Source organism: Enterovibrio litoreus, from assembly GCF_045679545.1.
In the GTDB taxonomy this organism is placed as follows: domain Bacteria; phylum Pseudomonadota; class Gammaproteobacteria; order Enterobacterales; family Vibrionaceae; genus Enterovibrio.
Genome location: NZ_CP166194.1, coordinates 2,076,173 through 2,190,716 on the forward strand (window position 1 = coordinate 2,076,173; position 114,544 = coordinate 2,190,716).

Consider the following 114,544-nt stretch of genomic DNA (forward strand, 5'->3'; position numbering starts at 1 on the left):
GTGATCGCCGTCTTTCTTACGCTTTTCTGCGTGGCGCTTCACCAGTGCTTTTAAATCCGCGTTCGACAAATAGAAATCCCGCTCAACATCGCCACGAACAGCAAAGCATTTCGCCAGCTCGCCCGACTTGGTGATCACATCGCCGACCTGTACCCGGCACAGTTCGAGCGTGGTCATGCCTGAACCCAAAAAGAAACCGAGTAAACAGAGATTGAGATCAGCCTCTTTGCTGTGGGCCGTGACTTTAAACAACCACTTTCTTTGTGAGTCTTCGATTAATGCTGGTAGGGCCATGTGTGCAGATTCCTTTTAAACACGCGAATACATAAACACTAGCAAAGGAATTACAGGGAATTGATAACCCCGCTCAGATTAAGCGGGGCATTAGGGGAATTTTTCTACGCCGCTCGCTCGAGAACCAATTGTTTCTCCAACGCCGTCGCCGCTTCGTTGTGCAAAATATGCAACTGCTGAGAGATCACTTCAAACAACGGCTTTAACTCACGCGACCATATTGCATCGGACACACGCGCAATCCCAAGCTGGCGCAAATGCTGCCGCACATTGTCAGGTGTGACGGTCAGCGTTCCCGCCCCCTCACACGACGGGCACGCATCCACCACCTTCACCACCCCAGTGCCGCGGCAGCGCGGACAGGCGCAACTTTTCGCCGCTTGCGAGGCCGCATAGTCACTCAACCGCTGACGCTCCTTCGCGATCAGTCCCGTTTTCTTGTCAATGTCGCCCGCCAACGCCTGCGCACGAAACACGGTTGAGCCCGCAATTTGGCGCTCCAATACGTTGATCTGCGCTTGCCAGGTACGAATGAGGCGTTCAGAGCGACGCGCTTGCTCACTGTGATTTTTCCACAGCGAGGTTAACGTGCGCTGTTGACTGACCACCGGCTTATCCGCAAACACGGTCACAGCCAACGCCACGATCTGCGCACACAATTCAGGACGCGAAGCATGGCTCGGCACATAACGCGCCATCGCCGCTTCCAATCGCTGCTGCGCATTTGCATCATCCAGCCAACGCCACATAATCGCATCACTGCCGATCGGGTGATCGTGCTGCAACTTACCCAATACCGCGATAATCACATCGCCCGTTAACGTTTGGCGCCCACGCTGCTGATGGGTGCCCGTTTTCTCAATATGCATACGAATAAACAACTCAATACCTCGGTTCATGCCGCGCTCCCTTGCGATGACGGTCCCTCAATACGGTCCATCAAATAGTCCGTGATCAGATCTTTCATGTCTTGCGACGAATAACAAAACGCGTGCAAATAGCCCTGCTCGGTCAAGCGCACGGCCCACTTGCGCTGATCGTCACCAATCACACTGCTAAACGTCACAGGGGCTTTCGCTTCAATGCGCAACCCGTGGTACCCGCATCGCGCCACATCAAAAATGTAGTCAGGGTAGCCAGGCTGACCGCCCAAGCGGTAAAAATCCGATTTGGCTTTCTTGCCGCGCTTGCCCTCGTTCGGCACATGCACCAGGTAATCGCCCACCACCAAGCCGGCAATGCGCGTTTTACGCGCCCAGCGCACCATGTCTGCACACTCTTGGGTTTCTGGTTCACGGCGCACCTTCTTGATGCTGCCATTGTTGCCTTGCTTAATGCGACCGAGCTGACGCTCCAGTGAATAAACATTATCAAGCATACTTGCCTCCTTTCACGTCAATCACGCCATCACGAATACGACGCGACAAGGTAGTGTGTAGCGACTGCAACATGTATTGCTCCTTTTCGCCGGGCTCGAAGTGGTACCGCCCGCGGCCATCCATCACATCGTGGCAATGTGAACACGCATCGCCGCCCCAAAAATCATCTGATTTGTACGCCATGCCGTGTGTTTCACTAGGAAAATGCGCAAACACCACGGTCTCAGGGTTTTGGTTACACACGCCCACGATCTGCAGCGTGCAGGTTTGGCCGCGTGCCGCGTCCGTCAGTTTCTTACTGCGCAGTGCCGGTTGTTTAAATGCCATTGCTAAAACCCCATCAGTCGGTTGACGGCAGCGTCTAGCTCCGCCTGACTGTCAAAGTAAGCGAACAACGTATGGTTCCAAATCACGTTGACGCACGCTCGGTACAGTTCATCAAACTCGTTGTTGTCCATCTTGGCGAACGAAATGGACTTCGCTTCCTTGCGCACCGTCCCGTTCGGATAATGGGCCACGGTATAAAACCCCGCTTCCATCACCACCCACTTGCGGTAGGCTTCAAAACTCTTTTCCACTTCCAGATTGGCGCGTTTTTGCGCCATGCCATCGAGAAAGCCACTCGCCAAGTCTTGCAAGGTTTGATGTTCGCCGCCGTACTTCGCCAACTCCGCCGCAAAGCGAGACAGCAAATTGCGCTCATGCGGTGACACCGTGCCGCCCACTGGCGTCCAATAATCAAAACCCAGTTTCAGCAACACCATGAACTTACGGTGAAACTTACCGTTTCGCGTCTCACGGAAATCCGCCGTCAACACGGTACCAATGCGTTTTTTATCAATCAGCGCCTTGTCTTCATCCGTGTGCGGGATCAGAAAGCCGCCGTCAATTTTTACCAAGTTCAACTGCGCCATTACTGGTCATCCCAATGGTCACGGTCATCATGCTTGTACAGATCTGACGCCACCCACAGCACGTACACCACCAATGCACCGACAGCCCACGCGCCCAGCCCAAACTCTGACATACTCATGCCGCCTCCTTGATGTTTCTCATCGCCAGCCATGCCGACGGCACTAAGCGATACACATACACCACCTTGCCGTTATCACTGGTGTAATGGCGTCGCTGCTTCACTAAGCCCGAGTTCGACGGCGCCACTTCGCGCAGCCTGGCAGAAATGGCTGCTTGCGTATCGGGATCGCAGGGAAAGAAAAAAGCAATGTCCGCTTCAATCTGGCGCAGCGTCTTCCACGCAGGGCCCACCGTCATCTTGATCACACGCCCAAATTGCGTTTTCGTGTTCACCGTAAAATGGCCCGACTTAGTGAGCATCGCCATTGCCGCCTTGATCGCCATAAACTCCTTGATAGGCGTTTTGATAGGGTGCGGTTTTTTCATCATGGTCGTTACCTCAGACCCTGCCATCATCGGCAAGGTTATGGATAATGGCTGCATCACTTGACCGTTACCTCAAGTGCTGCAACACGTTTCGTTTTTTTCGGTTTGTTACCGACATACGCACTGCCGTTGGGTGTGATCACGGCGATACTGGTCAGTCGTCCGTGATCACCAAACCGTTTCGCTACCTCTCTCACCACAGGCATCATGCCTGCCGCGTCCAGCAGCGCCACCGTCTTCGCTCTGTCATGCTGCATACTTCTCCACTAACACACGGTCATCGCGGTCAATCCACGCCACACACACCGCATCGGTCGGGCGCAGCATATGCAAGCCGAAGTAAAAGCCGTGCGTTCGTGCCAACTCACACAACGCCTTCGCCGCATGTTCATTGGTGACGCCCGTTTTTTTCCACTTGCGCACCGTCACTTCCACCGCACCCGTTGCGCCTGAGATCATGCGCACTGCGTTAGAGTGACTGTTCTTGTAGCAAGCCGACAAATGGCGAAGGAAAGATTCAAAGCCATTCACCGCCAACGTTTTACGCATGGTGTCGATTTGTTCTTGAGAAGGTGTGTTTTTTTTCATTGGTCGTTACCTCGATTTAGTTTCAGCGCACGTGCGGCCACTCGCGCCATTGCAGAGTTTTTAGGGAATTGGCTAGGGTGTGGCAAACCATTTTGTTCACGGCGAACATCCGACGCCGACTTAGCGCTATGCGTCGTCAACATCACACGTTCTTCGGGTAGATCCCCTGCGGCCTCCCTTGCCTTCCACTTTGCCCAGCAACGTTTAAACGCGTCTTCCGCCTGCTGTGCTGGCAACTGACGAACAGAGAAGCCGCATTCACCACGTACCAAGCGTTCAAAATAATCACTGGCCTTCTTTCGCGAAATGAAGCGTTCATACGCAGGGCGCCACGTTTCATCATCCACACACCAGCCCACAAACTTTCCTGCGCTGGGGAAGAAGTCACTTTGCTGAGCGCGAGCCTTGGTTAAGCCACGCTGAATTTGTGTCATGCTGCTCACACCGCCTTCCATTATCGCCTTGCAATAGGTTTTCTTTGCCGATTCCAATTCCTCGGCAGTACGGAAAAAATTCTTCCATGCTGGGAAGGTCGATTTCAATTCATTGAACACCGCGTTGATCACCTCACCCGCAAACGAATCGGTTGAGCGCAGCGGCACAGAAGACAACACACTGGCGGATGGTCGTCCCGCTTGCTGCATGTTCGCGGCGAGTGCTGTTACAGATTTGGTCGTCATTGGTCGTTACCTCCGGGCTTACAGCCCTAAATCATTGGTCCAGTCAGTATTATTCCAGTCCGCCTCAGAAATGCCCGTTGAGACGGTTTTCGGCAACGCGTAAATCCCCTTCCACTCGGAGTCAATCGCGTTATCCACCAAACGTTGCTGCGCGGCGATATCTCCCCCAGATAATTTAATCAACGCTTTTGCTTTCGCTGTTTCGCCGCGAGACGTCTTGTAGGGAACCTTGATGTCGTCACGTTTGTAAGTCAGCCATTGCTCCCATGCCTCAACGTTCAGTTTTTCCAGTCCCACGCTTTCGAGGTTGGTCAGGTCAAGAAAGCTCAACGGCTTGGATTTCTTTTTCGAACGAGACGGTTTTTCAGAAACATATGTATTTAGATCTGTTGTTCGGATCTGTATCGGATCTGTTATAGATTGGGCGCTTTCGCCCAATCTATAGATTGGGCGATTCCGCCCATTGGATTGGGCGATTCCGCCCAAACGGTTGGGCGATTCCGCACAAACGGGCGTTAGCGCTTCAAGTAGTTGATCTAGTTCTATTTTGAAGTGCGTCGTCGGCGCGCCATCCGCTTTGATAAGTTTGGTGCTCACCACGCCTTCAAATTCAGTCTTAATCTTCTTGATTTCACGTTTTACCTGATCGCGAGACAGGCATAATTCGTCAGCAATCTCCGTTTGCGACTTATAAAACCATCCATCCTTGCGGCTCGATTTCCCAGACCAAAACACAAGCTGGCTCATCACTGCCGCCGTGTTGAACTGACCCTTGAAAAAACGCACAAGAATACGAGGCACAGACAGGTTTGCACCCTGCCCCATCAACTCAGTAAGAACGCGATGGTTCGCCATCAGTGAAGCCCCTGACATTCCGGTGTTAAGTTAACGTCAGCCCCTTTCATTGCAGGGTCTGACATGGCTTGCGTCATCAGCGACAACTTGACTTGATCGGGGCGCAAACCCCGACGCGCCGCCGCTTTATCGATCACCAACTGGCAAAAGTCAGCATCATTTTTTAGAGACTCCGCGGAGCTTTCGCCCCGCAGAAATTTCATCAGCGCTTCACTCACGGTTATTCCCCCTTCGCCATCTGCAAACGGGCAATGTCATCGACGCGTCTGGATTCCACACGTCGGCATTCGCCGTCAAAGAAGTCACGCGTTTCAGTCGCTCGCGCATTGATTTCAGAAAAGAAGTCCAACGTCGGGCGCTTATCTTCCGCCCATGCTTGCATCACTTCTTCACAGAGCTGGTCGTCACTGGCAAGAAGGTCAATGATGGCGTCCATCATCAGCACGTTCGAGATCACCGCCTTTGGCTGGCCCATCTTTTGGCTAACCAGGGTGAGCAAATCACTCTCGTTTTCCGTAAAGCGCACCTTCACTTGGGAATCTCGGATTTCATTCATAGACAGACCGGGTTTACCGATCAGGCGGTTTTGTTCAAGGCGTTCAAGCCGCGTTTTGATGAAGCTCTTGGTCATTGGTCGTTACCTCAAAGTTGGTCGTTAGGTTAACGGTGTTATTTAAGTCGAGCCCCAGCCCCTTCCAATCATTGCCATACACGCTAACATCGTAGGTGTAAGGTACTTTTGGGGAGAAGTGGCACTTAAAGGCGGCATGTTCCGGCACTCGATTTCGCCAATGCGTCACACGCTCAACCTTAAAAACCCTCGCAATCTCAGCTTCGGAGCCGTAAACGTCGAGGAGAATGTCATAAAGCGGGTCATTCATAGTCACCTCCAAAACACAATTGTAGATTTCCATACAATTTTAAGCAACACAAAGAAGAAAAACTAACGTAGAAAAACACTTAAAGAAACGTGGCATCCTTAGCAAAAACAATGATTGATGGAAAAATGACGATAGGCGAGCGTATAAAAATCAGAAGGCAGGAGCTGGGGTTCACACAAGAAGAACTCGCCAAAGCCATCGGCAAGCATGTCACGGATTCTCGATTTAACCGTGTCACCTTGTCTAACATCGAGCTTGGTGTGCAAAACAGCGTGAAAGATAAAGTCTTGCTGGCATTGACGAAAACACTGAAATGCAACCCCGAATGGCTGGTTTTTGGCAAAGAGCCAAAAGAGGCACAACAAGGCCATGCAGTAACCAACGTTTCGCCAGGTCCACCCGTGGAGCAAAAGTGCCCGTTAATTTCATGGGTACAAGCAGGCGCATTTTCCGCGATCAGCGAATACCCGCACGACGATTACGAATACTACCCTTGCCCGGTGCGTTGCGGTCCGCGCACCTTTATTCTCAGTGTTCGCGGCGATTCGATGACAGACCGCTTCCAAGAAGGGGATTTAATCTATGTAGACCCCGATCAGATAGAACCCCTCCACGGCAAGTTCGTGATCGCGCAATTGGAAGATTCCGCCGAAGCCACGTTTAAGCAACTGCAAATACTCGACGGCAAGAAACTACTTAAAGCACTGAACCCGAACTTCCCGCCCGAGTTGAAATACATCAAAATCAACGGCAACTGTCGGCTGGTCGGTACCGTTGTTGCCCATGTAAAACCGATATAGAAGGAATGGGCCATGCCAACCCGCTTTGTTATAGCCGCCGCCGTTGTTGGCTTATGCGCAACACTTGCGTTCCTTTCCTTGCGCGACGCCAGCTATGAAGAATGCGTGCTGTCTGAAATGAAAAAACAGCCCGATGTGAAAATGCTCAGTTTCGCCACCGCTGTTTGCCGCAAAAAATTTCCCCTGCTGTAAACCCGCACAAAAAAACACCCACCCAACCCGCCAACGTGCGGGTTTTTTTACGTCAGTGTGATGGGAGTCAAAAAAATACGCCGATTTGTAGAAAAACCTACAAACACCCCATTGACCGATTATGTAGAAAAACCTACACTTCAAATCAACCAGTCGAGACAGCAACATTGTCAGGGGCTGGGATGATGAACATTAACGATTAACGAAACTGCTCATCAGGTACAAACGACAATTCTGGCGACGGGGAAAGACCTGTGACAGCTCGGAGAGAACGGCAAACCGATACTAACCACTGCTTCGCCCTGTTACTCCATTCAGGGCGCTTTTTAAAGCCAATCGGTTTTAAAAAGCCAAAGGAGAAGATGATGGACGCAAAAATCATTATCGAAGTCACGCAAGCCGAGCTGGATAAAAAAGGCACTTGTGCAGCAGGGTTGGAATTTGATTTAGCCGTAGGCCTATTCAGGCACCTAGCACCGCAACAGCTTAACGTGGTTGTGGTACCAGAAACGAAAATGCCCCAGCAAAAGCCGGGGCATTTAAGGGAAGTGGTCAACGACCAAGAATCTCACTTCCAAGAGGCGGTTTGACGACCAGGTACAAACCACCGAGGTAACGACCAAGTAACCAGAAGTGACTTGGCGGGCACGTTCAACGACCAGTATCACGCACCACAAAAGGGATCATACCATGAAATTAGGATTTGATAACCACCTTGACGGCCAGATAGCCGCCAACACCAACGCACTCGACGCGCAAGACCAACGCGAAGCGGCACTGGCTGAGTTTAAAGAGTACGTGTGCGGAAACCTCGCTCGCGGCCACGACTGCGGCGGCTTGAAGTTTGATGACTTGTTCATCTACTACATTGCTGGCCATGCCAAAGGCGTAGCGGCCAAAATGCTATTTCGCTTTGCGCTTCGTGGTGAACACAATGACTTTGAGTTGAAAGTTGGCACGCCAACACTGCCGCAGGCGTTATTTATTTTGCTCGGCAACCTTGACCACCAACACAGCACAGCGCTCGAATGCGTACGCGACTTTGTTGAACTTCCAGAAAACCAAGCGGCGATTGAAAAAGCGTTCATCTTCATGCGTGAAGAAAATGCGATTTCAGCCGCGGCATAAGCAACCCAATAGAAATCGAGGTAACGACCAAATGACTCAACTAGCAACCACAAGCGGCTTTTCTCTTACGCCGCAATCTCTTGAAGAAGCCATGCGCATGGCTGAAATCATGGCAGGCTCTGAGATGGTGCCAAAGGACTACCAAGGCAAGCCGGGTAATGTTCTCGTTGCTGTCCAAATGGGCGCAGAGCTTGGACTGAAACCTGTCCAATCGCTGCAAAACATCGCCGTGGTAAACGGACGCCCATCTATCTGGGGTGACGGTCTCCGCGCTCTTATCATGTCTGCCCCAGACCTGGTAGACATCAAAGACGAGTTTTGCGCCAACACCATGACGGCCCGTTGCACCATTGTTCGCCAAATTAATGGCAACCATGTGTCGTTCACCGGCGAGTTCTCGCAAGTGGACGCTGAGAACGCGGGCCTTTGGGGGCGCAACACTTGGAAATCTTACCCCAAGAAAATGCTGGAATGGCGCGCGTTTGGTTTCGCGGCCCGTAAGGCATATGCGGATCGCCTTCGCGGTATCAGCTTGGCGGAAGAGTCACAGGATATTCCTGTCAACCGCACAGAGCGCGACGTGACACCAAGCCAGCCAAAGCCAGAATCGGAGTTACTGGAAAGTAAACCGGCTTACCCTGAAGACCAGTTTAAAACCAATTTCACCAAGTGGGCATCGGCGATTCAAAACGGCAAAAAAACCGCCGAGCAAATTATTGCCACCGTTGAAAGCAAAGGCTTGTTAAGCGACGCACAAAAATCAGCCATCTTTAACGTCACCGCAAATCAGGAGAATGCAGCATGAAAATTATTAACGTAACCCAAGGCTCACAAGAGTGGCACGATGTTCGTGCGCAGCACTTCACCGCATCAGAAGCGCCAGCAATGATGGGCGAAAGCAAATACCAAACTCGCGGTGAATTGTTGCGCCAAAAAGCAACGGGCGAATCAAAAGAAGTGAACTTAGCCCAGCAGCGCATCTTTGACAAAGGCCACGCAGCAGAAGACGCCGCACGTCCATTGGTAGAGGCCCTGATCGGTGACGAACTTTTCCCAACCACAGGCACGCTAACGGTAGACGGTATTCCCCTACTGGCGTCGTTCGATGGCATCACCATGATGGATGACGTAATTTTCGAGCACAAGCTGCTTAATCAATCACTCGTAGCAAGAGTGATTGCAGGTGACTTAGAGCCGCACTACTACTGGCAGTTAGAGCAACAGCTTCTGGTGTCAGGTGCAGAACACGCCGTTTTCGTGTGCAGTGACGGCACAGAAGATAACTTCCACCACTGTGAATACCGTTCGCAGCCAGAACGCCGCGCCGCATTGCTCACAGGCTGGCATCAATTTATGGTTGATCTGTCTGGGTACCATGCAGAGCCCGTAAAAGAGAAAGTAGAAGCCGAGCCAGTGCGTGATCTCCCTGCTATCAGCTACCGCATGGAAGGGCTGTCACTGCACTCTAATATCGACGTTTTCAAAGAAGCCGCGTTAGCCTTGGTCGAACAATCCAAAAAAACCATTGAAACGGATCAAGACTTCGCTAACGCAGAAGCCCAAGTCAAGGTTTTCAAAAGCGCAGAGACGAAAATCAAAGCCCTGTCAGAACAAGTGCTCGGTGAAGTGCAAGACATTGACACTTTCAGCAAAGACTTGGCATTTATCGGTGAGCAAATCCGCCAGGCGCGACTGGCCACTGACAAACAAGTAAAAGCGCGTAAAGAAGAAATCCGCAAGCAGATCCTTGATGCTGCAACCACGGAATTGCGCGAGTACCTAAACACGCTATCAACCGAGATTGGCGCAGTCATGCCAGCCCCTGCGGTATCAATCATCGACGCGATGAAAGGCAAGAAAACCGTCACCAGCTTGCAAGAAGCCGCCGACACTGCCGTCGCACAATCGAAAATTGAAGCAGAAGGCATTGCCAAAACAGTTCGACTGAACAAAGAAACGCGCAACACGCTTGCCACTAATCACTTGTTCTTGTTCAACGATTGGGCTCAGATCGCCTTTAAAGCCAATGATGACTTCACCGCACTGGTTAAATCGCGCATTGCCGATCACCAAGCCGCCGAAGAAGCACGCCTTGAAGCAGAGCGTGCACGTATTCGCGCCGAAGAAGAAGCCAAAGCGAAAGCAAAAGTAGAGGCAGAAGCAAAAGAAGCAGAGCGCGAACGACTCATTGCAGAGCAGCAGGCCAATGCGAAAGCAGAAGCCGATTCGCAGCCTCAACCAAAGGTAAGTGCTTACGAAGAACAACAAGTTCAACAAGCGCCTGTTACGAGCAATGCAGCAACAAAGACCACGTCTGCCCCGCAAATGCAACGCGCATCGCAGGTCGCCCCTAGCGTATCGCAGCAGCTGGACAACAGCATGATCTCAATCTCAATGAGAGAGTACCGCCAACTGCAAGCGCGAGACGCCAAGTTAGCCGCACTCGAAGCAGGTGGTGTGGATAACTGGTCCGGCTATGACGACGCCATGTCGCAACTTACCGACCAAGCCGCTTAAACAGTAAAACGTTAGCCCCTGACGTACAGGGGCATTGAAAAGCGCATTCACCGAGTGCCCTTCTCAATCTCGCTCTTTAACAATCAGGAAAAACCGTGGAATACGAAACGCAGACCGTGCCAAAGAATCAGGCGAAGGATCTGGTTGAAAAGTACCGTAAGCGGAATATCAAGATAGATGTGCACTACACAACAGACACAGCGCTCATCATCATTCACCAAACGCATATCCCAGCGCGATACACCAACCACTTATACCGCCGATTAAACTAAACCAAACCTACGAGGTAACGACCAAATGAAAACATGGTTAAAAAACGCAACACCCTATCGCATCACGCGAAACATTGACCTTGACCCTGTTCTGTTAGAGCAACGCCTTGAGGACTTTCGCTTCACTAAATGTGGCAGTCAGGATTTCAGAAAATTTGGATGGTCCACTGTCCTTGACAAACACGGCGACTTACTCACGCACGTGGTGAACGATGCCATTTTCATGGTGGCTCGTCAGGAAGAAAAAATCATTCCCGGTCCAGTAGTGAAAGAAGCCCTCGACAATAAAGTCGAGGCAATGGAAAAGACGGAAGGCCGACCGCTTAAGAAGAAAGAGAAAGACTGGCTGAAAGACGATTTGATGATCGACTTACTGCCGCGCGCCTTCTCTCGATTCACAAACACCATGATTCTGATTTTGCCTAAACAGAACCTCATTGTGGTGGACGCATCCAGCAGCAAAAAGGCAGAAGACGCACTCGCCTTGCTTCGTAAGTCAATCGGAAGCCTGCCAGTTGTGCCGCTTGATTGTAAGCGACCAGCAGAATTAGCAATGACCGAGTGGGTGAAAACAGGCATTGCTGCAATGGGTTTTACCATTGGTCAAAACGCCGAACTGAAAGACATTTTGGAGCAGGGCGGAATCATTCGCTGTAAAAACCAAGACCTATCGAGTGACGAAGTGCTCGCCCACCTTGATGCTAAAAAGGTGGTCACCAAGCTCGAGCTCGACTGGCAAGACCGATTACAATTCATGCTCACAGACAATTTGCAAATTAAGCAGATTAAGTTTGCAGAAGATCTACGCGACCAGAATGCCGACATAGACCGAGAAGATGTAGCGCAGCGCATAGATGCTGACTTCGCTTTGATGGCCGGAGAGCTCAGCGCATTCTTCAAAGGCATCATCGATTCGCTTGACGGCTTGGAAATGTGCGACGCCTCACTTTCCCCATTCTTAGGCGAAGGCAAAGATGATTACTATGATCAAGCTGTAAGTTGGGTTAAAGAGGAACGCCGGGCTTCAGTATCTGGTATCCAACGCAAGTTTAAGATTGGCTACAACCGAGCGGCCAGGCTCGTCGAAATGATGGAAGCACAAGGCGTAGTCTCCGCGCCTTCTAGCGACAGTACCCGCGAAGTGCTCATTGCTCCCGAGTAACACCATCAACACATTCACCACCACGGACCGCCCCTGCGGTCCGTTTCTTTTGAGGTAACGACCATGACCGAAGTAAAAACGCCTTGGAACCCCAGCAAAAAAGCGACCGCACGCGTCAAGAACCCACTTCCAGCCCCGACAGAATGCCGGTACTGCACTGGCGAGGTAAGCGCCGTGAAAAATAGCGCCATTTACGGACGCGAATACGGCGAGTGGCCTTGGCTGTACTTGTGCACAGGTTGCCGCGCTTACGTTGGTATGCACCCATTCACCAACATTCCACTCGGAACGCTGGCAAACCAAATGACACGCGACGCCAGAAAAGAGCATAAGCCTACGTTTGAGCGCCTTTTTGAATCGAATCTAATGACACGCAATGAAGCATACACGGCACTCGCAAGCAAGCTCGGGATCGAGAAGGAAGAATGTCACTTCGGATGGTTCGACGCCCCAATGTGCGAAGCAGCTGCACAAGCAAGCCGTGAAATCTACTTAGACCAAATGAGCAAAAGGTAACGACCATGCAAGACCAAACCCTGACCAGCGCCATCAGCAACCTAGTTAATTCCATGAACACCCAACTTGCCAACGTACAAGGCCTACTTGAACGCCAAGTGCCGGGCATTAACGCACTGCTAAACAAAGAAGCCGACGAACACGACGAACTGTGTGATCACCTAGAACTGCTCGACGAGCAAAAAGCCTCGCTTATGCTCCAAGTCGAATCACTCAAGTCACAGCTTGAAGCCGCCAACAACCAGCGCAAAGACGAAGTGTCCGCCATTCACGTCAAATTAACCAAAGCGGAAATGGAGCTATCCCAACTAAAAACCGTTCGCGCCGAATTGAACCGACTTAAAGAGCTCAACCCAGACGGGCTCAAAAAGAAAAACGTCGATCTCAAAAAGCAGGTGCAAGAGAAAACCAAGTCCATCAGCACCCTGAGCGTTGAAAACAAAACGCTCAAAAAAGGAACGTCCACACTCAAGTACCAAGTTACCGAGCTGTCTACGCTCATCAAAGACATGAACGTAGAATTGGAACACCTTCGCGAAGCACGCACGCACAACGACGGCACCGTCCAAAACAAAGCGTATGCAGGCAGCGAAGGCGTAGAGTTCTACATCTATCAATACGAGTGGGGGCTATCAACCAAGCTACACGGCCAACCTATCGAACTGCTCGGCGATCTAAACTGGCATATCGAAGTACGCAGCAATATCGGCGTCAATATTTTAGTCATGGTCACAGACTGGCTACATCCGTTCTATCCAAAATGCGACGAAATAGCGCAGCACTGGCCGGAAGATTTGAACGATGCACTAGCAGAGCTGATCCGCGCACGCTGCGAGAAGACGCACCCTGCCCTTGTTGAGAAAGTGGAATGGTCAATGTCGGTACCGCTGTCCGACGTTTACGGCATTAAAGAAAAGGACCTCGAAAAGCTCAATGCCGCAAACATTCACACGCTATACGAACTTTGCCGCATGGTCCCAGAAGCGACCGTGAAACACGTCAAAGGCATGGGCATCAAAACCGCCACCGCAGTACACCAAACCTGTATGCAGTATGTCGAAATCTGGGAAGAACAGACAACGGAGAAGGCAGCATGAGCCACTTCAAAAAAGGTCACGACAAAGGCTACAAAGCAGGGCTGACAAAGGGCATCGAGCTTGCCCTTTCTCAATTTGCTGGCGGCATCGAGTTTGCGGGCGTCATACGCAAAAAGCAGTACACCATACTCAGTGCAGAGATCAGCACAGCAAAGCAGTCAGTATTACCGCCACAAGTCACTTGCCAGTTCTCCCAAGCCTGGCAAGGCCAGTGCAAATGCACAGACATTTTAGACAACGGCCAGTGCAAAGCGCATCAGGAGCGATGTAGTTGCGGAAGTCTGGCAACGAACTCTTGTGCACACGCAGGGCAGTTCGTGTGCGGACGCCCACTTTGTGACGACTGCAAATGTAAGCATTAGGAGGAATAATGGCCGATTACACAGGTTCAAACACGCCCCCAGAACATAGAGACAAATGGCGCACACCAAGCGCCATTTTTAATGCACTCGACAAAGAGTTCAACTTCGCGATCGACGTGGCAGCAAGTGACGAAAACCACCTCTGCGAAAAGTACCACACCGAAGAAAATTGCGGACTCAGCAAAGCATGGGACGTGCCCACTCTTAGCTACGCATGGTGCAACCCGCCCTACTCCAATATCAAACCTTGGGTAGATCAGGCAAACCGGCAAGCCAAACGCGGCATAGGCTGCGTCATGCTAATACCGCAAGATCAAAGTGTCGGCTGGTTCAAAGAGTCACTGCGCAGTTGCGCAGAAGTACGGATCATCACCGGAGGGCGAATCGCCTTTATCAATGCCTCAACAGGCTTGCCCGTCAAAGGCAACAACAAAGGCAGTCAGTTCATTATCTGGCGACCATTTAACGACTACCCGGTGATTACTCGCTACATTGACCGCGACAAGCTCATCGCCATGGGAACACAACTGCAACAGGCCGCATAGCGGCCTTATCCCTTCTTAGAGGTAACGACCAGTGAAGCCTTACGAACAGAAATACATGACATGGGTTGTCATGAACGAAGATGGCAGCCACCCATTCAACCCGATTCTCGAAGCGAACGGAAAGCCAGCAAAGATCGTCAGCGCGTCCGTTTATAACGAAAACCATGTTTCACAGCGACTCACGCTGCTACTTAGGACCATCATTGAAGAAAACGACCATGTAGATGCCAAATTCCTCAATGAAATTGGTTTTTCGATGGAAGATGCGAATTATTTAGGCATTTTCATCACGGGCATTAAAAACATCAATGTACCGCCAAACTGGGAAGATGACCTTTAAATGAAGATCATCACCAACCTATTCGAAGGCTTTCTCGCCAACGAGCGCGAGCGTTCACGCGCTCGCAAACCGGAAACCAAACCAACGACCAACCGAAGAAGGAAACCACGCCGTGAGAAAAGGTAACGACCAACCCACGCCGTTCAACGCACATTCACGCCGCCGCGAGCGCAGTCAAAGCAAAAAGCCCACCGCGCAAGAAGCCGTAACACGAAGCCGTATCCGCGATGCTGAATGGCATCATATGATGAAAGAAATCAACGAAATGCACGCGCTTTAGGGGAATACGGATGATAGCAATATTGTTTATGACGCTATGCGTTATCGCCTTGGCGAGTGGCGACATATTGCCAGATACATTCTTGATTTGCGGTGCAATAGCACTGCATTGGACCCAAGGTAAGGTGCATAAGCCTGCAAGCCTGGAGAAGTGAGCTATGAGACAGATCAAGTTCCGCGGCCTTTGGGGTGAGCAATTTGTATACGGCCACTACTTTTCCCAAGTATTACCTGGCGGCGATTTGTATGAGGCGATAGTTTTAAAAGATGAGTTCGGAGATTACCGAAACCATCTCACCAAATCTGGAACAGTAGGGCAATTTACCGGACTAAAAGACAAAAACGGCGTTGAGATTTACGAGGGTGACATTATTGCACAGCACTTAGAATGGTCTGGTGGCTACATGAGTGATGAATGCGGTGAGATGGAGTTTATTGGTGTGGCCTCAATTACTGCGTCTAGCGGAGTAGTGCTCAATAAATGTAAATCCAGAGATATTATTGAGTGCGATACAGAATGGACAAGGCACAAGTCAACCATTAACGTTCGCGGATACAGATGCGAAGTTATCGGCAACATTCACCACAACCCTGGTCTGATTAAATAACCACAGCCCCTTCCTACCCAAACCCTGCAAGGCTACCTTCAAGCATGGAGGTAGCCGCCATGCACTGCACACGATGCCAAAAAGCCGACGCAATAACACATACAACCTTTGAGTCCTATTGCGAGCCATGCAGCCTAGACGTTGCACTGGCTCTGCTATCCGTTTGTCGCCTGTCTGATACCGCCATCACCGCACTGATAACAGCAGGCTGGGACATGCCCGTAAAAACCACCAAGCTACACACCGCCACCGACATAGCCAAAGAGCTAGGTGTATCAGCGCAAAAGGTAGGGAAAACCGCCAACGCACACGGCGTCAAGTGCGAGCAATACGGAGAATGGCGCCTCGACCAAGCCGCCAATTCCCGCAAACAAATACAAACCTTCCACTACAACGACCACGGCAAGCAACGCCTTGCCGAGCTAATAAGGTAACGACCAATGAAAGAACCCGCAGCTATTATTCAAGTAGAAGCCAGTAAATGGATCAAAGAATTATTGCTTATCGCCAAAACAGGCATGACCTCGCGTGAAATCGAAAACTACCGAAACCACGTATGGCGTGAAGGCATTGAATATCAACGCACGTCATCAAAAGGCAGTGGAAATGCAAGAAGCTATGTTTACAACCACGCTGAAATTGACCGCCGCTTTGACAACCAAAAGGCAGTAGCATAATGGCAATACCAGAAGGCGTAGAGGTTCGCGGTACGTCAATCCGCCTTTGGTTCATGTATCGCGGCCAGCGCTGCAAAGAAACCTTAAAAGGCTGGAGTCACACACCCAGCAACATCAAAAAAGCGGGCCGCCTTCGGGCGGTCATCGTGTCCGAGATCAGCAACGGTGTTTTTGATTACCTCGAACGCTTCCCCAACTCAAAGAAAGCCCGCCTGCTCAGTGGCAAAGATGGCGGCAAACAGATCACTACCGTCAGTGAGCTAATTGAACGCTGGCTAAAAATCAAAGAGGCCGAACTCAGCGCCGACACGCACAACGCCACCGCATCACAATGCAAAACCTGTGTGAATATTCTTGGCCCTGATCGCCTCGCACGTTCAATCACCTTGGAAGATGCCCTCACCCTTCGCAATAGTTTGCTCGACGGCACAACCAGTTACACCCACCGCGCCAACAAGAAAGGGCGATCCGCGTCCACGGTTAACAAATACCTATCCACCTTCTCGGAGATCTGGCGTTTTGCTGTGGCGTCAAACTACGTCATCGACAACCCATTCGCCGTGATCTCGCACGTCAAAAAGGAAGGCCGTGATCCCGACCCGCTAGAAATGGACGAGTTTGAACGTTTACTCACACATCCGTCTATCACCGAGCAAGAACGAAACCTATGGACCGTCGCCTGCTTCACCGGATTACGCCATGGGGAATTATGCGCCCTTGCCTGGGAAGACATTGATCTGGTCCGCGGCGAGTTGCGTGTTACGCGAAACATCGCAAAAGAAGGTTTCCGTTGTCCGAAAACAAAATCAGGAGAGCGAACCGTTACCCTACTTCAACCAGCAATCGACGCCCTCAAGCGTCAGCGCGAGATCACCTACCTAAGATCCGTAGAGAAAGTAGAAGTGCAAACACGCGAGCGCAACAAGGTGCGTGTCGATAGTTGTCGTTGGGTGTTCGTAGCAGGGCTAAAAAACAAAAGTGACAGTGCAACAAAACACTACAGGCCGAACGGCATATCAACCGCTTGGGACAGCTGCGTAAAACGGGCAGGCATACGCCGACGCAACCCATACCAAACGCGACACACCTTCGCGTGTTGGATGCTAACCGAAGATGCCAACCCAAGTTGGATAGCTGCACAAATGGGCCATAAGAACGCAAAGATGGTGTTAGAAGTGTACGGAAAGTTCATGCCATCACAATCAATGGTGCAAGCAGATCGCCTCAATAAGAAGTTTGGGCAGTGTCCCATCCATGCCCCATTTGCGAAAAGTGAAAAACGTTAATCGTTTAAGTTCATGCACTTAGGCGGTTAACGTGATTTCATGTAACGAAATAACGTGTAATTTAGTCAGTGACGTTACATATTATTGCATGGCTTTTAGGACGACACTGTCGCATTTTTAGGCATCGCTACTATTTACGTATGCTCGATTGTGTAACTTACTTTGAAAAGTTGATGTAAGAGTAAAACCCACCTGATGAAACGATTATTTGTATTGCTCCCCGTTTTTTTTATGACCGCATGTAACACAACGCTGCTTAACGACCCCATCGCGCCTGATACATCTTGGCAGCACACGACGCTAGACAACGGTTTGAACGTACATTTACAACAACAAAACGGTTCCCCTGTCTCCTTGCGCCTTCTCGTACACACGGGTTCAATCGACGAAGATGAGGACCAAAAAGGATACGCGCACTTTCTTGAGCACATGGCATTTAATGGCAGTGACAACTTTCCGAAAAACGATGTTATTCAACTGTTTGGTGATGCTGGGCTAAACTTCGGCCAGCACCTCAATGCCTACACCTATCATGATTGGACGTTCTACAAGCTAGATTTGCCCGATAACAGCCATTTACCGCGTGCGCTAGATTGGTTCAAAGACATTGCGTCCGGCTTAACGCTTTCACCGCAAGAGGTGAACGCAGAAAAAGGAGTGGTACTTGGCGAACTTCGTCGACAAGAGGCCACGGTAGGCTCCATCAATTTCAAAGCCCATATTGCATTAGCGGAAGACGCTTATGAAGGGAATGTTAATGTACTTGGCTCTCGCGAGTCGATAACCAATATTTCTACGGAAAGATTACAAGACTACTATCAGGCCAACTATACGCCTAACCGCACCGAGCTAGTCATTAGCGGTGATATTGATAAAGCCAACATAGAAACGCTTATTCGCTCAACATTTGGTAGCTGGGCTAATCAAGAGAACACCTATAGAAAAGATCAACTCGCCCAATTCAATACCGAACCACTCACTCTCAACGCTGCCGACAGTGAATTCCCATCTTTCACGCTCATTTTCAAACCAGAACAAAATGCGTTAACCGAGGGTGTTCACTTTGAACAATATGCCAATCAAGTGATGCTCGCTAACGCGATCAACACGCGCTTAAATGACAGAGCATTAGACACACAAGCCCCGGTTCAATCCGTTTCAAGTTCGACGGCGTATTGGCTTGGTTTACCCCAGCTAACGATTAGTGTGGCTTTTGAACCCAACAATCGCGACGCGGCGATGACATTTCTGGCCCGTGAACTCGCCACCCTCAGGGATCATGGCCTCAGCTCACTTGAAATCGATGCGCAAGAAACCGCTTTTGCCAATAGCGAGCAAAATATGAAGGAAAACTGGGCTGCGAGGGATTTTGCTGACGAGAAATTGAATAACTTAATAAACAGCACTCAAACGCTTTCTCAAGCTCAGCGTACTGAACTTTCTAAACGCTATGTCACTCTTGCGGACAAAGAATACTTCAACAAACAGTTGCGTCTTCTGCTAGGTAAAAAAGACGTCAAGCCCATTACGGGACTGGCGTTCAACCAAGCCCTAGATGGAAACACAAACAAGCAAGTTGCTGCGAATTTAAAAGCCTTTAACGACACCTTCCAAGCCAAAGGCCAACGACTGATACTCCCGGATGCCATTGACGCATTCCCTCAACCTGAGACAAAAGGCGATATTACCGCGATGGTATCCGTCGCGCCGGATACCACCAAGTTCACATTGAGCAACAATGTCACCGTGTACCTCAGACATATGCCTGATGCCGGAGACACCGTCTACCTCTATGCCGGATCTCAAGGCGGTATCGCTTCGCTACCCCAAACATTAAGGCCTGCCGCTTATATGTCACCCGGCGCTTATGCGCTGACAGGATTAGGTGGAATGTCATCCACTGACTTCAATCGGTTTATGGTCAAAAACAAAAGCTATTTAGAACCCATGATTGATGAAAATAGGCATGGTATTTACGGGGAAGCACCGCGAGAATCTTTGCCAGTGCTTTTAGCCGCTCTTCATCAAGCCTATCAGCATGCAACCGTGGATGCAGCAAAGTTTGAACAACACAAAGCGACGTTTGTGGCCAACCAAACACAGTTCCATAACTCTCTCGATGGGAAGTCGTTTTTTGCATTCAACAACAGCTTCTATACGCCATTGTCTCCGCGATATGGTTTCAAGCCAGAAGAGTATCAATCCGTTTCGGTAGAGCAAGTCAGAGATGCCTATCAACAGCTTTTTCAGGTTAACCGAGGGCTAACCATCGTGATAGCGGGCAACCTCTCAGAAGACGAGCTAATGCCATTAGCACGCACATATCTCGCAGGGATTAAGCTTGATGAAAAAGGCCTCAATCCGAAGTACGACCTAGACCTCAAAACATCGAAAACTGAGATCGTTTACGCGTTCGGCCCTCGTGGTAACAACGTCGAGTTTGTTACTGCTTTGGTCAATTCAGCCCCCGCTAAAACAACCCGCGATCGATTCATTGCCGATATGGCAGGCCGCATCATGACGCAAAGACTACTTGAAAATATTCGCGAAGATGCGAGTTTGGACTACTCGCCGTATTCCTTTGTAATGTGGCCTGATGGCGCAAAGCAGCAGATGTTTATGTTTGTATCGAATGTGTCATTACTCAAGCGCGAGCAGGCGAAAGAGCGCATTGGTCAGGTCGTTGACTCGTTAGGAGATGGCATTACTGAACAGGAGTTTTCAAGCACCGTCGCCCAGCTTTCTCAAGCACTGGAAGATGGGCTGCCTCTACCCAAAGAACAAGCCAGAATGATGTTCAACTACGTACTTTATGGCTCAGATCCTGTCGCTGTTACCAACCCTGACTCCATGCTGGAAGCCATTACTAAAGAAGAGTTAGAAAGCTATATGTCAGGTTTTGTGAGTAAAAATGCTATTCGGTATCAAATAACCAATTTACCATCAGCAAACTAACAAGAAGCCGGGCTGATATTGCCCGGCTTCTTTTTATCAATCTGTAAAAAACTACCGCGTATCTATCGCTTCGCTTGTGAGAACAATTTGAAGAAGTTCTCTGTGGTCACTTTCGCCACTTCCTCACCCGATACGCCTTTCAGCAAACCGACATAGTCAGCCACTTCTTTTACATAAGCAGGTTGGTTTTCTTTGCCGCGATACGGGATCGGCGCCAAGTACGGTGAGTCCGTTTCTACCAGCAGTTTTTCTAGAGGCAGTCGGCGAACCACGTCTTTCAGTTCGGATGCTTTGTTAAACGTCACAATGCCAGAGATTGAGATATAGAAACCTAGCTCAATCGCGGCTTCTGCCATCTCAAAACTTTCCGTAAAGCAGTGCAACACACCGCCCACTTTCTGAGCATTCTCTTCGCGCAAAATTTGCAGCGTGTCTTCACGCGCCATTCGAGTGTGAATGATCAACGGCTTGTTCAATTCAACGGCAAGGCGCACATGCTGACGAAATGCGTCCTTTTGTTTGTCGGCTAATTCTGGCTGATAGTGGTAATCCAACCCGGTCTCACCAATAGCCACAACGCGGTCATCAGACGCGAGTTGCTTTAACGTCTCGTAATCGAAGCCCTCTTCAATATCGAGCGGGTGAACACCACAAGACGCAAACACGTTATCAAACGGGCGAATCAACTCCATCATGTTTGGGAAGCTTTTTAGCGTCACACCGACAGACAGTAAATAATCCACACCACGCTCTTTGGCCTTTCCGACCACGTTGGCAACATCAGTGTGTAATTCGTCATAGTTAAGTTTGTCGAGGTGGCAATGCGAGTCGACTAGCACGTCACTTTCTCCGGTTAGAAAAATAATTGAAGCGCGGGATTATACGATAAGTAAGGGCGACATGGTTCATTTTGCCGCCTTAATTTGATTAATTGTGAAAACCAGACAGCCAGCGGCTAAGAAGAAGCTCACTGTTTAACCCTGTGTGTTTGACCAGTTCGGCTTTTAGTTTATTCAGTGCCATGAGCTGAGACGTGACCTTTGATGGGTTCACCGCTTTTCCAATGGCATGAAGCTGTTCAGTTGAATCGCAATGCACAATCGCTTCTTGGGATCCTTGCTGTGCTTTCATCACATCAAGCAGCAAGAAGCTTAACCAATTTAATCCGTCTCGCTGTGCTTTGGACAGCAAATCCGTCAGGGTAAATAAGCCTTGTCGTGTAGACACAAAACTTACAAAAGCACTCAGCAAGGCTTCGTGTTTACCAAGGTTGCCATTCTCAATAAAAGCCTTCGCCGCCAGCGGCGCACCACGGTTGATGCGAATAACCTGTAAAGGCACTGAGTCAAACAACCCACTTTCCACCCAACGTTTCACCACGATTTCTTCTGGCAGCTTGGGCTTCCACTTATTACAACGGCTCACCACTGTCGGTAACATGCTTTCCATGGATTCACATAGCAAGATAAAGTGACAGTGCGCAGGCGGCTCTTCGAGGGTTTTGAGTAACGCATTGGCCGCCGCTTCGCCCATACTATCTGCGTTTTGAACCAAAATGACACGTTCACCACCAAGCTGAGAGGTTTCCCATGCGTACTTGTTTCCCGCTCGAACCGCATCAACACCCAGTTGCTTGCCTTCCGCTTCTGGCTTTAACCAATGGAAATCGGGGTGGGTGTCGGCATCAAATAACTGGCAGCTATGGCAAACACCACAAGGTTCAGTGACCGCGTTTTTACACAGGATCGTTTTTGCCAACATGGCGGCGAGAGCGAGCTTTCCGCTCCCTTTAGGCGCACTCAGCAAAATGGCATGATGCATGCGTTCTTGCCCCAGCAACTGCTGCCAGTTTTGCCATAGCTCATGATGCCACGGGTATACGTTAGCCTGCATGGCTCAACCACGCTTCTAATGCGCTGCGAATGTCTTTCGTGACGTTTTCAATTGACTGTGATGCGTCGATGACCACAATGCTATCGTCGGCATCCGCCATTTCAAGGTAACGCTCACGAGTGCGATGGAAAAAATCGAGCTGCATTTTTTCAATGCGATCCAGCTCTCCACGGGCTTTAGCACGAGAAAGACCAATGGCGGGGTCAAGGTCCATATACAGCGTAAAGTCTGGACGAAAATCCCCAAGCACAGTATCACGCAGGTTTTGCATCAAGGCTTTGTCAAAGCCTCTACCGCCACCTTGATAGGCTTGAGAAGACATATCATGGCGGTCACCAACCACATACGCGCCACGCGATAGTGCTGGCTTGATGACATTATCGACCAGCTGAATACGAGCAGCATAAAGCAGCAACAGCTCCGCCATATCCGTCAAAGGCTCATCAGGATGGCCTTCTTTGACCAGTGCGCGCATTTGTTCCGCGAGTGGCGTACCACCAGGCTCACGCGTTGTTTCAACATCTGAAATCCCATTCGCTTTAAGGGTTTCAATCACGTTATGGATAGCGGTAGTTTTCCCCGCGCCTTCCAAACCTTCTACGACGATAAATTTTCCGTTATTCATTGGGCTCTTAATATCTTGAGATACTGTCTTACTGCACGGTTATGTTCCGCGAGCGTTTTAGAAAATGTGTGTCCGCCAAGACCATCGGCAACAAAATAAAAATAGGGGGTATCCGATGGATTAGCGGCAGCGATAATGGACGCTTTACCCGGCATCGCAATTGGCGTTGGGGGTAATCCGTTAATCGTGTACGTGTTGTAAGGCGTTGGCGTGCGCAAATCTTTCTTACGAATATTGCCATCATACTTGTCGCCCATGCCGTAAATAACCGTTGGGTCGGTCTGTAATCGCATGCCTTTATTTAATCGGTTAACGAATACAGAAGCCACTTTCCCGCGTTCCCGATCTACTGCCGTTTCTTTTTCAATAATCGACGCCAGCGTTAATAAATCGTACTCCGACTTAATAGGCAGGCCTTGTTCACGTGTTTCCCATGCTTGCTGAAGCGCACTCTGAAGCTGATTGGATGCACGCTTTAGAATCGCTATGTCACTCTCACCAGCCACATAGTGATAAGTTTCTGGCAGTAACATTCCTTCAAGTTTTTCGACTTTCACACCCAACGCATTGGCAATGTCAGCTTCTGTCATGTCCGCGGTATCATGGGTGATATGAGGCGTTTCTGCTAACTGCGCTCGCCATTCTTTAAACGTGCTACCTTCAACGAAGGTAATTGCGAACTGGTGCTCTTTACCTGAGCGCGCCACGACAAATACATCAGCCAATGTCATACCCGGCTGGATTTGATAAGTGCCTGCTTTCAGTTTGGTCAGTTCAGGGTGCGTTTTAGCCGCCCATCTCGCCCACTGAGCGTTGCCAATAATACCTTCCGATACTAGCTTACGGGTGAAAGAGTGGTAGTTAGCCCCCTCTGGTACGGTTATCAGCTGACTCTGTTCAATTTCGATGGGCTCATTTACATAGCTTTCAATCTGATCATGTACCCAATATGCGCCGGCCATTGCAGCGACAACAAAAAACAATAAAATCAGGGCGATTTTTTTTATCACGCACTCAACCTCAAGGAAATAGCTCTACACGCTTCAACGCTGCTATAAGATGTTTTTTCTATACAATTAACAGGCACTAAGCCCATTATTGCATTCGTTATAAATACTTCATCGGCATCAAAAAGTGCATCTGACTCAGCAGAAACAATACTCAGACCAAACCCTTCTTGTGACGCCGCATTGTTCACTTCCGCACGCATTGTACCTTCCACACCTGACAACGAAAGGTCAGGCGTAAATAGGGTATCGCCTTTTCGCCAAAACAAATTAGACGCTGTCGTTTCGATGAGCTTTCCATTTAAATCGCACACCACACCATCTTCGACAGTCAAAGCGTCCAATTCTTTCTTAAGCATCACTTGCTCAAGCCGATTAAGATGCTTCAACCCGGCAAGCGGCGACAAGCCAAGACGCTGCTGTAACATCGCCATACTGATACCTTTTTCACGCCATTGCTCATACTGTGCAGGGTAGGCATGGGAGGATACGACAACATTTGGGTTATAGCAGCCTTGAGGGCTATACCCTCGCCCGCCACTTCCGCGCGTGATCAACACTTTAACGATCGCTTTAGGCTCGTTTTTTTGAGACAACGAGACGAATTCAGACCATGTGGTCACCAAATCCCAATCTATACCTGTCACGCCAAGCGCTTTGGTATTCGATTTCAAGCGCGCCAAATGAAGCGGCCATGAGCGCAATGCGCCATGGTTTGACAACATGGTGGTATAACAACCATCACCGTATTGCAGCCCTCTGTCCGTCAACGGCAGGTGATCGGCAGGCTGCCCATTGAGCAGGATCATCGTTCATCCTTGAAAAGCAGATAAAAAAACGGCCCGATATCAAGTATCGAGCCGTCCTAGTCTATCAAAAAACTTACATTTTTTTGAAGATTAACGAGCCATTCGTGCCACCGAAGCCAAAAGAGTTACACAGCGCGTACTCCATGTTCACTTGGCGTGCTTCGTGAGGAACGTAATCTAGGTCACAACCTTCATCAAGGTTATCTAGGTTAATCGTTGGCGGTACAGCCTGATCAACCAGTGACATGATGGTGAAGATAGATTCAGCGGAACCTGCAGCGCCCAACAAGTGACCTGTCATCGACTTGGTCGATGACACCATGGTTTTGTCAGCCGCAGCACCCATTGCTAAACGAATACCTTTGGTTTCTGCCACATCACCTGCAGGGGTAGATGTGCCGTGCGCGTTAACGTAACCGATATCTTCTGGTGTGATACCTGCGTCGCGGATAGCCGCTTTCATTGCTAATGCACCACCAGAACCGTCAGCACTTGGCGAGGTCATGTGGTACGCGTCGCCACTCATACCGAAACCAACTAGCTCACAGTAGATTTTCGCGCCACGCGCTTTGGCGAATTCGTACTCTTCCAGAACGATAACACCCGCACCATCACCTAGAACAAAACCATCACGGTCTTTATCCCAAGGGCGTGATGCAGCTTGTGGGTCATCATTGCGGGTAGACAATGCTTTGGCTGCGGAAAAACCACCAATGCCTAGCTCTGTAGAGGCTTTTTCAGCACCACCAGCAACCATGGCGTCAGCATCGCCGTATGCAATCATACGTGCAGCGTGACCGATGTTGTGAAGTCCGGTTGTACAAGCCGTTGAAATCGCGATATTTGGACCGCGAAGTCCATAATTAATTGAAACGTGACCGGCGATCATATTTACGATGGTCGACGGTACAAAAAATGGGCTAATTTTGCGTGGGCCTTTTTCGACATACGCACGGTGGTTGGATTCAATCAGACCAAGGCCACCAATACCAGAGCCGATAGCAACACCTATACGCTCTGCATTCTCTTCTGTGACTTCCAGACCAGAATCTTCAAGTGCTTGCACACTTGCTGCGATGCCGTACTGGATAAACAAATCCATTTTTTTGGCATCTTTCTTAGAGATGTAATCTTCACAGTTGAAATCATTCACCATCCCAGCAAATTGGGTTGCGAAACCAGTGGTATCGAAATGTTGGATGGTTTGAATGCCACTTTGGCCTGCCAGCAAGGCTTTCCAAGAAGATTCAACGGTGTTACCTACAGGTGATAACATCCCCATGCCAGTGACAACAACACGACGCTTAGACACGATGATATTCTCCGGAGAAAAGATAGTATTTGAAATTTTCGGGGTCTTAGAAAAAACTCAGGCGGTCAAGGTGACCGCCTGGAAGGATCTTGTTCTGATTACTCAGACGCGCCTACAACGTAATCAATCGCTGCTTGGACGGTTGTGATCTTCTCTGCTTCTTCGTCTGGGATCTCTGTATCGAATTCTTCTTCCAGAGCCATTACCAACTCAACGGTGTCAAGTGAATCTGCACCCAGATCGTCAACGAAAGATGCTTCGTTTTTAACTTCAGCTTCGTCTACGCCCAGTTGCTCAATGATGATTTTTTTAACGCGTTCTTCGATGTTGCTCATATTAATACTATTCCTTACAAGATTCGCAGATGCGATATGTGCAGTAGTTTATTCAATAATGTGGACTTTGCAACACCCTATATGCTGGTCAAACCACGATATGCTCGATAAACAGCCGGAGTTTGACCTGTATCATTTAGTGTTGCAACTTTAATGTTTAAATCATGTACATGCCGCCGTTAACATGAAGTGTCTCACCTGTAATATATGCTGCATCCGCAGACGCAAGGAATGCGACTGTGGCAGCAATTTCACGTGGGTCACCCAATCGTCCAGCAGGTACTTGAGCAAGTGTTGCTGCACGCTGATCATCGTTCAGCGCTTTTGTCATATCGGTTTCGATGAAACCTGGAGCAACAGTATTTACGGTAATTCCGCGCGATGCAACTTCACGTGCAAGAGATTTGGTGAAGCCCACAACTCCAGCTTTTGCCGCTGCATAATTCGCTTGTCCTGCATTGCCCATTGTGCCAACAACAGAGCCCACGTTGATGATTCGGCCATTACGCTTTTTCATCATCGCACGCAGCACTGCTTTCGACATGCGGAAGATAGAAGTCAAGTTGGTGTCCAGAATGTCCTGCCACTCGTCATCTTTCATACGCATCAGAAGGTTATCTCGCGTGATACCTGCGTTATTTACCAGAATATCAATGTCGCCAAACTCTTCTTTAATCGCTTTCAACACAGCATCAACAGATTCTGCTGAGGTTACATTTAGTGCGAAACCTTTGCCATTTTCACCCAGATAATCACTGATTGCTGCGGCACCGCTCTCAGAAGTGGCAGTACCTACTACCGTCGCTCCACGTTCTACTAGAAGTTCGGCGATGGCTCGGCCAATACCACGGCTCGCGCCCGTTACCAGAGCAATTTTTCCATTCAGGTTCATGAGTTTTCGTTCCTTTATCACAGCAGCTGGCTTTCAACACCGGCCGCGATTCCCAGAATTTACTTCGCCGCTTCCAGCGATGCTGGATCATTTACCGCAGCTGCATTTATGTTGCGATCAATACGTTTTGCTAGACCCGTCAATACTTTGCCTGGTCCCATTTCCAATAACAGCTCAACGCCCTCGCCTGCCATTTTTTCAACACTTTCTGTCCAGCGAACTGGACCATAAAGCTGGCGAACCAATGCACTTTTAATCGCAGCAGGATCGGTTTCAGCTACCACATCGGCGTTATTAATGACGGGAATTGACGGAGTTGAAAATTCAATGCTCTCTAATTCAGCAGCCAATTTGTCAGCCGCAGGCTTCATCAGCGCACAATGGGAAGGCACAGACACTGGCAAAGGCAGTGCACGTTTTGCACCTGCTTCTTTACACAATACGTTTGCACGCTCTACCGCCTCTTTATTACCCGCGATAACAACTTGACCTGGCGAGTTAAAATTCACAGGAGAAACAACTTGCCCTTGTGCCGCTTCTTCACACGCTTTCGCAATCGCGTCGTTGTCCAAACCAATGATGGCTGACATCGCGCCAACACCCGCAGGTACAGCCTCTTGCATCAGTTGACCACGAAGCTCAACCAGCTTGACCGCTTCTTTAAAATCGATCACACCTGCACATACAAGTGCAGAGTATTCACCAAGGCTGTGTCCTGCCATCATTGATGGCTGCGCACCCCCTTCTTGTTGCCAAACACGCCAAATAGCCACTGACGCTGTCAATAGCGCCGGTTGGGTGCGGTGAGTTTGGTTAAGATCTGTGTCTGGACCATTTTGGACAAGTGCCCATAAGTCATAACCCAAAACGTCAGACGCTTCAGCAAATGTTTGTTTAACCACATCAAATTGTTCAGCCAGTTGAGCCAACATGCCCACAGTTTGTGAACCTTGGCCTGGAAAAACCACAGCAAAGTTAGACATAGAAATTTTCCTTATTAAAACTTAATCAGAGCAGAGCCCCAGGCGAAACCACCACCAAAGGCTTCAAGCAAAATCGTTTGGCCGCGTTGAATGCGTCCATCTCGCACTGCTTCATCAAGCGCAGTCGGGACGGAAGCGGCAGACGTATTGCCGTGTCTATCTAAGGTAATCACTACCTGATCCATCGACATTGCGAGTTTCTTGGCTGTCGCTTTGATGATGCGGAAGTTAGCTTGATGCGGCACTAACCAGTCTATCTCTGACTTATCCATATGGTTGGCATCAAGCGTTTCTGACACGATGTTAGCAAGTTGGGTTACAGCAACTTTAAACACATCGTTGCCCGCCATTTCTAGCCATGCATCTTGCGAGACAGGACTGTTAGCACCAGCACGTTCAGGAAATTTAAGTCTGAGCAACTCGCCAAACTTACCGTCAGCGCGAAGGTGCGTTGAAATAATTCCAGGCTCTTCGCTGGCACTGACGACTGCAGCACCTGCACCGTCACCAAACAGAATGATGGTCGAACGATCCTCAGGATCGCACTTATGCGAAAGGCGATCCGCGCCAATCACCAGCGCGTTACGCGCCATGCCTGATTTCACATACTGATCAGCGACGCTCAACGCGTAGACAAAACCAGAACAAGCGGCAGCAATATCAAATGCTGGGCAGCCGCTGATTTCCAGCATAGCTTGAACATCACAAGCTGCTGCTGGAAACGCATTTTCACCACTGGTCGTGGCAAAAATAATCAAATCAATGTCTTGCTTGTCTATGTTTGCCATTTCAATGGCACGACAAGCAGCGTGATAGCCCATGGTTGCCACTGATTCATCTTCAGCAGCGATACGGCGTTCTTTGATACCCGTTCGAGCAATAATCCACTCGTTACTGGTATCAACCATTTTTTCGAGATCCGCATTCGAACGGATTTGCTCAGGCAAATAACTGCCTGTGCCTAAAATCTTACTAAACATGACGACTAATATTGCCTCTCGAGTAGTACGGCTTCCAAACGGTCACATATTTTTTTAGGTAGTTGCCGTTCGACTTCGTGTACCGCTTCTCCGATAGCGTGTTGGAAAGCGGATATATCAGCACGTCCGTGGCTTTTCACTACAATGCCGCGCAATCCTAACAGACTTGCGCCATTGTACTGGTCGGGGTTCAGGTTATTTAATGCTTTAAACAGGCTACCAAATAACCACTTAGCCACCAGCTTCTTAAACGGACTCGCCAATATATGTATTTTTAGGCTTTCTAAAAATAATCTAGCGACACCTTCACTGGTTTTCAGGCTGACATTACCGACAAATCCATCGCAGACAATCACGTCAGCTTTGCCTGTATAAAGTTGATCACCCTCTACATAGCCGATGTAATTGACTGCCGAGCACTGTTGCAACATTTCTGAACAGCGCTTAACTAAGTCATTCCCTTTGATTTCTTCTTCACCAATGTTCAACAGCGCCACCGAAGGCTTGTATCCCAACTGTTCCTCGGCAAGTACTGAGCCCATCACAGCAAATTGAAACAGGGTATCGGCATCCACAGACACATTCGCTCCCAGATCGAGTAACCAGCTTTGATGGTTTCCAATCGTTGGGAGTTCAGAAACCAAAGCCGGCCTGTCTATACCAGGAAGGAGTTTCAATAGCATGCGGGAGAGTGCCATGAGGGCACCTGTGTTACCTGCACTAACGCAGGCATCTGCCTTGCCTTCAGCAACAAGTTCTAGAGCTACACGCATCGATGTGCCTTTGCTTGCACGAAGCGCTTGCGAAGGACGTGTATCATTGGCGATAGAAGATTCCGTATGCACAATTGAGATACGGGGGGCGTTATGTTGACCCAGCAATACAAGCTGGCGAGTGATCTCAGTACGATCACCGACGAGTACGACTTTTAGCGAAGGGAAATACAACAATGCCTGCACGGAGGCAGGCACTGTTATCTGGGGACCGAAATCCCCACCCATCGCATCAAGTGCAATGGTTAGACCAGACAAGGCTCAACCTTACTTGTTGATTACCTTGCGGCCACGGTAGAAACCGTCAGCAGTCACATTGTGACGCAGGTGAGTTTCACCAGAAGTTGCATCTACAGACAGTGCACTAGTAGTTAGCGCATCGTGTGAACGACGCATACCACGCATTGAACGTGATTTCTTGCTCTTTTGTACGGCCATGGACCCTACTCCTCGTTACTTTGCTTTAAGTTTTTCAAAACGGCAAATGGATTCGGACGCTCATCAGCAAGCGGGATTTCCCCGAAAACCATACCATCAGCGGTGACTTCGCAGTCAACCTCATCGTGCATGGCAACCTGTGGCAATGCCACCATCAACTCATCTTCGATGAGGTGAAGCAGGTTAATCTCGCCATTTTCGTCGACTAATGCCGGCTCATAAGCTTCCGGTAAATTGCCAACCTGATCTTCATTGAAAACCGGGCTGTAAATAAATTCGATATCACAGTGATGCGAGAAAGGCTTCCAACAACGCTGACATTCAAGAGTTACATCGACCTTGGCGTTACCGCTTACAATCTTCAGACCTTGAGCATCAATGTCAAACGAAAGCTTTACATTAGCATCACTAATCACACCTTCAGTTGCCTCAGCAAGACGCTCGAGTTGCTTTCCTGTGATGATGCCATCATAGTCCAGCCGCTTTTGCGCACTCTTAAACGGATCAACCGTCAGTGGTAGCTTTACCTTCTGCATAGGGCGCGAATTCTAGCCTCCAAAGTATCCCGAGTCAAAGAGATTTGTACCTTAACTTCCATATAGATGGCAAAAAAAGCCACAACAATTCAGGAAAGGTTAATTTCTGTGCAACAGGTACTTAGCGAATTAATACCAGAATGGACGCAAACAACGCATGTCCACTCGCCTACGCAAGTGTAAAACATTACACTGACCGCCGTATACGAATAATCTGACAAAGGTGCACCGTTAGATGAATAATCAAACAGTCGTGCTGGCATCTGGCTCTAAATATCGCCAGATGCTACTTGAAAAACTTGGCATTGCGTTCAAGTCCCATTCGCCTGACATCGATGAAGCTGCTTTCGCCGATGAATCTCCTGAAGAATTGGTTAAGCGTTTATCTTACGAAAAAGCCCTGGCATGTCGTGATGCATACCCCAATGCGTTGATCATAGGATCCGATCAGGTTTGCGTGATCGACGGAAGGATCCTAGGGAAGCCTCACACACATAAACGCGCGGTTGAACAGCTAAAAGCAGCTTCAGGTAAGCATGTCACCTTTTACACGGGTCTCACTTTACTCAATAGCAAAAGTGGAGACGCACAGACGGATGTTGAACCTTTTCATGTGTACTTTCGCTCGTTAACCGACAGTGAAATTGATAACTACGTAAGACGCGAGCAACCCCTCGACTGTGCAGGTAGTTTTAAATGTGAAAGCTTAGGTATTGCGTTGTTCAATAAGTTGGAGGGAAGAGATCCCAACACCTTGGTCGGCTTACCTTTAATTCGGCTTTGCGAAATGTTTCGAGCAGAAGGTTACGAGGTATTGAATTGATTCTAAGAGCAAAATGAGTTTAAACGAAAAGAGGGGCTAACCAGCGCCCCTCTTACGTTAATACGCCATTTTCAGGCTGCAATATAAAATGAACTACACCAAGGCATCCAGCGACGGAATGATCGCCACAGGAGAGTATTGAGACAATACCACCTCGTCATGAACGCCCCAGGTAACACCAATAGCATCCACCCCTGCGTTTTTCGCCAGAAGCATATCGTGCGAGGTGTCACCCACCATCACGGCTTCATGTGGCTGAACATTTAGTTCCTCTAATAAAGAGAGGACCATCAAAGGATCCGGCTTAGATGCGGTTTGATCCGCCGTTCGCGTTGACGTAAATAAATGCCCCGTGTCTGTTTCTAGCATGACACGATCTAAACCGATACGTGATTTTCCTGTGGCCACAGCAAGCACATAACCTTTATCTTTCAACGTTGTTAGAACGTCCACCACACCACCATAGAGCGCATGTGGTGTTGTATTCACTTCACGAAACTGCTCGCCGTAATGCTTCTTCCACTCATCGAACTTTTCAGGTGGCGCCTCGGGATAGAGGTAGCGATATCCTTTTTCTAAACTTAACCCAATCATTTGCTTGAGTTCATCAGAAGACAATTGAGGCAAACCACCCGTTAAACGGGCAGCCTCCGACAAACTCGACACGATTCGGGCTACAGAGTCCATGACAGTGCCATCCCAATCAAAGATCACTAACTTATAGTTAGTTAACACTTGGCAGTTTCCTTAAGCCTTCTAAAACTCTCTCTAACTGTTTATCCAGCGGGGCAGAGATATCCATCATCTCTTCAGTGCCTGGGTGCGTAAACTTGATGTTGGCCGCATGCAAGAACAAACGGTTTAAGCCAAATTTCTTGGTGTAAGCATCAAAACGCGGATCGCCATAACGGTCATCCCATGCAAGCGGATGGCCTGAATACTGAGCATGCACGCGAATTTGGTGTGTTCTACCCGTAATTGGGCTCGCTTGAACTAAAGTCGCCTGCTCAAATTGCTCCAGAATTTTAAACCGCGTTTCCGACGGTTTACCGTTAGGGTTTACACGCACAATACTGTTCACTTCGTTTTTCAATAAAGGGGCCGTTACCTTCTTCATGGAAGGCTTCCATTTACCCATTGCCAGTGCGAAATAATATTTCTGCACGGTTTTCTCACGAAACTGCGCTTGAAGATGGCGCAGTGCCGAACGTTTTTTAGCAATCAATAAGATACCTGAAGTATCTCGGTCTATACGATGCACTAATTCGAGGAAACGCGCGTCTGGTCGAAGTGCACGCATGGCCTCAATAGCACCAAAATGGAGCCCACTACCGCCATGAACGGCAGTTCCGGACGGTTTATTGAGAACAAGCATGTGATCATCTTCATAAATCACACATTTTTCTAGTTCAGCCACTCTATCAAGCTTGGTGCTGGGAGCCGCAACCTGCGTCACCTCTGGGATCTTGATAGGTGGGAGACGGATAACATCGCCCTCTTGGAGCTTATATTCCGGTTTTATGCGTTTTTTGTTAACTCGCACCTCTCCCTTGCGAAGAACGCGATAAATCATACTTTTAGGGACGTTTTTAAGCCTATTTCGGAGAAAATTATCGATCCGCTGGCCAGCAATGTCATCAGAAATGTCGATGAACTGCACTTGGGGTTTATCTGTATTCATAGGACATCGATTCTACATTGCATCAAAGTAGTTTGCTGCAAAAAAGTGTCCCTGCTATAGTTGCGCCGTAATGCAAGAAAGTTTGCAGCTTTTTTGCACGTCACGACTAAAAAGTCGACAAATAGAGTAAATCTTTACCGCTTTTTCCAAGGCATTGACCATTCACGGCACTATCTCTATGTAGTATATGATTCGCTGAGAGTTCAAGACGTCCTAATCATGCAGCAATTGGCGTAAGACATGAGGAATAAAGCACCCGTTAGTTTGTTGGCACGACGGGATAAATAACCAGTGTCAAAGAGACTATCGCCATTTGTGGCGAAGAGCCGACTGAATAAGGCGGAGTGATTTCTAATTTCCGCGTCAGTGGGTCGATGAGTAGTGCCCTAGAGCGTCCCTGATTTCCCAGCCGTGAGGTTGCATTAATATCAGACTTGGGACCTGGCAGCATTGCGTGTTTTGTCTCGTATCCGACAACTAATAACAACAAATAATCGAGAAAAAATTGATATGAAAAGAATGTTGATCAACGCAACTCAAAAAGAAGAGTTGCGCGTCGCATTGGTTGACGGTCAGCGCTTATACGATCTAGATATCGAAAGCTCTGGTCATGAATCGAAGAAAGCAAACATCTATAAAGGTCGCATTACCCGTATTGAACCAAGTCTTGAAGCAGCATTTGTAGACTACGGTTCAGAACGTCACGGCTTCCTTCCTCTAAAAGAAATTGCTCGCGAATACTTCCCAGACAACTACAGCTATCAAGGCCGCCCAAACATCAAAGAGGTGTTGAAGGAAGGCCAAGAAGTCATTGTTCAAGTCGACAAAGAAGAACGTGGTAACAAAGGCGCAGCCCTTACCACATTTATCTCTCTTGCCGGTAGCTATCTGGTTCTTATGCCAAACAACCCTCGTGCAGGCGGTATTTCTCGTCGTATCGAAGGTGAAGAGCGTAGCCAACTGAAAGAAGCAATGTCTGGTCTTACACTGCCTCAGGGCATGGGTTTGATCGTTCGTACTGCAGGCGTCGGTAAATCTGCTGAAGAACTTGAGTGGGATCTAAAATATCTGCTGAATAACTGGGAACGTATCCAGGGTGCAGCAGAAACCAAAGTCGCTCCGTTCCTGATCTATCAAGAAAGTGACGTCATTGCTCGTGCGTTTCGTGACTACCTCCGCCGTGACATTGGTGAAGTATTGATCGACAGCGAAACTGTTTATAATCAAGCGCGTGAGCGTATTCAGGCAACACGCCCTGACTTCCTTCAGCGTGTTAAGTACTACGAAGGCGAAGTTCCACTATTTAGCCACTATCAAATTGAGAGCCAGATTGAATCTGCGTTCCAACGCGAAGTTCGTTTGCCGTCTGGCGGTTCAATTGTTATTGACCCAACCGAAGCACTGACCTCTATCGACATCAACTCTGCACGTGCAACAAAGGGTTCTGATATCGAAGAAACCGCACTGCAAACTAACCTAGAAGCAGCGGATGAAATTGCACGTCAATTGCGCCTGCGTGACTTAGGTGGCTTAGTTGTTATCGACTTCATCGACATGACACCTGTGCGTAACCAGCGTGAAGTTGAAAACCGTCTGCGTGAAGCTGTCCGCATGGACCGCGCTCGCGTTCAGATTGGCCGTATTTCCCGCTTTGGTCTGTTAGAAATGTCTCGCCAACGCTTGAGCCCATCTCTTGCTGAAGCTAGCCACCACATTTGTCCTCGTTGTACGGGCACAGGTGTTGTGCGTGACAATGAATCATTGTCACTTTCTATCCTTCGCCTTATCGAAGAAGAAGCGTTAAAAGAAAACACTACACAAGTGATGGCAATCGTGCCCGTTGCTGTAGCTTCATACCTTCTGAATGAAAAACGTCGTTCTGTTCAACACGTTGAGAAGTACCACAACGTCCGTGTTGTGATTGCTCCAAACGCCGAGATGGACACGCCTCATTTTGAAGTCGTACGTGTGCGTGGTGGCGATGAAAACACAACACTTTCATACGATCTGCCACAACATCTTGAAGCAATTCGTGAAGCGGAAAGCAAAGATGATGCACCTGCAGAGCGCGTCGTTAAAAAACGCGAAGAGCCTGCACTAGCAACCTTCGCTGCGCCAGCATCGCCAACGCCTTCTCCGCAAGCTGCTCCAGCAGCACCTGCGAAGTCGAACGATGCCACTCCAGGATTACTATCTCGTGTTGTTTCCTTCATCTCTGGCCTGTTTGCAGGCAGTAAACCTGTAGAAGAAGATAAGCCACAAGAGCCTGTACGCGAAAACCGCAACCGTCGTGATCAAAAACGCTCACAAGACCGCACTCGTCGTGGATCTCGTGGTGTTCAACGTGATGAAAACGGCAGAAACAGCGAGCGTAGCGATGGCCGTAAACCGCGTCGCAACAACAGAGAGCGCCCAGAAAACACTGAGCGTAACATCGAGCGTCAAGAAAAGCCGACGAAGAAGCAAACTCGCAAGCCAGTTGAGAAGGTAGAAAGAACCGACCAACGTCAGCAAGTGAAAGTGGCTAAGCCAGCGAAAGAAGACGCACCTGTTGTTAAGCAAGAAGTTGCTAAACAAGAGAAAGTGGAAAAGACGGAGAAAGTGAAACAACGCCGTCAACGCCGCAACCTCAACAAGAAAGTCCGTGTTGCTGATTCAGCACAAGAAGCCGAAGCAGCAGTAAGTCCGCTGCTGGAGATGGGTCAAGCGGTTGCTACCGAAGCGAAAGCGGAAGTGCAAAACCACGAGTCAACCACACCTGTAGTAGATGCATCGGAAAACACGGAACAACGTGACGAGAAACGTCGTAATCGCCGCTCTCCACGTCACCTGCGTGCAAGTGGTCAGCGCCGTCGTCGCAACAACCGTGATGAAAACGACACCTCTTCAACTGAGCAAGCACTAGACCAATTGGACATGATGGAAACAGCAGTTTCTGTTGTAGAGAAACGTAATCAAGTGGTCTTGAAGTCTGGCGTTGCTTCTCCAGAAATGGCAATGGGTAAAGTTTGGCCGTCAAAAACTGCCATCAAAGCCCCTGTCGTTGCTGATGTTGTGACTGAAGAAGTGGCTGCTGCTGTTCCAACTGAACAAGTTGTTGTAGGAAAACCTTCTTTGGGTGGCGTTGCCTTCCCTGAAATGGCAATGGGTAAAGTATTCCCACGTCGTCCTGCACCAAGTGTGTTGGAAGAAAAAGCCAAAACAGAAGGTACTGAAGCACTAAGCGAAGAGCTACCTGTTACCATTAACGAGCCAGTAGAAGTGCTGCCACAAGTGGCCGTAGAAGAAACAGCGGCCGTTGAATCACTCGCGGCAGAGGCTTCTCAAGTAGAAGCTGACGTTAAAGGTGTTATGGAAGCAAGTGAAATTCCAGCCGTTGAAGTATCTAAAGCTGTTGAAGTAGCTAAGGCTGTTGAAGCGCCAGTGATTCGCTACCGCCAAGTTGCTGCGCCTATGGCCAAAGCACCAGCGCCTGAAAATAATGCAGCAGCGGTAGAAGTTGCTATTGCAGATTTCCGCCGCGAAGTGACACAAACCAAACAAGCAGGCAGCGATACCGCGACAAGTCGCGCAACAGCACCTGCGACTAAACCTAGCTTCTAAATAAACTAGGTTGAGCGAAAAGAGCCATGCTTGTCATGGCTCTTTTTTTATTTCTAGCATTTACAATGCCTGCACGAGATAAAGACAAGGACTTCGACATTACTTTCATGACAACATCCCCTTTGAGGTCTCATGAAGCTATCATTTATCCTTCACCTAGCACTCGCTAACTGACTGTTCAATCTGCAAAGTTTTCACTGTTATCATTTACAATATCGTTACCAACATTGAACAAAATCACACTTTTCGGTAGTATCCGCAGGCGTTAACACTTTGCGACATGTTGACTTCGCAGAGTCATACTTTTTTGCACTACCCTTTTAACCCAACATTTTAAGAAGTAATCCGACACGATGTTTGAATTTCCTAAATTTCCCCAACACTCTGTGAAAAACGACGTATTGTCGGGACTGACTGTTGCTCTGGCCTTGGTGCCGGAAGCCGTCGCTTTCGCCTTCGTTGCGGGCGTAGACCCAATGGTTGGTCTTTATGCGGCCTTTATTATGGGTCTGCTGACGTCCATTCTTGGTGGTCGACCTGGCATGATTTCCGGCGCAACAGGTGCAATGGCAGTTGTCATGGTCAGTCTGGTTGCTGAACACGGCGTTCAGTATCTCTTTGCCGCTGTCATGCTTGCTGGCCTCATTCAAGTGTCCGCCGGTGTGTTCAAGCTGGGTAAATTTATCCGTATGGTACCGCATCCGGTAATGATTGGTTTTGTAAACGGTCTAGCCATCGTCATCTTCCTCGCACAGCTAGGGCAGTTCAAAGCCCCGGACGCTTCAGGAGCGCTAGTTTGGCTGCAAGGCGAACAGCTTTACCTCATGTTAGGTCTAGTTGCGATTACGATGGCAATTATCCATTTCCTGCCAAAGCTGACGACTTCAGTGCCATCTTCGTTGGTTGCGATTGTTTCAGTGACTGCTGCAGTCGTATTTCTTGATCTGGATACCCGCAACGTTGTCGACTTCTTGCGCGCAATGAGTGGCGATGCGAATGCAACGCTCGCTGGCACGTTACCGACGTTCTCTGTTCCCTCGGTTCCCTTTAATCTTGAAACACTCTATATCATCTTGCCTTACGCGCTTATTCTTGCTGCCGTCGGCCTGATTGAGTCTTTACTGACCCTGACAGTTATTGATGAAATGACAGGTACTCGTGGTCGCGGTAACCGCGAATGTGTCGGTCAAGGCGTTGCAAACGTAACCTGTTCAGTGTTTGGCGCAATGGGTGGCTGTGCCATGATTGGGCAATCAATGATCAACGTTAACTCAGGTGGTCGCGGCCGCTTGTCAGGTATTGTTGCTGCCATCGCCCTGCTCTGCTTCATCTTGTTTACATCGTCACTGATTGAAATGATCCCGTTAGCCGCGCTGGTTGGTGTGATGTTCATGGTGGTCATTGGTACTTTTGAATGGGCAACGTTCAAGCTTGCACGTCGTGTGCCTAAGAAAGATTTCTTCGTGATCGTTCTTGTTACTGCCGTGACAGTCATGACCGATTTGGCAATCGCCGTTATCGTGGGTGTGATAGTGTCTGCTCTGATGTTTGCATGGGAACATGCTAAACACATCTTCGCGTCGAGCCATATTAACGAACAAGGTTCAAAAGTTTACGAAGTAAACGGTCCTTTGTTCTTTGGTTCAGTTGCGAATTTCCTTGAGTTGTTCGACACGCAGAACGATCCAGATGACGTCATTGTTGATTTCGGTAAGTCACGTGTTGTTGATCACTCTGCGATTGAAGCGATCGATACATTGGCAGACCGCTACAACAAAGCAGGTAAAACACTGCACCTTCGCCATTTATCGCATGACTGCCAAGCATTGCTAACTAAAGCGGGTAGCTTGGTTGAAATCAATCATATTGAAGATCCAAACTACAAAGTGGCAGATGACCTATTGGGTTAACGCCCAACGTCACGCATTAGCAATACACCTGTAAAAGAAACAAAAAAGCGAGCTATTTAGCTCGCTTTTTCTTCTTTTTTTATTAGTGTTTAACGCCGGTTTTGCCGCTAACTCACTGAGGAATAATCACATTATCGATAACATGAATGACGCCGTTTGATGCCACGATGTCCGTTGCAACCACATTAGCGTTATCCACTTTAACGCCATTCGAAGCGTCAACTTTGATCATGTTTCCTTGCACCGTCGGCGCTTCAGTCATAGCTACCACATCCGCAGCCATCACCTTGCCTGGTACCACGTGATAGGTCAAAATCGAAATCAATTTATCTTTATTTTCTGGCAGTAAGAGACTTTCAACTGTGCCAGCGGGAAGCTTAGCGAATGCGTCATTGGTAGGTGCAAACACCGTGAATGGCCCCTTCCCTTGCAACGTTTCAACTAAACCTGCCGCTTTAACGGCGGCAACGAGCGTACTAAAATCGGGGTTGCTTGCTGCAATCTCAACGATGTTCTTCTTCATTCCATGATCATCAGCTTGCACGCTAAATACACCAATCACTAATGCACACACTGATGCCAACAGGGTAGATTTTACTGACGAAAAAACCTTTGTAGAAATCATACGATCTCTCCTTCTTAAAAACGCTATTTGCGTGGGGATGAAGCCCCGTGAGTGCTGATCAGCAGAGATGAATACGAGGGTATCTGTGAATTAGATTACGAATACGGTTTGTTTTTTCATCGAAAGCCATCGATTCATCAATATATTCTGTCGATCACTCGATTCAATATCGCTAGTTCTCGCAGCAAAGAGACATGAAATGTTGGAAGTTTTTCGTCGCTGAAGTTTCAAAGCTCTCATCCAACACAGCAACGCTTTTAATTCGATCTAAACGAAAGTTTCGGTATTCATCGCGAAGTTCACACCAAGCCACGAGCGTCCATACTTTGCCCCAATACACTTGACCAAGTGGGTGGATGACCCGTTCGCTGGCCACCTTCTCACCCGTTTCGTATTCAATACGCACTTTGGTTTTTCCTGATGCTGCTGCGCGCAATACATCACCACGCTCCGCATGGTCACTTTCAACATGAAATGCCGGCACAGCAAGCGGCAACGCTTCAATTTGCGCTTTCAAATGTTCCGGTAAGATAGAGTGAATTTTACGAGAGGCGGATTCGGACGCTGATGCGAGGCGTTTATCAGACCATGCCTCAACCATCTTCATACCCAATTCTAAGGCAAGCATTTCTTCTTCGGTGAACATCAGTGGCGGTAAGTGGGAACCTTTGCCGAGCAAATAGCCAACCCCTGCTTCTCCTTCAATGGGCACGCCCGAAAGAAGCAGAGATTGAACATCGCGGTAAATCGTGCGCTCACTAACACCTAGCTCGACAGCCAATGCATTCGCCGTCACCGCGTAACGTTTAGAACGTAACAGCGTCAACAGTTCAAATAAGCGCTCCGATTTACTCATTCACCATTCCTGTTTGTTATTCTTTATAGAGAAGAACTGCAGATACTCATTTTGACGAAATCGGTGGCCATCACAAGCGATGCTTCATCGATATGAGAGACCATCTTCTGCGCCGATTCATTGCTCATAAAGTTATCAGAAGCCGCTTTCGCATTTTCCATCGTGTCCCAGTAAATAATATCGAGCCACTCTTGCGTTTCTTCATTCAAGCTTAGTGAACGATATTGAAAGCCAGCTCTTCCTTTCACAAAAGATGTTGTACCTTCAGCGTCAGCCAAAAAACTTTGCACGTCGGTGCCTTGATTCAATTTAAAGCGAACGGTTTCAACAACGTTTTCCATGGTGCTTTCTCCTTCTTTGTGGGTTGGAAGAAGCTTACTGCCAGCTACTGACAGAACCTGTCAGGAGTGTTTCTCTCTGCCTCAGGGATTTGTATAATCGCTGCCTCAACACCTTATAAAAGCAAAGAATATCGATGTCGTTAAGCCAAGAATTAGAAAAATTGCTCGAACCTGTTCGTGGATTTCTGCATTGCGAAACCCCTCAAGCATGGATTGATGAAGCGATAAAGCCTGAGAATGAAACCATTCTGTTACGCGATCACGCCAACTGCGAACTGAAAGCTAGCCAAACCGCCATGTGGCTGATTCGCAAATACGCCATCGATGAATCAAGCGGCGCGTTGCTTCTGGAATGGGCCAAACCCTACGAGGATTTTGTTTATCTTTGCAAAAAAGACGGTATTTTCCAATCCAAAAAAAATGGCCTAAGTGCGCCTCTCACGCCAAAAGCAAGCTTTGCACATAGCCAAGATCTGATTGATAAAATGGTTCGTCTTATCAAAGAAGAGTTTCATCATTTTGAGCAAGTTATCGAAATCATGGAAAAGCGCGACATGGCTTACTCATCACTGCCCGCCGGTGGTTATGCACGCGGTCTAATGAAAAGTGCGCGAACCCATGAACCAGCAACCCTTATAGACAAGCTGATCATTGGCGCATACATCGAAGCACGCTCATGCGAACGTTTTGCCAAAGTTGCTCCGCACTTGGATGAAGAACTTCGCAAATTCTATATCTCCCTGTTGCGCTCTGAAGCGCGTCACTATCAAGATTACCTCAAGCTGGCAGAAGCCATTGCGGGCGGCGACATCAGCGATCGTGTCCAAATCATCGGCGAGAAAGAAGCGGCATTGATTCAAGCACCCGATCACACGTTTCGTTTCCACAGTGGTATTCCTGCTCGGGCGGCATAACACACCCAACTCAAATACAACGCACTGAGAACGAAATGACTTCATAGCTTTTCATTAGAATTCAATCCATCACAGTTTTGTATCAAGGTTGCGCCTTGCACGAATCCCTCATGGCGTGTAAACAGTGATCATGGGTGTGAACAAGAAAAAGGATAAACATGTTCAAAAAACTCAAAGCGTCGTTAGGTATTGGCGCTACCACCGTAGACACACTTTTGCATCATGAATCTGTCTATCAAGGAGAAACACTCAGGGGCGTCGTTCGCATCAAAGGTGGAGACATTGAACAGCAAATTGATGCCATTTCACTAAAACTATGTACGGAAGTAAAAGTGGAGTCAGATTCCGGCGTGAGCTATCAAACGTTCGTTCTCGGCTCACTACAAGCCAGCGATCCCTTTGTTATCCAGCCAAATGAAGAGAAGGTCGTCCCTTTTGAACTGAACCTTCATCAAGAAACGCCCATCACTGCGGTTAATGCACGTTCAAACAAATGCCATGTGTGGGTAGAAACAACCCTCGACATTGATTTTGCCATCGACCCAAATGACCGTGATTATCTTGAGGTTCGCCCACTTCCCGCCGTACAGCGAGCGCTTAATGTGTTAGAGCGTGAAGGCTTCACCATGGTAAAAGCCGATGTAGAGAAAGGTCACCTTCGCGGCGATGGTTTTGCATCCCAATCCGGCTGTTATCAGGAACTTGAGTTCCAAAGTAGTGGCATGTTTAGCCGCAGAGAAATCGAACTCTCGTTCATTCTCGATGGTGGCGTTATTCATTGCTTGGCGGAAATAGATCGTGCTTTAGGGCGTGGCGACATGTTCCGTTCTTTCACTATTTCGCGTGATGCCTCAGAAGGTGAAGTGGAACAGGCATTGGCTTCGACGCTTCGAGCATAAGTTGCCAGTCCTGCTTTCTGTTAAGAACGATCAACAAAAAGGTCAGCCTCGGCTGACCTTTCCACTCTCATCGTTGCAAGTTGTCTTTTCGTCGCTAAGAGAATTGAGAATTTTTAACCAAAATAAATAGTTACTGAAATCCCCCTTGCTCTTAACCACTTCCCTGCGCAAATTTATGATCGCTGACTTAATCAGACGAGGATTACAGGCTTGGTCGCACGCTAAACGCTGTTGCCAACTTTCCATCCAATGCCAACTTACCTGCACCAGAAAAAGCGAGTGAGACCGCGGCAGCCATGAGTGCTAAACCAAACTCATAACCATTGTTCGCCATAAACAAGCCATTTCCAAGGTGTGTGGTAACAATCGCAACGAACATGGTAAATGCCAACACCACCGCGCTAGGGCGTGTCAAAAAACCGAGAAGAATAAACAGACCACCAAAAAATTCCCCACTACCTGCCATTAAAGCCATCAAGTAGCCTGGTGCAAGGCCAATCGACGCCATCCATTGACCCGTGCCTTCTAAACCATAGCCGCCAAACCAACCAAACAGTTTTTGTGCTCCGTGCGCCATGAAAATGATGCCTACCGGCACGCGTAGTGCTAGTGGTGCAAACCCTGCGTTTGAGCGCAAAACCTTATTGACTAAATCTTTACTCATTGCCTTTCCCTCAATTATTCTGAATATGTTTAACTAGCAGTTTTTGGCTTTCTTTATCAGCTCTGTATTGCTTGCGTAAAGATTAAGCAAAATAACCTCGCAGTAAAAACGGATTAATCCGAGATAGTTATTCAGTTTTTTTGAACAAGATGAGGTGGCATTTTAAAGCGCGATGAATCATACGGCGGAAGGTATTTTACTGGGTGCTCAGTTGGCCAATAACAGCGAAAAATAGGCACGTGGTTTCCACACTATCACACGAACGGACACGGGCTTTTCGCGTGAATGCGCTCACCACTAATAGGATGCTCAAAAAATAAATCACTGGCATGCAATTGCAGCCTATCAGCCATTTGTTCGCTGAACTGGCTTTTGTACAAATCACAGCCAAGGATGGGGTGCCCCATACTTTGGCTGTGGATTCGCAATTGGTGAGTGCGCCCGGTGATTGGCGTGAATTTCACTAGGGTGCGACATGGCTTATCTAGCCGCTGCAGCACCGTGTATTCAGTGGTTGCGGATTTGCCTGTTTCATGACAAATCTTCACACAAGGGAAAAGGCGTTTGTCTTTCGCTATTGGCGCGGTGACTTCGCCAATGTCATCCAAAACCCACCCTTCTAACATGGCGATATAACGTTTTTGAATGATGCGCGCTTGGAACTGCTTATTAAGCTGCTGACCTGATGCAGCATTAAGCCCCACCACCATGATCCCAGAGGTGCCAAAATCTAAGCGATGCGGAAGAATGGCAGAAGGAAAAGCGGGCGTACGCCCTTGTTGGCCATTGACTAAGCGGTAATGCACCGAATCCCAATTCAACGGATTTTTGCCAGATAAACTAAACAGACCGCTGGGTTTGTCGATCAGTAGAATATCGTCATCTTGATACAAAATGTCCACGAATCCCTCACACGCAGGGGCAACGAAGTTATCCACGATGGTGTAAGACGCGGGGGCGACATGTGACATTCAAGATATTCCTATTATCGATAGCGCATGCTTAAAGTATGCAACAAGAAGAAAGCGATAGTAACGGTTAGAAGCGCACTTCGCATCTGTTACATTTCGCATTATTCCCCTTCGCCTTCTCCCAATTCACTGGTTACAGCACTCTTCACTGGATAAGTGAGTAATAACGAATGAATTTGGGCTAAAAACAGCGAAAAGCCCAACACAAATTCAATGTGTTTGTTATAAATAAGGTAATTCACGCAGTAAGGATAACAACGATGAGCGCAAAACAACGGGACATTACATTACGCTTCCTCGCAGAACCGAGTGATGTCAATTTTGGCGGCAAGGTTCACGGTGGCGCAGCCATGAAATGGATTGACCTTGCGGCCTATGCCTGCGCCGCAGGGTGGAGCGGAAAGTACTGCATTACAGCCTACGCCGGTGGCATTCGTTTTGTTGCACCTATTCATGTTGGCAACTTGGTTGAGGTCAGTGCCAAAGTGATTTATACCGGCAACTCTTCCATGCACATCGCCATTGACGTACAAGCAAGTGACCCAAAAGAGTTGAAGAATCGACTCACCACGCACTGCATCGTTATCATGGTAGCGGTAGATGAAGACGGCAAGCCTACGTCTATTCCAAAATGGGTGCCTGAAAGCAATGAAGACAAAGAATTGGAGCAATCCGCGATTCGCTTAATGAACATGCGTAAACAAATCGGCGAAGAAATGGAAGCGCACGTTAAGCTTTTCAAGTAGCCGTCAGTCTGGTTAATAACGGAAAAGGCCGCATCTGCGGCTTTTGTCTTGTCTCGTCTTTATCTACCCCATAGTCGGCATCGTAAAGTGGCTGCTGTGTGTTTCGAGGCGAACACTGGTCGGCCAGCGTGTGGTAACCGTTTTCATGCGCGTGTAGAAGCGTACACCGTCGTTACCATGAACATTTAACGGGCCAAAGATGGAACGCTTCCAACCGCCAAAGCTGTAAAACGCCATTGGCACGGGAATAGGCACATTCACACCCACCATACCTGCCAACACATCTTCACTGAACTGACGTGCGGTTTCACCGTCGCGTGTAAAAATCGCTGATCCATTTCCGTATTCATGTTGATTGATAAGCTCAAGCGCGGTTTGATAATCCGGCACGCGAACCACCGACAATACTGGGCCGAAAATCTCTTCTTGGTAGATGCTCATGTCTGGCGTGACATCATCAAACAAGGTTGGTCCCACGTAGAAGCCTTTTTCATGGCCTTCAACTTGGCAGTTTCGACCGTCAACCACCAGCTTCGCACCTTGCGCTTCTCCGGCATGGATGTAACCAAGGATTTTCTCTTTGTGTTCCGCCGAAATCACCGGGCCCATGTCATTTTCTGGCCCATCAACAATGCCCGGCCCAACACGCATTTTCGCAATGCTGTCTGAGAGAGAGGCGATAAGCGTGTCTGCCGTCTCATCCCCAACAGCCACCACCACAGACAACGCCATACAGCGCTCCCCCGCTGCACCAAAGCCCGCGCCTAAAATCGCGCCACTGGCCATGTCCATGTCTGCATCTGGCATCAAAATACAGTGATTTTTTGCGCCGCCAAGTGCCTGACAACGCTTACCATGCGCCGATGCAGTCGCGTAGATATATTCCGCGATTGGCGTTGAGCCCACAAAACTCACCGCTTGCACCCGTGGGTCTGTTAGCAGTATATCGACCGCTTCTTTATCGCCATTGATCACGTTAAACACGCCATCAGGCAAACCCGCTTGTTTTAGCAATTCCGCCAGTACCAAACCCAGTGACGGGTCTTTTTCAGACGGCTTCAATATGAAGGTGTTACCGGTAGCAAGGGCGATAGGAAACATCCACATCGGCACCATCGCAGGGAAGTTGAACGGTGTTATACCCGCACAAACGCCAAGAGGCTGCATGATCGAATGACTGTCAACACCCGAACCTACATTGGCAGAACTCTCGCCTTTTTGCAGATGCGGAATACCACAAGCAAATTCCACCACTTCCAAACCGCGAGTTAGCTCGCCAACGGCGTCTGAATACACTTTTCCATGTTCGTTGCTGATCAGGCGAGCAAGTCGGTCCTGGTTCGCTTCTAGTAACGCTTTGAAATTGAACATGACACGCGCACGGCGAAGCGGTGGTGTTTTGGCCCATTTTGGAAAAGCGGCTTGCGCGGCGGCTATCGCCTGCACAACCTCTTGCGCTTTGCTCAACGCAACTTGGCGAGTCTGCTCGCCTGTTGCTGGGTTGAATACCACACCAAAGCGATCACTATTGCTTTCAACCATTTCGCCATTTATAAAATTATGAACTGTTTCCATGTCTTGGGTCTCCATGCTCTAAACCATCTCAATTCGGCATCACGTGCAAGCGTCACCAAATTGTTGTTAGCCTTAATTACGTTACTCCGATATTTATCGATAATCGCTTTTTACACCGGCTCAACGTTGACGCCATGTTTCAATAAGTTCGACATAGTTGGCTTTCACCGCGTCGATAAATTGCGCGTTATTGAGGTCACCGCCCATCCATTGTCGGCTTGGCTCGCCAAAAATGGTTCTTCCTACTGCAAAGCCTTTCACTGTTTGTGATTTGGCTGATGCGGTAAAGCCCGCTTTTAGTTCGTCAGCAGCGGCATCCAAGCCAAGAAGCAATACACCTCGGCAATGTTTGTCTCGTTCTAGGATTAACGTATCGACCTGCTGCCAGCCGTTTTCTGTCAGAGGCGGTAACTTCCACCAATCAGGTTTGATACCAAGGTTGTAAAGCCTTTCCATAACACGAAAATAAAGCGAATCAGACACCTCTGGCGATACCGCTTCACCGTCTCGCGGTAAGATCACCTCAACCAAGAGTTCATTGCCCGTTGCACAACACGCTTGATACACCTCGAGCAACGTTCGCTCTTGCTCCAACTGCAATTCACGCTGATCGTCTGGGTGGTAAAACATCAAGCACTTCACCACCTGTTCTTTCGGCCAACTGGCGAGTTGTGTACCAATGTTGCCATGCTCCAAACGCAGAGGGCGCGACCCCGGCAGTTCAATCGGGCGTCCGACCCAATAGCGTTCACTCACCGACTGACCGAAACCAGTCGCGGAATTGAGCACATCCATACCGAAGGTGGAATCACACAGAATGCCAGCCTTTCCTTGAAGCCCCATGCTTTCAGCCACTTCTTGCGCAGCACGCCAAATCAGCCTTTTTAAATACGGAATATGGTCGATATCAATGCCCGCTTTCTGCGCCATCTCGACAAATTGCGCGCGGTGATCAAAGGCCAGCACGCACAATTCTGGCCATGCTTTTTCTCGTGTGGTGACGCGATGCAAGTGATTGAGGTTGTCGTCCCTATCAGGGCGAGGAATGTCGTGCTCATGCGTTAAGTAATAATCAAGCTCTTCTTTGGTTGGCATGGCAGGTGAGCAGCCATGACGCGATACCACCAGTGCGCCACACGCATTGGCATAACGACAACATTGCTGCCAAGGCTCGTTGTTAATATAGCCACGAAGCAAGCCAGACATGAAGGCATCACCTGCGCCAAGGACATTTAGTACTTCGACACGCACCCCTTTGACTGTGATGCCATCATCCAAATGGTTACCGATATCATCAGTAAAGACGCTGCATCCGAGCGGGCCTCGCTTGCATACTAAGGTCGCATCGGTAAAACCGCGCACGGCTTTCAATGCGGTAATGGAATCCTCAGAGCCGCCTGCAATGTGAAACTCTTCTTCCGTGCCCACAATCAAATCAAACAAGCCGAGCACGTCTTGCAGTTGCTGGGTGACTTCTTCTGACGCGATAAACCGCGTTTCGCCATCCCCCAAAGAGGTTAGCCCCCAAAGTACAGGGCGAAAATCCACATCTAACGCCGTTCGAACGCCATGTTTGCGCGCATAGTTCAGCGCAGTGATCACCGCTTCACGTGAGCTAGGGTTGGATAAATGCGTCCCCGTGATCGCCAAGCACTTTGCCGAAGCAATGTATTCTTCGCTAATGTCGTCTGGTGTGATGGCTTTATCTGCACAGTTATCACGATAGAAAATCAACGGAAAGGTATCTTCATCTTTGATACCGAGTAACACCAACGCCGTCAGGCGCTCTTTGTCTGTAATAATATTGCTGGTATCCACGCCGACACGCTCTAATTCTTCACGAACAAAGCGCCCCATGTGCTCGTCACCAACTCTTGCCAACATGCCGGATTTAAGTCCCTGTCGCGCGGTTCCATGTGCCACATTTCCTGAAGATCCACCAAGGTATTTGGCAAAGGTACGCATGTCTTCCAACCTTGCTCCTACCTGCTCGCCATAAAGATCGACGGCGACCCGTCCAAGACAAATAACATCCAATGTTTTTTTCTGTGTTGTCATTTCCGGCTCCTATCCGACTGCATGTTTTCAAGCTTACAAACACAAAATGAAATATTTATTTCATTAAATGGTAATTGCGAAACGCTTAACACGCAACTAACGAAACAAACATTTCATCATCCAGCTCACGATTCTTTCGAGAATAATTGCTAGACGACTGGTCTAATCTTATGTAAGGTAGCCTCCATGAATACAGAATTACACTCAACTCGCCAGCACATCCTTGATGTGGGCTACCAGCTGATCGCAGAGAGAGGCTTCTCAAATGTAGGGCTTTCTCAACTGCTCAGTCAGGCTGGTGTGCCAAAAGGCTCCTTCTATCACTACTTCAAATCCAAAGAGCAATTTGGTGAAGCACTGATTGAAGACTACTTCTCCGGCTATCAAACTCGTCTTGATGTTCTGTTTAGCGACCCCTCGCTGAATGGATTCGACAAACTGATGACGTATTGGGGAAAATGGATCGAAGCCAGTGACAGCCTATGCGCGAACCAACGCTGCTTGGTGGTGAAACTCAGCGCCGAAGTGTCCGACTTGTCGGATTCCATGCGTGTCTCGCTGCTAAAAGGCGCGAATAACATCATCGCCATGATTGCAAACTGCGTTCAGCAAGGTATTGACGACGGATCCATTGAGGTCACTGACAGCAAAAAAGCGGCAGAGCAGCTTTACCATTTGTGGATTGGCGCAGGGCTAATGAGCAAGTTGAATCAGAATACTGAATGCTTAAAGCAAGCATTTGATACCACTGCACTTGTGCTAAAAGGCCGCGTTGCTTTTTGATTTGTATTTTTACCCAAATAATTTGGACGTACTCTCAGATACAATCAAACCCGAATTTGGAAATACCGCCATACTCAGTTGGCGGATTTTTTTACCTACACACTAGACGACTGGTCTAATTGATAAGGAAACGACAATGTCTGCATCCATGGAAAACACGAAAATCGTCTTAGCTTCTCGCCCTGTTGGCGCTCCTGTTACCGATAACTTCCGCTTAGAAAACGCTGACGTCACCGCTATCAAAGCTGGCGAAATGCTGCTTCGTACCATCTACTTGTCACTTGACCCTTACATGCGTGGCCGCATGAGCGATGCAAAATCTTACGCTGAACCTGTCGCTATCGATGATGTCATGGTGGGTGCAACCGTTTGTCAGGTAGAAGATTCACAACACCCTGATTTTGAGAAGGGCGAATGGGTGCTGGCCTACACAGGTTGGCAAAGTTACGCCGTTTCTGATGGCGAAGGCCTACTAAAACTGGGTAAAGCGCCTACTCACCCATCTTTTGCTTTAGGCATCATGGGCATGCCGGGCTTCACCGCTTACATGGGCTTGTTGGATATTGGTCAGCCTAAAAACGGTGACACCTTGGTTGTCGCTGCTGCTACAGGCCCGGTCGGCGCGACAGTGGGTCAAATTGGTAAGCTGAAAGGCTGCAAGGTTGTCGGCATTGCTGGCGGTGAAGAGAAATGTCGCTATGCCGTTGAAACCTTGGGTTTTGATGTGTGTATTGATCACAAAGCCGATGATTTTGCCGAGCAACTGGCTGCAGCGTGTGACAAAGGCATTGATGTCTATTACGAAAACGTCGGCGGCAAAGTGTTCGACGCGGTCATGCCTTTGCTCAACACGGGCGCTCGTATTCCTGTGTGCGGCATGATTTCTCAATATAACGCCACTGAACTGCCAGCTGGCCCAGATCGCATGGGTATGCTAATGGCGACGCTGCTTATCAAACGTATCAAGATGCAAGGCTTCATCATCTTTGACGACTACGGTCATCGCTACAACGAGTTCGCGGCTGACATGTCTAAGTGGCTTGCTGAAGGTAAAATGCAGTACAAAGAGCAAGTGATTGAAGGCTTAGACAAAGCACCAGAAGCCTTTATGGGCCTGCTTGAAGGTAAAAACTTCGGCAAATTGGTGATCAAAGTCGCTGACCCAATCTAAGCGCATATCTAATTTGTGAGAAGGCAACACAAAAGCCCACCTTGTGATTCGCAGGTGGGCTTTTTCCATTACACTTGACTCAAATCAACGTGTTATCGTTACTTTGAACAGTCTGTTTAGGATGGATACACAAACAGGAGTAAGCTTAATGAAAACCCGCCATGTTCTCTTATTGATGTTCTCTCATGTCTTTGCCATTTTTATCGGCTTTGCTGCGGGGATCTATGTCCTGCCTATTCTGATTGCCCCGCCCGGCCCAAGCATTGATGACGTGTCTGCGACAGCGGCGAGTTCCACCTACAACGGCGAGTTTCGAAAAGATCTGAAAGGCAGCGATACGTTTCACTGGGGTGAAGGCACTGTATCTATCGGGCCTACTATGGTTTCTTTTGCCGGTGAATTAGCGCCCGGGCCTGACTACAAACTCTATTTCTCACCCGAGTTTGTCGAAACAGAAGCCGACTTCAACCGACTCAAGCCCCAAATGGCACAAATTGGTGATGTTAAAACCTTCGATAACTTTATCGTCAATGTCCCTGCCAACATTGACCCATCGCAATACAACACCGTGGTTGTATGGTGTGAGAGCTTTGGTGAGTTTATTACGTCGGCAAGGTATAAATAACGATTAGCAGAACACAAAACAGCCGCTTCTCAGCGGCTGTTTAAATTAGCCTTTATTGCCAAATCGACGTATCAGCTACAAGTAAGCACTCCGTTCTGAGCACCCTCCACATTCGCTCACAAACATTAATTCAGCGATGTATCGACACTTCCCGTTTCTATTTTTATCTTGAAGTAATGCATTAGGTTTGCTCCATCTGGGTACACCAGATCTTTGTCGCTCGTATTTAGCATGGGGATCTCGACTTGGAACTTTGCATCTCCAGCCGCGTTTTTCCAGAGACGAACACGAGCAGGCATGATCACTAAAGTGGTTGGCAGCTTCATGGCTGGATTCCCTGCCGTTTTGTCGATTTCGTCGTAAAGATAATTCACCGACACACTGAGCATATTCATGTCAATCTCATCAAAATCCCGCGTAGTGAAAAAGTTCACCATGGACGAAAGGGTATAAATACCTCCAGCTGGAATCCTTCGACCTTTGAAATCCTGAGCAATAGTGCCGTAATACAGATTGTTCATTCTGTATTGCCCAGCAATACCCAACGCATCAGCAGACAGGCTAACTTCTTTGCCCGCACCGGGCAGTTTATTGTGCTTGGCTGAAAACGTGACTTTCCAACCAAATGGCAATTGCTTAGAAGCGGGCGTAATACCGTATGCCCAAGGGCGGAACAAGTACGAACGCAACCCAGAGAAAATGCCTTGAAGCTCAGTGACGCCACCGGGTAAGCCATGGATGTCTCCCGCCGAACGTTCATTTTCATCGTAAGATGTTAAGTGCAAATGGGCGATTGATGGAGGTCGCACGTCAACAAGTGAACCATACGAATCGGGACGAGGGTGACAATAATGGTTAGAACTGATCGCGCTATAGAGGTTGCTGTCGGCATAGTTAGGGTCTGGCGTTTCTTGCACCAGCCTTGCTTTACAGTAAGTTACCCGGCGTGAATCAGTGGGCGTACTGGTGATAACAATATCGTTCTGTCGCGCGTCCGCAGCAAACACAACAATGCTGTTCCAACGCAGCGGGTTCCAGTCGCTCTCTTCCTTTAGCGGCGAATCACCAAATGGATCAACGTTGTTTGCATCGAAATGGTCTTCCATACTGCCCGTTTGTATTGAATTCGATGACGAACCAAAATACATAGCTCCACCTCTGCTGCCATAGCTATCGAAGTTACCGAAGTCATTGGAAGATGCTGTGTATGTTACCTTGCGATGAACTTTGAGCTCACCCGCCGCGTTGGGCCAACCATTGTTATCATTGACATTTCGACTCCCAAGCACAGGTTCTGACGCATAGAGCGACCAACCGCCATTATTCACTGCCGCACAACTCACAAACGCATTGTGCATGTAATCTTCATACCCACCGGGAAAGAACCAACCATCGAGCCCATTCTCACGCGCCATCAAATTGGTGAGCGAGTTATACGCACCATCGATGCCCACAAAACCATTCCAAGGCATGCGTTCAACGACGATGTTCATAAATTCGTTGTAAGACGCACGCGCCGACGTGTAATACTCTCCAGGAAGGAAAGGCGTCATTTGAGACACCAAGGAATAGTGCGTCACCCAATTGTAAAACGAGACTTCTACCTTTGCCGTTTGCGCGGGTAAGCCACCCGGCACCACCACTGTCGTAGTGGTGTCATTGATACCGATCGGCTTGTTGTATACGCGTGTTTCCCCCGTTTTTTTAGGGTTACCCGTGGTTTGGCGGTCATCAGCATTGATACCGACTGTTCCACCGCCTAGTTTAGAACCAACATTTGCAAATCGCGCAATCTCAGTCCCGTTTGCAGCAAAAGCACGCACCCAACGTACCAGTGGCACATCCACCTTATCGTCCAATAACACCTCTTTTGAAGAGGTGTATGCGCCTCGCGCCGGCACAACTATTTCAGTATCACCCTCGCCATTATTAAGCTTAAAAGAGGTGAGACCCGGCCAAACCAATGGAAAAGTAAAACGCTTTTGCGGCAATTTGTTTGGTTGTCCGGCCCAATACTGCGTTGTATTCGGACGAGAGGAAGCAGCAATATTAGGTTGAGGCGGTGTATGGCCGAGTATCATGCCATTGCCACCATCACCCGCATCTTTCAGACAACCACTAACGGCAAAGTCTGCGACGAATGAAGAGCCACATTGGGTTAGCACACCATTGTTGTCGGTGCCCCCTATGGGACAGAGGGCAGTAGGATGTTTTGCGACACCTCGAAGTTCAGAACTCAACGATCGACGTCGAACATAAGAGCCTTGTCCGCGAAAAAATCCTGCCCCAACAGGAAGAACCAGATCACCTATGATTGGAAAATAACCTTTACCCATCACCACATTAAACGACAAAGATAGATCAGAATCAGGCACTCGATTTCCAAGCTCATCTCGCAACCCTAATGCTTGTTCAAGTTTTAGTTGGTTCTCTTCAGCTATCGATTTAACCGTTTCACGATCCGCTAACCATCTCGCTCGCGCTTGTTGAGATGAATCGCCAATCGACACAAGATTCAATGTCGAATCTCTTGGCGATGGTGGTGTTTGAATCAGAACAGAGGGTGCTGAAGTGAGCTCTGGCGGGAAAATCGCATTGATAATACGCTCAAAGAATACGATGATTTGGCGGAAAAAACTGCCAATCGCAGCCCAAATACTACTCACTCTTGTATTTAAATCATTCACGACAATGCTCCATGCATTCAATTAACTCAGCGCTTCTAACAGATGCGAAGACATTCCTTTGTCGATCCTACATACACCTTTCAATCAGTTTCTGATGTCGTCCAGCCACCAGCAAGTTCAAGAAAGATAACCCCATAGGATTTATCCATCTTCGTTAGCACTTTAGGAGAGAAAGAGAGCTTTATCTGTACAATATATGTGACAAAATGAAATAAACATGACCAGAATATTAAACATAAAATAATAATGGAGATACCAGAGAGACGATTGCGGTGCGTTTAGTCAGCAATATTCTTCGTCAAATTAAACGTGATATATACACACCACAAATCCTCCCCACCAATAAATATCAATAACTTATTAATATTTCAGTGTTTACCACATCGGTTGGTGCACCCAGCTTTATTGCAAATCATGCACATGCTCACACTTGTTAAACAAAAGTCCAGATACGCAAAAATAAGAAAGAACAAGTGCTGTATTAGACAGCGAATGCATACTAAATTGGATATTCAACTGACGTTCGAAACATGGAGAAATACGTGCGCACAAAAAAACTCAGCTACCTGATAGCAATCACCTTGTCACTTTCTTCCCTTTCTGCATTGGCAGCTGGGGGCGGTGGCGTGCTGTCTGACCCAGGCGCAGCAGAAGGGAAGCACTTTGATGCCAAAGGCAACTACCCTTCTGTTTTCACTAAAGAAATATGGCAACAAAACAAAGCGACATTGCCGTTCTCTGACACGCGAGATTTCGATGAGGCAAAACGCGGGTTTATTGCCGCCCCAGCTTACAAGCAGATCATGGCAGAGGCAGGAAATGTCGCATGGGACATGGGTAGCTATGAATGGCTGCTTCAAGATGGCAAAGAGTTCGACAGCATTCATCCGTCATTACAACGCCAAGCCATTCTGAACATGGCTTACGGCCTTTATGAAGTCATGCCCGACAAAATCTACCAAGTCCGTGGCTATGACCTTGCCAATATCACCTTTATCAAGGGTGATACTGGCTGGATTGTTTTTGACCCATTGACAGCAAAAGAAACGGCTCAAGCCGCGTTAGCATTTATCAACGAGCAGCTTGGTGAGAGACCAGTGGTTGCCGTGGTTTATTCTCACTCCCATGCTGATCACTATGGTGGCGTACGTGGTGTTGTTGATGAAGCCGATGTGAAATCCGGTAAAGTGAAAGTCATCGCACCATCTGGTTTTATGGAGCACGCCGTATCTGAAAATGTTTATGCTGGCAACGCCATGAACCGTCGTATGTTCTATCAATATGGGGTGCTGCTTCCAAGAAGCCCATTTGGACACGTTGACCAGTCTATTGGTAAAAACACGGCTGCAGGTAACCTTGGTCTGATCGCGCCAAATACCACCATTTCTGATGATTTCAAAGAAATGACCATTGATGGTGTGAGAATGGAATTCCAAAACACACCAGGAACAGAAGCCCCTTCAGAAATGAACACCTACTTCCCAGATCTGAAAGCATTCTGGGCGGCAGAAAACATCACGGGCACAGTGCACAACATTTATACCTTACGTGGTGCATTGGTGCGCGACGCATTGGAGTGGTCAAAGCAGATCAACAACGCTCTTTACCGTTATGGTCAAGACGCCACCGTGATGTTTGCTTCACACAGCTGGCCTCGCTGGGGGAACGACCGCATTCAAGAAATCATGCGATCTCAACGCGACATATACGCGAACTTGAACAATGAAGTACTTCATCTTGCCAACCAAGGTGTCACGGTGAACGAGGTTCATAACCAATATAAGCCGCCGAAGAGCCTGCAAGATCAATGGTCTGCACACAGCTATCACGGTTCAGAAGCGCACAATAGCCGTGCTGTGATTAACCGTTACCTCGGCTACTGGGACGGTAACCCAGCAACCTTGATCCCTCTGTCTCCGGGCGACTCAGCGCCGCTATACGTTGAAATGATGGGCGGGTCAGACAAGATCATCGCTAAGGGACAAGCACTGTACGACAAAGGCGAATATCGCTTGGCGCAAGAGATCTTAAACAAGCTCGTTTACGCCGAACCGAAAAACCAACAAGGTAAAGATCTACTGGCAGACACGTTCGAACAAATTGGTTATCAACAAGAAAGCCCAAGCGTTCGTAACAGCTTCTTAGCCGCAGCGTATGAATTACGAAATGGCATTCCAACAGGCGCAACGCCTAAATCTGCGGGTCCTGATACCACCAAAGCGATGGCGACTGAGTTATGGTTGGATTTCTTGGGCATACGCCTTGATAGTGACAAAGCAGCCGGAAAATCATCGGTAATCAACTTGGTGCTACCTGACATTGATGAGCAATTTGTGGTTGAGCTTAGCAATGCAACCCTCACTAATATCAAAGGCGTCCAAGCGGATAAGCCTGATCTCACTCTCACGATTAAGCGTGAAGATCTTGAGCCAGTGATGATGGGCGCGGCTACGTTCGAAGAGCAAATCAAAGCAGGGAAAGTGAAGTACAAGGGCGATTTGAAACACTTCACCCAGCTAAAATCGATGATGGTTAACTTCACGCCAACCTTCGAGATGATGCCGGGAACGGCTGTAGATGCACCAAAAACAAGCAAAGGTGAGGTGACATTTGCACAACCGGAAGTTGGTCGTTCAGACGGTGTTTAACGTCTAACCTTCAAGGAAATATACCGAGCATGGCGGAGTTAATCCGCCATGTTTTTATCCAGGCCCCACCTTCTTCCCTCTCTTTACCCTCTGTCATCCCTTTCCCCCTTTTATCTCCTTCTTGCCCTTTTTGCCTCCTTGCGCTTTTGCAAGACTCGCTTAACATTTTGTCAGCGGCTAGGAATAACAATTCGTGACTTTCAATAACCCATAGCTATCAGAACAATAGAAAGCAGCCATTTTTCTCTTTCGCACTCATTGCGTATGCTTTCGCGAGAAGGTGTTATTAAGAGTAAAGATCATGGCAGGACAACGAGCACTAGTCGTGGAAGGTGGCGCAATGCGTGGCATTTTTGCCAGCGGCGTGTTAGACGAATTCCTTGAAATGGGTTTCCGCCCGTTTGATTTTGCTATCGGTGTGTCTGCGGGGGCATCCAACCTTGTCAGTTATCTCGCTGAACAACCAAAGCGCAGCTACAACGTTGTCACTGAGTTGGCGACAAATACGATGTTTTTTAACCCTGCCCGTTTTGTCAAAGGCGGCAATTTAATTGATGTCGACTGGCTTTGGAAAACGGCACTAGAACGTTATCCACTCAATACCGAGACTCTGTTTGCCAATATTCCGTTGCTGGCCGCCGTCACAAACGTTGAAACTGCGTCTGCCGACTATTACTGGGTGAATGAAAGCAACCTGTCTAATGTGATTGAAGCAACCTCTGCGCTGCCCATTGCTTATCGCCAAACGCCCTGCTTTTCAGGAGGTTGCTACACAGACGGCGGTGTGGCGGATTCCATTCCCGTGATGGAAGCGTATCGACGCGGTGCACGTGATATTACGGTGATTTTGTCTCAGCCAGAATCTTACGAAATGACACCCATGCGCCTTCCTAGCTTGATGGATCATATCTTGAAAAAACACCCAAGTATTGCAGAAGCTATGCGCCAGCGCGCAGATCGATACAATGCTTCGTTGGCATTTATTCGCCGACCACCCGCTGATTGCAAAGTGCGTGTGATCGCGCCACCAGACGCTTTTCCTGTCGGTCGATTCACCATGAAGAAATCAAAGTTGGATCAAGGCTACGATATGGGTCGTCAAGCCGCACAGAACCATCTTTTCAGGATATTCAAATCGACGATGTTAAAAGAACAAAATTGGAATAGCACTGCCGCCTAACTGTTTGCATTGCATCACAATCAATCATTCCACCAAAATCAATCATTGCGCCAAGAGACCGTCTGCGTTAGGTTGTTTATTCATCACTTAGGATTCAACTTTCCATGATTTTATTCCTGCAATCACTCTGGCTCCTGCTTCTTATGCCCTTCAGTCGGTAGAGTGATTCATTTCCGGCTGTGAGTAACGCAGCCGGCTCCCGTTCTCACAGCCTTGATTTTAATAAGCAAATTCAAGGACGTAATTAATGAGCGACGCTTCTGTCAGTACACAACCCTCTTCAGACTATCGTCAAGGCATCATCTATGCGTTGATCGGTACTGTGCTATTTTCCATCAAACCTGTATTGATCAAACTCGCCTATAGCGCTGGCGGTGATGCAACGGCCATCATGAGCCTGCGTGCCGCCTCGTCACTCCCCCTCTACATCGCTATGCTGCTATGGCTATGCCGTGACCCAGATGAAAGAAGTAAACTGCGACAGTATGGCTGGCAGGCGGCGCTGGTTGGCGTGCTTGGGTATTACTTTGCCTCTTTGCTCGACATCCTTGCGCTTGAGTTCATTTCAGCCCAGCTAGAACGCTTGTTGATTTATTTGTTCCCCTCTTTTGTGGTAGCGATCAGTTGGATATTCCTGAAAGAGAAGCCCGCGAAAGGCACATTGCTCTCCATTCTGCTTGGTTACGTTGGCGTGACATTCATTGTGGCGCATGACTTGCAATCATTTGGTTCGCAAGTATGGATTGGCAGCATGATGGCTATTGCCTCTGCATTGGTCTTTGCAATCTATCTGGTACTCAGCAAGAAAGTGATTGGCCGCATGGGTGCGCAACTGTTTACCAGTGTGGGAATGGGAAGCGCGGGTGTCGTGATCATGATGCAGTATCAATTTAAGGATGCGGATTTTAGCACCATGCCCGACGATCTGATTTTGATGGGGATTGGCATCGGAATTTTCTGTACTGTGCTGCCCTCGTATTTCGTTGCAGCTGCTATGGCGCGCTTAACCCCATCAATATTAAGCCTTACTGGCAACATTGGCCCTGCGATCACGGCATTGTTTGCCATCACCTTGCTTGATGAAACCTTTACTATTTTGCACGGTATTGGTATGTGTTTGGTGGTGTATGCAGTGGTTAGGATGGGCAAGAAGAGTTAGCGAATTTAAAACAAGGACCAACAACAAAACAGGTGTTTACCCGCTTTTTTGTTGTTGGTTTATTGTTGTTGGTATATTTTTTTCGACATTTAATCGCACCCGATCAGATGCAAAGACTAGCGAGGGTAACCCCTACTTTCCAACATCCACACCATAGCGAAAACAGGTTTTTACATGATCATTGACCATGCCTGTTGCCTGCATATAGGCGTAACAAATGGTTGTACCGACAAATTTAAAGCCGAGTTTTTTGAGCGCTTTGCTCATGGCATCGGATTCAGGCGTCGAGGTAGGGACATCAGCAATTGATTCTCGATGATTCACGATCGGCATTCCACCGACAAATTGCCAAATATACTTGTCGAAGCTGCCATATTCTTTCTGAATAGCCAGCACCAAGTTGGCGTTGGTCACGGTGCCATTCACTTTCAGCCTGTTACGAACAATCGCAGGGTTTAGCAGTAGCTCCGCTATTTTGGCTTCGTCATAAGCGGCCACAGTTTTAATATCAAAGTGATCAAACGCAACACGGTACCCTTCACGCTTCTTCAATATTGTGGTCCAACTGAGTCCAGCTTGTGCACCTTCCAATATCAGCATTTCAAACAGTTCACGATCGTCATGAACTGGCACGCCCCATTCTTCATCGTGATAAGTTTGATCAATCGGGCTCACATTCGCCCAGCTGCAACGTTCCATGTTTTGTCCTTAACCGTAATGAGCAATGAACACCAAAAGATATATTTTCAACGTAGAGCGACTGTGTTTTCAAGGAAGAGCGACTATGTTTTCAAACCATCGCCGCGCCTGACAGCCAACAAACTCTCGCTGAACAAGCATCTTGAGGCTGCTTGGGAATACTGTGTATATAACCATGCTTATAAATTGGCCACAACAAAAAGAGGATGCAATGTTAAGACTGCATCCTCTTTCTATTCACAACACCGGACGTTATAGATTAACTGTCTGATGCGTCTCTAATGATTCAAGCGCGGCTTCGGCCAATTCCAGCGCCAGTTCGCCATCAATGCCTGAACATTGCGGTTCTGTTTTCCCTTCAAGCACATCAACAAAGTGCTGCCATTCGGCAATATAGGCTTCTTTGTAACGTTCAAGGAAGAAGTACTGCGGCTTTGCACTGCTGCAGTCATCCTCGCTCCAATGCTCCACCAAATGCTCACGCACGTTGCCCGCTTTCAGCATGCCTTTACTGCCATGAAGCTCAATACGCTGATCGTAACCATAACCAGAACGTCGGCTGTTGATAATATTTGCCATCGCGCCAGACGGGAAATACAGCACGATCACGGCGCTATCGATATCTCCTGCTTCACCAATCGCAGGGTCAACTAAACAAGCACCGTGGGCTGAAACGGAAATCGGATCTTCACCCATGATAAAGCGCGCCATGTCCAAATCATGGATCGACATATCGCGGAAAATGCCGCCCGATACTCGCACGTATTCCGCAGGTGGCGGTGATGGGTCACGCGAGGTGATCACCAAGGTTTCGGCTTTTCCGATTGCACCACTTTCGAAGAGATCTTTTAGTGTTCGGAACTGAGGGTCATAACGGCGGTTGAAACCCAGCAAAAACTTAACGTCAGAAGCCTCAACCACTTCTAAGCAGTCCTGCACACGAGCTAGGCTCAAATCAATGGGCTTTTCACAGAAGATCGCCTTGCCTGCTTTTGCCGCGAGCTCAATGAGATTTGCATGAGTATCCGTCGCAGAGCATATACATACCGCATGAATATCAGGATCGGCCAAGGCTTCTTCTGTCGTCATCACATCGGCATGATATTTCTCAGCCAATTGCGCCGCCCCTTCAGCGTAGGGGTCAATAACAGCGCGGATCTGCGTCATGGGATGAGCATCAATATTGACGGCGTGTACTTTACCAATACGTCCGCAACCAAACAGCGCAATATTAAACATAGCCTCTCCTTTTGCTTTGGCTTTTTTTAAAGATGGGCACGTACTTTCTTGCAGCCCGATGTTAAATAGGAATACTCAACCAGTGTGTTTATCGGCGTATTCTGATGTATTAATCCATGCATGATCGGCTTCCCAGCTAAATAACCATTTGCGAACTGGCCCAGCCATGACATTCAAGTAATAGCTGTCGTAGCCCGCCATTGTTGCCACAGGGTGATAGCCACGTGGGACTTGCACAACATCTCCATCGTAAGCTGCCATGCATTCATCCAACTCTCTGTCTTCGGTGTATACACGTTGAATGCAGAAGCCCTGTGGGGGATTCAACCTGTGGTAATAAGTTTCTTCTAACTGTGTTTCATCCGGTGGCGCATCGCGATCATGTTTATGGCTTGGATAAGAGCTGGTGCACCCTTCGTCAGTGTAGACTTCAACAACCAGCAAACTATCAGCGGCTTTATTATCTGGCAGAATATTGTGCACATAGCGCTGATTATTGCCGACGCCTCTCGCTTCTGCGTCAACATTTTCAGGAGCGATAAGACGAGACGGGAAGGTGCCTTTTCCAGGTGCACGACAAACAGCCAATTCAAGATCGGCGGTCGCAATTAATAACGCAGAGTCCCCCGCGCTGACATACAAAGAAAAGGGTTTCTTGCGTTCAAATGGCCCAGCTCTATCTCCAATTTCTCCCAGTGATTTTCCTGCCAATTCCGCCGTCGCTTTACCACCCACTAGCACGATACAAAGCTCTTCTTTGTCGTTGGCAGTTAATGTGAGTGTTTGTCCTATTGTGAGTTGGAAAGCGTCAAAACCCACATATTTCCAACCTGCCGATTCCGGCGTGATGTGTTGATATCGCCCTTCATCATTTGGCTTCTTCCGCTTTGAAAGCAGTTCAGACATAACATCTCCTTGTCTTTGTGACTGACTTCACCGTGTATTCGATAAACACAAATTCACTCGTCTGCCAATAATAGAACATATTTTTCAACTCTCAACACAATGAAATTTATATTTCATTTTTACTCATATTTGAAATAAACTGAATGCCATTGTGGGAGCGAGGAGAGGGAAGATGCATAGCAAACGACAAACCTTGTCAACATCGTTCTTTAAGCCATCAGATGTGTCACTTGATGACTTTCGAACATGTTGCGAGAAAGAAACACATCATGAATCTTACCCGTTAGCCACTGACGTGATCTCTAACGTGGTTGTTTATGATGGCGATGATCTTCGCCGCTCCAACGCCAATATGCGTCCGTTTCAAGATGAAATAGCCCGTGTACTGCTGGATGGGCCTGGCGTTTTTGCAATCAAGCGTTTCTTTAGCAAGCACGCAATCATTGATGAAATGAGTCAGGTTTTTGAAGCGGTTCTTGAGAAAGAACAGGGCTTTGGCGCCGGTGATCACTTTGGCAAAACGGGCCCGCAAGCTAACGGGCGAATTTGGAATGTGTTTCAAAAAAGCGCACAGGTCGCGCCAAAAACATTTGTTCACTATTACAAAAACCCATTGCTTCAGTGGGTTTCTGAGGCTTGGCTCGGCCCGCACTATCAAATGACAGCACAAGTGAATATTGTGCGCCCAGGTGGGGCGGCGCAAGTTTCACATCGTGATTACCACCTTGGCTTTCAACAACCCGACGAAACAGCCCGCTACCCGCTTCACATTCAACAAATGTCTGCGATGCTCACACTGCAAGGTGCGGTTGCGCATACAGACATGCCATTAGAAAGCGGACCAACAAAGCTACTGCCTTTTTCGCAACATTATCTGCTTGGTTATATGGCTTATCACGCGCAAGCGTTTCAAGAGTACTTTGAGCAGCACTATGTTCAGGTTGCATTAGAAAAAGGCGATGCGTTGTTTTTCAACCCGGCCCTGTTTCATGCTGCCGGTGAAAACCAAACGAATAACTTTCATCGCTGCGCCAATTTGCTTCAAGTGTCTTCGGTATTCGGTAAACCCATGGAAACCGTCGATTTGGCGCATATTAGCCGCCTTGTTTATCCCGTACTCGCGCCACTTTGGGCATCCAACGCTTTGTCTATGGAGGAAAAAATGACCATTGTGACCATGGTGACTGACGGTTATGCCTTCCCGACAAACCTTGATACTGATCCACCGATTGGCGGCTTGGCACCAGAATCAATGGAAACCTTATTGTGCAGAGCATTAGAGGAAGGAATGGAAGCTAACGACTACGACATTGCTTTGGCTCAACTTCGGGAAAAACAACGGGGGTAACGTGTTTCGCGCCGTTGACTGCCGATCGTGTTTTGCACGAGAGACTGTTTGACGTGTCATTGAAAAAAGCGCCCACGGTTTTAAAACAAAAAACCCGCTAATATAGCGGGTTTTGACTGGCTCGCAGAGTGTTAGAAAATATCATTACCGTCGTAAGTAACGTGTTCTGCATCAGTCCAGATTGTCACGCTAGCACCCGAATTTGTTTCAAACACATAAGCGTCAAGCTCATTCACTTGAGATTCTGTTAGCCCCATGAACGCAATCATGTCTGCAGACAGCTCAGCTTGTGGCTGCGCATCGGCATCATACGTCCAGAACTTGCCTGTTAGGTTGAAAGTATCATCACCCTCACCCAAGTAAGCCACAAAGCCGTCCCAATCACCTGGATCAACATTGGTTTGTGTTTGGAACTGGTCAGACTGTGCTTCAATCGCATAAGCATTGATCGTCACTTCCTGATCGCCACTGTCGCCCACTACCGCTTCAACCTGAGCAATGGCTTTACTGTTCACCACCACGCCAGCGGCATGGTGAGACTGACCGGTAAAGTCAATATTCGCATCACCATTGGCAATCAGCTTATCGAAGCCGCGGTCACCCACATACACATTGCCGCGAGAATTCAGCAAACCTGCATCTGAGAAGTCTTCATTGTCGAAGAACATGGTGTCGTTACCTTCGCTTCCGACGTAAATATCAACACCTTCTCCGCCATCCAACACGTAGTCGTCTTCATAGCCAGCTTGCAAATAGTCATTACCTGCGCCGCCGTATAGTGCATCGTCACCACTGCCACCGTAAAGCTTGTCATCGCCGTCGCCGCCGTAAAGAACATCATCACCAAAACCACCGTAAATAACGTCGTCACCTGCATCACCGTAAAGAACGTCGTTGCCGTTACCGCCGTTAAGGGTGTCGTTGCCGTTATCTCCGTGAATGACGTCTTGACCGTCGCCGCCGTGAATGAAGTCGTTACCATTGCCACCGTTGATGGTGTCGTTATCTGAGTACAGTTTTTGCTGTTCAACAGAGATCGTAAATGTTGTGTCATTGAAATCGCGATCACCGAGGTTCCACAGGTCTTCCCATTGAGAGGTGTTACCATCTACGTTCTCGTGATCTTGACCGTCGCCATTCTCTGCGGCGTTTGATACGTAAACCACTGAGCTTGAACCACCCTGTGTGATGGTTGAGCCAGTGCCCGCCAGGTTCAAGTTAACTGAACCTGTGTCAAAGCCTTTACGGTCACCATCAGGAATCAAGAACATGCCAAAGGAGTCACCACCCGATACATCAATATCCAACGACAATTCAGAAACACTTTTCACGTTATCCGCGATAACTTCTGCACGAACAACCACACCGTCCTTGATCACGTAGTAACCTAGGCTGTTGTTATATGCCGCACTGTGCGTGAATTCACTCACAGAAATCGTCACGGTGTCCTCACCCTGCAGGTTGTAAACCGTCGCGCCATCAATGTGATTTAATTCAAATGTTTTGCTGGATTCAACACCGCCGTAAATCGTATCGTCACCGTCTCCACCATCAATAGTATCGTCGCCATGCTCACCAAAAATGGTGTCGTCACCCGCTCCACCGAAAATGGTGTCATTGTCATCTTCAACGTTCACTTTTTGCTGAAGTGACACGTTGTCGATCAGTGCGCCGTAGCTATCAGAACGGCCTTCGCCTTCAAAGCGAATAGTAATAAAGTCATTGCCCTTTGGCAGAACAACGTCGGTTGTGAAAGATTCGTAGTGATCGTTCGCTTGCGTGTTATCAAAGTACTTGGAATAGATCACCGTACCCGCTTGATCAAAGACTTTTACTTCAAATTGACTTGTTGCATGGTCGCTACCACGGTAACGGTTTGCATAGTCAAACGACAACGCCAATACCGCATCACCGTCTGCTGCAAGGCCCGTCACGTCCACATCTTGCTGTACCCACGTATTTGTGTGGCTATCCAGCTCGAGAACCGTATTGGTCACGTCATTTTGTGGTGTGCCACCAAACGTACCTTGCTGTAATTCCATCCAGTTAGAGCCCGGCGTATACCACCCCGTCACTTGGTGATCTTGAAGCAGGCCCCAATGATTGCTGGTGTTATTGCCGTAATCTTCAAAATCACCATTGGTGAGCAACTCTCGTGTATCAGTGCCAAAACCTTTGTTGCCATAGATGGTATCGTTGCCTTCGCCGCCTTTGATGGTGTCATTACCTTCACCACCGTACAGCGTATCGTTACCCTGACCACCATCGATGTAGTCATTACCTTCAAAACCGTTAATGGTGTCGTCAAGGCTGCCTGACACGTTGTTAGTCAAAGCGACGTTGTCAATCAACGCACCGTAGCCGTCAGATTGGCCTTTAGCTTCGAAGCGCAACGTGACGCCTGTTGTGCCCTCAGGCACAGAAAAATCCACTTCAAAGTTGTGATAGCTTTCATTAGATTGGGTATTGTCGAAGTATTTGGAATACAGTAACTTGCCATCGTTATCAAAAACCTTCACTTCGAATTGACTGGTCGCGTGATTGTCACCTTTGTAACGGTTCGCATAATCAAATGACAGGGTCATTGATGCGTCTGACGATTCCGTCAAATTGGTCACATCAATGTCTTGTTGAACCCAGGTATTACCCGTGGAATCAAGTTCCATAACAGTATTGTCAGCGGCGTTAGCAGGTGTGCCACCAAAATCGCCCTGTTGCAGTTCGATTTTCATGGTTCCTGGCGTGTACCAGCCCGCAACTTGATGGTCGTCAAACAAGCCCCACTGATCATGGCTATCGTTGCCCCAGGCTTCGAAGTCCCCGTTCATCAGTAAGTTATCGCCTTTGTCTTCTGAACCGTAAAGAAAATCTGCGCCGCTTGTACCGTTAATGTCTGACATACCTTGTCCTCATTTTATAGTGTGACGCTGTATGAATGAGCAAGGAGCAAAAGAGCGGGGATAGCAAAGAAAGACCATCCCGGCTCAAGATTGTGTCACTAAGTAGATTTGGGCTCACATTAGAGACAACTAACATTCATTCAACGTTGTTTGTGACATCAGTTTTAATGACAAGACACACATGAACAACAGGTGAACACCATGTTCAGCGTAAAATCATGGCTTTGTTTGATCAGTAATAAGCCAAAATAATGATATTAAAATGATTAAATAATTAGAAAGGCATTAGTTGAGGATAGAAATGGCAATATTTAAGCGTATGCCAACCTATATAAGGTGTCCAAAGTGGGCGGTTTTACATACGCTTGTAGCATGCATGAAAACAAACACATGCCTAAATATTTACCATTTGCAGAAGCGAATATGACGTTACACCTTTGCCGTGTTGTGTTCAGTAAGGTTGTTGACCCATTTAGTACCAAAAACTCGTCGAATGGTCGGATAGAGTTTGACGATCTCTTCTGAAGTCATCAGTAAAAAGACATAAGGTAATGGAAGCTCAAACCACATTGCCGCCACTGCTGTCATCGGTATCGCCCAAATCCACTGACAGACAACATCCATATTCATACAGAATTTCGCATCTCCTCCAGCACGAAGCACACCAACGATAAGCGTTATGTTGATATTTCGTACTATGGTGCTCAGCGCAATAACAGGGAAACACAATGCCGCTAGTGAGATAACTTCCTCACTCACTTGCGTGTATAAGGACAAAATCGCACCTTGTGCTAGCAGCACGACAACCGCACACAGCACACCAACAGCAGCAGATGTGGCGAGCGCGTAACGTGCATAGCGTTCGCTCATCGCTAACTTATTCGCTCCAAGGGCATTGCCCACCACAATCGCAGTGGCGCTAGACAGACCGGATGCAACACACAAGGTCAACGCTTCCAGCGACGATACAATAGCCATTGTTGCCAGTTCGGCTTCTCCCATCCGTCCCATAATGACCTGATAGACAAAGATGCCACCACTCCACATCAAACTACCTGCAATGATCGGCATGGTGACTTTCATGTATCGGCGAAAAGTACGTTGAGTGAATGAAAAATCTGACCCTCGAAGCACCAAAACTGGGTTGAAAAAGTAGATGACAGCCACAGACATAATCACGCGTACCACACGCGCGATCACTGTGCCCAAACCTGCCCCCATTAACCCCATCTCTGGTAAGCCAAAGTAACCGAAAATGAGAAAATAACTCAGTAAGATATTGAGGCCAATTTCAATGATGGACATATTCATGGTGGTTTTGGTTTTACCCAGTGCTCGCAATGCTGCGTCCATTGAAATAGTTGGGCCTGCAACCAAAATCGCCACGCTGATAATTTTCAGATAGTCAGCCGCGAGTTGAGCGGTTTCTCCGCTCGCTTTAAACAGAGCCGGAACAACATGAGGGAAGAACCAACACAGTAAGAATAGAATGACGGACGCGGCAGTCGATATCACACTGCCTAAAGCAAAATTACGTCTCAGGCCTTTTTCATCTTCCGCTCCCCAGTATTGAGCGAGTAAAACGCCCATTCCGGTGCCCATTCCCCAAATAAAGATGCCTGTAAACCAAAATACTCGTGCACCAATACTGGACGCTGCCACTTCCTGTGTGCCTAGTTGGCTTACCATGAGGCTGTCTATAAAGCCTGCACTGCTAAATAACAAGCTTTGCAGCACGAGAGGAAAACCTAGCAGGGCAACCCGCCGCAAAAAATAACCATATGAATCTTCTGGCATCACTTTTTCCCTCACCTAGCCACTTTGGTTTTAATTATTTTTTTTGACTATAATCTTCGAGATATAATTTAGCTAAATGTAATGCCATGTAATACATGGTATTTTCTACGATTCACATCAAAATGTCTGGTTTAGTATCTCAAGACAAAAGCGCATTTATTTGGCGTGAGTTTTCCGTTTTCCTTCATCGCTTAACATGAAAAAATGAATAAGGAACTGGTTCACATTAATGACGTCATCGAAAAAATATTGGTTCTCGAGACCAGTACGGACAGAATACGTGAACTCGATGAATCTAGGGCTCTGCTAAAACAATATGGTGAAACGTTCGCCAGTATTGTCAAAGAATACGCTCAAAAACAGTGCGAACACCACGCAAGAAAAAACGCTCATTGAAACATTTAGCGCCGCACACGAAACCTACGTCTCCGCCCTTCGAAAAACGGCGGATATCATCAAATTAAGAAACGAAAAGATCGCGGGTTCGCCGTGGTGGCTGACGAAGTGCTCAGCCTTGCAACCAGCAACCAGCAAAGCACCGCAGTAGGCGCTGAGACCTTGTCTAAAGAAGCACAGGGACTGACGCAAATTACCGCAAATGTGAGTGACATCGTCAAAAAGTTCTCGCTTTAAATCGGCGATCCCCGCGTGAAGTCATCAGCACCTATACGCGCTCAAACGAGCGCGTTTTTTATGCGTTTTTAGACATTTCCAAGTGGATAAGATACAGCCGTGCATCGAATTCCAATTGATGGTAATCCGGCTCCATGTGGCAGCAAAGCTGATAAAACGCTTTGTTGTGTTCCTTCTCTTTTAAATGTGCCAATTCGTGAACCACCAGCATCCGAAGAAAAGGCTCAGGTGCTTCTTTAAACATGGAAGCGATGCGAATTTCATTTTTCGCTTTTAGCTTATTGCCATGAACCCGCGAGACAAAAGTATGTAGCCCCAGTGCGTTGTTAACCACATGGATTTTTCCGTCATACGCCACTTTGCTGATGGGTGAAGATTTTTTGAGGTATTGATTTTTAAAGCCCATCACATAGTCATACAACGCTTTCTCAGTGGTGATGGCATGTTTGCCTGGGTAACGCTGAGCTAGCCAAGCACCAAGCTTACCGCTTTCGACAAGGCGTTCTATTTGAGAGACCAAATGCTCGGGATAACCGTTTAAATATCGAAGAGATGGATTCATTGCCGTTTCATGTAGCGCCAGTCAAGGCGGCTATGCTATCAGCATTACCTCGTAAAGCCCTAACGAAGTAAGGCTCAGTAGCGAAAACATTCAGGTTATCAATGCTTCTTCGTTGAGCCTCGCACCACAGGCTCACAGGGCAAGGTGATCGACTGAGGCGATAAGTTCGGATTAGATATGTGTGCAAACAACACATCGATAGTGGATTGGATCATCTCGTCATTGGGTTGTCGAATGGTCGACAAATTATAGGAGCGACTCTTCGCAAGACGAATGTCATCCACCCCTAGCACCCCCACATCTTGAGGGACTTTCAGTGCCAGCTCGTAGCGCAGCGCATCCATTCCGCCACAGGCCATAATGTCATCGGCATAAAACATGGCATCGGGCCGCTCTGAACTTTTAAAGATGCGAAGCGTAGCATCGTAACCCGCGTCATAACTAAATTCGCCACCTTCCACGACCTGCCACTGGTGACAACCGCGTTCCATTAAGCGGCTAATAAAGCCACGCTGGCGATCCACAGTCGCAGACGTACCAATTGGCCCAGCCACAAATGCTGGGCGCACATAGCCCGCATCCAACAACATATCCGCGGCCATTCTGCCCGCCAACACATTGTCACAACTGACAACAGTAACGCTGTTATCACTCGAATCGCGACCAAAGATCACCACAGGCGTATTTTGAGATTTACACGCATCGACAAGTTGCTGAGGCAAGGACGCAGACGTGATAATCAAGCCATCGACGTTATATTCCATGACGAGCTCGACCGCTTCTTGAATATCCATATCCCCGTCGACATTAATCAGCAGAGTATGGCAGTCCCGTTTTTGGATTTCGGCGGTGAAACTGGAAAGAATCGGCAAATAGAAAGGGTTATTAAAATCCGTCATCAAAATGCCGACGAGACTTGAACGCGATTTTATACCACGCGCCATTCGGTTTGGTTTGTAGTTGAGGGAAGCGGCAGCTTTAAACACTTTCTCACGCAACGGGCGAGAAATACTGGCTTCGGGGTTGAATGCTCGGGACACGGCTGAGACTGACACCCCCGCCGCCTCCGCCACTTCCACAACAGTGACTTTGCGCTTCTTAGGTGGTGGGTTTTCAATCAATTGTGTCGGTTTACCCATGGTCATACGCTACCCTGCTTTGCTGTCCTGTTCGCCTTCAGATCATTTAATGGCGTAACGACATCATAATGAAATTGTTTTCATCTGAACACTGGAACGTACCGCAATTGCGTACAGCCTATCTTGGTGACGATCAAATCATCATAAAAAGCTTAGAAATATTGAAATAACAAAGAGACTCTGAGGGATAGAGAGTCCCTTTGCTGCTCAATAGAAGCGGAAAAGTTTAGCGATACTCGCCAGCCAACTTCTCTACCAACTCAACGTTATCTTTGGTCACAAAACCTGGGCCAGAGTTGATGTTGTTTGCAGGTACAACACCGTAGCGGTTAAACAGAGTCAGTACCATCACGGGTACGTAACCTTGAAGGAACGGTTGTTGGTCAATACCCCATTGGATGTTGCCATCTTTGATGCCTTGCGCGATTTCTCCACTCAAATCAAACGTACCAAAATAGATATTGCCTAACTGACGGTTTTTCTTCAGCGCACGAATGGTTGGGTGTGCAGAAGTAGGCCCCAGTGTTAGTACCGCTTCTGTTTCTGGGTTTGCACGCAAGTAAGCCATTACCTTTTTCTCGATGCCAGTTGGATCCTGACCCGTATCAATCATCTGGCTACCCAGTTCTACACCTAGCGCATCCGCAAAGCCCTGGCAGCGCTCGACCGACGCAGGGTTGGTGATGTAGTGGTTAACACAAACAAAGTTCTTTACGCCATCTGCTTTCGCACGTTTCCCCGCGCCATAGCCTGCATCATACTCTGGTTGACCGACGTGCAGAATCGCACCCAAATCTTCACTTTGTTGCGCCGTACCCGAGTTCATCGTCACAACGGGAATGCCTTTTTTACGTGCTTTTTCCAATGGGCCTTTGAGCACTTCATAATCCGCAATCGTAGTAATAATCCCTTGTGGGTTCGACGCTACCGCTTGCTCAATGATCCGCGCCATGTCCGCCAAGTCACCCGTCGGTGGATTGCGATACTCCACCTCAACGTTGAGCTGCTCGCCCGCTTCATTAATGGCATTTTTTATGGTGTTCCACCAAGAATCCGAGTCCGGTGCGTGACTAATCAGCACAAAGCGTTCGCCATCAGCGAGCGCTGTGCTGGGAAGCAAAGCTGCAAACGACGCAGCCATTGCTAACACAAGGACGGACGCTCTCTTTGCTACAGATTTAAGTAGGGTATTCATCCGGTGTTCTCCAATTTGCTTATTGTTGTATCCATCGGGTAAGGCAATACTTACCCCCTAGGTTACTGCTAAGGTTTAGGCAACAACTGCCCTTTACGTTTTCTCCACGAAAGCCTAATTCGCAACCGCACTATCTGTGCGCTGGAATTCAGCCAATTCTGCTTCAAGCGTTTCTAACTCCTGTCCGCCTGACATCATTTCGAGTATCTGTTCACGGGTCACATCTTTCTTTAGCCATGTTCCTAGGCTCTTACCCCGGTTAAGCAAAGTAAATCGGTCTGCAATAGGGAAGGCATGGTGGACGTTGTGGGTGATCAAGATCACCGCTAAGCCCTTTCCGCGCGCCCTTGCCACGACCTTGAGTACATTGGCAGATTGCTTCACACCCAAAGCTGCTGTCGGTTCATCAAGGATCAGCACTTTTGCCCCGAAATGAATCGCTCTTGCAATCGCCAAACATTGGCGTTCACCGCCTGACATCGTGCCAATGGGGTGTTCCGGGTCGCGAACATCTATCCCCATATCTTTCATACCGGCGGTCGCAATTTCATTGGCACGCTTGGTATCAAAGACCCTAATTGGGCCCCAGTTTTTGGTGATTTCACGACCCATAAAGAAGTTTCGTGTCACACTCATCAATGGAACCAAGGCTAAGTCTTGATACACGGTGGCAATACCTGCATCGAGCGCATCACGCGGTGACTTGAACTCCGTCGGTCGGCCGTTCATCAGAAACTCACCTTCGGACGGTTTGTGCACACCTGCTAGGGTTTTAATCAAGGTTGACTTACCTGCACCGTTATCTCCGAGCAAGCAATGCACCTCACCCATTTTCACTTCCATATCGATATCTTTAAGTGCAATCACTGATCCGAAGTAGCGGCTTACCTTCTTCAGTTCTAGGACAAATTCCGACATTTTTCTTCTCCTAAATTCCGTATCTGGACAACCACGATTAGCGAGCGCTGGTCACTTTCTTGCGGATGAAATTATTAAAGAGCACAGCAATGAGCAGCATCACGCCAAGGAAAACGCGGAACCAATCAGAATCAACACCGGTGAAGAATATCCCCATCTGAACCACACCGAAGATCAACGCCCCGAAGAAAGCACCAATGACCGAGCCGTAGCCGCCCGTTAGCAACGCCCCACCGATAACAGCAGCGATAATGGCTTCAAACTCCTTAAGCAAACCACGGTCTGCAGCAGCCGAACCAAATTCCAGCACCTGACATGCGGCAAATACGGTGGCGCAAAATGCGGTAAACATGAAAAGGGCAATTTTGACGCGGTCGGTAGGCACACCGACATTTTTAGCCGCATTGGCATCACCACCGGAGGCGAAGATCCAGTTACCAAAACGGGTACGCAGCAACACAAAAGAGCAAACCGCTGTCAACAGGAACCACCAAACAACCACCATCGGAATACCGGTGACGACAGGGGTGCCATCAGAATAGGTTTCAATCCAGCCAGCATTTCCAAGCCAGGTAAAGAACGCCGTTCCAACCTGCCCGCCAAAAATGGCACCTAACCAGTCACCTTCCGCGAGATTACCAACACCTGAAATAATGGTTTTGTTTGTGAGGGCAATAGAAAGTGCAATTGTTAAGCCGCGCAAAATGAACAAAAACGCGAGGGAAACAATAAAGGAAGGGAGCCCAGTTTTAACAACGATGTACCCATTGAGAAAACCAACAGCCATGGCACAAACAAACGCGAAAAGAATCGCAGCCCATACTGGCCAAGCCCAGTGAACAGCTGGAATGGCGATCATCATCCCGGCAAAACCAATCATGGAACCAATAGAAAGGTCAAACTCGCCAGCAATCATTAGCAAACATGCACCGACGGCGATAATACCCAGTTGAGCCGAAACCGTGGTCCAGTTGAGCACACCATCGGCATTGAACATGCCTGAGTCCCAAGCAACAAGTGCAAAGAAGACAAAGACTAAAATGGCGCCGGATACTGAACCTAGCTCTGGTCTCGATAGCAGCCGTTTAACGGAGGAAACCTTTCTGACTCGCTCATCACTGTCTCCAATCACCTGTTTTTCTGTCCCTGATGCGGTTTCTTTTACCGACATACTCGCCTCCTAATTTCCTAGCGTTTTATCTGGGCGCTAGCCCGAATCTCAAAACCGATTAATTGGTTTCAAACGATTGCTCAATGAAGAACCGTCTTTTCAATAAAAGCACGGCTTTGCTCTGCGTCTGTTCTCGCATCACTTTTGGCTGCAGGGTCTGTGTCTTGCTCAACGGTCACCCATCCACTGAAATCGATATCGATCAGTGTTTGTCGAACATCAGAAAAATCCACACATCCCTGCCCAAGTGGGCAAAAGATGTTGTTGCCAATTGCGGTGTAAAAATCCGTACTTGCCGCCACTGAGGCCGCCAATACGTCAGCATTGATATCTTTAAAATGAAGATATTTAACACGGTCTTTGTAGGTTCTTAATACTTCGCTAGGATCCATGCCGGCATAAACGCAGTGTCCGGTATCCACACACAGAGACATCAGGTCTGCGGGTAGGTCTCGCATCGCTCTATCCAATTCATCGCGGTATTCGATATAAGTGCCCGCATGCGCATGCAACGTAGGCGTCACATTGTATTGCTTACAAATTTCACCGACGCCGCGCAGAGTTTCCATCATGGCGTCCCACTGCTCATCACTGAGGCGGGTTGCCGTGTCAACCTGACCAGCCTGATCGGTTCGCGGTGACGAAACATGGTCAATAACCACAAGAAATTCCGCGCCCTGTGCGTTGAGGATTTGGCAGGTCGTGTGCGTTTTTGCAAAAATTGCGTCTCTTTCTTCCGCTTTGTGGAGGTGAACAAATAGCGTTCCAGCAACCAAACCAAGCGTTCGGTCTGCTAACGCAGAACGCAGGGCTTCAGGCTCTGTCGGTAAATAACCTAGTGGCCCAAGCTCTGTGGCGCCGTACCCTGCGCCGGCAATTTCATCTAGCACTGTCTGCCACGTTGGATTTGCTGGGTTATCCGCAAACTCAATTCCCCATGAACACGGTGCGTTGGCGATTTTTAGTTCCAAGGCAAAGCCTCCTACTCATTACAATCCATCTGATTTGTACGTCTGGCCTTCACTCCACCCACAAACCAATACATTCAACTTATCGTTAACACTTTATAAACAATTATGGTAATGATTTCATTTTGTCAACGAAATGGTCGTCTCATAATTGCGCATTAAACGCCTAGTCACTCTATTTGAATAAAAAACGTGCGCGAAGTCTGATTATTTCCACTTTCCCATTTGAAAACATTTTCATTACATGACTACTATTTCATCAGAGCAAGGATTTTGAATTTTGAGAGGGAGAAACGCAGATGGGAACAATAAGACTGACAACGGCACAAGCACTTGTCCGCTATCTGGCAGCGCAACAGATTGAAAATGATGGAAAAATCGAGTCGCTCTTTGGGTGTGCCTTTGCGATTTTCGGCCACGGAAATGTCACTTGCCTCGGTCAGCAACTGTTTGAAAATCAATCTGTTTTCCCAACATGGCGCGGACAAAACGAACAATCTATGGCGTTGGCTGCCACCGCATATGCACGCGCACATCAGCGTCGCCGCATTGGCATTGCGACCTCTTCTGTTGGCCCTGGCGCGGCAAACATGGTGACCGCTGCAGGCGTTGCACACACCAACCGTTTGCCATTGCTCTTGCTGGCGGGTGATACCTTCCAATCTCGTTTGCCCGATCCGGTATTGCAGCAAACCGAACACTTTTCTAATCCGTCGCTGACAGTGAACGACGCCTTCAAGGCTGTTACTCGCTTTTGGGATCGCATCACCAGCCCATCTCAACTCACCGTCGCATTGCCTCAAGCCATTGCCACCATGCTTGATCCCGCCGATTGCGGCCCCGCGATGATTGCTTTGCCACAAGATGTTCAAGGACAAGCCTGGGATTTCCCTGAAAGTTTCTTTGCGCCGAAAGTGCACCGCATTCGTCGCCCTCAGCCAGAAGCCATTGATTTAGCGCTGGCGGCTGACGCCATCAAAGCGTCAAAACGTCCGCTAATTATTGCTGGCGGCGGCGTGTTTTATTCCGGTGCGCGTGATGAACTCACACAATTTGCCGAAAGGCATCAAATCCCTGTGGTCGAAACCATCGCGGGTCGCACCCTGCTCAATGACAACCACCCGCTCAATTGCGGCCCCATCGGCGCAACAGGTTCTAACAGTGCCAACCACATGTGTTACGACGCGGATTTGGTGCTCGCCATTGGCACACGCTTACAAGACTTCACCACCGGATCGTGGACCTTGTTTCGCGACCCTGACATGAAGCTCATCAGCATCAATGCGGGGCGCTTTGATGCCAACAAACACATGGCGCAGTCGGTAATTGCGGATGCCAAAGCCGCAATCGTTCCTTTGTGCGAACGACTCGGCGCTTGGACAACTGACAGCAGTTGGACGAACAAAGCCAAAGCAGAAAAAGCCGCATGGGATGAGATCGTTAACAGCCGCACCGCAGCGACAGACACAACACTTCCGTCTTACGCACAAGTCGTCGGTAAAGTGAATACGCTGATGCAAGAAGGCGATCGCGTGATCACTGCCGCTGGTGGTCTACCGGCTGAAATCAACATGAACTGGCAAACCCGTCACCCTTATTCGCTCGATGTGGAATTTGGTTTTTCTTGCATGGGCTATGAAATCGCAGCGGGATGGGGCAATAAAATCGCCAGACCTGATCATGAATCTATCGTCATGGTGGGTGATGGCTCTTACCTGATGATGAATTCCGACATCTACAGTTCCGTGCTTACCGGACACAAGATGATTGTGTTTGTCTGCGACAACGGCGGGTTTGCGGTTATTCGCAAGCTACAAACCAATACGGGCAACGTGGCCTTCAATAACCAGTTAGAAGATTGCACCACGGAACGAGATTACGACCTGCCGCGCGTTGACTTCGTCAGCCATGCACGCGGGTTGGGTGCAAATGCAGAGAAACTGACCAATCTCAATGAACTCGAAGCCGCATATGCGCGAGCCAAAGCCTCAGATCGCACTTATGTCATCGTGGTAGATATCGACGACACGATCTGGTCATCGTGCGAAGCATGGTGGGAAGTGGGCCTTCCTGAGGTGACTGACAATGAAAATATTATCAAAGCACGCGACCAGTGGGAGCAAGGACGCCAGCACCAAAGACGTGGCGTGTAGTCGCCTAGTCATCGCTTAAACAAAAAGAATAACAACGCAAGCAATGCGTCATCACGATCAAGGAGAAAGCGCATCATGTTCAATGAAGAAATGCATTTGGATTCACCTATCCGTTGGGGAATGGTTGGCGGTGGTCGAGGCAGTGAAATCGGCTACTCTCACCGCGCAGCCGCGCAACGTGACCGCTTGTTTACCTTTGTCGCGGGTGCGCTGGACTTAAACCCCGAACGAGGGCGCGAATTTGGCGCCAATCTCGGCCTAGACCCGGAACGCTGCTACCCAGATTACAAAACCATGTTTGCTGAAGAAGCAAAGCGTGAAGACGGTATTCAGGCAGTCTCGATTGCGACGCCAAATTCGACCCACTATGAAATTGCAAAAGCTGCGCTTGAAGCGGGCTTGCACGTTGTATGTGAAAAGCCCGTTACCATTCATGTCGAAGAAGCCATAAAACTCAAAGCATTGGCGGAAAAGCAAAACAAAATGGTGGCCGTCATGTATGGCTACACGGGCTTCCCTATGGTTCAACAAGCCAAAGAGATGGTTCGCCGTGGCGACATTGGCGCCGTGCGTGTGGTGCAGATGTCTTTTGCTCATGGCTTTCACAATCTGGAAGTGGAAAAAGACAATCCCGGTGCCAAGTGGCGCATGAATCCAGAAGTGTCCGGCCCCAGCTTCATCATTGGCGATTGCGGCACTCACCCTTTCTACTTGGCAAGCCTGATCACGGGTTTGAAAGTGAAATCTCTATTGTGTTCACGCCAGAGCTTTATTGAATCTCGCGCACCGTTAGAAGACAACGCTCACGTCATGTTCAATTTTGAAGGTGGCGCTGTAGGCACCTTGTGGGCCAGTGCCATCAACTCAGGCTCGATGCACCAACAAAAAGTGCGCGTCGTGGGCGAAAAAGCCAGTATCGAGTGGTGGGACGAATACCCAAATCAACTGAGATATGAAGTGCAGGGAGAGCCTGTGCGTATTCTAGAACGTGGCATGGGCTATCTTTACAACGATGATCTCGGTGTTTCTTGCAACCGTCAAGGCGGCGGTCACGCGGAAGGTTTTTTTGAATCTTGGGCGAATCTTTATCACCGTTATGCGCTGGCCATTGACGCATTCGATCGCGGCGACACCGCATTCTTGGCGACCCATTGGTATCCAGACATTAACGGCGGAATTGACGGCGTGAAGATGGTGAATGCTTGCGTCAAGTCGGCAGATAATGGTGCAGTGTGGGTAGACTATGACTGAGTCTCATATTCATCTCTCTGGTTGGGAGAACAACGCTAAACGACCGATAGATGTCATCTGTCTGGGTCGAGCTGGGGTTGATTTCTATGGCAACACAGACGGCGCAGATTTCTGCGCTGAGTCCAGCTTCAAAAAATGTGTCGGCGGCTCACCCGCCAATGTCGCCATTGGCTTAGCCACTTTGGGCGCAAAAGCCGGTTTCATTGGTTGTCTATCTGATGATGCGCTAGGGCGTTATGTGCGCCAGTACATGCGAGGGAAAGGCATTGATTTATCAGGTGTCAAAACCTTAAGCGGTGAATACCGCACCAGCTTAGCGGTGGCTGAGTTGCGCCCTGAGCCTGAAGTCGTCATTTATCGCAACAACGCGGCAGACTTGGCACTAAACACGAAAGATATTAGTACCGAATATCTCGCGTCATCTCGTTGTTTGTTTGTCTCAGGTACAGCGCTGTCCACCAGCCCATCCCGTGAAGCCACACTTTCTGCCATGCAAACCGCACAACTCTCCGGCACCTTGGTGGTGCTGGATTTGGACTATCGTCCCTATTCTTGGGCATCGCCTGACGATCCGCCGCATTTCTATCGCTTAGCGGCGTCGTTAAGCGACGTGGTGATTGGTAATCGTGAGGAATTCGAGGTCATGGGTGTCCCGCATGATCATGAAGATAGCCACATTAATGCGGCATCGGAGCTATTGAGCGGCGGCACAGAATTGGTAGTGGTCAAAGCCGGCTCACAAGGCTGCGATCTGTTTGGTTTGGATGGTAATGGCAATTTACTCAAACGCTCACAAACAGTTTTTAGCGTGGAAGCGCGCAAACCCTATGGCGCAGGCGATGCCTTCGCCGCCGCACTTCTGTTCGCCTTGCTGTATCAATACAACTTGAAAGACGCCGTTGCCATGGGGGCCGCAAACGCCGCCATCAATGTCACGGGCGATACCTGTGCAGATGCGATGTCGAACTTACCCTCATTGACCGCATTTATGGAAAGCCGTGGACACACATTTACAGCGTTGCCAGAAGTGACAGGGCAACGTTAAGAAACGATTAAGGAGTAGATCATGGGAAAGCATATCCCGCCGTTTGATAACAGAAATGAACCCGTTGTTGGCGTCAATGATGACACCACTCCCCTTTGCTTTTTCAATCCTGTACGGCTTAAAAAGGGTGAAAGCCATAGCTACAAGCTGGACGATTACGAATCAGCAGTCGTGTTAGCTGGCGGCACCTGCGACATCACTGTCGATAGCGAAACGTTTAGCGGCATCGGCAAGCGCGCGTCAGTTTGGGATGGCGACCCTGCTGCGGTATACGCGCCAGTGGGCAGCGATGTCACTGTGACATGCGTGTCCAACGAAGCCGATGTGATGATTGCAGGTGGTCGTTACGAGCGAGAAGCAGGACACGCGCTTTCTGCCTTCGCCGTTCAACCCGAAGAGACGGATAAAATTCAATACGGCAGCGACGACACCAAAACCCACCGTAAGATTAAACATATCTTGGGTCAGAAGAATGCAGACAAACGCGGTCGTATGCTGGTTAGTGAGTTGTTTACTGTGGGCGCGGGCGGTTGGTCAGGTTTCCCACCGCACAAGCATGATGAAGATCGAGCACCGCAAGAAACTCGCTACGAAGAGGTCTACCAATTTAGGTTCAACCCCGACTTTGGTTTTGGCGCGCAGTTTCTTTACGAACATGAAGATGATTGCGGGCCGGTTTATCACGTTCGCACTGGCAGCGTGATTGCCATCGACAAGGGCTACCACCCTTCTGTCGCGGCACCTGGTTACGAGATGTATTACTTCACTATCATTGTAGGTGAAACAAGTAAATCCTTGGTGCAGCACTTCGACCCTCATCACGAGTATCAAGTGCATACTATTCCCGGTATCAAAGACATGGTTGCTAAATTTAAATAATTGGCAATCAAAAAAGGACGAATCGATGCTAGTAAACCTGAACGATTTACTCCCAAGCGCTGCTGTCTCTGATGGCGCAGTGGCATGCTGCAATGTCTTTGGTATTGAAGAAGCGAAAGCCATTATTGCCGCCGCTGAATCCCTTTCATTGCCCGTTATTCTTGCCGTCAACAAGGACATGGTGGACTTAGCAGGTGTTGAAGCCATGGGTGGTATGCTCGTGCCAATGGCCAAAGCCAGCTCCGTGCCTGTCTGCGTTCATTTAGACCATTGTTATGAAGAAACCATTGTATATCGCGCCATTCATTCGGGCTTTAGCTCTGTGATGTTTGATGGTTCACAACTGCCGCTTGAAGAAAACATCCGGCGAACACGCCAAGTGGTTGACGTAGCGCACGCGGTCGGTGTGACGGTTGAAGGCGAACTCGGCTCAGTCCCTTATGAAGAAGGCCGTGACCACATCAAATCCATGGCGACTAGCCCACAAGAAGCCACCCAATATGCAGGCGAAAGCGGCATTGATGCGCTGGCTGTGTCTGTCGGCAATGTTCATCGTAAAACCGAAGCGAATAGCCCAATTGATTTCGCTTTGTTAAAACAAATTGAAATGGCCACCACCTTGCCTTTAGTTATTCATGGCACAACGGGTATTGCAGAGGCGGATCTACTCAAGCTCAAGCAACAACGAGTGGCGAAATTCAACGTGGGCACCACCCTTCGTATGGCGTTTGGTCAGGCTATTCGTGAGTCTATGCGCCAAGAGCCGGAAAAATATGACAGCCAGTATTTTGCAGGAAAAGCCATGCCAGCGCTGCAATACGAAGCAGCCAGAGTGATCGCATTGTTGGCTTCCTCACGTCAACCACTATTCAAGTAGCGAACGCTAGCGGCGATACCCATTCAAAAGGACGTAAGAATGAGCAAGGCATATCAGAAGTTAGGAAGACGATTGAGATTAGGCGTGATCGGTGGCGGGCCTGACTCCTTTATCGGTTCGATTCACCGGTCAGCCGCCACCATGCATGAAGAATTTGACGTGGTTGCAGGCGTGTTTTCGTCAAACGCAGAACGCTCTATTGCCGCAGGAGAATCCATGGGTATCGCTCGCCCCTATGGCGACCCCGACGCTTTATTCGCGGGCGAAGCAAATACCGATGAGCCCATTGACGCTCTTGCCATCATGACCCCAAACAACAGCCACTATGAACTTTCCTGCCGTGCATTAGATGCAGGGTTTAACGTGTTCTGTGAAAAACCGCTCACCATGACAGAGGAAGAATCCGCTGATTTAGTCAAACGTGTTAAAGCGGCTGGTAAACGGTATTGTGTTGCCTACGGATACAGTGGTTACGCCATGGTCAGAGAGGCCAGAGAGCTGGTCGCTCAAGGTGTTATCGGCAACATCACCATGGTGCAAAGCAATTACATTCAAGGACATCTTGCCACACTCACCGAATCAGAGTTATCAGGTGCGAACTGGCACATGGAACCTGAACTCGCTGGACCATCCCTGATCCTTGGCGATATCGCGACCCACAGTTATCACCTTGCCAGCTATGTGATGGGTATGGAGGCGGCCTCGTTAAGTGCAGACGTCACCGCGCTGGTTGATGGCCGTGATGCCGATGACTACTGCGGAATTTTGCTTCGCTACCCAAACAAGGCTCGTGGCGTCTTTTGGGTCACACAAGCTGCCGCCGGTGGCGTACATGGTCTGAATCTCACCCTTTACGGCACCAAAGGCGGCTTGGAGTGGAATCAAGAACAACCTAACGAATTGCTGGTTCGCCCAATTGACAAGCCCGCCTATATTCTCACCAAAGGGGGCGTTGGACTCACTAAAGCTGGTGAACGGGTATCGCATGTGGCGATTGGTCATCCAGAAGGCTACCGAGAAGCCTTTGCCAATCTGTACTACGATTTCGCTTCCAACATCGTCGATGACATCATGGGTGAAACACCTGATCCGCTCAGTCTCACCAATCCCACCGTGGAGGAAGGCGCACAAGGGATGGCCTTTGTATATGCAGCTGTTCGTTCACGAGACAGTGACGGTAAATGGGAACCCGTGAAAGATCTCACCTAACCTTCTGGTTTATCGATTTACATGCTTGCGAGCAGGTAGCCCGTCGTCGGTCTGCTCGCCTTTTTCACCGCGCGTTGCTGCTTATTCACTCCGGTCTCTCTTTCCTCTCCCGCTCTCACATTCGCTTTTCCTTACTGTGATCCTCAAAAGAATTAATATTCAGGCTTATAACTCAGACAACCTCATCGTCGCCACCAGACTATATTCACAAGCAATAGTGAATGCTCAGGAGGAGCTATGTCAGACAAAAAAATCGCACTCTTTGGTTGGCACCCAGACGTGGTGAACTACGATAAATGGCCAGATATGAATGCAGAGAAACTGCGCGCCATGCTTGAGGCCGATCGGGATAAGCTGATTGCCTTAGGGTACGATGTCACCTTGCACTATATCCGAGATGGCGAAACGGCGTATCAAGCCGCAACAGAAGCGCTGCAGGGGCAACCCTATGATTGTGTGCTCATTGGTGCAGGTGTCCGTCGTGATGACAGTCATTTCCTCGTCTTTGAAAAGCTGGTCAACGCTGTTCATAAAGCCGCACCACAGGCCACAATCTGCTTCAATACCAACCCCACCGACACCGCCGATGCGGTTAAGCGCTGGACCTAATAGACACTAGAGGCGACCAAGGTCGCTTTTTGCCTTTAGCCTTTAGATATCCGAATCACTGTCACGGAGGACACCCGATGATCCAAGCTGCCACAACGGGCTACAACCCAGACTATGCAGAAGACAGCCCAACGATCGAAGAGGTTCAAGCGTTACAAGGTATTGCCATTATCGAGTTTGGCGCACCTTGGTGTGGATACTGCCAAGCGGCAGAGCCTGCGGTGAAGGAAGCCTTAGCAGGGCTTTCAACGACTCACATTAAAGTTTATGACGGCAAGGGAAAACGACTGGGACGATCCTTTAACGTTAAGCTGTGGCCTACTTTGATACTGCTTAACGACGGTATCGAAGTTGAGCGTGTCGTGCGCCCCATTCACCCTGATGAAATCGGAGATTTGCTCTCCGAAGTTGATACCTAACTCGCGTTTAAACGTTTGGCGACCCATCACCTATTTCGCAAACAATTGACCATCAATGTCTTTGAACGATTTAAATTCCAACGCATTGCCGGTCGGATCGAGAAAAAACATGGTGGCTTGTTCGCCCGGTTGACCAACGAAACGAATATAGGGCTCTATGACAAACTCAACCCCTTTTTCTTTTAACCTGTCAGCCAGTAATTGCCAATCTTCCATCTCAAGCACCACACCAATGTGAGGAACCGGAACGGCTTTGGCATCAACAGCATTGTGATGCAGATTCAGCGTGTTGTTGTCACCAATATTGGGGTCATGATGAATCACAAGCTGATGCCCATAAAGGTTGAAATCAACCCATTCGTCACTGCTTCGCCCTTCCCCACAATTCAACACGTCCGCATAAAAACGGCGTGACTCTTCTAGATTTCGTACCGGAATCGCGACGTGAAACGGTGTTAATGCCATGTTCTTCTCCCTAAAAACGCAATGATCGAATGTAAACCACAGAATCAAGAATAGTGTGTCTGCTCACCAAGAGGTTGATCGAATCATAAGATCGCGGCAAACAACAAAGGAGCGACAGATAATTAATGCGAAAAAAAGCAGCTTACGCTGCTTTTTTTGTCCGCTAAGAGAATTACTTCTTCTTGCGTTTGTCAGTGATTTCCCACTTGCCGTCGATGAACAAACCCGTCCAACCGGATGGCTTGCCGTCTTCTTCGGTGCGAACGTAGTTCTCTTTGCTCTTACGACTAAAGCGAACCACAGCTTTGCGTCCATCTGGGTCTTCAGCAGGTGCGTCAGCCAGATACTGGTACTTCTCTGGAATGCGATCCTTAAAACGAGCAAGCTCTTCAACCAAAGGCGCACGCGTTTCGCGCGATTTCGGGAAGTTACTCGCTGCGAAGAACAAACCTGATGCGCCATCACGAAGCACGAAGTAGGCATCTGAGTTTTCACATGGCAACTCAGGGAAATGCACCGGATCTTCTTTCGGTGGTGCGACTTCTCCGTTTTTCAAGATCTTACGGGTGTTCTTACAAGTTTCATTGGTACAACCCATGTACTTACCGAATCGGCCATTTTTCAGCACCATGTCGGAACCACACTTGTCACACTCAACCACTGGGCCTTCGTAGCCCTTAAGCTTGAACTCGCCTTTTTCGATCAAATACCCATCACAACTTGGGTTGTTACCGCAAACATGTAGCTTGCGTTCTTGGTCGATTAAGTAAGCGTCCATCGCAGTTTCGCACTTAGGACAACGCTTTTTAGCACGAAGTGCTGCCGTTTCGACGTCTTCTTCAAGAACGTTAACAATGCCTTCTTCATCCATCAGGTTGATGGTGGTTTTGCAACGCTCTTTCGGTGGCAACTGATAGCCTGAACAACCCAAGAATACGCCAGTAGACGCGGTACGAATACCCATCTTGCGGCCACAGGTTGGGCAATCGATGTCGGTCATGACGATGCTGTTCGGCTTCATTCCGCCTTCAGTTTCATCCAACTCAGCCTTCACTAAATCATCAGTAAACGCTTTAAAGAAGTTGTTCAGTACCTGTTTCCAATCTTCTTTACCCATAGCGATTTGGTCGAGATGTTCTTCCATACGCGCAGTAAAATCATAATCCATCAGATCAGCAAAGCTGTCATCAAGACGATCGGTAACAATCTCACCCATTTTTTCTGCGTAGAAGCGGCGCTGTTCAGTGCGCACATAACCACGATCTTGAATGGTTGAAATGATCGATGCATAAGTAGAAGGACGACCAATACCACGCTTCTCAAGCTCTTTAACCAATGCAGCTTCTGTAAAGCGTGCAGGCGGCTTGGTGAAGTGTTGCTTAGGGTCAACCTTATCTAGCGTCAAGATCTCGCCCACATCAACGTGTGGAAGCGTTGTATCTTCGTTTTTACCCATAGGGCGCTGTACACGCGTCCAACCATCAAAACGCAAGGTACGACCTTTCGCTTTCAGGGTAAATTCACCCGCTTGAACGCTAATGGTGCCCGAGTCGTATTTAGCTGGTGTCATTTGACACGCCACAAACTGTCGCCAGATCAGGTCATACAGACGATGAGCGTCAGGGTCCATGCCCTGCAAATCATCCGCTTTCACGTCAACACTTGAAGGACGAATTGCTTCGTGCGCCTCTTGTGCGTTGCCTTTTGAACCATATTTAATTGGCGCGCTTGGCAGATACTTATCACCAAATTCACTACCAATAAATTCACGTGCTGATTCCACCGCCTCCTGGCTAAGGTTGGTCGAGTCAGTACGCATGTAGGTGATGTAACCCCCTTCGTACAGACGCTGAGCCAGCATCATGGTCTTCTTAACACCAAAGCCCATGCGTGTACTCGCCGCTTGTTGCAACGTCGAGGTAATAAAAGGCGCAGACGGCTTACTCGTGGTTGGACGAACTTCGCGATCCGCCACTTTGTATGTCGCTTTCTGCAGCGCATCCGTTGCCGCCATCGCCTGTGCTTCGTTCAAAGGTTTGAACGCTTCATGGTTTTGTTGGGCAACAACTAGTCGCAATACGTTTTGACTGGCCGTCGTCGTATCGGCATGAATATCCCAATACTCTTGCGGCACAAACGCTTTGATTTCATGCTCACGCTCAACAAGAAGCTTAACCGCAACCGATTGAACTCGGCCCGCCGACAAGCCACGTGCAACCTTCTTCCAAAGAAGAGGCGACACCATAAAGCCCACAACGCGATCCAGGAAGCGGCGTGCTTGCTGTGCATTCACGCCATCCATGTTCAACTCACCAGGCGCTTGGAACGCTTGCTGGATAGCATTTTGAGTAATTTCGTTGAAGACAACGCGTTTAAAACGGCTTTCATCACCGCCGATAAGTTCCCGCAGGTGCCAAGCAATGGCTTCCCCTTCGCGGTCCAAATCCGTTGCGAGATAAATACAATCTGCTTTTTCTGCCAACGCTTGAAGTTCTGAAACGACTTTTTCCTTACCAGGAAGCACTTGATACTTGGCTTTCCAATCGCGGTAAGGGTCAACTCCCATTTTGTTGATCAACGAATTCTTTTCTTTCTCTTTCTTAATTCGTTCTTTTTCTTCCGGACTCAACCCTTTGGTTGAAGTAGGCGTCGCTTTCTTGCCGCCTTGTGCAGCACCGGTAGGCAAATCCCGAACATGACCAACACTCGATTTAACGATGAAGTCTTTGCCCAGGTATTTATTAATCGTTTTTGCCTTTGCCGGGGACTCCACGATAACGAGAGATTTACCCATAGTGACCAATACGCCCTCGCGTCAAAAATTCAATCTATCCATCCAAATCGCATGCAAACCTTGATGCCATGCTGACTGACTCTTTTTACAATACGAGCGAGTCGATCTGAATATCAACCAGTTTCTTTCTAAAACTCCCCGATTGGTTGCAGCTTCCGCAGTTGTTATCTACTTGTAAACAACAAACCTACTTTATCGGAGGATTAGCGCTGTCTCACATTTGCAAGCGCGCTAATCATTACCATTGACCGCAACCTATTTACCATTTCACTTCGAATTTTTCTGGCTTGGCTCACACTAAGCCTTCCCGAAACAACCAATTCGACGGATTCGCAACCATGTCCTCTTTTGAAGACACAAAGGCTATAATAGGCGCTCTTTTTCACTTTATTCGAGAAAAGTATGTCTGACAAAACACCGATCGGCAGTGACGACCTGCTCAACATGGCGAACAAAATCATCCGCGAACACGACGCATACATAGACGGCATGCACGTCAGTTCAGTGGAAGAAAAAGCAGGCGTGATGGTCTTTAAAGGCGAATACTTTTTGGACGACAACGGACTGCCAACCCCCAAAACCACTGCTGTTTTCAACATGTTCAAGTATCTTGCTCACCAACTGTCAAAACAGTACACCTTGCAATAAGCCAGCGCGTTTGAGCTTAAGCAGAAAAATGCCACCTTGCAGGTGGCATTTTTCTTTATGAGCGAAGAATTTACCCCTCAAACACTGCCGTATCTTTTTCTTTATCTTCTCGGACAGAATTACCGCCTTGACCGGAATTATTGTTGCCGCGACCTTTCGGATCAGGGCCAAATTGATTTGGACCCGGTGTGCCGTCAAGAATGCCCAATTCAACCAAGGCGAATATAGGACCAATCAAGGGTAAAAAAGTCACAACAAGCCACCACGGACTTTTGTTCCTGTCTTTCAAGCGTTTGATATTAAGCGCAATGGATGCATATATCGCGAATAGAGAGATCGCGATTGAGAGCACATCTAACACTGCGTTTCCGCCTTGATAAAAGAAAGTTGGCAATACCATGACCAGCACAGGCACGCTGTATAGCCAATAATCACGGCGTCTCATTCGTCCTTCAAACGAAAATAAGGCCCACTTTTGGTTGTTCATTTTAACTCCTAAACGATAGGTCGCTGACCACGACTGATCCACTTCAACAGCAGGCGATCTGCCGCTTCCGCGGATGCACCAGCCAATTTTTCAGCAAGCTTTTTACGCTGAACATAACGCACGTTCAAAACGTCTTTCTCTTTTACTGCAGACACCAGATAGTCATCACTGGTTCCGATGCTATCAATCAACCCCAATGGCAGCGCTTGGCTACCAAACCAATGCTCACCAGTCGCGACTTTTTCCAACGCCAAAGATGGACGATGATCTGCAATGAAATCTTTAAATAGTGAGTGGGTTTCTTCTAACTCACTCATGAACTTCTCACGCGCTTTATCTGTGTTTTCGCCAAACATGGTAAGGGTGCGCTTAAACTCACCCGCCGTCAGTTGCTCAAATTCAATATCATGTTTTTTAAGCAATTTATTGAAGTTTGGCAACTGTGCTATCACGCCTATTGAGCCAACAACAGCAAACGGTGCTGCGATGATTTTATCTGCGACACAGGCCATCATGTAACCACCGCTGGCCGCCACTTTATCAACTGATGCGGTCAAAGGAATACCTGCTTGTTTGATACGATCAAGCTGAGAAGAAGCCAAACCATAGGCATGCACCATACCGCCGCCACTCTCTAGACGAACCAGCACTTCATCGCCTTCTTTCGCAACAGACAGAACAGCAGTGACTTCTTCACGCAATGCGGTCACTTCACGGGCATCAATACTGCCTTTGAAGTCCAATACGAATACATGAGGCTTACGGTTTGATTCCAATGACGCCGCATCGGTCATTTTTTTGGCTTCTGCTTTGGCTTCTTCTGCTTTGGCTTCTTTTGCCTTGGCTTTTTCCGCTTTTTTCTCCGCTTTATCGCGAGCTTTCAGTGCAGTTTCGTCATAAAGATAAGACTCCATAGCGTGAACCAAATCTTTATGTTTTTCAGTCAGGTTTGTGATTTCTAACTCACCTTTTTGCCCCTGTTTTCCACCTGCACTTTTCACGATAACCAACACGACGATCACTGCGATGGCAAAGGTCAATATTTTTGCCAAGAACAGGCCATAATCAAGCAAGAATTCCAAACTGTATTCCTCATTTATTGTTATATGTGGTCATTCTACTAAACAACGACCAGCAAAGTGCAAGTGCCGTATCGTTTTCTTTGTATTCGCTAGTTGTTTAATTCAGGTTCAGCACCTTACAATGCCTACTAACCGCAGCGAAACGCATTCGCGAATCGAAAAGTGGGCATTGAGATTAACAGGCAGCGATGTCGAAGATAAAAGGAATATTGTAACGTGGAGTATCAAGTAGCAGCCAATGCATTAGACGGAAAGGTCATTCTGGTGACTGGTGCTGGAGATGGTATTGGACGACAAGCCGCCCTCAGTTACGCGCAACATGGTGCAACCGTTATTCTGCTAGGACGCACAGTAAAGAAGCTAGAGAGCGTCTACGACCAGATTGAAACGGCAGGCTTCCCTCAACCTGCGATTATCCCACTGGACATGCTAGGCGCCACACGTCAGCACTATCTGGATATGGTTGATACCATTGAGCAGCAATTTGGTCGCCTTGATGGCGTCTTGCACAATGCTGGCATGCTGGGAGTATTGAGTCCTTTCGATCAGATCGAAGAGAAGGCTTTTGATGAAGTCATGCAAGTGAACGTTAAAGCCACGTTTTTGATGACCCAAGCCGTGATGCCTTTACTGCAAAAATCAGACGACGCGCGCCTCGTGTTTACAACATCTACCGTGGGACACGCTGGGCGAGCATTCTGGGGCGCATACGCAATATCAAAATTTGCCACCGAAGGCATGATGCAGGTGCTGGCGGACGAATTGAGCAACACCAGCGTTAAAGTGAATGCTATCAACCCAGGCGGTACGCGCACAAAAATGCGTGCGTCAGCGTTTCCAGCGGAAGAAGCGAGTAAACTCAAATCGCCACTGGATATTATGCCTTTGTACCTTTACCTTATGGCGCCAGAAGGTGTTGACGTGAACGGTCAATGCATCGACGCGCAACCTAAGTAATCAGGCTCGACAATCCAGTCGCAAAAAAGCCAGCATTTCTGCTGGCTTTTTTATGTCGGTGCTATCTCGCTTAACGCCCTTGGCGCTTTCCGCCCTGAGGCTTCTGGCGAGAAGACGACTGACCGCCAAATTTCGGTCCTGCATTGCTACCCGGACGACCGTTACCGCGTTTACCTTGTGCGGGTTTACCGTGTCCTGGCTTACCTTGAGCAGGCTTACCCGACGCTGGTCGACCTTGTGCTGGCTTACTGCCTTGAGCTGGTTTGCCCTGCGCAGGTTTAGCTGGCTGACCGCCACGACGAGGTTTACGCGTTTCACTTGATTCAACACGCTCTTCGTGACGACGCACTGCACGACGGATCTTCTGACCACGTGCTTTACGCTTTTGCGCTTCTACTGTGATCATGGTTTCTTTTTCTGGGCGTAGATCTACCATTTCACGCAAGTAGTTAACGTTATCCAGTTCAAGTTCCATCCATCCACCGCGAGGTAGCTCTTTGTTCAAGTAGATGTCACCGTAGCGTACACGCTTCAGGCGGCTTACCGTCACACCTTGTGTTTCCCAAAGACGACGAACCTCACGGTTACGTCCTTCAGTGATCACAACATAGAATGTGTGGTTAGAACCTTCGCCACCCGCATATTGAATATCTTCAAAACGCGCTTCGCCATCTTCAAGCTGAACACCACGAACCAGATTTTTTACCATCTGCTCGTTCACGTCACCAAACACGCGAACCATGTATTCACGTTGAACTTGACGGCTTGGGTGCATCAAACGGTTAGCCAACTCACCATCTGTGGTGAACAGCATCAAACCTGATGTATTCGCATCCAAACGACCTACAGCAACCCAACGGGCACCATTAAGACGAGGGAGGCGATCAAAAACGGTACGTCGACCTTCAGGGTCGCTGCGTGTGCACAACTCACCTTCTGGTTTGTTGTATGCCATTACACGGCACACAAGCTCAGAAGGCGCAGCAACTTGTACACTGTGCCCGTCAACACGAATGTTAGCGTTGACATCTTCAAGACGATCACCAAGCTTGGCAACAACACCATTGACGCTGACACGACCATCTTGAATCAGGCTTTCGATCTCACGACGAGAACCGAGACCTGCGCGGGCTAACACCTTCTGTAATTTTTCACTCATTTACGTTTACCTTACTGTCGCCTTCACAGGCGTCGATGTCGGAAAGAAACGCCTCGAAAGAGAGGCAACGGCGTATTATGCCAAAATAGGTACAAATACACCATGCCATTTCGTTACTAGCCACCGACATCACTGGAAATTTAGCGTTGCAGTGTGGCCAATTAGCCATAACCGCTGACAAGTTTATTCAAACGGACTCGTGTCGCCTGTGCCATAACGAAGAATTTCAGGCTTATCGTCACTGAAATCAATCACTGTAGTCGGCTGCTCACCGACAAAACCACCATTTAAGATGCAATCAACTGCGTGCTCAAGCTGATCACGAATCGCTTCAGGATCAGATTCCGTAAAATCATTGCCGGGCAAGATAAGTGACGTGGACATTATTGGCTCGCCCATGGCTTCCAACAGATCCAACGCTATTTGATTGTCAGGCACACGAATACCGATAGTTTTGCGTTTCGGATTCATCAAACGACGTGGCACTTCTTTGGTTGCCTTCAAAATGAAGGTATACCGACCAGGCGTGTTATTTCGGATCAAGCGATACGCAGTGTTGTCGACTCGTGCATACAGCGAAAGCTCCGACAAATCACGACACAGTAACGTGAAGTTGTGCTTATCATCCAAGCGACGAATTCGGCAAATACGTTCCAGCGCCGTTTTGTTTTCCAGCTGACAGCCCAGTGCATAACCCGAATCTGTCGGATAAACAATAACGCCGCCATTACGAACAATAGCAACAGCCTGAGTGATCAAGCGTGCTTGTGGATTATCAGGGTGCACATAAAAAAATTGGCTCATACTTCCTCCTGTACGGGCAATACTTCCAACGTTGGCAGCGTCCAAGTTTCCCAGATTTCCGAACAACCTTTTGGTAAGTATAAGTTACGTCCGAGCTCTAGCCACGGAGAAGGGTAATGAAAATCAGAACCTTGGGAACCTGCCAGCCCAAATTGAATGGCATAATCACCCAAAAGGCGACGCTCATTTGGTGCTTGCTGCGGTTGCGCCACTTCCATGCCATCTCCACCTGCATCGGCAAAGGTTTGAAGTAGACGTTTCAACCATTTGGCCGTGAGGTTATACCGACCGGGGTGCGCAATCACGGCCTGTCCGCCCGATTTGTGAATAACATCAACCGCTTCATCAATCGTGCACCAATTTGGTGGCACATAGCCGGGGTTACCGCGAGTTAAGTATTTCTTGAACACGGCCTGCATGGTTTTTACGTGGCCTTGTTCGACCATCCAGCGGGCAAAATGAGCCCGTGTCAGTGGCACATCACCCGCCAGCGCTTTTGCACCTTCCAACGCACCGGGCATACCTTGCTTGTCCAGACGCTCAGCAATCAATTCGGCACGCGCTTCACGGCGAACCGCTTGCTCTTCAATAAGCTTTAGAAGTTCAGGCGCATCGGGATCAATATTCAACCCCACGATGTGAATATCTTTATTCTGCCAAACCGTCGAAATCTCAATACCATTCACGATATGCAAAGGAAGGTCGAGATCTGCCACGGCTTGCTTGGCTGGCGCGAGGCCGGCCGTGGTATCGTGATCGGTAATAGCGAGCACGTTGACACGAAAGTCAACTGCGCGTTTCACGAGATCTTCAGGACTGAAGCGTCCATCAGACGCTGTGGTGTGGCTGTGTAAATCAAATAGCATTAATTTTCTTCAATTCGTTGCTTGACTTTGCCGCCATACACTAGTTAACTAGTACACGATTACTAACTCAAATGGATTACGTCTTCATGGTACAGCATAACCTCATCCAACAAACAGCACTGATTAACTGGTGGTGGCACTCCCAATAACGGGCGGTGTGATGAGTGATAGCCAAAAGAAAGACGTCACCAAGCCCGCCTAACGCGGGTTTTTTTGTATCTCGATTTTACCGCCCAGCATGCATTGAACACAGAGTGAAAGGTGGCGGAAATGAAAAAGGATTTTAAGCATGATCATCGTATTGAAGCCTCAGGCCACTGAACAACAAGCAAAAGCCATTCTGGACAAGATCGAGCAAGCAGGTCTTAAGCCTCTGTATATGCCGGGCGTTGAACGCATTGTTCTAGGTGCATTAGGTGATGAACGCGTCTTGCAGAAACTGCATTTAGACAGTGACCCATTGGTAGAAGAAGTGAAGCCTATCCTCTCCAAGTACAAAATGGTGTCTCGCGAAGTTCAGGCTCACAACAGCGTGGTTCGTATCGGCAATGTGCCCGTCGGCGGTAACAAATTTGCGGTGATTGCGGGGCCCTGTTCGGTAGAATCTGAACAACAACTTATGTCGGTTGCCGATGTTGTCAAAGGGCACGGTGCAGTAGCCCTTCGCGGTGGTGCTTACAAGCCACGCACCAGCCCATATGATTTCCAAGGGATGGGCGTTGAAGGGTTGAAATTACTCAAGATGGCCAGTGAAGCGACAGGCATGCCAACCGTGTCAGAGGTCATGGAAGTGAGTCAGGTCGATTCACTGTGCGAATACATTGACTGCCTACAAATTGGCGCGCGGAATATGCAAAATTACGGATTGTTAAAAGCAGTTGGCGAAACTGGCAAACCGGTCTTGTTAAAACGCGGACTTTCCGCCACTATCGAGGAACTGTTGCTGGCCGCAGAATATATCTATGATGCTGGCAACCCGAACATTATTTTGTGTGAGCGCGGCATTCGCACGTTTGAAACGGCAACCCGCAACACGTTGGATTTGAATGCAGTCGCTTATATCAAGCAGCGCAGCCACCTTCCAGTGGTGGTCGACCCTAGCCACGGCACGGGGGTGCGCGAGCTTGTTATCCCACTATCTCGTGCGGCCGCAGCAGTTGGCGCCGACGGCATCATCGTTGAAAGCCACCTTAATCCAGCAGAAGCGCTGTCTGACGGACATCAAGCACTCACCGGAGACATGTTCGCGCAATTGATGCAGGAACTAAAACCTTTTGTAGAAGCAGCAGGGAGAACGCTGTGAAAAACCACGCTTTAGAACAAGGCGAACTCGACGTATTAAGCCTGGATGTGCCCTACGTCGCCGCTCCAACTGAATTATATGCAGCGGTCTGCCAAGATCGCCCACATAGCTTATTGCTCGAATCCGCCGAAGTAGACTCCAAGCAGGATCTCAAAAGCCTGATGCTGATCGATGCTGCCGTGCGCATAGTGTGCCGCGGTCGAACAGTTGAGCTAGAAGCCAAAACGAAAAATGGTCGAAATGTACTGAGTGCGGTTGAGGCAGAACTATCCAAGCAAGGCCTCGCCATCGATTCACAACGTACTGATGATTTGCTTTCGCTTCACTTTTCACAAGAAAACCGCACCTTGGATGAAGATGCGCGTTTACGTCAGCCATCACCTTTTGATGCGCTGCGTTTAATTCAACATGCCTTTAAACTCGATGGTCTTCCCGACGAAGCACTGATGATCGGGGGGCTTTTTGCCTACGATCTGGTTGCCCAGTTTGAGCCGTTGCCTGAAGTGGAAGCAGGTAACCGCTGTCCGGACTATCTGTTTTATGTGGCAGAGACCCTGATGGTGATAGATCACCAACGTCGCCATGCCACACTTCAAGGCACGCAGTTTGGTGGCGATGAAAACACCGAAACCTATTTTGATTTAAGCCGCCGCTTACAGGCGATAAAAGAAAGCTGCTTGAATCCATCACCAATGCCAAAAGCCGAGATACTGGAGACCTCGAATCTGACCGTATCTGTCAGCGATCAAAACTTTTGCGCAGCCGTTGACGAGCTCAAACAATACGTCGTCAAAGGGGATGTATTTCAAGTTGTGCCAAGCCGTCGCTTTACACTACCTTGCCCTTCCCCACTCAACGCGTATTTGAAGCTAAAACAAGGCAATCCAAGCCCATACATGTTCTACATGCACGACACAGATTTCACCTTGTTTGGCGCATCGCCTGAGAGTGCACTCAAATACAGCAAAGACACCAATCAAGTCGAGATTTACCCGATTGCGGGCACACGTCCTCGTGGCAAAAACAGTGATGGTTCGATCAACTTAGATTTAGACGGGCGCATTGAGCTAGAACTTCGCAGTGATGTGAAAGAAAACGCCGAGCACATGATGCTCGTTGATTTGGCACGTAACGACGTGGCACGTATCAGTAAGCCAGGCACACGCTATGTCGCTGATCTTCTGAAGGTTGATCGCTACAGCCACGTGATGCATCTGGTTTCTCGTGTCGTAGGTCAATTGCGCGGCGATTTGGATGCCCTACACGCCTATCAAGCTTGTATGAACATGGGCACGCTAACTGGCGCACCGAAAATCCGTGCCATGCAGCTTATTCGCCAATTCGAACAAAGTCGTCGTGGCAGTTATGGCGGCGCAGTAGGCTACATCACGGGTCATGGCGACATGGATACCTGTATCGTCATCCGTTCAGCCTATGTGGAAGATGGTATGGCGCAAGTTCAAGCTGGCGCAGGCGTGGTCTTTGACTCCATTCCACAAGCCGAAGCCGATGAAACACGCGGAAAAGCGCAAGCCGTTCTCACTGCCATTCAGGCAGCACATCAAGGAGAATCCGCATGAGTCAGGCTGTAAACGCAAACATTGTGCTGGTCGACAACTTCGACTCTTTTACTTACAACCTTGTGGATCAATTCCGCTCGCTCGGTTACCCGGTCACCATCTACCGTAACAGCCTGTCTGCTGATCAAATTGAGCAGGCCATGTCAGCGCTGACGAATCCTGTCTTGGTGCTTTCGCCAGGCCCAGGTGCGCCATCAGAAGCAGGCTGCATGCCTGAACTAATCAAAAAACTAAAAGGCCGCGTGCCTATGATTGGTATCTGTCTTGGACAACAAGCCATTACGGAAGCCTATGGCGGTGTCGTCGCGGGTGCGGGTGAAATTGTTCATGGCAAAGCCTCGCAAATGACTCACAATCAGCACCCCGTTTTTGGTTCGATTGAAAGTCCACTGACCATTGCCCGCTATCACTCGCTTGTTGCCACGAAAGTGCCTGACTCGCTGGATGTGATTGCTGACGTCGATGGGCTCGTGATGGCCGTGGTGAATGATGCTGATCGCGTTGTGGGTTTTCAATTCCACCCAGAATCAATTTTGACAACAAAAGGCGCAGACCTTCTGACAAATACAATCAACTGGGCGACACAGCCGCGCTGATGGACGACAAGACAAGGAGAGTAAACATGGACGCAATTATTAATAAGCTTTACGAACAAGAATCTCTGTCTCGTGAAGAAAGCCATCAGTTGTTCGACACCATCATCAAAGGTGAATTAGACCCGATCCTGTTGGCTGCAACATTGACATCACTAAAAATCAAAGGTGAAACACCAGACGAAATCGCGGGCGCGGCTTCTGCACTAACCGAAAATGCAAACCCATTTCCAAGCCCAGACTATGATTTCGCTGACATCGTGGGCACGGGTGGTGACGGTTCAAATTCTATCAACATTTCCACCACAGCCGCTTTTGTCGCGGCAGCTTGTGGGGTGAAAGTCGCCAAGCACGGTAACCGTGGTGTTTCGAGCAAATCCGGCTCTTCCGACTTGCTTGCTGCTTTTGGCATTGATTTAGCAATGAGCCCCGAGACGGCACGTGGCGCGTTAGACGAGTTGGGCGTGTGTTTCTTGTTCGCTCCGCAATACCATAGCGGTGTTCGTCACGCGATGCCTGTTCGTCAAACCATGAAAACACGCACCATCTTTAATTTGTTAGGCCCATTGATTAACCCTGCCAAACCAACGCTGGAATTGATGGGTGTCTATGACAAAGCCTTGGTAAGACCGATTGCAGAAACCATCAAAACCCTTGGTCTTAAACGTGCCGCAGTGGTTCATGGTAGCGGGCTTGATGAAGTCGCGATTCACGGTGAAACCACCGTGGCTGAGATTAAAGATGGCGTGATCACCGAATACACACTGACCCCGGAAGATTTTGGTGTGAGCACATATCCGCTTGAATCCATCAAAGGGGGCACGCCAGAAGAAAACCGAGAGATCATCACTCAAATCCTACAAGGCAAAGGCACCGATGCGCAGCAAAGTGCTGTTGCGATAAACGTGGCTCTGCTACTTCGCCTATTTGGACAAGAAGATCTCAAAGCTAATACGCAAAAAGCGCTCGACGTGATGAATAGTGGAAAGCCATACGAACTTGTTCAACAACTCGCATCACGGAGCAACTGATGGAAACGGTACTAGCAAAAATTGTTGCAGACAAAAAAGAATGGGTTGCCGCGCGCAAAGTGTCTCAGCCACTCGATAGCTTTATCGACGATGTGCAGCAGAGTGATCGCAGTTTCTACGACGCATTGTCAGGTAGCCCAGCCAAATTCATTCTCGAATGCAAAAAGGCCTCTCCTTCTAAAGGATTGATCCGTCAAGACTTCGATTTGAACTATATCGCCAGCGTGTATGGTAAGTATGCAGCCGCCATTTCCGTATTGACTGACGAAAAATACTTTCAGGGTAACTTCGATTTTCTTCCCGTCGTTCGCAGTCAGGTTCCTTGCCCCGTCTTGTGCAAAGACTTCATGATCGACACCTATCAGGTTTATCTGGCGCGTTTCTATCAAGCTGACGCGATTTTGCTCATGCTGTCAGTGCTCAATGACGACGAATACCGTGAACTTGCTGCCGTGGCACATAAGCTGAAACTTGGCGTATTGACCGAAGTCAGCAACGAAGAGGAGCTCGAGCGTGCTATTGCACTGAACGCAAAAGTGGTCGGCATCAACAACCGCAACCTGCGCGATCTGAGTATCGACTTAAACCGTACCAAAGAATTAGCGCCTCGCCTGCCAGACGATCGCATTGTCATTTCGGAATCCGGTATTTACACCCACCAGCAAGTGCGTGAACTCGCCCCGTTTGCCAACGGCTTTTTGATTGGCAGTTCGCTGATGAGTGAAGACGATGTTGAAAAAGCAGTTCGACGTGTACTTTTCGGCGATAACAAAGTCTGTGGCTTGACTCGACCAGAAGATGCTAAAGCGGCGTACGATGCTTTTGCCAACTATGGTGGCCTCATCTTCGCAGAAAAGTCGCCTCGCTATGTTGACCTTGAAGCAGCAAGAAAAGTGATGGAAGGCGCACCACTAGAATACGTGGGCGTTTTTCAAAACCATGAAGTCGACCATGTAGCCGATACAGCAAAAGCGCTACAACTTGCTGCGGTTCAACTACATGGTGAAGAAGACGCTGACTACATTGAAGCACTGCGCGAGAAGCTTCCAACAGGCACACAGATTTGGAAAGCGCACGGTGTGAGCGACAAAGCGCCGCAATTAGCCACTGGTGCTGATCGCAACCTTTTGGATAGCCGAGTTGGCAATCAAAGTGGCGGCACAGGTAAACAATTTGATTGGTCGTTGATCCCACAAGATCAGCGAGAAACCCTGATGATTGCTGGCGGTCTGTCAGGAGAAAATGCCAAAGAAGCCGCAGCATTAGGCTGCGCAGGACTCGACTTCAACTCAGGCGTGGAAAGCGCGCCGGGTATTAAAGATCAACAGAAATTAGACGCTGCATTCTCAGCGCTTAGAGATTACTAAAGGACGGTTATGACTAAGTTGAATGCCTACTTCGGCGAATTTGGTGGTCAATACGTACCACAAATTCTGGTACCCGCGCTGGACCAGTTAGAACAAGCGTTTATCGACGCACAGAGCGACCCTGAATTTCAGGCAGAATTTATCGGACTTTTGCAAGAATACGCTGGCCGCCCAACGGCGCTAACCCTAACGCGTAACTTGACCAAAGGCACCAAGACCAAGCTTTACCTCAAGCGTGAAGACTTACTTCACGGTGGTGCGCACAAAACAAACCAGGTGCTTGGTCAGGCCTTACTGGCCAAGCGCATGGGCAAGAAAGAGATCATCGCTGAAACCGGTGCAGGTCAACACGGCGTTGCTACCGCACTAGCGTGTGCATTGCTTGATTTGAAATGTCGCGTATACATGGGTGCCAAAGACGTAGAACGTCAAAGCCCGAATGTGTTTCGCATGAAACTGATGGGCGCAGAAGTGATTCCCGTTCATTCAGGTTCATCAACACTAAAAGATGCCTGTAACGAAGCATTGCGTGATTGGTCTGCCAGCTATGAAGACGCGCATTATCTTCTCGGCACTGCAGCGGGCCCGCACCCTTTCCCGACCATTGTGCGTGAATTCCAAAAAATGATTGGTGAAGAAACCAAGCAGCAGATCCTAGAGCGAGAAGGTCGCCTGCCTGATCACCTGATCGCCTGTGTTGGTGGCGGCTCAAATGCCATCGGCATGTTCGCTGATTTTATCGAAGATACAGACGTCGGCCTTATTGGCGTTGAACCTGCAGGTTTGGGTCTTGATACCGACCAACACGGCGCACCGCTCAAGCACGGTAAGCTAGGTATCTTCTTTGGAATGAAATCCCCATTGATGCAAGATCGTAACGGTCAGGTTGAAGAGTCTTATTCCGTCTCTGCGGGTCTCGATTTCCCATCTGTTGGCCCTCAGCACGCACACTTAAATGCGATTGGTCGTGCAGAATACGTCGCTATCACAGATGACGAAGCGCTGGATGCTTTCCAAGAACTCGCTAGTCATGAAGGGATTATTCCAGCGTTGGAATCCGCGCACGCCTTAGCTTACGCGCTGAAAATGGCACGTGAAAACCCAGAAAAAGAACAGTTGCTCGTGGTTAACTTGTCAGGTCGTGGCGACAAGGACATCTTCACCGTGCACGATATTTTGAAAGAAAAAGGAGTGATGTAATGGCTGCCACCTTGTCTCACCGCTATGAAGCGATGTTTGAAAAACTTGATGCCAAAGGTGAAGGCGCCTTCGTTCCTTTCGTGACCATTGGCGATCCAAATCCTAATCAATCACTCAAGATTATTGAAACCTTAGTGGCAAATGGTGCGGATGCACTGGAGCTAGGGATTCCTTTTTCTGACCCACTGGCGGATGGCCCAACCATTCAAGGCGCAGCAATTCGCGCCCTTGATTCTGGCACCACGCCGGATAACTGCTTTGAGATTTTGACCCAAATTCGTCAGCGCCACCCTGATACCCCGATTGGCCTGTTGATGTATGCGAACTTGGTATTTGCTAATGGCATTGATAATTTCTACGCCAAATGTGCCGATGCAGGGGTAGATTCGGTGCTGATTGCCGACGTGCCAGCGGGTGAATCTGAAGAATTTCGTGTGTCTGCGGCTAAACACGGTGTGCATGCGATTTTCATTGCACCACCTAACGCCAACGAAGAAACGTTGAAAACCATTTCAGAGCTCGGCGGCGGCTACACTTACCTACTTTCTCGTGCTGGTGTCACTGGCGCAGAAACCAAAGCAGGTAAACCGATTGGACACCTTATTGATCAGCTATCAGCCTTTGGTGCGCCACGGCCTCTGCTTGGTTTCGGTATTTCCGAACCCGCACAAGTCAAAGAAGCGATTTCTAACGGCGCAGCAGGTGCAATTTCAGGCTCTGCGGTCGTGAAAATCATCGAACGCAATGTCAATGACCATGACAATATGCTCAAAGAGTTAGGCGAGTTTGTGGTCAGCATGAAAGCAGCGACAGCCAAATCTTAACGTCTTAACCGTCTATAAAAATGCTCAGCAACTGCTGAGCATTTTCTTGTCTATTTCGCCAGCGACGCGGGAAGCCAATTCACCATCCGTCTGTATTGGTCTGTCGCGACCTTATCTGTTGTCAAATCCATCGCCAAATCTCTAAGGCCGCATAACAAGGGATTAGTGATATTCGCCATACGCCCAATCATCCAAGACTGACGATTAATCATCGTGGTTCGCTTTTGCCTCTGCGCTTGATAAATAGAAAAATCAGGGGATGCGAGGTTATTTGCAATCACATCGGCAAGGCTGTACGCGCTTTCAATGGCCATTGCGGCCCCTTGACCCAAATTTGGTGTGGTTGGGTGAATCGCATCGCCAAGCAAAACCACACCGGCGTTGCTATACCACTGGCTTGCCGGCTTTCTGTCTAGTAATGGCGTTTCAATCATGGTGTCAGCAGCCTGCGCCTTCAGTAAACGTGACACAGGCCACCACCAATCTTTGAAATAGTGTTGTAGCTGTTCCAATATCGGCTGACATGGCGAAAATGCGTGTCCTTGCTTAGAGAAAGTGGCATACCAATAAAACTGCGATTGATTAACCTGTACAAAACCAAACCTTGAACCACTCCCCCACAATTCATAAAACTGAGAAGAAAGCTCGCCAAGGTTCTCTACCGTTACCAAACCTCGAAAGCACGCTTGATTCGCATCACGTAAAGGCGTTTGTCCAAAAACGCAGTCGCGAACTTTACTACGAATACCGTCTGCGCCCACCAAAATGTGATAATGCTGTTTGTGCCCATTATCAAACTCAGCCAAGCGCTCAAGCGGGTTCAGCGTATCAAGAGCGTGACCCAATTTTATGGCCGATGGGGTGATGGCAGAGGCCAAGATCTGATGAAGATAATGACGAGAAATCGCCACCGCAGGGAGACGACTGGTCTTGGTTACATAGAGTTGGTTAAAGGTTTTTCCTTTTTGCGATTTGATGCAATAGCGCTCAACGGCTTGGCCACACTCTCGAATTGCATCAGACAACCCTAGCGCCTCAAATATCTCAATCGCATTGGGCGGTAAAATTATCCCTGCTCCCACTGCGCGGATCTCTGATGCACGCTCAAAAAGCGAAACCGATATACCCCGTTGCTCCAAGGCATTCGCGAGCGTCAATCCCCCAATACCTGCACCGATGATTTGAACCTTATCTTGATCCAACGCTTATGCCATCCATGATAGATACACATAACCCGCGCCCAAAAACAGACACAGAGGCGAGTAAAGTCGGCTGTCCCAAACGGCAAAAGGACTGCCCTTAATTTTTTTACTGAACCCTACCAGCTTAAAATCACCCACCGCTCGAAGTAAAAATATGCCCGCGACGATAAAACCGATGATTTGCAGATAACTAGAAAGCCAAATGGGCAACGAAATAAGCCCCGCCAGCGACAAGGAAAGCAGCCCAAAGAAGGTGAGACCCGCTGCTACCAACAAGGTGACGAATGCACCCGGTGTAAACGCTCTCTCCCCTTCAACCATAGGAATCGCGTTTGCGACACCTCTGCGACCACCCAAAGCCCAATACACATGAATAAACGCTGCGAGGAGCAAAAAAAATGCCATCACAATCGCCAATAGTTTCATCCTTAAACCTCAATTAATTTACTGCATAACTATCTGTGCAAATTATACGAAAATCACTACAAAAACTTGTCGCAGTTTTTATACCCAACGGGCTTTCATGCCCAAGCCGCTTTCAATCAAAAGCGGCTTAAGCAAAGAGAAAGCACGTCGGCAGCGCCTTTTGACTACGCTTTCATTTTCTCTGCTGCTGCAATGCCAACGGAAATTTCACCGCGAACGCAAACCTGTTTCCCGTTCATCGCTTTCACTTTAAAGATATGGAGCGCCGAAGATGCCTGATCGAGCGTGACATTCATTGTCAAATTTGCCCCCGGAAGGACGGGTTTTGGGTATCGAACATTGGTACGAAGCAACACGTACATCCCCGGCTTTTCATGATTTCCTCGATTTTCCAATGCCATATAGGCGGCACAAGTTTGCGCTAGCGCTTCGGTTACCAGCACGCCAGGCATCACAGGAAAACCAGGAAAGTGCCCTCCAGCCCAGAATTCATCATCCTTAACATGTTTAAACGCTGTCAGAGACTGCCCCGGCAGATAGTCGCCAAGCCCGTCGAGGAGTAATATCGGCGCTCGATGCGGGATTAAACGAGTCACACAAATATCAGACACATCTTCAATAACTCTTACGCCAATCTGTTCTGGCTGCATCTTAGCGACCCTCCATCAACAGCATTGACACTTGACCACTTGCGTCAGTATCGACAATTGCGACAGTTCGCCGAGCAACGTCTAACTCATCTGTCCCGCTTGCCAGTGTTTCCTGTGCCATTGCGGTGAGTAACAACCCATTGGCGCACTCACCATCAAGATGGCTTTCTGAAAAAACCAACACGTGAGTGGTGAACCCACAATCGCTTAAGGCAGAAACTAACTTATCCTTACTGACCCAAGGACGACGAACAATCCAGATTTCATCGATGTCCGCGCCTTCTAAATATCGCGCCGATAATTGAGAAAGCTTCACCGCAACAGACTGAGTAATATCCTCGTTTGCCGTCCAAGTTGCAGGCGGATAAAAGACGACTGTATCCTCGTCTTGGCTTTTTCGAATGGCAGATGCCACAGCCACTTCCCTTGACGCCACAGCAAGCTTGGCGTGATAGGGTGAAGTCACCTCAACAGCCCCCACTATCGCGCTTTCAACGGCGCCGCTATCAATGTGCATGGTGGCCATATCTAGCGCCTGAAACACACCTAACTTGCCGGATGAAACCGTACAATTAGGGCCTTTAATACCAACAAAACGAGCAAAATGGCTGCCCACGGCATTCGCCAGAGTGTTGGGCGCTTTTAGAGGACTGACATAGTCAGGGCCATAATTTTTGGCACAGAGGTCAAACTCAAAATCGTCTTCAAGGTTGATGTTTTCACACGCAATATACACCCCGACGCGGTGCGGACGTGTCACCACCATTCTCTCGACATTTTCATGCGCTATCAGCTTCAGTGCGGTTGAACTCATCAAACGTGTTGCCGCGCTCAAATGGCGGCTTTTCCCTAAGGTTTTCTGCTTATCGTAGTTATCAAACGCTCCCTTCAGCGCGCTGCTTTTCACCGCTTCACTCAACGAAGCTGGGCTCTCACTGTGTGGTGCTTTAAACACCAAAGAATCAAAACTGTAGCTCATGATTGAGTCCCCTTATCCAATTGACTAAAGATCACTGAAGACACATTGCCCCCAAATGCAAAGGCATTGCTGAGGATATGGGTAACATCGGCCTGTCGCCCCTCACTAGGCACCACATCAAAAGCAACGGGGAAAGCCGGGTCAATATTGGAAGTATTGATCGTGGGAGGTAGCATCTGCCGCTCAATGGCCATGGCACAAACTGCAGCCTCAATGGCACTAGCAGCCCCCATGCAGTGACCTAACATGGATTTAATCGAACTGACCGGTGTTTGACTGAGAGAATCACCAAATACGGTATGAAGCGCGATGGCTTCCGACACATCATTTGCCGGTGTGCCCGTGCCGTGGGCACTGACGTAGTCAATATCGGAGGGCGTTAACGATGCCATCGACAAGGCTTCGTTCATCGCCATCACTGCACCTTCCCCTTCCGGGTGCGGAGCAGTAGCGTGGTGTGCATCACAGGTCAACGAATAGCCTTTTACTTCGGCATAAATATGCGCGCCCCGTGCAACGGCATGGTCATAATCTTCAAGTACTAACATCGCCGCCCCTTCGCCAACCACCATGCCGTCACGGTCTTTATCAAATGGCTGGCAACGCTCTGCGGTGGATGCGTTCAATCGATGAAAAATGGTGTAGCAAGTGCGGCTGAATGGGTCTGCACCGCCAGCAAGGATAACACTGTTTCTACCAGTGCGAATGCGGTCAAAAGCTAACCCTACGGAATAGTTGCCCGCTGCGCATGCATTAGCTAACGTCATTGAGCTGCCCTGAAAACCAAAACGTTTTGCGATTTCAGCACTCAGGATCGCTGGGGAGAAATAATCAAGTTCATCAGCAAGAATGGCATCCGCAGTGCTCTCTTCAGTCAAACTGTATTTGTCTATTACGCGCTCGACGATGTCTTGATTACCCATCGTCGTGCCGACAATAACGCCAAAATCATTAGAATTTTCAGGATTGTTTAACTGGGCATCTTCCAGCGCCATTCGACTCGCTGCGACGGTGTACGCCACCGCTTGCCCAAACGGTAACAGAGACTCATCCTGACTTTCTGGCAGTTGCTCCCAACCACTGACTTCCGCGGCCAGGGGACGAGGATAAAGCGTTGCATCTAGCTTTGTCAGCGTACCGATGCCAGATTCGCCGCGCATAAGGCGCTGCCAGAACATTTCCTTTTCGCACCCCAGTGGCGACACCACTGAGAGGCCAGTAATAACGACGCGTTTCATAGTTTTCTCCCTGTTTAAACGCTCATGCCACCGTCAACCACTAAGGTATGACCGGTGATGTAATCCGCGCCAGATGACAGCAGAAACAAAGCGCAGTTTGCGACTTCCTCCACCGTTCCCATACGGCGAGCAGGCACCAGACTCTTAATCCGTTTCTTTGCCGTTTCATCCATGCTCTGCACCATTTCGGTATCAATAAATCCCGGTGCAATTGCATTCACCTGAATGTTGAATCTCGCCATTTCGTGACTCAGTGTCCGCGTCAGCCCAATTAACGCGGCTTTCGACGCGCTATAGTTGGCTTGTCCAGGGCTGGCTTGAAGTCCACTGACAGATGACATCATGATGATTTTGCCTTCTCGGTGATGAATCATTTTCTGAAGGGCTGCTTGAGTGAGAAAAAACGCGCCATTCAGGTTCGTCGCCAAGACGTTTTCCCAGTCTTCCTGAGGCAGGGTAATGGCGGATTTGTCTGCCGTGATCCCAGCATTGTTAATCACCCCAAAAAGTGGGCCGTATAGGGATTCAATCGATTCCACCACCGACTCTGCTGCCGCCTTCTCGCGGATATCCGCTTTGAAGGCATGAACATGTAACCCCTGCGATTGGCAAGACTGCTCCACATCTCGTGCCTGACTATCGCTGCTGCTGTAGGTAAAAACCACTGTCGCCCCGCATTGCGCCAGTAATTGAACGAGCGCTTTTCCTATGCCTCTTGAGCCACCCGTGACTAAGAGCACCTTATCCGTAATGGTGTCCAACTGGTTCTTCATACTGTTTAACCTTTAAATAGCGTTGAATGGCGCTGAACATGACCTTCATGCTGCGCGTGTGAAGAAATGATGAAATGTAAGTAGCACTGTTTGGCGCCCAATCGTTAGTGAGCGCTGATGCCAGCGCATCCGGATCGCCTTCGTTGGCGACGAGTCTTCTGTAGCGGGTGATCAGCAGGTTCGCGGCAAGGTTAGAAGATTCGATGAATGTGCGCACTTCCGAGCCCATAACCACCCCGCCGTGGCCCGGGATCAATTGTTCCACGTCAAGACAACTCAGCCTGCTGACACTACTGAGATACTCCCCAACATCGTCGAACATCAACGGTCGCCAGTTCATGGACTCTACGTGCAGTTCACCAAGTGCATCCCCACAAAACAGACGCTTTTTGTCGGGATCGTAATAGGCAATCTGGTCCGGCGCATGCCCTGGCGTCGCGATGATGTCCATTCGACATTGAGTACCAAGCACAATGCGATCTGGACTGTTGACCACTTCGATCGGGATTTCGCTCAGTTTGGTAACGTCAATGCTCTGTGCGTGCAATTCTTGATTAAGTCGACGAATCACCGCATTGGCACTCTCACTTTGCCAATGTTCGGCAGTAGCACGGCTTGCCACGACTTTTACATTTGGCAACCTGGCATACAGTGCAGCAAGAACACCACAATGATCGAAATGAGAATGCGTGATCAACCACCAGTGAATGTCTGCTGGGTCAACGATTTCAGTTACACCCAACCAAACCTCATCGCTGTGGCGGGTGATCCCACCTTCAACCAAGGCCCAGCTTTGTTGGCCAACCTTCATCAAATACACTGGAACATCGTCATTACCCACCAGGTAGAGGTCACTTGCCACTTCCCCTTGATTTACACAGGTCAACATGGATTCACCGTTGCGGCACATCATAAAGTGCCGCCCCCCAGGTTGCGCCAGAACCATAGGTCAACATCAGGATCGTTTGTCCCGGTTTAAACGTGTTTTGGTAATAGGCATACGTCACGGGAAATGATGCCGACGCCATGTTGCCGAACTGATCAACGGTAACCAGCAACTTATGACCAGGAATACCAAGGTTTTCCCTCACCGCATCAAGAATACGCAGGTTCGGTTGATGACAAAGAACATGGTCAATGTCATTCAGTGTCAGCCCATGTTTAGCTAGCATTTCTCGCGCAATTCGTGTGAGTGTGTCGCTTGCATGATCAAACATGGGTTTACCGTTCATCCGAAAATGGGTATTGCCGCTTTCAATATCCTGCAGGGAAAGAAATGATTCACCGTTAGAGCCAGGACTTTGCGTCATGAGCAAATCAAAGTAGTGACCATCCGCACCCAAGGTGATATCCAGCATGCCTTCTTGCTTATTGTGCTGGCGAGACACAACCGCTGCGCCCGCGCCATCTCCAAGCAAAATTGCAAGATTCCGCCCTCGGTCACTGCAATCCATCCGTTTTGACAACACTTCACCGCAGATCACCAATACATGTTGATATTGACCAGACGCCAACAGCCCGCTTGCAAGCTGATAGCCGTACAGAAAACCGCTGCACTGCGCCCTAATGTCAAAGGCAGGAATGGAGGCTAAGTCCAATTGCTTCTGAATAAAGCAAGCCTGCGAGGGATCGTGATGATCCGGTGACAAGGTGTTGACGATCAAACAATCTATGTCTGACGGCTGCAGCCCTGCCTCCCGAATGGCATCGCGCCCAGCCTTAACCATTAATGCGCTTGCGCCTTCATTACCGGTGACATGGTAACGAGACAGCACCCCCGTTCGCTCGACAATGAAGCGTTCCGTGGTATTCATCATTTTCACAATATCGGCGTTCAGTACCTGCCTCTCAGGCAGTGCGTACCCCGCACCCGAAATATAGGAACCTGTCATGGCGACTCACTTAAAAATGTTATCCATTTTGCTGGCAAGATAGATATTGCCTTTCACCAGCAACTTACGCGTGAGGATCGCCGTCATCCCCTTGATTTCGTTGTTTACCAGACGCAGGTAAGTTTCGTCGTCGGTTTCAAAAGTAACGTTAGGTTTGTCCACTTCCCCCTGGATGATTTCGTACTCACCATCGTTAACGAAAACGCAGAAATCACGCCCTCTGTCTCCTTTGATTTTCCACTGATAACGGGAGACCACACCTTTGCTTTTTTCTGGTTGAAAACGTGTTTCCATTGAAGCGATAACATCATCGATGGAATTCAATTTGGTCGTCATAGCCCTTAACCTTCCTTGTTTGTCATTGAATCGAGTAAGTGCCCGAAGCCCTGCATCACCCAGATGTCGTGGTATTCGGGGTTATAAATGCCTGAAGATATGAAGTAGTGGATCAGTGGCTTCATCATTTCATCGTTTAGTTGTTGGCGATGCGGAGAACTGAGCACTGCATCAAGCAGCCTTTCTTTGTCTTGGAACGCTGGGTCGGCAAGATTTGCTCGGTCAAAACAGTCCACATTCGTGACGCCTTGGTCGATCAGTTGACGCACATAAACCGGTGTCAGTTGCTGCGCGTGGGACTTAAATTCGTCATCGGTATCAATCAGACTTTTAATCATCTGTTGGCCCCATTTAATATGACGCATCTCCTCACGCCAGTGAGCTTGAACCACCGCCTTTGCCATTGGATGAACATAGTCAGCATCGGCATCCAGACGTTGATACTCGTCAGCCGTCCATTCAATAACCATGGTGAGATACACCGCCATCAAGGGGTATTTCCCCGTCCCAGCGTTGTCATCGTAGAAGCTGCGAAGGAAGTCAGGCATTGGATAAATGTCTTTGCCGAAATAGTCGAGCGCTTTACCAAACACCAAGGTGTGAACCAATTCTTCCTTGATGAAATGCTTCATGTAGTCGCGAATAATCGGCAGATCATCAAACGCACCGCCGTTCAACTCCTTCATGTAATATTCCACCACCAGCGATTCGAGATGCACAAACGCTGACCACCAAGACACCATCTCTTCTTGGGACAATCGAATGCGTTCCTCTTCGGTGGTCTTTTCCCAATACTCAGTGCCATAGATCGAAATACGCTCGGTTTTACGCAAAATCGGGGCATCGCCCACCGGTATTTCCCATGGGTGGTCATGCAGGGTGCTCATTGAGCGTTTTTCGGACGAGCTAATCAGCCGCCCTGTAACTGAATTCAATCGATGAATGTTTTTATCCATGTCGACAATTGCTGTGTTCATATCATGCGTTCTCCATACATACGGTGTCGGTTGATATCCTTTTCTCTGACTCTCGACATTTCAACGTGGCAGCAGTGAAGCCAAGACAGATCGCCGGCTCGTAGCCAGCACCATTCATCCAGGTGCCCACAAACGTCAGTCCTTCGACAGGCGGCCTCTTCAAAAACCGCATGTTACGTCCAGGTAGTGGCTTGTAGCCGAAGGAGGATCCACCTTCTGAATTGGTAAATTTCTTGTTGGTGCGGGGAGTGGAAGCGTCAATAAAGGCAATGTGCGAAGCCAATTTCGGGAAATGCTTCTGAGCACGCGCCAGAATGGTTTGGGTAATGCGAGCTTTTTTGGCTTTGTACTCGTCACGCGGGAGGATCAACCAGTCATCCTGCTGATCAAGAATTTCCAGTTGCAGCACATGGCCATAGGCCGGATCCAACGCGTGGTAATTGGAAATGGACAAAGGCCATGTGGTGTAACGTTCCTCTCCATGACAAGCCACTTCTGCTTGCTCCAAATATTCAGGAGAAGCCAGTAAGTAATCCTGATCGACCAACCCAAGTTCAGACGGTGGGACATCCAAACCCAGATAGACGATAAAGGCACCTAGGCCAAAGGAAAGTTTGTCAAATTTGTTGCGGTAGCTGTCATCCATAACATGTTCAGGCAAGAGATTTATCACCTGATGCGGGCAGCCAGTAAAAACCAAGCTGTCACTCTTAATATGAAAACGACGGCTCTCAACACCAATCACTCGCCCATTTTTCACGTCAATGGCATTCACTTCTTCGCGTACCAGCAGCGTGCCACCTTTTTCCTCAAACGCATTCGCCAGTGCATCAGACAGTGCTTGAGACGAGCCTTTGATGAAGCGTTTTTCAGTGAATAAAAAGGTGTAGGCAAAATGAAGGAAATAAAGCGCATCCGCTTCTACTGCCTCCACACCCAGATTGATAGCGAGTGAACAAAACAGTGTGATGAGTTGTTTATCGGTAAATCGCTCCGTCAGATACTGATACGTCGAGATCTTACTGAGCTGCTTACTTTCAAAAAACAGATCCGCGTCAATCTCATACTCACCCAGTGCCATGCGAGCCAACATGTAGTTCTGATAGCCATGGGTTTGAATGTCATGGCACAACACATCAAGTGCGTCTTTCTGATCCGGAAAGCTATCTCGAAGACACGCCATAAAAGATTCGCCCTTCGCAGGCAAAGATATCGTCTTGTCTTCAAAGCGAAATGTGGTCAAATGAGTGTAAGGATGAAATTCGATTAGATCGAACAAGTTCGCCCGTTTCAACGCATCTTCCACATTACCGTTTTCACCAAAACCGGTGATTTTGTGCAAACTGCAATCAAACACAAATCGGCGCTTTCGTGAAAAATTAGTGGCATAGCCCCCAGGCTTGGTATGTTTTTCAATCAACACTACCCTCTTGCCACCGGACGCCATGACATTGGCGTAGACGAGGCCAGTCAAACCGGCCCCAACCACGACTTCATCCGCTGTTAAGATCTGTTTTTCCATCAGGATCCCCAGTCGCTTGCTTAACCTGCGGCTACCGCTTCTTTTTCTGCCAACAGCCCAGAGATGATTTCGGCGATCTTTTTCACCGTGGTCATATCTTCATAACGAGCTGGCGGAATCTTGATTTTGTATTGCTTTTCGATGTTTACCGCAATTTCCAAGCCCGCGAGCGAATCTAAACCCAGTTCAATTAAGTCTTCATCCGGCGCCAATTCCTCGACATCCAACTCGGCAGCATCAATAACGTATTCCGAAATCACAGCGTAAAGATTTTCCATTTTTCAGTTCCTTTTGTTTAACAGAGAGTGACTTTTCCCAGTTTCCAAACCTGAGCAGCAAACCCCCAGCCAGTAGCAGCGCCGGCCAGTACCACTTTTCCTCCTTCAGGAATTTTGTTTTCCTTCAGCGCGGTATAAAGCGTGTAAGGGATAGAGACAGAAACCATCACGCCAGTTTGCGACATGGTTCGGGTGTACTTTTCTTCGGGGCAATCGACACCAGAAGCCCATGCGTGCATGAGCACGGGCGACGGTTGGTGAAAGACAAAATGATCAATATCAGCAGACGTCAGCGACGCGGCTTTGAGCGCGCGGTTAACCGCAATGGGCACGTTATCCGGCACAAATTCCTGCATTTTGCTTTGCCCTTCTTCTTCCAATGTGAAGAGCAACTTTACGCGGTCACATTCATTATCGGTTTCGCTGAAACGCCATTGCGCGGTCGCGATGTCATAGTGATCGGCTTTACTGTGTTGTGTCGCACTGAGCAGATCGCTGTCATCGTCACTGCGCGTGACTAGCGCTCCCGCACAGCCATCGGCAAAAATCGTGGCGCTACGAGCGGTAAAATCGAGCATGTTGGAAACGTATTCGCTGCATAAAACAATGACATTTGTCGCCAGCCCTTGTTGAACAAAGCTGGCCGCAATACGCAAATTAAGCAGAAAACTGGCACACTCCATTTGAGTGTCCATGTGAAGGGCATTGTCGAGCCCCATTGAGGTTTTGAGCATAGTCGCGAGTCGCGGATAGAGCCTTGGCGTAGAATGAATACCGTTTCCATCGTCGGTCATGATCGGACAGGATGCTGAGCATAAGAGTAAGTCCACGTCTTGTGGGCCAAGTCCCTGACTGGTAAGCAATCTACTCACGACGGTTTGCGCCACCAGCAACTCGCTTTCACCGTTTTCAGGGCGAAAATATCCACGCTTTTCGATGCCCCAAAATCGCCACCAACGGCTTGAGGCTTCGGGTAACTCATCAAACACCTTGTCGTCGTTATAAAACGATTGCGACGGTAACTCGCACGTCAGTGACGCCAGTTTTACTTTATGCATGATGATTTTCTCCCGCGCGCTGAAGCGTGACGCTGTTGAGGCTCATCGAGAACAAATCTACGCTCACAAGATGAAATGTTTCACCATCAATTGGCTGATTGGCCAAACGGTAAGGGATCTCAAACGGACCCAGGCAGCATGACGAATCGGCGGAATGTCCGAGCCAAGATTCAACAAGTGATACAGAGGCACAAGATGTCGGGCTCGAAAGCAATTCATCCAAACTCCGATTTATTGCTTGATTCAGTTCAGCTTGAGGTATGAGTGAAAACGCACCTTTAACGCATTTTTCATTGCTGATGAATGGATTCAACGTGACCCGCAGCGGCGAGAAGTGCTTGCCAATAGGGAGCGAAGAAAACCGCTGCGAGGGGCAAGGCGTCAGTAGCATCGCCATCACACCATTGCTGATATCAAAACCAGATTGCAAACAAGCATCGAGATTGACGGTATTTTCAGCCCGTACAATCAACACCTTGGAATAGCCCTGAGAAAGCGCGAGCGTATTGACGATATGAAGGGTTTTCGCCAATGAGGCATCCATCGCATCAAACACGAAGGCATTGTCTGCATTTAGCGCCCGCTGGAGAGGATGGCCGATGCGCGGCCCCATCACATTGCATTTGCTCACGAGATGGTCGGGCGACAAAGACATACTGACAATCAAATCAATGTCTTTTGATGGCCACTCTGCACGATCGAGAATCGTTTCTACGCAAGGCAGTAAGGCATCAAGAAGTATTTCTCCTTGATTACCTTTTGTTCGAATAGCGCCATACAAGCCTTCATGGCATTGTGCATTAGAATCAAAAAGTTGACATGCAGCCGCAACTAATTGCATTGTGCGACCTCCTTAGTTTCAAGATGGAAGTCCTGAGCAAGCGTCACCAAACTACTGCGGTTCAGCTTTCCATTGGCGTTTCGAGGGATCTCGTCAAGAACCAGAATCACGCCCGGCGCCATATAAGACTCATGCTCATTACGGATAAAGTGCTTCACCGCCAGATCATCGATTTCACCAGAATGCGTGGTAAGAAAAAGGGTTGAACGCAAGGTATCTCGATCAAAAGCACTCGGTACCAATACGGCTTCTTTAATGTCAGAAAATGCTTCACAAACCGATGCTTCAATGACAGACGGCACAACCCAGCGCCCGTTAACTTTAAATAGGTCATCTTCACGACCAAGGTAGTGAAACGCCCCTCTATCATCGATTTCAAACAAGTCGCCGGTGCAATACCATCCGTTATCGAATTTCTGTCCTGTCATTTCATCCTGTTTTAGATAGCCATCACTAATACTCGGCCCACGAATAGACAAGGAACCAACTTGGTTTCGATTGATAACATCCAAGCCTTGTTTGTCCACGAGACGGTACTCATAGCCATCCAACACACCTGAAAGCGCTGAACCCTGATGCTTCTCATCGTGGCTGGCGAGGAAAATATGCCCAAGCTCTGTCGCACCAAACCCGTTCTTGATAAAAACACCGCGATCTGCCCAAAACTCAGTTTCTTCGCGGCTTAACACTGAGCCTGCCGAAACCACTTTGTTGATCACGCTCGCCACATCTTTGGCGCGTGGGCGCAGCATATTGAAAATGGCAGGACCACTGAAAAGCACCGTGGGCCGGCATTCGATAATGTTGCTTAAAATGGTGTTTAACGACGGCCATTCATTGTCTAGCACCGCAGAAGCGCCAGCAAAGAGTGGGAAGAACAGACTATTCCCCATCCCATAGCCAAAGAACATTTTAGGTACGGAGTAACACACATCCGAAGAGCTGAGACCAAGCCAGGAACACGCCACGGTGCGACAAAATGACAAGGTGGCTTTGCTTGAGTGCTTTACCGCTTTGGGTAGGCCCGTCGAGCCAGAAGTAAATTGCAGGTAACACGTTGCTGTGTCTGGCTTTCTCACAAAATCACGCCAGGCTCGATTGCCTCGCCCAAGCGAGAAATCAGAGATGGCCACTCGGTCATCGTCATCAGTGTGAATAACTTCGAAATCGCAACTGTGAGGAATGTAAGTGGCTTTCTCGATAGATGTAAAAATGAGTTTGGCGTCAGTTAAATCCAGTAAATGCTGAATGCCTTCTCTTTTTGTCATCGGGTTAACGACGGATGGGACACCACCACACGCAATGGTTGCAAGGAATGCACAAACCAACGACGGGCTATCATTCATGTAGATAATGACGGTGTCATTCGGTGCGATGTATCGATTCAAATGGCTGGCTAACTCGCTAACCGACTTAGCCATTTGTTTGCGGGTGATGATCTCGCCTTTGTAACTGTAAAGCGGCAAGCTCATCTCATGGCGGTTAAAAAGCAATTCTTCTGCGAGATTAATTTGATGCATACTCAGCCCCTCCCTCAAACGGTCGCAGCGTAAGTTTCGAGCACATCACAACACCATTGTGCAATACGTGGTTTGCTCTGCATGGACTGACTTTCTTCGTCAATAGCTAAGCCGACAAAATGCTTGCCATCGGGCGTTAGTGCTCGAGACTTTTCAAATTCATATCCATCAATTTTCCATTGACCGATCGGATGAACACCACGCGACACAAGAGAGTCATAGATAATCCCCATTGCGTCCAGATACCATTCTGGGTAACCGTACTGATCGCCAACACCAAACAGTGCAACGGTTTTCCCACCAAGATTCAGTCCCTCAAATTCCTCCCAGCGCTCTTCCCAATCTGACTGTAAATTTCCGTAGTCCCAGGTGGGACAACCAAAAATCAAAATGTCGTTCTTCTCAACATCATGGAAACCCACTTCTTCGATGTCGTATTTAACCGCAATATCTTCGCCT

The 114,544-nt window shown here is 48.7% G+C and carries 119 protein-coding genes, 2 pseudogenes and 1 other annotated feature (2 of these 122 cut by a window edge); of the genes and pseudogenes, 51 read left to right on the forward strand and 70 right to left on the reverse strand.

Going from position 1 to position 114,544, the window contains the following annotated elements; genetic code table 11:
- The 13 genes from AB8599_RS08990 to AB8599_RS09050 form a co-directional block, all read right to left on the reverse strand.
- Positions 1-294: the start of a tyrosine-type recombinase/integrase gene (locus AB8599_RS08990; RefSeq protein ID WP_407330574.1), read on the reverse strand. Its footprint begins 336 nt before the window's first position; 294 of the gene's 630 nt are visible here — the first part of the coding sequence; the start codon lies at positions 292-294; its stop codon lies off the left edge, out of view.
- 104 nt (positions 295-398) lie between these two features.
- On the reverse strand, positions 399-1,193 hold the full coding sequence (locus tag AB8599_RS08995) for a TIGR02642 family protein (protein WP_407330575.1): 795 nt from the start codon (positions 1,191-1,193) through the stop codon (positions 399-401).
- Complete coding sequence (locus AB8599_RS09000) at positions 1,190-1,672, reverse strand: VRR-NUC domain-containing protein (RefSeq protein WP_407330576.1); 483 nt, start codon at positions 1,670-1,672, stop codon at positions 1,190-1,192. Before AB8599_RS09000 ends, AB8599_RS08995 begins: the two co-directional genes overlap by 4 nt.
- Positions 1,665-2,000: a DUF1364 domain-containing protein gene (locus AB8599_RS09005; protein ID WP_407330577.1), complete on the reverse strand. Its 336-nt coding sequence runs from the start codon at positions 1,998-2,000 to the stop codon at positions 1,665-1,667. The genes AB8599_RS09000 and AB8599_RS09005 overlap by 8 nt, the downstream gene beginning before the upstream one ends.
- A gap of 2 nt (positions 2,001-2,002) precedes the next feature.
- Positions 2,003-2,587 (reverse strand): DUF1367 family protein, encoded by a 585-nt coding sequence (locus AB8599_RS09010; RefSeq protein ID WP_407330578.1) that lies wholly within the window; start codon positions 2,585-2,587, stop codon positions 2,003-2,005.
- A gap of 115 nt (positions 2,588-2,702) precedes the next feature.
- Complete coding sequence (locus tag AB8599_RS09015) at positions 2,703-3,131, reverse strand: hypothetical protein (protein WP_407330579.1); 429 nt, start codon at positions 3,129-3,131, stop codon at positions 2,703-2,705.
- Positions 3,131-3,331, reverse strand: coding sequence for a hypothetical protein (locus AB8599_RS09020; protein ID WP_407330580.1), 201 nt, complete (start codon positions 3,329-3,331; stop codon positions 3,131-3,133). Before AB8599_RS09020 ends, AB8599_RS09015 begins: the two co-directional genes overlap by 1 nt.
- A complete protein-coding gene (locus AB8599_RS09025) occupies positions 3,321-3,662 on the reverse strand; it encodes a hypothetical protein (protein ID WP_407330581.1) in 342 nt (113 codons plus the stop codon). The genes AB8599_RS09020 and AB8599_RS09025 overlap by 11 nt, the downstream gene beginning before the upstream one ends.
- On the reverse strand, positions 3,659-4,342 hold the full coding sequence (locus AB8599_RS09030) for a replication protein P (RefSeq protein WP_407330582.1): 684 nt from the start codon (positions 4,340-4,342) through the stop codon (positions 3,659-3,661). The genes AB8599_RS09025 and AB8599_RS09030 overlap by 4 nt, the downstream gene beginning before the upstream one ends.
- A gap of 18 nt (positions 4,343-4,360) precedes the next feature.
- Entirely contained in the window at positions 4,361-5,197 is an 837-nt protein-coding gene (locus AB8599_RS09035) for a hypothetical protein (protein WP_407330583.1), read from the reverse strand.
- Positions 5,197-5,400: a hypothetical protein gene (locus AB8599_RS09040; protein WP_407330584.1), complete on the reverse strand. Its 204-nt coding sequence runs from the start codon at positions 5,398-5,400 to the stop codon at positions 5,197-5,199. Before AB8599_RS09040 ends, AB8599_RS09035 begins: the two co-directional genes overlap by 1 nt.
- 17 nt (positions 5,401-5,417) lie before the next feature.
- Entirely contained in the window at positions 5,418-5,828 is a 411-nt protein-coding gene (locus AB8599_RS09045) for a hypothetical protein (protein WP_407330585.1), read from the reverse strand.
- The gene (locus AB8599_RS09050) at positions 5,797-6,078 is read right to left on the reverse strand and encodes a hypothetical protein (protein WP_407330586.1); all 282 of its coding nucleotides are present in this window, start codon (positions 6,076-6,078) and stop codon (positions 5,797-5,799) included. Before AB8599_RS09050 ends, AB8599_RS09045 begins: the two co-directional genes overlap by 32 nt.
- A gap of 110 nt (positions 6,079-6,188) precedes the next feature.
- Between AB8599_RS09050 and AB8599_RS09055 the strand changes: the two genes are divergently transcribed.
- The 20 genes and pseudogenes from AB8599_RS09055 (at position 6,189) to AB8599_RS09150 (ending at position 20,814) form a co-directional block, all read left to right on the forward strand.
- Positions 6,189-6,878, forward strand: coding sequence for a S24 family peptidase (locus AB8599_RS09055; protein WP_407330587.1), 690 nt, complete (start codon positions 6,189-6,191; stop codon positions 6,876-6,878).
- A gap of 12 nt (positions 6,879-6,890) precedes the next feature.
- Positions 6,891-7,070 carry a hypothetical protein gene (locus tag AB8599_RS09060; protein WP_407330588.1) on the forward strand — a complete coding sequence of 60 codons (180 nt, stop codon included), beginning with the start codon at positions 6,891-6,893 and terminating at the stop codon, positions 7,068-7,070.
- Between the two features lie 365 nt (positions 7,071-7,435).
- A complete protein-coding gene (locus AB8599_RS09065) occupies positions 7,436-7,660 on the forward strand; it encodes a hypothetical protein (protein ID WP_407330589.1) in 225 nt (74 codons plus the stop codon).
- 100 nt (positions 7,661-7,760) lie between these two features.
- Positions 7,761-8,198, forward strand: coding sequence for a hypothetical protein (locus tag AB8599_RS09070; RefSeq protein ID WP_407330590.1), 438 nt, complete (start codon positions 7,761-7,763; stop codon positions 8,196-8,198).
- A 31-nt stretch (positions 8,199-8,229) separates the two neighbouring features.
- The gene (locus AB8599_RS09075; RefSeq protein ID WP_407330591.1) at positions 8,230-9,003 is read left to right on the forward strand and encodes a hypothetical protein; all 774 of its coding nucleotides are present in this window, start codon (positions 8,230-8,232) and stop codon (positions 9,001-9,003) included.
- The gene (locus AB8599_RS09080; RefSeq protein WP_407330592.1) at positions 9,000-10,715 is read left to right on the forward strand and encodes a YqaJ viral recombinase family protein; all 1,716 of its coding nucleotides are present in this window, start codon (positions 9,000-9,002) and stop codon (positions 10,713-10,715) included. Before AB8599_RS09075 ends, AB8599_RS09080 begins: the two co-directional genes overlap by 4 nt.
- Before the next feature lie 95 nt (positions 10,716-10,810).
- The gene (locus tag AB8599_RS09085; protein ID WP_407330593.1) at positions 10,811-10,987 is read left to right on the forward strand and encodes a hypothetical protein; all 177 of its coding nucleotides are present in this window, start codon (positions 10,811-10,813) and stop codon (positions 10,985-10,987) included.
- A gap of 25 nt (positions 10,988-11,012) precedes the next feature.
- Positions 11,013-11,915: pseudogene (gene rdgC / locus AB8599_RS09090) on the forward strand (recombination-associated protein RdgC); the annotation flags it as partial.
- Positions 11,916-11,966: 51 nt separating this feature from the next.
- Positions 11,967-12,149: pseudogene (locus AB8599_RS09095) on the forward strand (DNA translocase FtsK); the annotation flags it as partial.
- 63 nt (positions 12,150-12,212) lie between these two features.
- Positions 12,213-12,665, forward strand: a complete 453-nt coding sequence (locus AB8599_RS09100) for a zinc-finger-containing protein (RefSeq protein ID WP_407330594.1) — start codon at positions 12,213-12,215, stop codon at positions 12,663-12,665.
- 5 nt (positions 12,666-12,670) lie between these two features.
- Positions 12,671-13,762, forward strand: a complete 1,092-nt coding sequence (locus AB8599_RS09105; RefSeq protein ID WP_407330595.1) for a hypothetical protein — start codon at positions 12,671-12,673, stop codon at positions 13,760-13,762.
- Complete coding sequence (locus tag AB8599_RS09110) at positions 13,759-14,124, forward strand: hypothetical protein (protein ID WP_407330596.1); 366 nt, start codon at positions 13,759-13,761, stop codon at positions 14,122-14,124. The genes AB8599_RS09105 and AB8599_RS09110 overlap by 4 nt, the downstream gene beginning before the upstream one ends.
- Positions 14,125-14,132: 8 nt before the next feature.
- The gene (locus AB8599_RS09115; protein ID WP_407330597.1) at positions 14,133-14,669 is read left to right on the forward strand and encodes a phage N-6-adenine-methyltransferase; all 537 of its coding nucleotides are present in this window, start codon (positions 14,133-14,135) and stop codon (positions 14,667-14,669) included.
- Between the two features lie 31 nt (positions 14,670-14,700).
- The gene (locus tag AB8599_RS09120; RefSeq protein ID WP_407330598.1) at positions 14,701-15,009 is read left to right on the forward strand and encodes a hypothetical protein; all 309 of its coding nucleotides are present in this window, start codon (positions 14,701-14,703) and stop codon (positions 15,007-15,009) included.
- A 112-nt stretch (positions 15,010-15,121) separates the two neighbouring features.
- Entirely contained in the window at positions 15,122-15,289 is a 168-nt protein-coding gene (locus tag AB8599_RS09125) for a hypothetical protein (protein ID WP_407330599.1), read from the forward strand.
- 157 nt (positions 15,290-15,446) lie between these two features.
- Positions 15,447-15,896, forward strand: coding sequence for a YopX family protein (locus AB8599_RS09130; protein WP_407330600.1), 450 nt, complete (start codon positions 15,447-15,449; stop codon positions 15,894-15,896).
- Positions 15,897-15,955: 59 nt separating this feature from the next.
- Positions 15,956-16,330, forward strand: a complete 375-nt coding sequence (locus AB8599_RS09135) for a hypothetical protein (protein ID WP_407330601.1) — start codon at positions 15,956-15,958, stop codon at positions 16,328-16,330.
- 6 nt (positions 16,331-16,336) lie between these two features.
- The gene (gene xisR / locus AB8599_RS09140; RefSeq protein WP_407330602.1) at positions 16,337-16,573 is read left to right on the forward strand and encodes an excisionase family protein; all 237 of its coding nucleotides are present in this window, start codon (positions 16,337-16,339) and stop codon (positions 16,571-16,573) included.
- Entirely contained in the window at positions 16,573-17,859 is a 1,287-nt protein-coding gene (locus AB8599_RS09145; RefSeq protein ID WP_407330603.1) for an Arm DNA-binding domain-containing protein, read from the forward strand. Before xisR ends, AB8599_RS09145 begins: the two co-directional genes overlap by 1 nt.
- Before the next feature lie 195 nt (positions 17,860-18,054).
- Positions 18,055-20,814 (forward strand): M16 family metallopeptidase, encoded by a 2,760-nt coding sequence (locus AB8599_RS09150; protein ID WP_407330604.1) that lies wholly within the window; start codon positions 18,055-18,057, stop codon positions 20,812-20,814.
- Between the two features lie 62 nt (positions 20,815-20,876).
- Here the strand turns inward: AB8599_RS09150 and AB8599_RS09155 are convergent, their stop codons facing one another.
- The 13 genes from AB8599_RS09155 to yceD all read right to left on the reverse strand — a co-directional run bounded on the left by AB8599_RS09155 (position 20,877) and on the right by yceD (position 31,397).
- Positions 20,877-21,653: a TatD family hydrolase gene (locus AB8599_RS09155; protein WP_407330605.1), complete on the reverse strand. Its 777-nt coding sequence runs from the start codon at positions 21,651-21,653 to the stop codon at positions 20,877-20,879.
- Between the two features lie 88 nt (positions 21,654-21,741).
- A complete protein-coding gene (gene holB, locus AB8599_RS09160) occupies positions 21,742-22,707 on the reverse strand; it encodes a DNA polymerase III subunit delta' (RefSeq protein WP_407330606.1) in 966 nt (321 codons plus the stop codon).
- Positions 22,697-23,332: a dTMP kinase gene (gene tmk, locus AB8599_RS09165; RefSeq protein ID WP_407330607.1), complete on the reverse strand. Its 636-nt coding sequence runs from the start codon at positions 23,330-23,332 to the stop codon at positions 22,697-22,699. The genes holB and tmk overlap by 11 nt, the downstream gene beginning before the upstream one ends.
- Positions 23,329-24,342 (reverse strand): endolytic transglycosylase MltG, encoded by a 1,014-nt coding sequence (mltG, locus tag AB8599_RS09170; protein WP_407330608.1) that lies wholly within the window; start codon positions 24,340-24,342, stop codon positions 23,329-23,331. Before mltG ends, tmk begins: the two co-directional genes overlap by 4 nt.
- Positions 24,339-25,148, reverse strand: coding sequence for an aminodeoxychorismate lyase (gene pabC, locus AB8599_RS09175; protein WP_407330609.1), 810 nt, complete (start codon positions 25,146-25,148; stop codon positions 24,339-24,341). Before pabC ends, mltG begins: the two co-directional genes overlap by 4 nt.
- A gap of 73 nt (positions 25,149-25,221) precedes the next feature.
- Positions 25,222-26,460 (reverse strand): beta-ketoacyl-ACP synthase II, encoded by a 1,239-nt coding sequence (gene fabF, locus AB8599_RS09180; RefSeq protein ID WP_407330610.1) that lies wholly within the window; start codon positions 26,458-26,460, stop codon positions 25,222-25,224.
- 98 nt (positions 26,461-26,558) lie between these two features.
- Complete coding sequence (gene acpP, locus AB8599_RS09185; RefSeq protein ID WP_016961388.1) at positions 26,559-26,795, reverse strand: acyl carrier protein; 237 nt, start codon at positions 26,793-26,795, stop codon at positions 26,559-26,561.
- 157 nt (positions 26,796-26,952) lie between these two features.
- Positions 26,953-27,687, reverse strand: a complete 735-nt coding sequence (fabG, locus tag AB8599_RS09190; protein ID WP_407330611.1) for a 3-oxoacyl-ACP reductase FabG — start codon at positions 27,685-27,687, stop codon at positions 26,953-26,955.
- 59 nt (positions 27,688-27,746) lie between these two features.
- Entirely contained in the window at positions 27,747-28,670 is a 924-nt protein-coding gene (gene fabD, locus AB8599_RS09195; protein ID WP_407330612.1) for an ACP S-malonyltransferase, read from the reverse strand.
- A gap of 14 nt (positions 28,671-28,684) precedes the next feature.
- Complete coding sequence (locus tag AB8599_RS09200; RefSeq protein ID WP_407330613.1) at positions 28,685-29,650, reverse strand: beta-ketoacyl-ACP synthase III; 966 nt, start codon at positions 29,648-29,650, stop codon at positions 28,685-28,687.
- A gap of 5 nt (positions 29,651-29,655) precedes the next feature.
- Positions 29,656-30,681, reverse strand: a complete 1,026-nt coding sequence (plsX, locus tag AB8599_RS09205; RefSeq protein WP_407330614.1) for a phosphate acyltransferase PlsX — start codon at positions 30,679-30,681, stop codon at positions 29,656-29,658.
- Between the two features lie 9 nt (positions 30,682-30,690).
- Positions 30,691-30,861: a 50S ribosomal protein L32 gene (gene rpmF, locus AB8599_RS09210; protein ID WP_016961383.1), complete on the reverse strand. Its 171-nt coding sequence runs from the start codon at positions 30,859-30,861 to the stop codon at positions 30,691-30,693.
- A gap of 5 nt (positions 30,862-30,866) precedes the next feature.
- A complete protein-coding gene (gene yceD, locus AB8599_RS09215; RefSeq protein ID WP_407330615.1) occupies positions 30,867-31,397 on the reverse strand; it encodes a 23S rRNA accumulation protein YceD in 531 nt (176 codons plus the stop codon).
- A 235-nt stretch (positions 31,398-31,632) separates the two neighbouring features.
- Here yceD and AB8599_RS09220 point away from each other — a divergent pair, with 235 nt between their 5' ends.
- Positions 31,633-32,220, forward strand: a complete 588-nt coding sequence (locus AB8599_RS09220) for a Maf family protein (RefSeq protein WP_407330616.1) — start codon at positions 31,633-31,635, stop codon at positions 32,218-32,220.
- 93 nt (positions 32,221-32,313) lie between these two features.
- Here AB8599_RS09220 and AB8599_RS09225 read toward each other — a convergent pair whose 3' ends face one another.
- Together AB8599_RS09225 and rluC are read right to left on the reverse strand one after the other, a co-directional pair.
- Entirely contained in the window at positions 32,314-32,955 is a 642-nt protein-coding gene (locus AB8599_RS09225; protein WP_407330617.1) for an HAD family hydrolase, read from the reverse strand.
- On the reverse strand, positions 32,945-33,901 hold the full coding sequence (rluC, locus tag AB8599_RS09230; protein WP_407330618.1) for a 23S rRNA pseudouridine(955/2504/2580) synthase RluC: 957 nt from the start codon (positions 33,899-33,901) through the stop codon (positions 32,945-32,947). The genes AB8599_RS09225 and rluC overlap by 11 nt, the downstream gene beginning before the upstream one ends.
- 519 nt (positions 33,902-34,420) lie before the next feature.
- Here rluC and rne point away from each other — a divergent pair.
- Both rne and AB8599_RS09240 read left to right on the forward strand, forming a co-directional pair.
- Entirely contained in the window at positions 34,421-37,504 is a 3,084-nt protein-coding gene (gene rne, locus AB8599_RS09235; protein ID WP_407333202.1) for a ribonuclease E, read from the forward strand.
- Between the two features lie 353 nt (positions 37,505-37,857).
- Positions 37,858-39,414, forward strand: coding sequence for a SulP family inorganic anion transporter (locus AB8599_RS09240; protein WP_407330619.1), 1,557 nt, complete (start codon positions 37,858-37,860; stop codon positions 39,412-39,414).
- Between the two features lie 112 nt (positions 39,415-39,526).
- On the opposite strand, the gene AB8599_RS09245 is transcribed toward AB8599_RS09240, so the two are convergent.
- From AB8599_RS09245 to AB8599_RS09255, 3 genes are all read right to left on the reverse strand, one after another.
- Entirely contained in the window at positions 39,527-40,039 is a 513-nt protein-coding gene (locus AB8599_RS09245) for a fasciclin domain-containing protein (protein ID WP_407330620.1), read from the reverse strand.
- Positions 40,040-40,211: 172 nt separating this feature from the next.
- The gene (locus AB8599_RS09250; RefSeq protein WP_407330621.1) at positions 40,212-40,895 is read right to left on the reverse strand and encodes a helix-turn-helix transcriptional regulator; all 684 of its coding nucleotides are present in this window, start codon (positions 40,893-40,895) and stop codon (positions 40,212-40,214) included.
- A gap of 23 nt (positions 40,896-40,918) precedes the next feature.
- Complete coding sequence (locus AB8599_RS09255; protein WP_407330622.1) at positions 40,919-41,236, reverse strand: hypothetical protein; 318 nt, start codon at positions 41,234-41,236, stop codon at positions 40,919-40,921.
- 134 nt (positions 41,237-41,370) lie between these two features.
- On the opposite strand from AB8599_RS09255, the gene miaE reads away from it, so the two are divergent.
- Both miaE and AB8599_RS09265 read left to right on the forward strand, forming a co-directional pair.
- Positions 41,371-42,150: a tRNA isopentenyl-2-thiomethyl-A-37 hydroxylase MiaE gene (gene miaE, locus AB8599_RS09260; RefSeq protein ID WP_407330623.1), complete on the forward strand. Its 780-nt coding sequence runs from the start codon at positions 41,371-41,373 to the stop codon at positions 42,148-42,150.
- Between the two features lie 158 nt (positions 42,151-42,308).
- A complete protein-coding gene (locus AB8599_RS09265) occupies positions 42,309-43,049 on the forward strand; it encodes a sporulation protein (protein WP_407330624.1) in 741 nt (246 codons plus the stop codon).
- Between the two features lie 202 nt (positions 43,050-43,251).
- Here AB8599_RS09265 and AB8599_RS09270 read toward each other — a convergent pair whose 3' ends face one another.
- Both AB8599_RS09270 and AB8599_RS09275 read right to left on the reverse strand, forming a co-directional pair.
- Positions 43,252-43,713, reverse strand: a complete 462-nt coding sequence (locus AB8599_RS09270) for a DoxX family protein (protein ID WP_407330625.1) — start codon at positions 43,711-43,713, stop codon at positions 43,252-43,254.
- 254 nt (positions 43,714-43,967) lie between these two features.
- Entirely contained in the window at positions 43,968-44,684 is a 717-nt protein-coding gene (locus AB8599_RS09275) for an RluA family pseudouridine synthase (protein ID WP_407330626.1), read from the reverse strand.
- A gap of 260 nt (positions 44,685-44,944) precedes the next feature.
- Here AB8599_RS09275 and AB8599_RS09280 point away from each other — a divergent pair, with 260 nt between their 5' ends.
- Positions 44,945-45,430 carry an acyl-CoA thioesterase gene (locus AB8599_RS09280; protein WP_407330627.1) on the forward strand — a complete coding sequence of 162 codons (486 nt, stop codon included), beginning with the start codon at positions 44,945-44,947 and terminating at the stop codon, positions 45,428-45,430.
- 63 nt (positions 45,431-45,493) lie between these two features.
- Here the strand turns inward: AB8599_RS09280 and AB8599_RS09285 are convergent, their stop codons facing one another.
- Positions 45,494-47,005 (reverse strand): CoA-acylating methylmalonate-semialdehyde dehydrogenase, encoded by a 1,512-nt coding sequence (locus AB8599_RS09285; protein WP_407330628.1) that lies wholly within the window; start codon positions 47,003-47,005, stop codon positions 45,494-45,496.
- A gap of 120 nt (positions 47,006-47,125) precedes the next feature.
- Positions 47,126-49,063, reverse strand: coding sequence for a 5-dehydro-2-deoxygluconokinase (iolC, locus tag AB8599_RS09290; protein ID WP_407330629.1), 1,938 nt, complete (start codon positions 49,061-49,063; stop codon positions 47,126-47,128).
- A 186-nt stretch (positions 49,064-49,249) separates the two neighbouring features.
- Between iolC (AB8599_RS09290) and AB8599_RS09295 the strand changes: the two genes are divergently transcribed.
- The 3 genes from AB8599_RS09295 to AB8599_RS09305 all read left to right on the forward strand — a co-directional run bounded on the left by AB8599_RS09295 (position 49,250) and on the right by AB8599_RS09305 (position 51,642).
- On the forward strand, positions 49,250-49,846 hold the full coding sequence (locus AB8599_RS09295; protein ID WP_407330630.1) for a TetR/AcrR family transcriptional regulator: 597 nt from the start codon (positions 49,250-49,252) through the stop codon (positions 49,844-49,846).
- A gap of 136 nt (positions 49,847-49,982) precedes the next feature.
- Positions 49,983-51,017, forward strand: coding sequence for an NADP-dependent oxidoreductase (locus AB8599_RS09300; protein WP_407330631.1), 1,035 nt, complete (start codon positions 49,983-49,985; stop codon positions 51,015-51,017).
- Between the two features lie 148 nt (positions 51,018-51,165).
- Positions 51,166-51,642, forward strand: a complete 477-nt coding sequence (locus tag AB8599_RS09305) for a DM13 domain-containing protein (protein ID WP_407330632.1) — start codon at positions 51,166-51,168, stop codon at positions 51,640-51,642.
- A 125-nt stretch (positions 51,643-51,767) separates the two neighbouring features.
- Here AB8599_RS09305 and AB8599_RS09310 read toward each other — a convergent pair whose 3' ends face one another.
- Positions 51,768-54,308 (reverse strand): hypothetical protein, encoded by a 2,541-nt coding sequence (locus AB8599_RS09310; protein WP_407333203.1) that lies wholly within the window; start codon positions 54,306-54,308, stop codon positions 51,768-51,770.
- A gap of 563 nt (positions 54,309-54,871) precedes the next feature.
- On the opposite strand from AB8599_RS09310, the gene AB8599_RS09315 reads away from it, so the two are divergent.
- The 3 genes from AB8599_RS09315 (at position 54,872) to AB8599_RS09325 (ending at position 59,316) form a co-directional block, all read left to right on the forward strand.
- Positions 54,872-56,977 carry an alkyl/aryl-sulfatase gene (locus AB8599_RS09315; RefSeq protein ID WP_407330633.1) on the forward strand — a complete coding sequence of 702 codons (2,106 nt, stop codon included), beginning with the start codon at positions 54,872-54,874 and terminating at the stop codon, positions 56,975-56,977.
- Positions 56,978-57,278: 301 nt separating this feature from the next.
- Entirely contained in the window at positions 57,279-58,157 is an 879-nt protein-coding gene (locus AB8599_RS09320; protein ID WP_407330634.1) for a patatin family protein, read from the forward strand.
- A gap of 247 nt (positions 58,158-58,404) precedes the next feature.
- Complete coding sequence (locus AB8599_RS09325; RefSeq protein ID WP_407330635.1) at positions 58,405-59,316, forward strand: DMT family transporter; 912 nt, start codon at positions 58,405-58,407, stop codon at positions 59,314-59,316.
- A 132-nt stretch (positions 59,317-59,448) separates the two neighbouring features.
- Here the strand turns inward: AB8599_RS09325 and AB8599_RS09330 are convergent, their stop codons facing one another.
- From AB8599_RS09330 to iolB, 3 genes are all read right to left on the reverse strand, one after another.
- Positions 59,449-60,015, reverse strand: coding sequence for a DNA-3-methyladenine glycosylase I (locus tag AB8599_RS09330; protein WP_407330636.1), 567 nt, complete (start codon positions 60,013-60,015; stop codon positions 59,449-59,451).
- A 252-nt stretch (positions 60,016-60,267) separates the two neighbouring features.
- Positions 60,268-61,254, reverse strand: coding sequence for an inositol 2-dehydrogenase (iolG, locus tag AB8599_RS09335; RefSeq protein WP_407330637.1), 987 nt, complete (start codon positions 61,252-61,254; stop codon positions 60,268-60,270).
- A 75-nt stretch (positions 61,255-61,329) separates the two neighbouring features.
- The gene (gene iolB, locus AB8599_RS09340; protein ID WP_407330638.1) at positions 61,330-62,160 is read right to left on the reverse strand and encodes a 5-deoxy-glucuronate isomerase; all 831 of its coding nucleotides are present in this window, start codon (positions 62,158-62,160) and stop codon (positions 61,330-61,332) included.
- A 172-nt stretch (positions 62,161-62,332) separates the two neighbouring features.
- Here iolB and AB8599_RS09345 point away from each other — a divergent pair, with 172 nt between their 5' ends.
- Complete coding sequence (locus tag AB8599_RS09345) at positions 62,333-63,508, forward strand: phytanoyl-CoA dioxygenase family protein (protein ID WP_407330639.1); 1,176 nt, start codon at positions 62,333-62,335, stop codon at positions 63,506-63,508.
- Between the two features lie 131 nt (positions 63,509-63,639).
- Here the strand turns inward: AB8599_RS09345 and AB8599_RS09350 are convergent, their stop codons facing one another.
- On the reverse strand, positions 63,640-66,408 hold the full coding sequence (locus AB8599_RS09350; RefSeq protein WP_407330640.1) for a DUF4114 domain-containing protein: 2,769 nt from the start codon (positions 66,406-66,408) through the stop codon (positions 63,640-63,642).
- Positions 66,409-66,837: 429 nt separating this feature from the next.
- A complete protein-coding gene (locus AB8599_RS09355) occupies positions 66,838-68,205 on the reverse strand; it encodes an MATE family efflux transporter (RefSeq protein WP_407330641.1) in 1,368 nt (455 codons plus the stop codon).
- Between the two features lie 492 nt (positions 68,206-68,697).
- Here AB8599_RS09355 and AB8599_RS09360 point away from each other — a divergent pair, with 492 nt between their 5' ends.
- Entirely contained in the window at positions 68,698-68,838 is a 141-nt protein-coding gene (locus AB8599_RS09360; protein WP_407330642.1) for a hypothetical protein, read from the forward strand.
- A gap of 58 nt (positions 68,839-68,896) precedes the next feature.
- On the opposite strand, the gene AB8599_RS09365 is transcribed toward AB8599_RS09360, so the two are convergent.
- The 6 genes from AB8599_RS09365 to AB8599_RS09390 all read right to left on the reverse strand — a co-directional run bounded on the left by AB8599_RS09365 (position 68,897) and on the right by AB8599_RS09390 (position 74,794).
- The gene (locus AB8599_RS09365) at positions 68,897-69,400 is read right to left on the reverse strand and encodes a M48 family metallopeptidase (RefSeq protein ID WP_407330643.1); all 504 of its coding nucleotides are present in this window, start codon (positions 69,398-69,400) and stop codon (positions 68,897-68,899) included.
- 98 nt (positions 69,401-69,498) lie between these two features.
- Complete coding sequence (locus AB8599_RS09370; protein ID WP_407333204.1) at positions 69,499-70,539, reverse strand: LacI family DNA-binding transcriptional regulator; 1,041 nt, start codon at positions 70,537-70,539, stop codon at positions 69,499-69,501.
- A 226-nt stretch (positions 70,540-70,765) separates the two neighbouring features.
- Complete coding sequence (locus AB8599_RS09375; RefSeq protein ID WP_407333205.1) at positions 70,766-71,680, reverse strand: sugar ABC transporter substrate-binding protein; 915 nt, start codon at positions 71,678-71,680, stop codon at positions 70,766-70,768.
- 168 nt (positions 71,681-71,848) lie between these two features.
- Complete coding sequence (locus AB8599_RS09380; RefSeq protein ID WP_407330644.1) at positions 71,849-72,652, reverse strand: ATP-binding cassette domain-containing protein; 804 nt, start codon at positions 72,650-72,652, stop codon at positions 71,849-71,851.
- Positions 72,653-72,689: 37 nt separating this feature from the next.
- Complete coding sequence (locus tag AB8599_RS09385) at positions 72,690-73,823, reverse strand: ABC transporter permease (RefSeq protein ID WP_407330645.1); 1,134 nt, start codon at positions 73,821-73,823, stop codon at positions 72,690-72,692.
- Positions 73,824-73,903: 80 nt separating this feature from the next.
- Positions 73,904-74,794, reverse strand: a complete 891-nt coding sequence (locus AB8599_RS09390; protein WP_407330646.1) for a TIM barrel protein — start codon at positions 74,792-74,794, stop codon at positions 73,904-73,906.
- Positions 74,795-75,090: 296 nt separating this feature from the next.
- Between AB8599_RS09390 and iolD the strand changes: the two genes are divergently transcribed.
- From iolD to AB8599_RS09430, 8 genes are all read left to right on the forward strand, one after another.
- Positions 75,091-76,944, forward strand: a complete 1,854-nt coding sequence (gene iolD, locus AB8599_RS09395) for a 3D-(3,5/4)-trihydroxycyclohexane-1,2-dione acylhydrolase (decyclizing) (protein ID WP_407330647.1) — start codon at positions 75,091-75,093, stop codon at positions 76,942-76,944.
- Positions 76,945-77,019: 75 nt separating this feature from the next.
- A complete protein-coding gene (locus AB8599_RS09400; RefSeq protein ID WP_407330648.1) occupies positions 77,020-78,195 on the forward strand; it encodes a Gfo/Idh/MocA family protein in 1,176 nt (391 codons plus the stop codon).
- On the forward strand, positions 78,188-79,240 hold the full coding sequence (iolC, locus tag AB8599_RS09405; RefSeq protein ID WP_407330649.1) for a 5-dehydro-2-deoxygluconokinase: 1,053 nt from the start codon (positions 78,188-78,190) through the stop codon (positions 79,238-79,240). Before AB8599_RS09400 ends, iolC (AB8599_RS09405) begins: the two co-directional genes overlap by 8 nt.
- Positions 79,241-79,261: 21 nt before the next feature.
- Positions 79,262-80,119, forward strand: a complete 858-nt coding sequence (locus AB8599_RS09410; RefSeq protein ID WP_407330650.1) for a 5-deoxy-glucuronate isomerase — start codon at positions 79,262-79,264, stop codon at positions 80,117-80,119.
- A gap of 25 nt (positions 80,120-80,144) precedes the next feature.
- Positions 80,145-80,996, forward strand: coding sequence for a class II fructose-bisphosphate aldolase (locus AB8599_RS09415; RefSeq protein ID WP_407330651.1), 852 nt, complete (start codon positions 80,145-80,147; stop codon positions 80,994-80,996).
- Positions 80,997-81,035: 39 nt separating this feature from the next.
- A complete protein-coding gene (locus AB8599_RS09420) occupies positions 81,036-82,205 on the forward strand; it encodes a Gfo/Idh/MocA family protein (RefSeq protein WP_407330652.1) in 1,170 nt (389 codons plus the stop codon).
- 237 nt (positions 82,206-82,442) lie between these two features.
- On the forward strand, positions 82,443-82,814 hold the full coding sequence (locus AB8599_RS09425; protein ID WP_407330653.1) for a hypothetical protein: 372 nt from the start codon (positions 82,443-82,445) through the stop codon (positions 82,812-82,814).
- Positions 82,815-82,891: 77 nt separating this feature from the next.
- Entirely contained in the window at positions 82,892-83,233 is a 342-nt protein-coding gene (locus tag AB8599_RS09430) for a thioredoxin family protein (RefSeq protein ID WP_407330654.1), read from the forward strand.
- A 30-nt stretch (positions 83,234-83,263) separates the two neighbouring features.
- On the opposite strand, the gene AB8599_RS09435 is transcribed toward AB8599_RS09430, so the two are convergent.
- Together AB8599_RS09435 and topA are read right to left on the reverse strand one after the other, a co-directional pair.
- Positions 83,264-83,698, reverse strand: coding sequence for a VOC family protein (locus AB8599_RS09435; RefSeq protein WP_407330655.1), 435 nt, complete (start codon positions 83,696-83,698; stop codon positions 83,264-83,266).
- Between the two features lie 172 nt (positions 83,699-83,870).
- Entirely contained in the window at positions 83,871-86,492 is a 2,622-nt protein-coding gene (gene topA, locus AB8599_RS09440; RefSeq protein WP_407330656.1) for a type I DNA topoisomerase, read from the reverse strand.
- A 402-nt stretch (positions 86,493-86,894) separates the two neighbouring features.
- Here topA and AB8599_RS09445 point away from each other — a divergent pair, with 402 nt between their 5' ends.
- The gene (locus AB8599_RS09445) at positions 86,895-87,140 is read left to right on the forward strand and encodes a YciN family protein (protein WP_407330657.1); all 246 of its coding nucleotides are present in this window, start codon (positions 86,895-86,897) and stop codon (positions 87,138-87,140) included.
- Positions 87,141-87,210: 70 nt separating this feature from the next.
- On the opposite strand, the gene AB8599_RS09450 is transcribed toward AB8599_RS09445, so the two are convergent.
- Both AB8599_RS09450 and sohB read right to left on the reverse strand, forming a co-directional pair.
- Positions 87,211-87,627 carry a DUF805 domain-containing protein gene (locus AB8599_RS09450; RefSeq protein WP_407330658.1) on the reverse strand — a complete coding sequence of 139 codons (417 nt, stop codon included), beginning with the start codon at positions 87,625-87,627 and terminating at the stop codon, positions 87,211-87,213.
- 8 nt (positions 87,628-87,635) lie between these two features.
- Positions 87,636-88,709: a protease SohB gene (gene sohB, locus AB8599_RS09455; RefSeq protein WP_407330659.1), complete on the reverse strand. Its 1,074-nt coding sequence runs from the start codon at positions 88,707-88,709 to the stop codon at positions 87,636-87,638.
- Positions 88,710-88,925: 216 nt separating this feature from the next.
- On the opposite strand from sohB, the gene AB8599_RS09460 reads away from it, so the two are divergent.
- Entirely contained in the window at positions 88,926-89,666 is a 741-nt protein-coding gene (locus tag AB8599_RS09460; protein WP_407330660.1) for a YciK family oxidoreductase, read from the forward strand.
- A gap of 70 nt (positions 89,667-89,736) precedes the next feature.
- On the opposite strand, the gene rluB is transcribed toward AB8599_RS09460, so the two are convergent.
- The 3 genes from rluB to rnm form a co-directional block, all read right to left on the reverse strand.
- Entirely contained in the window at positions 89,737-90,825 is a 1,089-nt protein-coding gene (gene rluB, locus AB8599_RS09465) for a 23S rRNA pseudouridine(2605) synthase RluB (RefSeq protein ID WP_407330661.1), read from the reverse strand.
- Between the two features lie 183 nt (positions 90,826-91,008).
- Positions 91,009-91,629, reverse strand: a complete 621-nt coding sequence (locus AB8599_RS09470; protein WP_407330662.1) for an L-threonylcarbamoyladenylate synthase — start codon at positions 91,627-91,629, stop codon at positions 91,009-91,011.
- Entirely contained in the window at positions 91,626-92,495 is an 870-nt protein-coding gene (gene rnm / locus AB8599_RS09475) for an RNase RNM (protein WP_407330663.1), read from the reverse strand. Before rnm ends, AB8599_RS09470 begins: the two co-directional genes overlap by 4 nt.
- Positions 92,496-92,617: 122 nt before the next feature.
- Positions 92,618-92,712, forward strand: a sequence feature (Trp leader region).
- A gap of 72 nt (positions 92,713-92,784) precedes the next feature.
- Between rnm and aroF the strand changes: the two genes are divergently transcribed.
- From aroF to trpA, 7 genes are read left to right on the forward strand one after another with little or no spacing between them, the layout of a single operon-like run.
- Positions 92,785-93,798 carry a 3-deoxy-7-phosphoheptulonate synthase gene (aroF, locus tag AB8599_RS09480; RefSeq protein ID WP_407330664.1) on the forward strand — a complete coding sequence of 338 codons (1,014 nt, stop codon included), beginning with the start codon at positions 92,785-92,787 and terminating at the stop codon, positions 93,796-93,798.
- Entirely contained in the window at positions 93,795-95,378 is a 1,584-nt protein-coding gene (locus tag AB8599_RS09485) for an anthranilate synthase component 1 (RefSeq protein WP_407330665.1), read from the forward strand. The genes aroF and AB8599_RS09485 overlap by 4 nt, the downstream gene beginning before the upstream one ends.
- Positions 95,375-95,974 (forward strand): aminodeoxychorismate/anthranilate synthase component II, encoded by a 600-nt coding sequence (locus AB8599_RS09490; protein WP_407330666.1) that lies wholly within the window; start codon positions 95,375-95,377, stop codon positions 95,972-95,974. Before AB8599_RS09485 ends, AB8599_RS09490 begins: the two co-directional genes overlap by 4 nt.
- A 26-nt stretch (positions 95,975-96,000) precedes the next feature.
- Positions 96,001-97,002 (forward strand): anthranilate phosphoribosyltransferase, encoded by a 1,002-nt coding sequence (gene trpD, locus AB8599_RS09495; protein ID WP_407330667.1) that lies wholly within the window; start codon positions 96,001-96,003, stop codon positions 97,000-97,002.
- Entirely contained in the window at positions 97,002-98,369 is a 1,368-nt protein-coding gene (gene trpCF, locus AB8599_RS09500) for a bifunctional indole-3-glycerol-phosphate synthase TrpC/phosphoribosylanthranilate isomerase TrpF (protein WP_407330668.1), read from the forward strand. The genes trpD and trpCF overlap by 1 nt, the downstream gene beginning before the upstream one ends.
- A gap of 9 nt (positions 98,370-98,378) precedes the next feature.
- Positions 98,379-99,569, forward strand: coding sequence for a tryptophan synthase subunit beta (gene trpB / locus AB8599_RS09505; RefSeq protein ID WP_407330669.1), 1,191 nt, complete (start codon positions 98,379-98,381; stop codon positions 99,567-99,569).
- The gene (gene trpA, locus AB8599_RS09510; RefSeq protein WP_407330670.1) at positions 99,569-100,393 is read left to right on the forward strand and encodes a tryptophan synthase subunit alpha; all 825 of its coding nucleotides are present in this window, start codon (positions 99,569-99,571) and stop codon (positions 100,391-100,393) included. The genes trpB and trpA overlap by 1 nt, the downstream gene beginning before the upstream one ends.
- 50 nt (positions 100,394-100,443) lie before the next feature.
- Here the strand turns inward: trpA and AB8599_RS09515 are convergent, their stop codons facing one another.
- From AB8599_RS09515 to AB8599_RS09590, 16 genes are all read right to left on the reverse strand, one after another.
- Positions 100,444-101,595: an FAD-dependent monooxygenase gene (locus tag AB8599_RS09515; protein ID WP_407330671.1), complete on the reverse strand. Its 1,152-nt coding sequence runs from the start codon at positions 101,593-101,595 to the stop codon at positions 100,444-100,446.
- 3 nt (positions 101,596-101,598) lie between these two features.
- Complete coding sequence (locus AB8599_RS09520; protein WP_407330672.1) at positions 101,599-102,021, reverse strand: DUF3995 domain-containing protein; 423 nt, start codon at positions 102,019-102,021, stop codon at positions 101,599-101,601.
- Between the two features lie 164 nt (positions 102,022-102,185).
- The gene (locus AB8599_RS09525) at positions 102,186-102,671 is read right to left on the reverse strand and encodes a 3-hydroxyacyl-ACP dehydratase FabZ family protein (RefSeq protein ID WP_407330673.1); all 486 of its coding nucleotides are present in this window, start codon (positions 102,669-102,671) and stop codon (positions 102,186-102,188) included.
- Between the two features lies 1 nt (position 102,672).
- The gene (locus tag AB8599_RS09530) at positions 102,673-103,650 is read right to left on the reverse strand and encodes a beta-ketoacyl synthase N-terminal-like domain-containing protein (protein WP_407330674.1); all 978 of its coding nucleotides are present in this window, start codon (positions 103,648-103,650) and stop codon (positions 102,673-102,675) included.
- Positions 103,647-104,888: a beta-ketoacyl-[acyl-carrier-protein] synthase family protein gene (locus AB8599_RS09535; RefSeq protein ID WP_407330675.1), complete on the reverse strand. Its 1,242-nt coding sequence runs from the start codon at positions 104,886-104,888 to the stop codon at positions 103,647-103,649. Before AB8599_RS09535 ends, AB8599_RS09530 begins: the two co-directional genes overlap by 4 nt.
- A 14-nt stretch (positions 104,889-104,902) precedes the next feature.
- Complete coding sequence (locus AB8599_RS09540; protein ID WP_407330676.1) at positions 104,903-105,661, reverse strand: SDR family NAD(P)-dependent oxidoreductase; 759 nt, start codon at positions 105,659-105,661, stop codon at positions 104,903-104,905.
- The gene (locus AB8599_RS09545) at positions 105,630-106,574 is read right to left on the reverse strand and encodes an MBL fold metallo-hydrolase (RefSeq protein WP_407330677.1); all 945 of its coding nucleotides are present in this window, start codon (positions 106,572-106,574) and stop codon (positions 105,630-105,632) included. Before AB8599_RS09545 ends, AB8599_RS09540 begins: the two co-directional genes overlap by 32 nt.
- Positions 106,555-107,553, reverse strand: coding sequence for a beta-ketoacyl-ACP synthase 3 (locus AB8599_RS09550; RefSeq protein ID WP_407330678.1), 999 nt, complete (start codon positions 107,551-107,553; stop codon positions 106,555-106,557). Before AB8599_RS09550 ends, AB8599_RS09545 begins: the two co-directional genes overlap by 20 nt.
- A gap of 6 nt (positions 107,554-107,559) precedes the next feature.
- Complete coding sequence (locus AB8599_RS09555) at positions 107,560-107,889, reverse strand: SCP2 sterol-binding domain-containing protein (RefSeq protein ID WP_407330679.1); 330 nt, start codon at positions 107,887-107,889, stop codon at positions 107,560-107,562.
- Between the two features lie 5 nt (positions 107,890-107,894).
- Complete coding sequence (locus tag AB8599_RS09560) at positions 107,895-108,866, reverse strand: diiron oxygenase (protein WP_407330680.1); 972 nt, start codon at positions 108,864-108,866, stop codon at positions 107,895-107,897.
- A 1-nt stretch (position 108,867) separates the two neighbouring features.
- Complete coding sequence (locus AB8599_RS09565) at positions 108,868-110,388, reverse strand: phytoene desaturase family protein (RefSeq protein ID WP_407330681.1); 1,521 nt, start codon at positions 110,386-110,388, stop codon at positions 108,868-108,870.
- 20 nt (positions 110,389-110,408) lie between these two features.
- Positions 110,409-110,666, reverse strand: coding sequence for an acyl carrier protein (locus tag AB8599_RS09570; RefSeq protein WP_407330682.1), 258 nt, complete (start codon positions 110,664-110,666; stop codon positions 110,409-110,411).
- 17 nt (positions 110,667-110,683) lie between these two features.
- Positions 110,684-111,724: a 3-oxoacyl-ACP synthase III family protein gene (locus tag AB8599_RS09575; RefSeq protein ID WP_407330683.1), complete on the reverse strand. Its 1,041-nt coding sequence runs from the start codon at positions 111,722-111,724 to the stop codon at positions 110,684-110,686.
- Positions 111,717-112,565 carry a hypothetical protein gene (locus tag AB8599_RS09580; RefSeq protein WP_407330684.1) on the reverse strand — a complete coding sequence of 283 codons (849 nt, stop codon included), beginning with the start codon at positions 112,563-112,565 and terminating at the stop codon, positions 111,717-111,719. Before AB8599_RS09580 ends, AB8599_RS09575 begins: the two co-directional genes overlap by 8 nt.
- The gene (locus AB8599_RS09585) at positions 112,556-114,085 is read right to left on the reverse strand and encodes an AMP-binding protein (RefSeq protein ID WP_407330685.1); all 1,530 of its coding nucleotides are present in this window, start codon (positions 114,083-114,085) and stop codon (positions 112,556-112,558) included. Before AB8599_RS09585 ends, AB8599_RS09580 begins: the two co-directional genes overlap by 10 nt.
- Before the next feature lie 14 nt (positions 114,086-114,099).
- Positions 114,100-114,544, reverse strand: the 3' portion of a protein-coding gene (locus AB8599_RS09590; RefSeq protein ID WP_407330686.1) for a flavodoxin. 74 nt of this gene lie beyond the right edge of the window; the window shows 445 of its 519 coding nt (coding positions 75-519); its start codon lies beyond the right edge, outside the window; the stop codon is at positions 114,100-114,102.

Excerpts from the sequence above, each read along its gene's own strand:
- AB8599_RS09220 (WP_407330616.1), top strand. The coding sequence starts at position 31,633 with ATGAATAATCAAACAGTCGTGCTGGCATCTGGCTCTAAATATCGCCAG.
- AB8599_RS09585 (WP_407330685.1), bottom strand. The coding sequence starts at position 114,085 with ATGCATCAAATTAATCTCGCAGAAGAATTGCTTTTTAACCGCCATGAG.
- AB8599_RS09565 (WP_407330681.1), bottom strand. The coding sequence starts at position 110,388 with ATGGAAAAACAGATCTTAACAGCGGATGAAGTCGTGGTTGGGGCCGGT.
- AB8599_RS09330 (WP_407330636.1), bottom strand. The coding sequence starts at position 60,015 with ATGGAACGTTGCAGCTGGGCGAATGTGAGCCCGATTGATCAAACTTAT.
- xisR (WP_407330602.1), top strand. The coding sequence starts at position 16,337 with ATGAAAGAACCCGCAGCTATTATTCAAGTAGAAGCCAGTAAATGGATC.
- AB8599_RS09200 (WP_407330613.1), bottom strand. The coding sequence starts at position 29,650 with ATGTTTAGTAAGATTTTAGGCACAGGCAGTTATTTGCCTGAGCAAATC.
- AB8599_RS09415 (WP_407330651.1), top strand. The coding sequence starts at position 80,145 with ATGCTAGTAAACCTGAACGATTTACTCCCAAGCGCTGCTGTCTCTGAT.
- AB8599_RS09020 (WP_407330580.1), bottom strand. The coding sequence starts at position 3,331 with ATGCAGCATGACAGAGCGAAGACGGTGGCGCTGCTGGACGCGGCAGGC.
- AB8599_RS09255 (WP_407330622.1), bottom strand. The coding sequence starts at position 41,236 with ATGGAAAACGTTGTTGAAACCGTTCGCTTTAAATTGAATCAAGGCACC.
- AB8599_RS09470 (WP_407330662.1), bottom strand. The coding sequence starts at position 91,629 with ATGAGCCAATTTTTTTATGTGCACCCTGATAATCCACAAGCACGCTTG.
- miaE (WP_407330623.1), top strand. The coding sequence starts at position 41,371 with ATGTCGTTAAGCCAAGAATTAGAAAAATTGCTCGAACCTGTTCGTGGA.
- AB8599_RS09300 (WP_407330631.1), top strand. The coding sequence starts at position 49,983 with ATGTCTGCATCCATGGAAAACACGAAAATCGTCTTAGCTTCTCGCCCT.
- trpCF (WP_407330668.1), top strand. The coding sequence starts at position 97,002 with ATGGAAACGGTACTAGCAAAAATTGTTGCAGACAAAAAAGAATGGGTT.
- AB8599_RS09350 (WP_407330640.1), bottom strand. The coding sequence starts at position 66,408 with ATGTCAGACATTAACGGTACAAGCGGCGCAGATTTTCTTTACGGTTCA.
- AB8599_RS09045 (WP_407330585.1), bottom strand. The coding sequence starts at position 5,828 with ATGACCAAGAGCTTCATCAAAACGCGGCTTGAACGCCTTGAACAAAAC.
- AB8599_RS09050 (WP_407330586.1), bottom strand. The coding sequence starts at position 6,078 with ATGAATGACCCGCTTTATGACATTCTCCTCGACGTTTACGGCTCCGAA.
- AB8599_RS09525 (WP_407330673.1), bottom strand. The coding sequence starts at position 102,671 with ATGCAGCCAGAACAGATTGGCGTAAGAGTTATTGAAGATGTGTCTGAT.
- AB8599_RS09380 (WP_407330644.1), bottom strand. The coding sequence starts at position 72,652 with ATGTCGGAATTTGTCCTAGAACTGAAGAAGGTAAGCCGCTACTTCGGA.
- iolC (WP_407330629.1), bottom strand. The coding sequence starts at position 49,063 with ATGACAACACAGAAAAAAACATTGGATGTTATTTGTCTTGGACGGGTC.
- AB8599_RS09450 (WP_407330658.1), bottom strand. The coding sequence starts at position 87,627 with ATGAACAACCAAAAGTGGGCCTTATTTTCGTTTGAAGGACGAATGAGA.
- AB8599_RS09060 (WP_407330588.1), top strand. The coding sequence starts at position 6,891 with ATGCCAACCCGCTTTGTTATAGCCGCCGCCGTTGTTGGCTTATGCGCA.
- AB8599_RS09145 (WP_407330603.1), top strand. The coding sequence starts at position 16,573 with ATGGCAATACCAGAAGGCGTAGAGGTTCGCGGTACGTCAATCCGCCTT.
- AB8599_RS09030 (WP_407330582.1), bottom strand. The coding sequence starts at position 4,342 with ATGACGACCAAATCTGTAACAGCACTCGCCGCGAACATGCAGCAAGCG.
- AB8599_RS09560 (WP_407330680.1), bottom strand. The coding sequence starts at position 108,866 with ATGAACACAGCAATTGTCGACATGGATAAAAACATTCATCGATTGAAT.
- AB8599_RS09325 (WP_407330635.1), top strand. The coding sequence starts at position 58,405 with ATGAGCGACGCTTCTGTCAGTACACAACCCTCTTCAGACTATCGTCAA.
- iolB (WP_407330638.1), bottom strand. The coding sequence starts at position 62,160 with ATGTCTGAACTGCTTTCAAAGCGGAAGAAGCCAAATGATGAAGGGCGA.
- aroF (WP_407330664.1), top strand. The coding sequence starts at position 92,785 with ATGATCATCGTATTGAAGCCTCAGGCCACTGAACAACAAGCAAAAGCC.
- AB8599_RS09375 (WP_407333205.1), bottom strand. The coding sequence starts at position 71,680 with ATGGCTGCGTCGTTTGCAGCTTTGCTTCCCAGCACAGCGCTCGCTGAT.
- trpB (WP_407330669.1), top strand. The coding sequence starts at position 98,379 with ATGACTAAGTTGAATGCCTACTTCGGCGAATTTGGTGGTCAATACGTA.
- AB8599_RS09055 (WP_407330587.1), top strand. The coding sequence starts at position 6,189 with ATGATTGATGGAAAAATGACGATAGGCGAGCGTATAAAAATCAGAAGG.
- AB8599_RS09025 (WP_407330581.1), bottom strand. The coding sequence starts at position 3,662 with ATGAAAAAAAACACACCTTCTCAAGAACAAATCGACACCATGCGTAAA.
- iolG (WP_407330637.1), bottom strand. The coding sequence starts at position 61,254 with ATGTTTAATATTGCGCTGTTTGGTTGCGGACGTATTGGTAAAGTACAC.
- AB8599_RS09535 (WP_407330675.1), bottom strand. The coding sequence starts at position 104,888 with ATGAAACGCGTCGTTATTACTGGCCTCTCAGTGGTGTCGCCACTGGGG.
- AB8599_RS09435 (WP_407330655.1), bottom strand. The coding sequence starts at position 83,698 with ATGGCATTAACACCGTTTCACGTCGCGATTCCGGTACGAAATCTAGAA.
- AB8599_RS08995 (WP_407330575.1), bottom strand. The coding sequence starts at position 1,193 with ATGAACCGAGGTATTGAGTTGTTTATTCGTATGCATATTGAGAAAACG.
- AB8599_RS09150 (WP_407330604.1), top strand. The coding sequence starts at position 18,055 with ATGAAACGATTATTTGTATTGCTCCCCGTTTTTTTTATGACCGCATGT.
- AB8599_RS09410 (WP_407330650.1), top strand. The coding sequence starts at position 79,262 with ATGGGAAAGCATATCCCGCCGTTTGATAACAGAAATGAACCCGTTGTT.
- AB8599_RS09035 (WP_407330583.1), bottom strand. The coding sequence starts at position 5,197 with ATGGCGAACCATCGCGTTCTTACTGAGTTGATGGGGCAGGGTGCAAAC.
- AB8599_RS09115 (WP_407330597.1), top strand. The coding sequence starts at position 14,133 with ATGGCCGATTACACAGGTTCAAACACGCCCCCAGAACATAGAGACAAA.
- trpA (WP_407330670.1), top strand. The coding sequence starts at position 99,569 with ATGGCTGCCACCTTGTCTCACCGCTATGAAGCGATGTTTGAAAAACTT.
- AB8599_RS09275 (WP_407330626.1), bottom strand. The coding sequence starts at position 44,684 with ATGTCACATGTCGCCCCCGCGTCTTACACCATCGTGGATAACTTCGTT.
- AB8599_RS09295 (WP_407330630.1), top strand. The coding sequence starts at position 49,250 with ATGAATACAGAATTACACTCAACTCGCCAGCACATCCTTGATGTGGGC.
- AB8599_RS09265 (WP_407330624.1), top strand. The coding sequence starts at position 42,309 with ATGTTCAAAAAACTCAAAGCGTCGTTAGGTATTGGCGCTACCACCGTA.
- AB8599_RS09005 (WP_407330577.1), bottom strand. The coding sequence starts at position 2,000 with ATGGCATTTAAACAACCGGCACTGCGCAGTAAGAAACTGACGGACGCG.
- AB8599_RS09355 (WP_407330641.1), bottom strand. The coding sequence starts at position 68,205 with ATGCCAGAAGATTCATATGGTTATTTTTTGCGGCGGGTTGCCCTGCTA.
- acpP (WP_016961388.1), bottom strand. The coding sequence starts at position 26,795 with ATGAGCAACATCGAAGAACGCGTTAAAAAAATCATCATTGAGCAACTG.
- AB8599_RS09320 (WP_407330634.1), top strand. The coding sequence starts at position 57,279 with ATGGCAGGACAACGAGCACTAGTCGTGGAAGGTGGCGCAATGCGTGGC.
- AB8599_RS09070 (WP_407330590.1), top strand. The coding sequence starts at position 7,761 with ATGAAATTAGGATTTGATAACCACCTTGACGGCCAGATAGCCGCCAAC.
- AB8599_RS09545 (WP_407330677.1), bottom strand. The coding sequence starts at position 106,574 with ATGATGTGCCGCAACGGTGAATCCATGTTGACCTGTGTAAATCAAGGG.
- AB8599_RS09075 (WP_407330591.1), top strand. The coding sequence starts at position 8,230 with ATGACTCAACTAGCAACCACAAGCGGCTTTTCTCTTACGCCGCAATCT.
- AB8599_RS09490 (WP_407330666.1), top strand. The coding sequence starts at position 95,375 with ATGAGTCAGGCTGTAAACGCAAACATTGTGCTGGTCGACAACTTCGAC.
- AB8599_RS09420 (WP_407330652.1), top strand. The coding sequence starts at position 81,036 with ATGAGCAAGGCATATCAGAAGTTAGGAAGACGATTGAGATTAGGCGTG.
- AB8599_RS09135 (WP_407330601.1), top strand. The coding sequence starts at position 15,956 with ATGCACTGCACACGATGCCAAAAAGCCGACGCAATAACACATACAACC.
- rluB (WP_407330661.1), bottom strand. The coding sequence starts at position 90,825 with ATGAGTGAAAAATTACAGAAGGTGTTAGCCCGCGCAGGTCTCGGTTCT.
- AB8599_RS09570 (WP_407330682.1), bottom strand. The coding sequence starts at position 110,666 with ATGGAAAATCTTTACGCTGTGATTTCGGAATACGTTATTGATGCTGCC.
- AB8599_RS09270 (WP_407330625.1), bottom strand. The coding sequence starts at position 43,713 with ATGAGTAAAGATTTAGTCAATAAGGTTTTGCGCTCAAACGCAGGGTTT.
- AB8599_RS09015 (WP_407330579.1), bottom strand. The coding sequence starts at position 3,131 with ATGCAGCCATTATCCATAACCTTGCCGATGATGGCAGGGTCTGAGGTA.
- iolD (WP_407330647.1), top strand. The coding sequence starts at position 75,091 with ATGGGAACAATAAGACTGACAACGGCACAAGCACTTGTCCGCTATCTG.
- AB8599_RS09550 (WP_407330678.1), bottom strand. The coding sequence starts at position 107,553 with ATGACAGGTTCCTATATTTCGGGTGCGGGGTACGCACTGCCTGAGAGG.
- AB8599_RS09110 (WP_407330596.1), top strand. The coding sequence starts at position 13,759 with ATGAGCCACTTCAAAAAAGGTCACGACAAAGGCTACAAAGCAGGGCTG.
- AB8599_RS09305 (WP_407330632.1), top strand. The coding sequence starts at position 51,166 with ATGAAAACCCGCCATGTTCTCTTATTGATGTTCTCTCATGTCTTTGCC.
- AB8599_RS09250 (WP_407330621.1), bottom strand. The coding sequence starts at position 40,895 with ATGAGTAAATCGGAGCGCTTATTTGAACTGTTGACGCTGTTACGTTCT.
- pabC (WP_407330609.1), bottom strand. The coding sequence starts at position 25,148 with ATGATCCTGCTCAATGGGCAGCCTGCCGATCACCTGCCGTTGACGGAC.
- AB8599_RS09040 (WP_407330584.1), bottom strand. The coding sequence starts at position 5,400 with ATGAAATTTCTGCGGGGCGAAAGCTCCGCGGAGTCTCTAAAAAATGAT.
- trpD (WP_407330667.1), top strand. The coding sequence starts at position 96,001 with ATGGACGCAATTATTAATAAGCTTTACGAACAAGAATCTCTGTCTCGT.
- AB8599_RS09100 (WP_407330594.1), top strand. The coding sequence starts at position 12,213 with ATGACCGAAGTAAAAACGCCTTGGAACCCCAGCAAAAAAGCGACCGCA.
- AB8599_RS09575 (WP_407330683.1), bottom strand. The coding sequence starts at position 111,724 with ATGCATAAAGTAAAACTGGCGTCACTGACGTGCGAGTTACCGTCGCAA.
- AB8599_RS09370 (WP_407333204.1), bottom strand. The coding sequence starts at position 70,539 with ATGGGTAAACCGACACAATTGATTGAAAACCCACCACCTAAGAAGCGC.
- AB8599_RS09540 (WP_407330676.1), bottom strand. The coding sequence starts at position 105,661 with ATGAAGAACCAGTTGGACACCATTACGGATAAGGTGCTCTTAGTCACG.
- AB8599_RS09555 (WP_407330679.1), bottom strand. The coding sequence starts at position 107,889 with ATGACGACCAAATTGAATTCCATCGATGATGTTATCGCTTCAATGGAA.
- AB8599_RS09245 (WP_407330620.1), bottom strand. The coding sequence starts at position 40,039 with ATGATTTCTACAAAGGTTTTTTCGTCAGTAAAATCTACCCTGTTGGCA.
- AB8599_RS09430 (WP_407330654.1), top strand. The coding sequence starts at position 82,892 with ATGATCCAAGCTGCCACAACGGGCTACAACCCAGACTATGCAGAAGAC.
- AB8599_RS09530 (WP_407330674.1), bottom strand. The coding sequence starts at position 103,650 with ATGAGCTACAGTTTTGATTCTTTGGTGTTTAAAGCACCACACAGTGAG.
- AB8599_RS09130 (WP_407330600.1), top strand. The coding sequence starts at position 15,447 with ATGAGACAGATCAAGTTCCGCGGCCTTTGGGGTGAGCAATTTGTATAC.
- holB (WP_407330606.1), bottom strand. The coding sequence starts at position 22,707 with ATGCAGGCTAACGTATACCCGTGGCATCATGAGCTATGGCAAAACTGG.
- fabG (WP_407330611.1), bottom strand. The coding sequence starts at position 27,687 with ATGAACCTGAATGGAAAAATTGCTCTGGTAACGGGCGCGAGCCGTGGT.
- rluC (WP_407330618.1), bottom strand. The coding sequence starts at position 33,901 with ATGAATACAGATAAACCCCAAGTGCAGTTCATCGACATTTCTGATGAC.
- rnm (WP_407330663.1), bottom strand. The coding sequence starts at position 92,495 with ATGCTATTTGATTTACACAGCCACACCACAGCGTCTGATGGACGCTTC.
- AB8599_RS09285 (WP_407330628.1), bottom strand. The coding sequence starts at position 47,005 with ATGGAAACAGTTCATAATTTTATAAATGGCGAAATGGTTGAAAGCAAT.
- AB8599_RS09520 (WP_407330672.1), bottom strand. The coding sequence starts at position 102,021 with ATGAAACTATTGGCGATTGTGATGGCATTTTTTTTGCTCCTCGCAGCG.
- AB8599_RS09400 (WP_407330648.1), top strand. The coding sequence starts at position 77,020 with ATGTTCAATGAAGAAATGCATTTGGATTCACCTATCCGTTGGGGAATG.
- AB8599_RS09080 (WP_407330592.1), top strand. The coding sequence starts at position 9,000 with ATGAAAATTATTAACGTAACCCAAGGCTCACAAGAGTGGCACGATGTT.
- yceD (WP_407330615.1), bottom strand. The coding sequence starts at position 31,397 with ATGCAGAAGGTAAAGCTACCACTGACGGTTGATCCGTTTAAGAGTGCG.
- AB8599_RS09010 (WP_407330578.1), bottom strand. The coding sequence starts at position 2,587 with ATGGCGCAGTTGAACTTGGTAAAAATTGACGGCGGCTTTCTGATCCCG.
- AB8599_RS09445 (WP_407330657.1), top strand. The coding sequence starts at position 86,895 with ATGTCTGACAAAACACCGATCGGCAGTGACGACCTGCTCAACATGGCG.
- fabD (WP_407330612.1), bottom strand. The coding sequence starts at position 28,670 with ATGTCTAACTTTGCTGTGGTTTTTCCAGGCCAAGGTTCACAAACTGTG.
- AB8599_RS09000 (WP_407330576.1), bottom strand. The coding sequence starts at position 1,672 with ATGCTTGATAATGTTTATTCACTGGAGCGTCAGCTCGGTCGCATTAAG.
- AB8599_RS09105 (WP_407330595.1), top strand. The coding sequence starts at position 12,671 with ATGCAAGACCAAACCCTGACCAGCGCCATCAGCAACCTAGTTAATTCC.
- tmk (WP_407330607.1), bottom strand. The coding sequence starts at position 23,332 with ATGAATAACGGAAAATTTATCGTCGTAGAAGGTTTGGAAGGCGCGGGG.
- topA (WP_407330656.1), bottom strand. The coding sequence starts at position 86,492 with ATGGGTAAATCTCTCGTTATCGTGGAGTCCCCGGCAAAGGCAAAAACG.
- AB8599_RS09345 (WP_407330639.1), top strand. The coding sequence starts at position 62,333 with ATGCATAGCAAACGACAAACCTTGTCAACATCGTTCTTTAAGCCATCA.
- AB8599_RS09425 (WP_407330653.1), top strand. The coding sequence starts at position 82,443 with ATGTCAGACAAAAAAATCGCACTCTTTGGTTGGCACCCAGACGTGGTG.
- AB8599_RS09580 (WP_407330684.1), bottom strand. The coding sequence starts at position 112,565 with ATGCAATTAGTTGCGGCTGCATGTCAACTTTTTGATTCTAATGCACAA.
- AB8599_RS09385 (WP_407330645.1), bottom strand. The coding sequence starts at position 73,823 with ATGTCGGTAAAAGAAACCGCATCAGGGACAGAAAAACAGGTGATTGGA.
- AB8599_RS09365 (WP_407330643.1), bottom strand. The coding sequence starts at position 69,400 with ATGAATCCATCTCTTCGATATTTAAACGGTTATCCCGAGCATTTGGTC.
- AB8599_RS09240 (WP_407330619.1), top strand. The coding sequence starts at position 37,858 with ATGTTTGAATTTCCTAAATTTCCCCAACACTCTGTGAAAAACGACGTA.
- rne (WP_407333202.1), top strand. The coding sequence starts at position 34,421 with ATGTTGATCAACGCAACTCAAAAAGAAGAGTTGCGCGTCGCATTGGTT.
- rpmF (WP_016961383.1), bottom strand. The coding sequence starts at position 30,861 with ATGGCCGTACAAAAGAGCAAGAAATCACGTTCAATGCGTGGTATGCGT.
- iolC (WP_407330649.1), top strand. The coding sequence starts at position 78,188 with ATGACTGAGTCTCATATTCATCTCTCTGGTTGGGAGAACAACGCTAAA.
- AB8599_RS09065 (WP_407330589.1), top strand. The coding sequence starts at position 7,436 with ATGGACGCAAAAATCATTATCGAAGTCACGCAAGCCGAGCTGGATAAA.
- AB8599_RS09280 (WP_407330627.1), top strand. The coding sequence starts at position 44,945 with ATGAGCGCAAAACAACGGGACATTACATTACGCTTCCTCGCAGAACCG.